This window comes from Acidimicrobiales bacterium, assembly GCA_025455885.1.
Taxonomy (GTDB): domain Bacteria; phylum Actinomycetota; class Acidimicrobiia; order Acidimicrobiales; family Acidimicrobilacustridaceae; genus Rhabdothermincola_A.
Genome location: JALOLR010000001.1, coordinates 240,127 through 327,726 on the forward strand (window position 1 = coordinate 240,127; position 87,600 = coordinate 327,726).

General features: G+C 72.5%; 78 protein-coding genes, 2 tRNA genes and 1 pseudogene (1 of these 81 only partly in view). 54 read left to right on the top strand and 27 right to left on the bottom strand.

Annotation, left to right across the window (positions count from 1 at the left end):
- The 6 genes from MUE36_01170 to MUE36_01195 all read right to left on the bottom strand — a co-directional run.
- Positions 1-782 carry the 5' portion of a TauD/TfdA family dioxygenase gene (locus MUE36_01170; GenBank protein MCU0309539.1) on the bottom strand. 184 nt of this gene lie to the left of the window's left edge, so 782 of the gene's 966 nt are visible here — the first part of the coding sequence; its start codon is at positions 780-782; the stop codon falls past the left edge of the window.
- Positions 783-865: 83 nt separating this feature from the next.
- A complete protein-coding gene (locus MUE36_01175) occupies positions 866-1,840 on the bottom strand; it encodes an LLM class flavin-dependent oxidoreductase (protein MCU0309540.1) in 975 nt (324 codons plus the stop codon).
- Positions 1,841-1,953: 113 nt separating this feature from the next.
- Positions 1,954-2,583, bottom strand: coding sequence for an SGNH/GDSL hydrolase family protein (locus MUE36_01180; protein ID MCU0309541.1), 630 nt, complete (start codon positions 2,581-2,583; stop codon positions 1,954-1,956).
- A gap of 186 nt (positions 2,584-2,769) precedes the next feature.
- Complete coding sequence (locus MUE36_01185) at positions 2,770-3,357, bottom strand: hypothetical protein (protein MCU0309542.1); 588 nt, start codon at positions 3,355-3,357, stop codon at positions 2,770-2,772.
- A gap of 122 nt (positions 3,358-3,479) precedes the next feature.
- Positions 3,480-3,554 (bottom strand) — tRNA-Gly (locus MUE36_01190).
- A gap of 44 nt (positions 3,555-3,598) precedes the next feature.
- Positions 3,599-4,717, bottom strand: coding sequence for a glycosyltransferase (locus tag MUE36_01195; protein ID MCU0309543.1), 1,119 nt, complete (start codon positions 4,715-4,717; stop codon positions 3,599-3,601).
- Positions 4,718-4,836: 119 nt separating this feature from the next.
- Between MUE36_01195 and MUE36_01200 the strand changes: the two genes are divergently transcribed.
- Positions 4,837-6,498 (top strand): HNH endonuclease, encoded by a 1,662-nt coding sequence (locus MUE36_01200; protein ID MCU0309544.1) that lies wholly within the window; start codon positions 4,837-4,839, stop codon positions 6,496-6,498.
- A gap of 86 nt (positions 6,499-6,584) precedes the next feature.
- Entirely contained in the window at positions 6,585-7,319 is a 735-nt protein-coding gene (locus tag MUE36_01205; protein ID MCU0309545.1) for a hypothetical protein, read from the top strand.
- Between the two features lie 113 nt (positions 7,320-7,432).
- Here MUE36_01205 and MUE36_01210 read toward each other — a convergent pair whose 3' ends face one another.
- From MUE36_01210 to MUE36_01225, 4 genes are all read right to left on the bottom strand, one after another.
- The gene (locus MUE36_01210) at positions 7,433-8,593 is read right to left on the bottom strand and encodes a nucleotidyltransferase family protein (GenBank protein MCU0309546.1); all 1,161 of its coding nucleotides are present in this window, start codon (positions 8,591-8,593) and stop codon (positions 7,433-7,435) included.
- A 4-nt stretch (positions 8,594-8,597) separates the two neighbouring features.
- Positions 8,598-10,442, bottom strand: coding sequence for a hypothetical protein (locus tag MUE36_01215; protein MCU0309547.1), 1,845 nt, complete (start codon positions 10,440-10,442; stop codon positions 8,598-8,600).
- Positions 10,439-11,815: an O-antigen ligase family protein gene (locus tag MUE36_01220; protein ID MCU0309548.1), complete on the bottom strand. Its 1,377-nt coding sequence runs from the start codon at positions 11,813-11,815 to the stop codon at positions 10,439-10,441. The genes MUE36_01215 and MUE36_01220 overlap by 4 nt, the downstream gene beginning before the upstream one ends.
- A 64-nt stretch (positions 11,816-11,879) precedes the next feature.
- On the bottom strand, positions 11,880-12,935 hold the full coding sequence (locus tag MUE36_01225; protein ID MCU0309549.1) for a glycosyltransferase: 1,056 nt from the start codon (positions 12,933-12,935) through the stop codon (positions 11,880-11,882).
- Positions 12,936-13,058: 123 nt separating this feature from the next.
- Between MUE36_01225 and MUE36_01230 the strand changes: the two genes are divergently transcribed.
- The 4 genes from MUE36_01230 to MUE36_01245 all read left to right on the top strand — a co-directional run bounded on the left by MUE36_01230 (position 13,059) and on the right by MUE36_01245 (position 19,252).
- Positions 13,059-14,150 carry a glycosyltransferase gene (locus MUE36_01230; GenBank protein MCU0309550.1) on the top strand — a complete coding sequence of 364 codons (1,092 nt, stop codon included), beginning with the start codon at positions 13,059-13,061 and terminating at the stop codon, positions 14,148-14,150.
- A complete protein-coding gene (locus tag MUE36_01235) occupies positions 14,147-17,305 on the top strand; it encodes a glycosyltransferase (GenBank protein ID MCU0309551.1) in 3,159 nt (1,052 codons plus the stop codon). The genes MUE36_01230 and MUE36_01235 overlap by 4 nt, the downstream gene beginning before the upstream one ends.
- Before the next feature lie 207 nt (positions 17,306-17,512).
- A complete protein-coding gene (locus tag MUE36_01240; GenBank protein ID MCU0309552.1) occupies positions 17,513-18,106 on the top strand; it encodes an FkbM family methyltransferase in 594 nt (197 codons plus the stop codon).
- Between the two features lie 165 nt (positions 18,107-18,271).
- Positions 18,272-19,252: a glycosyltransferase family 4 protein gene (locus tag MUE36_01245; protein ID MCU0309553.1), complete on the top strand. Its 981-nt coding sequence runs from the start codon at positions 18,272-18,274 to the stop codon at positions 19,250-19,252.
- Positions 19,253-19,269: 17 nt separating this feature from the next.
- Here the strand turns inward: MUE36_01245 and MUE36_01250 are convergent, their stop codons facing one another.
- Entirely contained in the window at positions 19,270-19,926 is a 657-nt protein-coding gene (locus MUE36_01250) for a methyltransferase domain-containing protein (protein ID MCU0309554.1), read from the bottom strand.
- Positions 19,927-20,055: 129 nt separating this feature from the next.
- Positions 20,056-21,066, bottom strand: coding sequence for a glycosyltransferase family 4 protein (locus tag MUE36_01255; protein MCU0309555.1), 1,011 nt, complete (start codon positions 21,064-21,066; stop codon positions 20,056-20,058).
- Between the two features lie 178 nt (positions 21,067-21,244).
- Between MUE36_01255 and MUE36_01260 the strand changes: the two genes are divergently transcribed.
- Positions 21,245-22,336 carry a glycosyltransferase family 4 protein gene (locus MUE36_01260; protein ID MCU0309556.1) on the top strand — a complete coding sequence of 364 codons (1,092 nt, stop codon included), beginning with the start codon at positions 21,245-21,247 and terminating at the stop codon, positions 22,334-22,336.
- 20 nt (positions 22,337-22,356) lie between these two features.
- On the opposite strand, the gene MUE36_01265 is transcribed toward MUE36_01260, so the two are convergent.
- The 10 genes from MUE36_01265 to MUE36_01310 all read right to left on the bottom strand — a co-directional run bounded on the left by MUE36_01265 (position 22,357) and on the right by MUE36_01310 (position 33,293).
- On the bottom strand, positions 22,357-22,887 hold the full coding sequence (locus MUE36_01265; protein MCU0309557.1) for a hypothetical protein: 531 nt from the start codon (positions 22,885-22,887) through the stop codon (positions 22,357-22,359).
- Between the two features lie 66 nt (positions 22,888-22,953).
- Entirely contained in the window at positions 22,954-24,000 is a 1,047-nt protein-coding gene (locus MUE36_01270) for a glycosyltransferase family 4 protein (GenBank protein MCU0309558.1), read from the bottom strand.
- Positions 24,001-24,109: 109 nt separating this feature from the next.
- The gene (locus MUE36_01275) at positions 24,110-24,994 is read right to left on the bottom strand and encodes a glycosyltransferase (protein MCU0309559.1); all 885 of its coding nucleotides are present in this window, start codon (positions 24,992-24,994) and stop codon (positions 24,110-24,112) included.
- Positions 24,995-25,047: 53 nt separating this feature from the next.
- Positions 25,048-25,782, bottom strand: coding sequence for a class I SAM-dependent methyltransferase (locus tag MUE36_01280; GenBank protein ID MCU0309560.1), 735 nt, complete (start codon positions 25,780-25,782; stop codon positions 25,048-25,050).
- Positions 25,779-26,828, bottom strand: coding sequence for a glycosyltransferase (locus tag MUE36_01285; protein MCU0309561.1), 1,050 nt, complete (start codon positions 26,826-26,828; stop codon positions 25,779-25,781). Before MUE36_01285 ends, MUE36_01280 begins: the two co-directional genes overlap by 4 nt.
- A 299-nt stretch (positions 26,829-27,127) precedes the next feature.
- Positions 27,128-29,005 (bottom strand): hypothetical protein, encoded by a 1,878-nt coding sequence (locus MUE36_01290; protein ID MCU0309562.1) that lies wholly within the window; start codon positions 29,003-29,005, stop codon positions 27,128-27,130.
- A complete protein-coding gene (locus MUE36_01295) occupies positions 29,002-30,249 on the bottom strand; it encodes a polysaccharide ABC transporter ATP-binding protein (GenBank protein MCU0309563.1) in 1,248 nt (415 codons plus the stop codon). Before MUE36_01295 ends, MUE36_01290 begins: the two co-directional genes overlap by 4 nt.
- Positions 30,239-31,099 carry an ABC transporter permease gene (locus MUE36_01300; protein MCU0309564.1) on the bottom strand — a complete coding sequence of 287 codons (861 nt, stop codon included), beginning with the start codon at positions 31,097-31,099 and terminating at the stop codon, positions 30,239-30,241. Before MUE36_01300 ends, MUE36_01295 begins: the two co-directional genes overlap by 11 nt.
- Before the next feature lie 43 nt (positions 31,100-31,142).
- Positions 31,143-31,838, bottom strand: coding sequence for a sugar transferase (locus MUE36_01305; GenBank protein MCU0309565.1), 696 nt, complete (start codon positions 31,836-31,838; stop codon positions 31,143-31,145).
- Between the two features lie 123 nt (positions 31,839-31,961).
- Positions 31,962-33,293 carry a PqqD family peptide modification chaperone gene (locus MUE36_01310; protein MCU0309566.1) on the bottom strand — a complete coding sequence of 444 codons (1,332 nt, stop codon included), beginning with the start codon at positions 33,291-33,293 and terminating at the stop codon, positions 31,962-31,964.
- A gap of 258 nt (positions 33,294-33,551) precedes the next feature.
- Between MUE36_01310 and MUE36_01315 the strand changes: the two genes are divergently transcribed.
- Complete coding sequence (locus MUE36_01315; GenBank protein MCU0309567.1) at positions 33,552-34,163, top strand: hypothetical protein; 612 nt, start codon at positions 33,552-33,554, stop codon at positions 34,161-34,163.
- Positions 34,164-34,171: 8 nt separating this feature from the next.
- Here MUE36_01315 and MUE36_01320 read toward each other — a convergent pair.
- Positions 34,172-34,249 (bottom strand) — tRNA-Pro (locus MUE36_01320).
- A 114-nt stretch (positions 34,250-34,363) separates the two neighbouring features.
- Between MUE36_01320 and MUE36_01325 the strand changes: the two genes are divergently transcribed.
- Positions 34,364-35,599 carry a hypothetical protein gene (locus tag MUE36_01325; protein MCU0309568.1) on the top strand — a complete coding sequence of 412 codons (1,236 nt, stop codon included), beginning with the start codon at positions 34,364-34,366 and terminating at the stop codon, positions 35,597-35,599.
- Between the two features lie 74 nt (positions 35,600-35,673).
- A complete protein-coding gene (locus MUE36_01330; GenBank protein MCU0309569.1) occupies positions 35,674-36,444 on the top strand; it encodes a twin-arginine translocation signal domain-containing protein in 771 nt (256 codons plus the stop codon).
- A gap of 18 nt (positions 36,445-36,462) precedes the next feature.
- On the opposite strand, the gene MUE36_01335 is transcribed toward MUE36_01330, so the two are convergent.
- Complete coding sequence (locus MUE36_01335) at positions 36,463-37,518, bottom strand: M15 family metallopeptidase (protein MCU0309570.1); 1,056 nt, start codon at positions 37,516-37,518, stop codon at positions 36,463-36,465.
- A gap of 151 nt (positions 37,519-37,669) precedes the next feature.
- Between MUE36_01335 and tig the strand changes: the two genes are divergently transcribed.
- The 42 genes and pseudogenes from tig to MUE36_01545 all read left to right on the top strand — a co-directional run bounded on the left by tig (position 37,670) and on the right by MUE36_01545 (position 81,766).
- Positions 37,670-39,145 carry a trigger factor gene (gene tig, locus MUE36_01340; GenBank protein ID MCU0309571.1) on the top strand — a complete coding sequence of 492 codons (1,476 nt, stop codon included), beginning with the start codon at positions 37,670-37,672 and terminating at the stop codon, positions 39,143-39,145.
- A gap of 47 nt (positions 39,146-39,192) precedes the next feature.
- Positions 39,193-39,813: an ATP-dependent Clp protease proteolytic subunit gene (locus tag MUE36_01345; GenBank protein MCU0309572.1), complete on the top strand. Its 621-nt coding sequence runs from the start codon at positions 39,193-39,195 to the stop codon at positions 39,811-39,813.
- Positions 39,814-39,853: 40 nt separating this feature from the next.
- Positions 39,854-41,125, top strand: a complete 1,272-nt coding sequence (clpX, locus tag MUE36_01350; GenBank protein MCU0309573.1) for an ATP-dependent Clp protease ATP-binding subunit ClpX — start codon at positions 39,854-39,856, stop codon at positions 41,123-41,125.
- Positions 41,126-41,140: 15 nt separating this feature from the next.
- Positions 41,141-42,442, top strand: coding sequence for a Mur ligase family protein (locus MUE36_01355; GenBank protein MCU0309574.1), 1,302 nt, complete (start codon positions 41,141-41,143; stop codon positions 42,440-42,442).
- Positions 42,443-42,612: 170 nt separating this feature from the next.
- Positions 42,613-44,394, top strand: a complete 1,782-nt coding sequence (locus MUE36_01360; GenBank protein ID MCU0309575.1) for an HNH endonuclease — start codon at positions 42,613-42,615, stop codon at positions 44,392-44,394.
- A 162-nt stretch (positions 44,395-44,556) separates the two neighbouring features.
- Entirely contained in the window at positions 44,557-44,964 is a 408-nt protein-coding gene (gene ndk / locus MUE36_01365) for a nucleoside-diphosphate kinase (protein ID MCU0309576.1), read from the top strand.
- A gap of 165 nt (positions 44,965-45,129) precedes the next feature.
- Positions 45,130-46,176, top strand: a complete 1,047-nt coding sequence (locus MUE36_01370; protein MCU0309577.1) for a rod shape-determining protein — start codon at positions 45,130-45,132, stop codon at positions 46,174-46,176.
- A 14-nt stretch (positions 46,177-46,190) separates the two neighbouring features.
- Positions 46,191-47,018 carry a rod shape-determining protein MreC gene (locus tag MUE36_01375; GenBank protein ID MCU0309578.1) on the top strand — a complete coding sequence of 276 codons (828 nt, stop codon included), beginning with the start codon at positions 46,191-46,193 and terminating at the stop codon, positions 47,016-47,018.
- Positions 47,015-47,521, top strand: coding sequence for a rod shape-determining protein MreD (mreD, locus tag MUE36_01380; protein MCU0309579.1), 507 nt, complete (start codon positions 47,015-47,017; stop codon positions 47,519-47,521). Before MUE36_01375 ends, mreD begins: the two co-directional genes overlap by 4 nt.
- Before the next feature lie 84 nt (positions 47,522-47,605).
- A complete protein-coding gene (mrdA, locus tag MUE36_01385; GenBank protein ID MCU0309580.1) occupies positions 47,606-49,606 on the top strand; it encodes a penicillin-binding protein 2 in 2,001 nt (666 codons plus the stop codon).
- Between the two features lie 6 nt (positions 49,607-49,612).
- Positions 49,613-50,758, top strand: a complete 1,146-nt coding sequence (gene rodA, locus MUE36_01390; GenBank protein ID MCU0309581.1) for a rod shape-determining protein RodA — start codon at positions 49,613-49,615, stop codon at positions 50,756-50,758.
- Positions 50,759-50,929: 171 nt separating this feature from the next.
- A complete protein-coding gene (locus tag MUE36_01395; GenBank protein MCU0309582.1) occupies positions 50,930-52,279 on the top strand; it encodes a replication-associated recombination protein A in 1,350 nt (449 codons plus the stop codon).
- Entirely contained in the window at positions 52,276-52,749 is a 474-nt protein-coding gene (locus tag MUE36_01400; GenBank protein MCU0309583.1) for a hypothetical protein, read from the top strand. The genes MUE36_01395 and MUE36_01400 overlap by 4 nt, the downstream gene beginning before the upstream one ends.
- A gap of 13 nt (positions 52,750-52,762) precedes the next feature.
- On the top strand, positions 52,763-53,047 hold the full coding sequence (locus MUE36_01405; protein ID MCU0309584.1) for a hypothetical protein: 285 nt from the start codon (positions 52,763-52,765) through the stop codon (positions 53,045-53,047).
- A 137-nt stretch (positions 53,048-53,184) separates the two neighbouring features.
- On the top strand, positions 53,185-55,752 hold the full coding sequence (gene alaS / locus MUE36_01410) for an alanine--tRNA ligase (protein ID MCU0309585.1): 2,568 nt from the start codon (positions 53,185-53,187) through the stop codon (positions 55,750-55,752).
- A gap of 2 nt (positions 55,753-55,754) precedes the next feature.
- A complete protein-coding gene (gene ruvX, locus MUE36_01415) occupies positions 55,755-56,195 on the top strand; it encodes a Holliday junction resolvase RuvX (GenBank protein MCU0309586.1) in 441 nt (146 codons plus the stop codon).
- Between the two features lie 21 nt (positions 56,196-56,216).
- Positions 56,217-57,656, top strand: coding sequence for an endolytic transglycosylase MltG (mltG, locus tag MUE36_01420; protein ID MCU0309587.1), 1,440 nt, complete (start codon positions 56,217-56,219; stop codon positions 57,654-57,656).
- On the top strand, positions 57,653-58,543 hold the full coding sequence (locus MUE36_01425) for a shikimate dehydrogenase (protein MCU0309588.1): 891 nt from the start codon (positions 57,653-57,655) through the stop codon (positions 58,541-58,543). The genes mltG and MUE36_01425 overlap by 4 nt, the downstream gene beginning before the upstream one ends.
- Positions 58,544-58,647: 104 nt before the next feature.
- Positions 58,648-59,610 (top strand): DUF4388 domain-containing protein, encoded by a 963-nt coding sequence (locus MUE36_01430; GenBank protein MCU0309589.1) that lies wholly within the window; start codon positions 58,648-58,650, stop codon positions 59,608-59,610.
- A gap of 82 nt (positions 59,611-59,692) precedes the next feature.
- Entirely contained in the window at positions 59,693-60,379 is a 687-nt protein-coding gene (locus MUE36_01435) for an A24 family peptidase (GenBank protein ID MCU0309590.1), read from the top strand.
- 63 nt (positions 60,380-60,442) lie between these two features.
- Positions 60,443-61,708: a chorismate synthase gene (gene aroC / locus MUE36_01440; GenBank protein MCU0309591.1), complete on the top strand. Its 1,266-nt coding sequence runs from the start codon at positions 60,443-60,445 to the stop codon at positions 61,706-61,708.
- Positions 61,705-62,241 (top strand): shikimate kinase, encoded by a 537-nt coding sequence (locus tag MUE36_01445; protein MCU0309592.1) that lies wholly within the window; start codon positions 61,705-61,707, stop codon positions 62,239-62,241. Before aroC ends, MUE36_01445 begins: the two co-directional genes overlap by 4 nt.
- Positions 62,238-63,269 carry a 3-dehydroquinate synthase gene (locus tag MUE36_01450; protein MCU0309593.1) on the top strand — a complete coding sequence of 344 codons (1,032 nt, stop codon included), beginning with the start codon at positions 62,238-62,240 and terminating at the stop codon, positions 63,267-63,269. Before MUE36_01445 ends, MUE36_01450 begins: the two co-directional genes overlap by 4 nt.
- Before the next feature lies 1 nt (position 63,270).
- Positions 63,271-63,723, top strand: a complete 453-nt coding sequence (locus tag MUE36_01455; GenBank protein MCU0309594.1) for a 3-dehydroquinate dehydratase — start codon at positions 63,271-63,273, stop codon at positions 63,721-63,723.
- The gene (locus tag MUE36_01460; protein MCU0309595.1) at positions 63,720-64,874 is read left to right on the top strand and encodes an aminopeptidase P family protein; all 1,155 of its coding nucleotides are present in this window, start codon (positions 63,720-63,722) and stop codon (positions 64,872-64,874) included. Before MUE36_01455 ends, MUE36_01460 begins: the two co-directional genes overlap by 4 nt.
- 47 nt (positions 64,875-64,921) lie before the next feature.
- Positions 64,922-65,485, top strand: coding sequence for an elongation factor P (efp, locus tag MUE36_01465; GenBank protein ID MCU0309596.1), 564 nt, complete (start codon positions 64,922-64,924; stop codon positions 65,483-65,485).
- A complete protein-coding gene (nusB, locus tag MUE36_01470; GenBank protein MCU0309597.1) occupies positions 65,482-65,943 on the top strand; it encodes a transcription antitermination factor NusB in 462 nt (153 codons plus the stop codon). Before efp ends, nusB begins: the two co-directional genes overlap by 4 nt.
- Before the next feature lie 216 nt (positions 65,944-66,159).
- Complete coding sequence (gene pyrR / locus MUE36_01475) at positions 66,160-66,660, top strand: bifunctional pyr operon transcriptional regulator/uracil phosphoribosyltransferase PyrR (GenBank protein MCU0309598.1); 501 nt, start codon at positions 66,160-66,162, stop codon at positions 66,658-66,660.
- Positions 66,657-67,703: an aspartate carbamoyltransferase catalytic subunit gene (locus MUE36_01480; GenBank protein ID MCU0309599.1), complete on the top strand. Its 1,047-nt coding sequence runs from the start codon at positions 66,657-66,659 to the stop codon at positions 67,701-67,703. The genes pyrR and MUE36_01480 overlap by 4 nt, the downstream gene beginning before the upstream one ends.
- Positions 67,704-67,772: 69 nt before the next feature.
- Positions 67,773-69,122 carry a dihydroorotase gene (locus MUE36_01485; protein ID MCU0309600.1) on the top strand — a complete coding sequence of 450 codons (1,350 nt, stop codon included), beginning with the start codon at positions 67,773-67,775 and terminating at the stop codon, positions 69,120-69,122.
- A complete protein-coding gene (gene carA / locus MUE36_01490) occupies positions 69,119-70,234 on the top strand; it encodes a glutamine-hydrolyzing carbamoyl-phosphate synthase small subunit (GenBank protein MCU0309601.1) in 1,116 nt (371 codons plus the stop codon). The genes MUE36_01485 and carA overlap by 4 nt, the downstream gene beginning before the upstream one ends.
- Positions 70,234-73,554, top strand: coding sequence for a carbamoyl-phosphate synthase large subunit (gene carB / locus MUE36_01495; GenBank protein ID MCU0309602.1), 3,321 nt, complete (start codon positions 70,234-70,236; stop codon positions 73,552-73,554). The genes carA and carB overlap by 1 nt, the downstream gene beginning before the upstream one ends.
- Positions 73,551-74,507, top strand: a complete 957-nt coding sequence (locus tag MUE36_01500; GenBank protein ID MCU0309603.1) for a dihydroorotate dehydrogenase — start codon at positions 73,551-73,553, stop codon at positions 74,505-74,507. Before carB ends, MUE36_01500 begins: the two co-directional genes overlap by 4 nt.
- Positions 74,497-75,240 carry an orotidine-5'-phosphate decarboxylase gene (gene pyrF, locus MUE36_01505; GenBank protein MCU0309604.1) on the top strand — a complete coding sequence of 248 codons (744 nt, stop codon included), beginning with the start codon at positions 74,497-74,499 and terminating at the stop codon, positions 75,238-75,240. Before MUE36_01500 ends, pyrF begins: the two co-directional genes overlap by 11 nt.
- A gap of 249 nt (positions 75,241-75,489) precedes the next feature.
- Positions 75,490-76,728 (top strand): LLM class flavin-dependent oxidoreductase, encoded by a 1,239-nt coding sequence (locus tag MUE36_01510; GenBank protein MCU0309605.1) that lies wholly within the window; start codon positions 75,490-75,492, stop codon positions 76,726-76,728.
- Between the two features lie 55 nt (positions 76,729-76,783).
- The gene (locus MUE36_01515; protein ID MCU0309606.1) at positions 76,784-77,488 is read left to right on the top strand and encodes a TetR/AcrR family transcriptional regulator; all 705 of its coding nucleotides are present in this window, start codon (positions 76,784-76,786) and stop codon (positions 77,486-77,488) included.
- Positions 77,489-77,499: 11 nt separating this feature from the next.
- Positions 77,500-77,817 (top strand): integration host factor, encoded by a 318-nt coding sequence (locus MUE36_01520; protein MCU0309607.1) that lies wholly within the window; start codon positions 77,500-77,502, stop codon positions 77,815-77,817.
- A 14-nt stretch (positions 77,818-77,831) separates the two neighbouring features.
- Positions 77,832-78,380 carry a guanylate kinase gene (locus MUE36_01525; GenBank protein MCU0309608.1) on the top strand — a complete coding sequence of 183 codons (549 nt, stop codon included), beginning with the start codon at positions 77,832-77,834 and terminating at the stop codon, positions 78,378-78,380.
- Between the two features lie 189 nt (positions 78,381-78,569).
- Entirely contained in the window at positions 78,570-78,878 is a 309-nt protein-coding gene (gene rpoZ / locus MUE36_01530) for a DNA-directed RNA polymerase subunit omega (protein ID MCU0309609.1), read from the top strand.
- A gap of 31 nt (positions 78,879-78,909) precedes the next feature.
- On the top strand, positions 78,910-80,175 hold the full coding sequence (gene coaBC, locus MUE36_01535) for a bifunctional phosphopantothenoylcysteine decarboxylase/phosphopantothenate--cysteine ligase CoaBC (protein MCU0309610.1): 1,266 nt from the start codon (positions 78,910-78,912) through the stop codon (positions 80,173-80,175).
- On the top strand, positions 80,172-81,365 hold the full coding sequence (metK, locus tag MUE36_01540) for a methionine adenosyltransferase (GenBank protein MCU0309611.1): 1,194 nt from the start codon (positions 80,172-80,174) through the stop codon (positions 81,363-81,365). Before coaBC ends, metK begins: the two co-directional genes overlap by 4 nt.
- 233 nt (positions 81,366-81,598) lie before the next feature.
- A pseudogene (locus tag MUE36_01545) lies at positions 81,599-81,766 on the top strand (hypothetical protein).
- A gap of 1,534 nt (positions 81,767-83,300) precedes the next feature.
- On the opposite strand, the gene MUE36_01550 reads toward MUE36_01545, so the two are convergent.
- From MUE36_01550 to MUE36_01560, 3 genes are read right to left on the bottom strand one after another with little or no spacing between them, the layout of a single operon-like run.
- Entirely contained in the window at positions 83,301-84,767 is a 1,467-nt protein-coding gene (locus MUE36_01550; GenBank protein ID MCU0309612.1) for a potassium/proton antiporter, read from the bottom strand.
- Positions 84,764-85,327 carry a hypothetical protein gene (locus MUE36_01555; protein ID MCU0309613.1) on the bottom strand — a complete coding sequence of 188 codons (564 nt, stop codon included), beginning with the start codon at positions 85,325-85,327 and terminating at the stop codon, positions 84,764-84,766. Before MUE36_01555 ends, MUE36_01550 begins: the two co-directional genes overlap by 4 nt.
- Positions 85,324-85,977: a class I SAM-dependent methyltransferase gene (locus MUE36_01560; protein ID MCU0309614.1), complete on the bottom strand. Its 654-nt coding sequence runs from the start codon at positions 85,975-85,977 to the stop codon at positions 85,324-85,326. Before MUE36_01560 ends, MUE36_01555 begins: the two co-directional genes overlap by 4 nt.
- A gap of 61 nt (positions 85,978-86,038) precedes the next feature.
- Between MUE36_01560 and def the strand changes: the two genes are divergently transcribed.
- Both def and fmt read left to right on the top strand, forming a co-directional pair.
- Positions 86,039-86,581: a peptide deformylase gene (gene def / locus MUE36_01565; protein MCU0309615.1), complete on the top strand. Its 543-nt coding sequence runs from the start codon at positions 86,039-86,041 to the stop codon at positions 86,579-86,581.
- Between the two features lie 4 nt (positions 86,582-86,585).
- A complete protein-coding gene (gene fmt / locus MUE36_01570) occupies positions 86,586-87,536 on the top strand; it encodes a methionyl-tRNA formyltransferase (protein ID MCU0309616.1) in 951 nt (316 codons plus the stop codon).
- Positions 87,537-87,600: the final 64 nt, after the last annotated feature.

Sequence of the window (87,600 nt, forward strand, 5' to 3'; positions counted from 1 at the left end):
GCGGCGCTCTCGTCGGGGTCCATGCCCACGATGCCGTCGGTGAACACGCGGTTGACGTAGAGGAGCTTTCGGCCGGTGCCCTCGTGGGTGATCGTGACGGGGTGCTCGACCACCGGGTAGGTGGCGCGCATCTCGGCCTTGCGGTCGTCGGGGACGTTGTGGCCGAACGCCTTCATGAAGTCGTGGCGGGCGTGGAGGGTGTCGACGAGGGCCCGGGTCTCGTCGTCGAGCGATTCGTAGGCGGCGTACATGTCGCTGAAGAGGGTGTCGCCCCCTGAGGGCGGCACCTCGACGGCGTGGAGGACGGCGCCCATCGACGGGCGTTCGCGCCACGTGACGTCGTGGTGCCAGCTGTTCTCGTAGCCGCCCACCTCGGCGGTCTTCTCGAAGCGGACCAGCTCGGGACGTCCCGGGTTGCCGGGGATGAAGGGGTGGATCTCGAGCTCGCCGAACCGGGCCGCGAAGGCGACGTGGCGTTCGGCGGTGAGGGGCTGGTCGCGGAAGAACAGGACCTTGTAGTCGTAGAGGGCCTGGCGGATCTCGGCGATGGCCTCGTCGCTCAGCTCGGTGGTGAGGTCGATGCCGTGGAGCTCGGCGCCGAGGGTGGCGCCGAGGGGGCGGGCCTCGAAGTGCTGCCAGGTGAGCCCGGCGAGGCGCTCGCGTTCGGCGGCGAGGTGGGTGGCGGGGCCCATGCGGATGCCGGGGACGACCTCGCGGCGGATGGCCCCGAGGCGTTCGCTGGGGTCCTTCTCGGCGACGACGTCGGTGTGGGTGGTGGTCATGGGTCCCCCTCCGGACGGACGCGATTGCGTCCCAGGACGCTAATTCTGCCACGGCGGGGGTCCGCTGTCGAGGGACCCCGTGGTCAGAGGCGGGGGAGCACCTCGTGCTCGAGCAGGTGCAGGCTCTCCCAGGCCGTCTCGGGCGGCAGCCCGCCGAGGAGGGGGTGCAGCACGAAGAAGCCCAGGTCGCCGGCCTCGGTCAGCTCGGCCACCAGCTCGTCGGGGGTGGCCACCCGGTAGCGGCCGTCGGCGCGCAGGGCGTCGGGGTCGTCGAAGGTCTCGTAGCCGGTGTCGAGGCCGGCCGCCTCGGCCCAGGCGCCGTAGGCGTTCACCTCGTGCATGGCGTAGGGGGCGAGGGTCGCCCAGCCCTCGTCGTGGTCGGCGGCCACGAACACCGTGGCGGTGCTGCCGCCCATGTGGGGTCCCGGGTCGGGGCGGCCGAGGGCGATCACCTCGTCGCGGTACGCCGGCCACGAGTCGGGGGTGGAGGGCTGGTAGCCGTCGGCGATGCGGGCGGCGCGCCGGGCCGCGGCGTCGGACGAACCGCCGAGGATGACCGCCGGGCCCCCGGGGTTGGTGGGCCTCGGGAGGACCTGCACCGTGCGCCCCCGGTGCTCGAAGGGCTCGCCGGTCCACGCCTGCTTGAGCACCTTCACCGTCTCGGTGGTGCGCGCCGCCCGCTCGGACATGGGCACGTCGAACATGTCGAACTCGCTGCGCACGTAGCCGTTGGCCACGATCACGCTCAGCCGGCCGCCGCTGAGCAGGTCGACGACGGCGATGTCCTCGGCGAGGCGGAGGGGGTCGTGGAGGGGGGCGATGATGGCCGCGACGCTGAGGGCGATGGTGCTGGTGCGCGCCGCCATCGCCGCCGCCACCGGCAGCGGGCTCGGCAGGTAGCCGTCGGCGGAGCCGTGGTGTTCGGACACGCCGACGAACAGCGCCCCGTTGCGCTCCGCCCACTCGGCCATGTCCACCGCGGCCCGGTAGCGCTCGGCCACGGTGCCGGGCGCGAAGTCCGGCACGCGCAGGTCGAATCGGAGCCCGAACATCGCCATGGTGTCCCCCTCGTCGGATCCGGTCGGATCGTCGCCGGGGATCGTAGGCACGCCCGCCGTGGCGGGTGGTCAGGACCCGGTGGCCGGCGTCGCCGCGCTCAGCGGACGGGGTCTCAGCCGACCGGGCACTGGTTGACCTGGGCCTCCACGATCTCGGCCATGACCACGGAGCCGAAGGCGTTGGGGTGCACCCCGTCGACGGTCATGGAGGTCCAGCCGCCGAAGTAGGCGATGGTGAGGTTCCAGTCGGCCAGGCGGTACCGGTCGGGCCAGTAGAGGGCGTGGGTCCGCCACCAGTCGTTGAGCGTCTTGTTGACCCCTGGGCGGATGCCGGGCATCTGCTCGTCGAGGGTGAGGAAGACCATGCAGGAGGCGTTCGAGAACGCGTCGCGGATCGGCGTGTAGCCGTTGTCGTAGGTGTTGGCGACGGTCTGGCCGGCGTTGGTGATCGCGCAGGCGTCGTTCGTGCCGAGGCTGATGACCGCGATGTCGACGGCGTTGTTCCAGTCGCGCGCCGCCTGCACCATCTCGTAGGACTTGGCCCCGCAGACGGCCAGCCGACTCGTCTGGTGGGTGTCGCCGAGGAAGAACTCGAGATGCGCACCGGTCGGGTCGTAGAGCAGCGAGTCACTGAGGATCGCCACCCTGGGCCCGGAGAGGTTGCCCTGGAACGGGCTCATGCACGCCGACGCCAGCAGGGTCAGCACGACCAGCACCACCGCTGCGGTGACCGGGCGCTTCATCGTGCCTCCGTCTCCGCGGCCGCTGTGCCGAGAGCGACCGCTCGTCGGCGAACCTTCCTTCTCGGTTCGAGCGTGGACGCACGGGGCGGCGGTGCCCAGAGGCCTTCGTCACGATGGCTGCCGACGCGACGGTGCCCGCCCCGGAGGGCGGGCACCGGTCGTCGAGCGGGTCGTGCGGGGAGTGCGTCAGCCGGTGAAGCGGGGGGTGCCGACGGCGGCGACCGCCGGGGAGGCGGTGGCGGCCGCCGCTTCGGGCTCGGGCTCGGGCTCCGGCGGCGTGACGGCGACGGTGACCTGGGCGGTGGCGGTGGCCGTGGCGGTGAGCACCTCGACGCAGGCGGGGCTCGCCTGCTGGGGTGCGGACGCGTCCTCGACCGGCACCTGCTGCTCCGGCGCGTTGCAGGCCGTCCAGGTGCCCACGTTGACGGTGTCCTCGGTGATGGTGGCCTCGACGGTGAGGCCGGCGGCGACGGTGCTCACCGAGGCGCCGGGCTGGAGGTCGTACTCGAGGTCCGAGAAGAGCGGGCCGAGCTGATCGTCGGTGAGGGAGTGGAAGCCGAAGGGCACGTTGCCGGTGTTGGTGACCGTGTAGCAGTAGTAGACGGTCGTGCCGGCCTCGACCTCGATCGAGCTCTCGGAGCCGCAGACACCGGCTTCGGTGGTGACGGTCTTGGTCAACGAGATCTGCGGGTTGGCCGGCGCCGCACCGGCGGGTGCGGCGCTCAGGCCGAGCAGGGCCGCGGCGGCGAGGGCGACTGCGAGCTTGCGGATCATGGTGCTCTCCTTCGATGGGGTCCTCGGCACCATACCCCCTGGGGCATATGCCGGTCGACATTCCGATGGTGGCGCGCCCGACGCTGACGGGCAGGTGGGACCGGACGGCTCGCGACCGTGGGTGGAGCGGGTGACGGGAATCGAACCCGCATAGCCTGCTTGGAAGGCAGGGGCTCTAGCCATTGAGCTACACCCGCGACGACCGGCGACGGTAGCAGCCCGGTCGTGGCGACCGGGCTGCTCAGGGGCGCGTGGCGGAGGCCAGCGCGTCGACGTGGCCGCGGATGCGTTCGGTGAAGACGGCCTCGGAGAACGGTTCGGCCGAGGCGGTGACGGTCGCCTCGTCGAGGGTGAGGGACCGCAGTCGGTCGACGGCGGTGACGAGCGCGTCCGGGGTGCGTCCGGTGAGGTGCACCCCGTTGACGGCGTCGGCGACGGTGTCGAGGTAGCCGCCGAAGGGCACGACGATCGAGGGCGTGCCGAACACCGCCGCCTCCACCGGGGTGAGGCCGAAGTCCTCGACGCCGAGGGCGACGAGCGCCTCGGCCTCGGCGTAGAGCCAGCGCAGCTCGGTGTCGCTCACCCGTCCGAGGAAGGTGACGTTGGGTCCGGCCATGGCTCGGAGGCGGGCGTCGTCGGGCCCTTCGCCGACGACCACCAGGCGCTCGGCGGGAAGGGCGGCGAACGCCGCCACCGCCACGTCGACGTGCTTGTAGGGCAACAGGCGTGACACGCACAGGAAGAAGCCCGGGTCGAGGCCGGGCACGGGGGTGCGTTCGCCGTCGACGTCGATGCTGTGGGGCGGGTGCACGATGTCGGCGTCGATGCCGTAGGCGTCGCGCACGAGCTGGCGGGCGCGTGAGGAGTTGGCCAGGTACAGGTCGGCGCTGCGAGCTGCCCGTTGGTCCCAGCGCCGCAGCGGTGGCCCGAGCACCGCCAGCATGGCCTTCGTGGCCGCCGACGACTCCGCCGTGTAGGCGTCGGTCTGGTACAGCCATCGGGCCGGGGCGTGGCACATCACCACCTTGGCGCCGGTGGTGCGCACCCCGTGGGCCCACCCGCTGGTGTTGCACACCACCACCTCGGCGTCGATCGTCGTGGTCGACCACGTGGGGGCCAGGACGGGCAGGGCGAGGCGGTGGTGCCGGCGCAGGAGGCCGATGCGGTCGATCGGCGCGGTGCGCACGGTCACGTCGGCCAGTTCGGGGAACGTGCCGGCGGGGTCGTGGAGGGCGGTGTGGACTTCGGCGTCGGGGAAGGCGCGGGTGAGCGAGAGCACCACCCGTTCGGCGCCCCCGCGCTGGGTGAGGTAGTCGTGGGCGATGGCGACGGCCGGGGTCGGTCGGTGGGCGGCGGTCACGGCATCAGTCTGGCGCCGCTCTCCGGCACGGCGGGGCGATGGCCAGACGCCGCCGGATTCCTCAATGAATTTCTGTGGTTCTCGTTGACGTGCGTACTGGTGTTCGATATACTTCAGCCATGGGAATCGAGGCCGATCGCAGCGGGTGCGACGAGTGGCACGAGTTGCACCACGCCATCGAGGCGGTCGAGCCCGACCCCACCGCGGTGGCGGTCGGCGAGCTGCTGGTGGCGCGTGAGCGGCTCGAGGCCCGGTTGTGCGCGGCGTTGTCGGGCTTCCTGAGCCGGGGCCTGCACCGGGTGGAGGGGTGGGGCTCGCCGGTCGGCTGGCTGAAGGCCCAGGGCGTGTCCGACGCCGACGCGAAGCGCCTGGCCGTCCGGGCCGCTCGCCTGGCGGCGTGGCCGGCGCTCGCCGCCTCGTGGTTCGACGGGGAGGTGTCCGCCGCCCAGGTCGAGGTCGTCGTCCGTCGGGTGCCCGCCCCGCTGGTCGACCTCTACGGCGCCCACGACGCCGAGGTCTCGCCGTACCTCGTGGCCCTGTCGGTGGCCGACACCGCCCGGGCCGTGCGCGACTGGGTGGTCCGGGCCGAGGCCGTCGTCGACGGCCACGGGGCCGGGGCCGCCCGCTCGGGCCTGTCGGTCTCGCGCACCCTCGACGGGCGGGCCGTGCTCGACGGCGAGCTCGACCCCGACACCGCGGCCCTCACCGAGACGGCGCTGCGGGTGGCCGAGCGCCCCGACGAGCCGGGCGAGATCCGCACCGCCCGCGAGCGCTGCGGTGAGGCGTTCACCACGGTGGTGCGCTTCTTCTGCGACCACTTCGCGGCGCCCGGTGCCCGCCCCGCCCGCCAGCACCCCCACGTGGCGGTCACGATCGATCCCGACGACCTGATCGCCGGGTCGCTGCGCGGCCTCGGCATCGCCACCGCCGACGACCTCGAGCGCTTCCTCGCCGCCCGGTCGGTCACGGTGGTCGAGGAGGGCCTCTTCCGCGACGCCCTGGCGCATGCCGCCGGCGTCCCGGTCGACCACGACGGTCATCCGCTGCGTGCCGCCAGCCTGGCCACCCTCTTCACCGAGGGCACGCTGGTGCACCGGTTGCTCGTCGCCGACGGGCAGGTGATCGACCGGGGTCGAGACGTCCGGCTCGCCTCACCGGACCTGCGCGACGCCATGGTGGCCCGCGACCGGGGCTGTCGGTTCCCGCGCTGCGACGCGCCCACCGCCTGGGTCCACGCCCACCACCTCCGCCACTGGGAGCACGGTGGGGCCACCGACCTCGCCAACCTCGCCGGGCTGTGTGCCGCCCACCACGGGGTGGTCCACCGCCAGGGGTGGGACCTCACCCTCGAGCCCGACGCCACGTTGGTGTTCCGACGACCCGACGGCACGACCCTCGCCAGCCCACCGCCGCGACGGCGTCGACCGTCGCCCCTGCCGCTGCACCACCCCCGTCGTCGCGGCCTGATCCCCGAGCTCCCCGTGTTCCCCGTGCTCCCCGAGACCGGGGTGTCCGGCCCGGCGGCGGTCGCGCCCGGCGTGGATGCGGCGACCCCTGTCCCCGGTGAGGGCGAGCGGGTCGTCGGGCCCGGTGAGCACGAGCACGAACACGAGGTCGAGGGCGAGCACGAGCACGATGCCGGGAGCGGGGAGCCGGAGCCCTCCGTCGACGAGCTCGATCGGATGGTGCGGGCCCGGGTGGTCGACCTGGTCGTCCGTCATCATCGCCGGCGCCCTCCACCGTCGGCGCCCGACCCGTGGGTCTGGCCCGAGGCCGGCTGATCGGCCCGCCGCATCACCACCCCTCCCGGCGAGTCCGCCCTGACGGTTCCTCGGGACCCACGTGGGACTGGCGGTACCGTGGTCCGGTGGACGCGAGCCCGATGGCCGACGGGGACCGGGGCCCGAGGCTGCTCGAGCCGGTCACGCTCGGATCACGCGTGGTGCCGTGCCCGGGCGTGCGCTACAGCGAGGTGGCCGGCATCCCGGTGCTGTGGGAGCCGGTCGGTCGGGTCCTCCACGAGCTGACTCCCGCCGGGGCGGCGCTGTGGGCGGCCCTCGACGGTCGCTCGGTCGGTGAGGTGGTGGTGGCCGCCGTGGGGCCCGCCGACCCGGCCCGGGGGGCGCTGGAGCGCGACACCGTCGACGTGGTGCGCCGCCTGCGGGCTCTTGGCCTGGCCGAGGATCGCGGCGACGCCGCCGCCCCGCCCGCGGACGCCGCCGCCGGGGTTCTGTTCGTGTCGGTCACGCTGGCCGGGCGGGTGGTGCGTGACGGCGCCGGGGCGGTGGTGGTGGTCGGCGGCGACCCGGGTGGCTGTTCGGCGGTCGAGCTCGACGTCGCCCATCGGCGTCTGGTGGCGGTGGCACCCCCGGGGGGCCGGCCGGTGGCGGCCGCCGTCGACCTCGTGGGCCTCGGCGTGCTCGACGACGATCCTGTGCTCGCCGACGGGGCCGCACCGGGCGCGGTCGGCCCGGTCGAGGCGCTGGCCGCGGTGATGGCCGCCACGCCCGTCGACCCCGATCCGCCGGCAGGCCTGCTCGACGCCATGGCCGCGTTGGTCGAGGCGGTGCCGGTCGAGGTCCGGGCCGCGGCGTCGGTCTGAAGCGGTCGACGGCTCCGGCCGCGGCCCGCGGTCGGGCCCGGGGTCGGCGGCGAGGGTGCGGGGGGTCGCCCGGGCGGCGGGTGACGGAGCAGCGCCGGGCGGACTGCGCCTCGTCAGACCGCGGCTCGCGTCCCGGGGCGGGGTAGGCGATCGAGGGTGCGCCGGGCCACGCGGGCGGCCCGGGCGGCGGGCGAGGGGTAGGTGCCGGGCGCGGGGGTGAGGGTGGCGCGGCGCAGGACGGCCCGTTCGGCGGGGGTGCGCAGCTCGAGGTAGGTGGCCACCGCCTCGAGGGCGCCGATCGGGTCGTCGGGTCGTTCGACGCGCAGCCACAGCCGGTCACGCCACCGGGGGACGAACCCGTGAGCCCAGCCGAGCACCGTGGCCGCGGCCCCGCCCGGGCCCACCGACGCCGGGTCGAGGCGCAGCTCCCGGGCCGCCATGAGCACCCCGACGGCGAGCAGCGCTTCGGAGCCCCACCGCCGGGACAGCACCACGAGGCGGTCGGGGTCGAGGTCGGGTGACACCAGCACCTGGGCGACGTCGCGCAGGGTGAGCGCTCGTCGCCAGCCGAGCACGAGGAGGTGGGCGCAGGCGTGCAGGAGGGTGGCCTCCGCCGACAGCGTGGTGTGGTCGGCCCGGCCGTAGGTGAAGGGACGGGGGCGCTCCCACAGCTCGTCGGGGGGCACCCGCACGCCGAGGGGGCCCCACACCAGGGTCCGGTGGACGTCGACCTCGAGGCCGCCGGGGAGGGCGACGGTGATCCCCCGCCCGACGGTGGCCGCGTAGCCGGGCGCCGGGTCGGGGTCGAGGCGCACGCCGCCCATCGCGGCGAGGAGCCGGTCGGTGGCGTCGATGTCGGCGCCGTGCACCAACAGGTCGAGGTCGCGGGTGGGGCGCATCTGGGGGTCGGGGTAGTCGAGGGCGCCGAGGGCCGGGCCCTTCAACAGGCGCACGGCCACCCCGCCGTGGGCGAGGTGGTCGACGATGTCGGCGCTGCGCTGCTCGTGCCACATGCGGTTGCGGGTCAGCTCCACCTCGAGCTCGGCGACCTCGGCGCGCTGCGCGGCGGTGGCGGGCAGGGCGTCGTCGGCGACCGCCGCCACCAGCAGTCCGTCGAGGCGGTGGTGGCCGACCTCGGCCCGCAGCGCCGTCCAGGCGCCGTCGGTGAGCGGCCGGGTGCTGAGCGGCCGGGCCGGGTCGTCGGTCAGGCCGTGGGCCAGGACCGCCCGGGTGGTGTCGGCGAGGTCGAACCCCCACGCCGGGGCCGTGGCCACGGGCTCAGCGGGCGGTGCTGGGGTCGACCGGCCGGTCCTCGGCCACGGCCGACGGGGCCGGCTCGGGGGCGGCGTCCTTCGCCGGAGTGGCCGGAGTGGCCGGTGCGACGGTGCCCTTGCCGTTCTTGGCGGCCCCCCGCCGGGACGACTCCTCGTTGTAGTAGTAGTCGTAGTAGGGGTCGGCGTCGTTGTTGTTGCTGGCGTTGAACACCACGCCGAGCACGTCGGCCCGGTAGCGCAGCAACACGTTGGCGGCCCGTTCGGCCAGCCCGGTGCGGGTCTGGCCGGAGCGCAGCACCAGCACCACGGTGTCGGCGGCGGCCAGCAGGTCGGTGGTGTCGTTGGTGGTGAGCATGGGGGGCGTGTCGAGCAGGACCATGTCGAACCTCGGTCGCCACGTCTCGATGGTGCGCCGGAGCTGCATCACCATGTCGGCCGGGGTGTTCTGGCCCCGCGGCGCGGGGATGAACCACACGCCGTCGAGGCGGGTGACGGCCGGCTGGTCGGGGTGGTCGAGGTCGGGCACGGGGGCCAGGTACTTGGCGATGGCGGGCTTGCGGTAGTCGCAGTCGATGACGAGGGTGCGCATGCCGCTCGAGCCGAACACGCCGGCCAGGTTGGCGACGGTGGTGGTCTTGCCCTCCCCGGGGTTGGGCGAAGTGATCATCACCACCGGGGCGTGGCTCGGTGCCTGGGTGAAGTCGCCCGAGGTGCCGACGATGCTCGGCAGGTGCTCGCGCAGCACGAACATGACCGCGGTGCGCACCTCCCGGTAGCGCTCGGCGACCCGGGAGCGGGGGGCGTCGACGGAGGCCACGTCGGTGGACTGGCGCTGGCTCTTGGCCAGCACGGGCACCTCGGCGATGACGGGGAACCCGGTGACGGCCTCCACCCGGTCGCGGCGGCGCAGGCGGTCGTCCCACGCCTCGACGATGAAGGCGGTGACGATGCCCATCACCAGCCCGGCGGCGGCGCCGATGCCCATCCGGGTGGTGCGTGACACCGGGGTGGCGGTGGCCAGGTTCGTCTCGGAGAGGTTGTCGGTCGGCGCGGCGACCACCCCGGGGTTGATGGACCCGCGGGCGTTGCGGTTGGCGTCGAGGCGGGTGTTGTAGGCCGTGGCGTTGATCTGCACCGGGGTGGCCGACTGGAGGGTGGACAGCCCGCCCGACGGCCCGCCCTGGGTGGCGAGCAGCGTGAGCTGTTCGTTGGTGAGGCGGTACTGGTTGATGATCGAGTCCTGCTCGGCGCGCAGGAGGTCGGCGTCGTCGGGGTTGTCGCGGATCTGCTGTTCGAGCTCTTCGCGCTGGGCCTTGAGGGCGTCGAGCTCGGCGAGCACCTCGTCGCGTTGGGCGGCGAACTGGCGTTGGGCGTCGTCGGCGACGAAGGCGTTGAGGTCGGCGGCGGTGGTGTCGGCCAGGGTGACGGCCTGGGCGGGGTCGGTGGAGATGGCGGTGACGTCGATGGCCAGCACGTCGCTGCGGGCGGTGGCGGTGACGAGGTCGTTGAAGGTGTCGGCGCTGATGCCGAGCTGGCCGGTGACCGACTCGACGACGTCGGCGGAGCGCACCAGGAAGGCGGTCTGTTGCAGGTTGGGGACGTTGAGGCTGCCGTCGCCGCCGTTGACGATGAGGGTGTTGGTGGCCCTGAAGTAGCTGGTGGGGTCGCGCACCTCCTTCACCAGCATGGCCGACACCAGCCCGCCGAGCAGGCCGACGACGAGGCCGAGCACCACCCACTTCCAGCGGCGTTGCAGCACGCCCACGTAGGAGCGCAGGAGGTTCTGGTCGTCGCCGTACGCGACCGGTCCGGGTCGGGGAGGGCCGGTGGGGGGATCGGTGAGCGTCAAGGGGGTGGTGGTCCTGGCCGGGCGACGGGGGAGAGGCCGATGCTACCGGTCGTGCCCGGGGCGATCAGCGCGCGCTCGTCGTCGTCGTCCTCGGTGCCGGGGTCGGCGGTGAGGCCCAGCCCGGTGAGGATGAGCGCCGCGGTGAGGGGGCCGGCCACCCAGAAGATGTCGGCGAAGCCCTGGGTGACGCGCAGCACGAAGGCCAGCATGGCCAGCTCGGCGAGCAGGGCGGGGGAGCGGCGCAGGGCGAGGGCGGTGGCGCCGAGTAGCACGAGGACGCCGGCGAGGCCGATGACGCCGGCCTCGCCGAGCTCGCCGATCACCCAGTTGTGAGGGGTGGGTCGGGGCTCGGCGGGGTCGGTCCAGAACCGCAGGCCGGCACCCACGAGGCGGTTCTCGACGATGACCTCGCTCCACGTGCTGCGCAGCACGTCGGTGCGGGTGTTGATGGCGTTGAACTTGAGCTCGTTGCTGGGGCGGGAGAGGTCGCGCTCGTTGATGGAGACGGCGGTGACGGTGATGAGCGCCGCGCAGGCCACCAGCAGGGCGATGGACACCTGGCGGCGACGGCCCCGGTTGCCCTGGAGCAGGGGGCGCACGGCGAGGGCGACGACCAGGCCGATGGCCGCGGCCCTCGACTGGGTGGCGGCGAGACCCACGATCATCACGACGCGCAGGCCGACGACCACCTCGCGGCGCCAGGCCAGGCTCGGGGCGGCCGCCCAGAGGACGAGGAAGGCGGCGGCCAGCACCAGCCCGGCGTGGTTCTTGTTGATGAAGGCGAGGTCGGCGGGGGCGAAGCCCTGGCGGAGAGTGCTGAGGGTGGCCAGCACGGCCACCACGCTGCACCCGAGGACGAACAGCCGCAGGGCGGGGCGCACCACGCCGCTGTGCACGATGGCCACGCCGATGAGGATCGAGCCGCCGAACAACAGGCCCCGGTGGCCCCACTCGAGCACGGAGCGCAGCTCGTTGTTCGGCACCAGGGTGACGGCCAGGAAGCCGAGGTAGGCGGCCAGCGCGCCGAGCACGAGGCGGAGGCGACGGTCGCGCCACGGCACGAAGCGCAGGGCGGCGACGACGCCGAGGACGGTGACGGCGTCGGAGACGCTGAGGTCGAACCGGGCGGGCCCCACCCGGATGGCGATCAGTGTGGCGGGTAGGGCGAGGACGAGGACGAGGCGGGGGAAGGCCACCGCGCAGGCCAGGAGGACGAGGGCCCCGACGACCTGGAGGGCGTTGCCGGGGTCGCGGGCGGCGACGAGGGCGACGGCGAACTGGGCGACGGCGACCCCGATCACCAGGAGGGCCAGACCGACCCGGTTGCCGCTCGAACCCGACGAGCGTGCCGGGGGGGCGATCACGCTGCTCACCCGGGGAGACGGTAGCAGCGGGGGTGCGACATCCCGGGGCGCTCGGGCAGGGCTGGGACAGGGCTCAGGCGCCGACCCGCCGGTACACGGCGGCCACCGCGGCGGCGTGACGGGCCGGCGTCAGGTGCTCGGCCCAGTGGGCGTGCAGGGCGGCGCCGTGGGCCGCCCGCGCCTCGGGGTCGTGGGCCAGGCGGCGCAGCTCGGCGCCGGCCGCGTCGGCGTCGCCGGGGGCGAAGAGGTGCCCGAGGCCCGCCGCGCCCGCCGTCTCGAGGTGCCCGCCTGCGGCGGTGGCCACCACGGGGGTGGCGGCGGCCATGGCCTCGATGACGGCCAGGCCGAGCGGTTCGGCGGTGGCGGTGGCCAGGAAGATGCCGGCGCGGGCCAGCCGGGCGGGGACGTCGTCGACGGCGCCGACGAACGTGACCGACCCGGTGGGGCCGAGGGCGGCGGCCTGGGCTTCGAGGTCGGTGCGCTGCGCGCCGTCGCCGGCCACCACCATCCGCCAGCCGTCGGCGGCCAGGCCGCTCGCCGCCCAGGCCCGCAGGGCGGTGGCGGTGTCCTTCTCGGCCTCCAGGCGCTGGGCGACGAGTACCACCTGTTCGCGGGGCGCGTCCGGCTCCGTCCACGGCACGCCGCTGATCAGCACCTCCGCCCCGGGCTGGCCGGCGTGTCCGGCCACGAACCGGCTGATGGCGATCTGGGCGTCGAGCCGTCGGGGCAGCGGGGCCCACAGCGTCCTGCGGAGGGCGTCGCGTCCCCGGGGTCGGGCGAAGTGGAGGGTGGCCACCACCGGCACCCGTCGGCGGGCGGTGGCGGCCACCGCCGCCACCTCGGCGTCGGTCATGTGGGCGTGGACCACGTCGGGGCGGGCGTCGAGGAGGGCCCGGACGTCGTGGGCGAACGACCCGGAGGGCTGGTGGGCCACGCCGGTGCCGGCCAGGGCGGCCCGCATGCGGGCCGGGTCGCCGCCGATCACGGTCACGTCGTGGCCGAGGCGCACCAGCTCGGGCGCCAGGTAGGTGACGTAGCGCTCCACGCCGGCGAAGGCGTCGGTGCGTACGAGGTGGACGACGTGGCGCGGCGTCCCGCCCGGTGTGGCCGGGGACGGGGGGGCGCTCACCGGGCCGGAACGTAGCAGTGGCACGACGGGCCGCCGGTAGTGTTCGCCGCTCGGGCCGTGCCGATCCGGTGGGTCCGTGGTGCTCCCCGCGGCCGCCGGTCGCGGCCCTCCCCGAGGCGGCCCGTGAAGGTTCTGCGCATCTACCACTCCGGGGTCGTGGCGGCGTGGCGGCGGCGCGACGCCGAGCTCGCCGCCCGGGGGATGGACGTGACGCTGGTGTCGGCGCGGCGCTGGGACGAGGGCGGGGAGGTCGTCGAGCTCGGCGACGCCGATGCGCACGTGGTGGGCGCCCGCACGTGGGGGACGCACCCGTTCACGTTCGTGTACGACCCCCGTCCGCTGTGGCGGGCGTTGCGCTCGTCGGGCGCCGAGGTGATCGACGTCCACGAGGAGCCGGCCAGCCTGGCGGTGGCCGAGGTGCTGGTGCTGGCCCGTCTGGCCGGCCACGGCCGCACGCCGGTGTGCCTGTACTGCGCGGAGAACACCGAGAAGCGCTACCCGTGGCCGTTCCGGTGGTTCGAGCGCCGGGCGTTGCGGCGGGCGGTGGCGGTGCACACGTGCAACGACGAGGCGGGCCGCATCCTGCGGCGCAAGGGGTTCAGCGGGGAGGTGGTGAACCTGGGCCTCGGCGTCGACGTCGAGCGGTTCGCGCCCACCGCCCCGCCTCGTGACGGCGCGCCGATGGTGGTCGGCTACGTGGGCCGGCTCACCGAGCGCAAGGGGGTGGGCGTCCTGGTCGACGCGGTGGCGGCCGTCGAGGGGGTGGAGCTGGTGGTGGTGGGCGACGGCCCCGATCGGGCGGCGGTCGAGGCCCGGGTGGCGCGGCTCGGCCTGGGCGACCGGGTGCGCGTCGTCGGCTACGCCGACCACGACGCCCTCCCCGGGGTGTACGGCGGGTTCGACGTGGTGGTGGTGCCGTCGCTGGCCACCCCGGGGTGGGTGGAGCAGTTCGGGCGGGTGGCGGTGGAGGCCATGGCCGCCGGGGTGGCGGTGGTGGCCTCCGACGTCGGGTCGCTGCCCGAGGTGCTGGGCGATGCCGGGGTGCTGGTGGCCCCGGGCGACGTGGAGGTGCTGGCCGGGGCCCTCGCCGAGCTGCGTGACGACCCGGGCCTGCGGGCGGCCCTCGCCGCGGCGGGCCGCGAGCGGGCCCGGCACTACTCGTGGGCGGCCGTCGCCGGGCGCCAGGCCGAGCTGTACGCGGGGATGGCGCGGTGAGCGTCGACGTGGTGGTCGTGACGTTCAACTCGGCGGAGCTGCTGCCGGCCGCGCTGGGGGGCCTGCCGTCCGATGCCCGGGTGGTGGTGGTCGACAACGCCTCGGACGACGACTCGGCGGCGGTGGCCCGCGGCTGTGGCGCCCACGTGGTGGCCGGGGCCGTGAACGCCGGCTTCGCGGCCGGCGCGAACCGGGGGGCGGCCCTCGGTGACGGTGAGGTGATCCTGTTCCTCAACCCCGACGCGGTGGTCGAGCCGGCGACGGTCGACGCGTTGGCCGCCCGGTTCGCGGCGGATCCGTCGTTGGGGGTCCTGTCGCCCCGGCTGGTGCGCCCCGACGGCTCCGAGCAGCGGGTGCGCTGGCCGTTCCCGTCGGCGGTGGGGGCGTGGGCCGAGGCGCTGGGCCTGCGCCGTCTGGGCGGCGCGGGTCGCCGTGAGGGGGCGGGCGGGTTCGTGATCGGCGCCTGTCTGATGGTGCGCCGTTCGGTGTTCGAGGCCGTGGGCGGTTTCGACACGCGGTTCTGGCTGTACAGCGAGGAGGCCGACCTGTGCCGGCGGGTGCTCGACGCCGGGTGGCGGGTGGAGGTGGCGGAGGAGATGTCGGCCCGCCACGTCGGGCGGGCCAGCGAGCGGGGGGTCGAGGCGCTGGTCTTCGAGCACTTCGAGCGGGGCGGCGAGCACTTCGTCGCCAAGCACGCCGGACGGCGTTCGTTGGTCGTCTACCGGTTGGGCAACCTGAAGGGCGCCGCCCTCCGGGCGGTGATGGCGCGCTCCGGGGTGCGGCGCGCCCTGCACCGGGCCCGGGTGGCCCGCCTGTTGGGGGTGTTGGGCCGCCATCCGGGCACCGTCGGGCTCGACAGCCCGGCGACCGCCGCGCCGGGGGTGGGGCTGGTGGTGTGCTCGTTGGAGCCGTGGGACGAGGTGTGGCGGCGCAACCAGTTCCTGGTGCGCGAGCTGCTGGCCCTCGACCCCGATCGCCGGGTGCTGTTCGTCGAGCCGCCGTTCGACCGGGTGCACGAGCTGCGCCGGGGGAGCGGCCGGCGCCATCACCGGGGGTTGCGCCCGGTGGACGGTGAGGGCCGGGTGGTGCGCGTCGAGCCCGTGAAGGTGTGGCCTCGGGCGGCGGGCCCGTTCGCCACCCGGTCGCTGCGCCGCCAGGTGCGCGCCGCGGCGCGGTCGCTCGGGTTCGTGGCCCCCACGCTGTGGGTGAACGACCCCGCGTACGCCGGTCTGGCCTCGGCGACGGGGTGGCCGGCGGTCTACGACGTGACCGACGACTGGACCGAGGCCGGTGACGGCGAGCGGGCCACGGCCCGGGTGCGGGCCGACGAGGCGGTGCTGGCCGGCGAGGTGGGGGCGGTGGTGGTGTGCTCGGAGGGGTTGGCGGCGTCGCACGCCGGGGCCCCGGGGTTGGAGCTGATCCCCAACGCCGTCGACGCCGAGCACCTCACCGCCCCGGTGCCGCGCCCTCGCGACCTGCCCGCCGGGCCGGTGGCGGTGTACGTGGGCACGCTGCACGAGGACCGCCTCGACGTCGACCTGGTGGTGTCGCTGGCCGGGGCGGTGCCCGGGCTGGCGGTGGCGCTGGTGGGCCCCGACGCCCTGGGCGAGGCCGCCCGGGCGCGTCTGGTGTCGGCCGGGGTGGCGCTGCTCGGGTCGCGTTCGTACGCCGACGTGCCCGGGTACCTCCAGCACGCCGACGTGGTGGTGGTGCCCCACGTGGTGTCGCCGTTCACCGAGAGCCTCGACCCGATCAAGGCCTACGAGTGCCTGGCCGTGGGGCGCCCGACGGTGGCCACCCCGGTGGCCGGCTTCCGGGGGCTCGGCGGGCCGGTGCGGGTCGCCGAGCGCGACGAGTTCGTCCTGGCCGTGTCGCGTGTGCTGGGCGAGGGCCGGGTGGACGCCGATCCGCGGCCGGTGCCCACCTGGGCCGAGCGGGGCGCGGCGTTCGACGCGGTGCTGCGCCGGGTGGCGGGGGGCGAGCGGCGCCTGCGGGTGGTGTACGTGGATCACTGCGCCCAGCTGTCCGGCGGTGAGCTGGCGCTGGCCCGGTTGCTGCCCGCCCTGGAGGGGGTGGACGCCCACGTGATCCTGGGCGAGCGCGGCCCCTTGGAGTCGCGCCTGCGCGATGTCGGGGCGACGGTGGAGGTGTTGGCTCTCGACGAGGGGGTGGCCACCACCCGGCGGGCGGAGGTGGGCGCGGCGCTGGGGGCCCGCCGGGCGCTCGCCGCGGCGCGTGACACGTGGGTGCTGGCGCGCCGCCTTCGGGAGCTGCGCCCGGACCTGGTGCACACCAACTCGTTGAAGGCCGCGCTGTACGGCGGGGTGGCCGCCCGGCTGGCCGGGGTGCCGGTGGTGTGGCACGTGCGTGACCGGATCGCCGCCGACTACCTGCCGGCCCCGGCGCGGGTGGTGGTGCAGTCCCTGGCGAGGGTGGTGCCGTCCGCGGTGATCGCCAACTCGGCGGCGACGCGGGAGACCCTCGCTCTCCATCGGGGGGTGGCGGTGGTGCCGAGCCCGGTGGTGTTCGACGCCGCGGAACCGGTGGGCGACGGCGGGCCGGGCGGGTCGGCGCCGGTCCGCCCGTTCACGGTGGCGATGGTCGGCCGGCTGGCGCCCTGGAAGGGCCAGGACGTGTTCGTGCGGGCGTTCGCACGGGCGTTCCCCGACGGCGACGAACGGGCGGTGTTGGCCGGGTCGGCGATGTTCGGCGAGGACGCCTTCGCCGCTGAGCTGGGGGGGCTGGTCGAGGAGCTCGGCCTGGGGGAGCGGGTGACGTTCCTGGGCTTCGTCGACGACGTGGGCGCGGTGCTGCGCGGGGTGGACTGCCTGGTGCACGCGTCGGTGATCCCCGAGCCGTTCGGGCAGGTGGTGGTGGAGGGGATGGCGGCCGGTTTGGCGGTCGTGGCCGCGGACGCCGGCGGGCCGGCCGAGGTGGTGACCCACGGGGTGGACGGGCTGTTGTGCCCGCCGGGCGACGTTGGGGCGCTGGCGGCGGTGCTGCGCCGGTTGGCCGACGACCCCGGGTTGCGGGTGCGCCTGGGAGCCGCCGGCCTGGTGCGGGCGGCCGACTTCTCTCCGGATGCCGTCGCGGACCAGGTCCGTGCCGTCTATGGCGGGGTGCTCAGCAATGAATCGCAGCAACCTGGCATCTAGAGCAGCTCATTCGCTGGACGGATCGGGGTTACGGTCTTGTCGCTAGAGCCATGCCGGCCGAGTGACTCGGGGCGCAGAGTGGGACAGCGGGTGAAACAGGTGGTTCGGCCGACCATCGAGCGCGTCGCCCGCCTGGCTCGAGTGCGGGTCGAGCCTGCGTATCACGGTCTCGATCAGCATCGTCTGAGGGTTCTTCGAGCGAAGGGCGTGGAGCTCGTGCTCGACGTCGGCGCCAACGTCGGCCAGTACGCCCAATCGCTTCGTCGAGATGGCTACTCGGGTCGGATCGTCTCGTTCGAGCCCCAACCCGAGGCGGCGGGGGTCCTCGAGTCCAGGTCGCTGGATGACCCCCTCTGGTCGGTCGAGCCATACGCGCTTGGAGCCGAGGCATCGGAACTCCCGATCTATAGAACGTCTGATTCCGTGAGCTCGTCGCTTCTCGCACCGAGGAACGATGCGCTCGGGCATGGCTTCCTGGCCGGAGAATGGCGGGGTGCAACGGAAGTCCGTCGCCTGGACGACGTCATCCTTCCCGTGGAGGCCGACTCCACGGTGTATCTGAAGCTCGACGTGCAGGGCTATGAGCTGAACGTTCTCGCCGGGGCTACCGCAACGCTTGCTGGCGTCGCCGCAGTGGAGTGCGAGCTGACGGTTCAGCCCCTTTACGAGGGACAGGTGCTGATCGAGGAGATCGTCGGCCATCTGCGCGCCCTCGGTTTCACGCCGACCTGCCTGACGCGTGGCTACACCGACCCGGTGTCGCACGAGGTGGTCCAGATGGATGGGATCTTTGTCCGCTAGCGGGGTTCAGTGGGGCGATCTGCAGCAGTTCTGCACGACGGCATCGGCTTTGCTATGAGCAGTCGACTCTGCGTCGTTCACAACAACGTCGACGGGGAGTCGAGTATCGGGAAGATCGCCCGATGGGCCGTACGCACCGCACTGGCGGACGGCTGGGAGGTGACGGTGGTCGCGCGTGACCTCGACCCCGAGCTGCGCGACCGCGTGGACTGGCGGCGGCTCTACGTCCCACCGCGCATCCATCTCGTGCAGTGGGCAGCGGCTCGGGCGACCGTGAAACGGGCCATGGCCGGTCGTTCTCATGATGTCGTGCACGTCTTCCAGGCGCAGGTCGCCGCGCTGGCGGACGTGTACCACGTCCAGTACCTCTCGAAGCCTGCGCAGGATGCGGGCAGCTTCCCGTTGGGTCCGGGACTGCGGTCCGCAGCTGCGGGCGCTCAGCTGCGTGCGGTCGCTGCTCTGGAAGGCGGGTACCTGCGCCACCTTGGCGAGCGCCCCGGCCTCCTCTTCTGCAGCGAGTTGCTGCGCGGAGAGTTCCGGTCGCGGTACCCCGAGCCCCGAGAGACGTGGGTGCTCCCCAACCCGAATCCCGAGCCGATCGAACTGTCCCACGAAGAGAGGGACGCAGCCCGGGCAGGTTTCGTGAAGGATTCGACGGCTCCGGTCTGGGGCTACCTCGGTGGGTGGGACGAGCGGAAAGGCTTTCGTGAGCTGTTCGATGCGCTGCGACTCGAGCCGACAGCGCACCTGCTCTTTGCTGGCCCGGGTGGGCCCGGCGATGTCCCGGTTGACCTGCTTGGTCGGGTCACCGTGCTTGGTCGGCTCCAGGACCTGCGGGCGTTCTTCGCTGCCATCGACGTGTTGGCGGTGCCGAGCCGTTTCGAGCCCTACGGCCTGGTCGTCGGCGAGGCGGCTGCGTTCGGGGTTCCCGTCGTCACAAGCCCGGCGGTCGGGGCAGCCCCGCTCGTCGAGCGCCACCACGCCGGTGAGGTCGCGAGCGGATCGGCCGCCTTGGCCGCGGCGTTGTCACGATGGTCGGCGGGTTCCCGCTCCTCGCGAGCCGCCTGCGATCGGTTGGCGGCCGCCACCAGTGAATCGGCGCTGGGTCCCGAGCTCCTCGAGGTCTACGGACGTGCCGCTCGCTGATGACTCGATTGGCCCGATCAGCTCGGCGAGGCGGCGGGCATCCACAACCACTGGTTCGCATCCGGACGGCTCTCGGAGAGTGCTCGGACCTGGTCGGCCGGGCTCAGGGTCGACAGCTCCGGGAAGTCGGAGGGAACCCGGGGCTGCTGCGGGATGATGTCGATCGAGCGATCCGAGAATCGATCCACCAGCAGCTCGGTGACTCCTGGGCGGGCGAAGTCGTGCGTCTCCACCAGGAGGTCGGCGAGCCCGAGCGCGGGCACGGCGACGGGGTCGAGGAGGTCGGCTTCTGCCCCTTCGATGTCGACGATGAGGAGCGTGTCGGCCACGATCCGCTCCTGAAGGCCCGCCGGCGTGATCTCTCCACCGATCTCCGCGTTGACACCGTTGCGCCGGGTGTTCTCCCGTGAGGCATCCTGCGCCGCCAGGGAGATGTCGAAACCCAGGACCTCCGCTTCGGGGAGGAGACGGGCGACGCCGACGATGTACCAGCCCTCCCCGCAGCCGACATCGATGACCCTCCGATAACCAGTCCAGCTCTGGATCACCTGGTGCAACTCGAGCTCGTACGAGCCGAGCCGCTTGGGGAAGTCGCAGCCCGTGGTGACCCGGTCGAAGTGCGCGCCGGCGAAAGGGCCGCTCCTGACCGAGCCGCCTGGGATGGTTTGCTCCAATCGCCGCCATCGTGCGGCGTTCCGACGGCGCCGTGGGACAGTGGCATCGGCGATCTTCCGAGCGACTCGCCGGCGATCTGAGGTCGACATCACGAGAGCTTGGCAGGTGTCTGTTCGCTTGGTCCGATCTCAGCGCAGCTCGATTCCGAGCTCCTCGATGTGCGAGAGCAGGGTGGTGGCGAACCGGTCGGCGGTGAACGACTCCCGGCAGCTGCGACGGGCTTCTCGTTCGAGCCCTTCTCGGAGTGCTCGGTCACCGAGCACTTTCGTGAGGGCCCGTGCCAGCGCCGCAGGGTCCTGCGGCTCTACCAACATGCCGTTGACGCCATCGGTGACGTAGTCGATGACGCCTGATGTCCTGGTGGCGACGACGGCCTTGCCGAGGGCGAGCGCATCGAGGAGCACCAGGGGGCCGTGAGGGAGGACGGTGGGTTCGTTGACGATCGCCACGACCCGTGCCCGGCGAACGAACTCGCGGGCATCGTCGGGGGAGAGGGCCCCGAGGAGGGTGATCCGGTCCGCCATCGCCGGGGGAACCGAGACCGCGGCCGCACTGCTCAGGTGGACGGGCCCCGACGGGGTGGGCAGTAGTTCGATCGCCGAGATGAATGTCGGCCAGTCCCGGTGGGCGAAGCCGCCGGAGTAGATGGAGCCATCGTCCTCGGTCGGAACGGACAGCAGGCGCGGGTCGGCGGGGAAGGGGATGAACGCCAGACGATCCAGGGGGACCGCGCACACTCGATGGAGCGTGTCCATGTCCGCGGAGCGGATGCAGAGGACTCGGTCGAACCTCGAGAGGAGCCGGAGAAGGGCCCGGTTGCCCCGCCTGGGGGCTGGTGTGAGGAAGTCGACGGCGACGAGCTTGAGCCGGGGTGCGATGAGCCATCGCAGTCCGGCGATGACGAGCATGTCGATCGCCGCATTGCAGACCACCAGCACCTGTGCATGGCGGGCGTTGCGGAGGACCCGGATGGCGGAGGTGACGTGGTGGAGCCGCTTGCGCCAGCCGTGCAGGCCCCAGTCGCTGTCACGGGGACGGATGGCGATGGCCGGGTCGGAGGTGAGCCGATCGCTCAATTGCAGGATGGGGCTCCAGCTGACCGAGATCACCAGGACTGGGGTCGGTGCCTGGGCCGCCATCGTTGCGACCCTAGTGTTGGCGCCTGCGGCCCCGGTGAGAGGTGGAAGCGGTCCCCACGTGAGCAGTGCACAGGACGGACCCGTCAGCGTCGTCATCGCCCCGAGTTCATTCGCGCCTCACAAGGGGGGAGTCGAGGAGCTCACGAGGCAGTTGGCGGGGCAACAACTCGCCCGTGGCATGAGGCCCACGGTCGTGACGATGCGCTGGCCGAAATCGCTGGCCGAGTCGGAGGTGATCGAGGGCGTGCCCGTGCGTCGCGTCCTCTTCCGGACCCCGGAGGGACGGGCCCGCCATCGTGCGCTCGCCCGGGCGTCGCGCCGTGGTGCTGTTGCCCAGGTCGTCGCTCACCTGCGGTCCGTCGACGCGCAGCTGGTGCATATCCAGTGCGTGAGCCCGGCGGCCTGGTTCGTGGCAGAGGCGGCGCGCCGGCTCGACGTCCCGCTCGTGGTGACCCTCCAAGGGGAGCTCACCATGGACGCCACCAACGTGTACGGGCGCTCCGCATTCCTCCGCTCGACGTTGCTCGACCTCATGGGTTCGGCCGATGCGGTGACGGCGTGCTCCCAGCACACCCTCGACGAGGCGGTGGCCTGGTCGGGCATCGACCTCGGTGATCGCGGAAGCGTCCTCTACAACGGGGTCGAGGTCGCCGAGTTCGACGGGCCGCCGGTGGACGAGCCGGCACGTCCGTACGTCCTGGCCGTGGGGCGCCACGTCCATCAGAAGGGCTTCGACGTGCTGATCGATGCCTTTGCTCAGCTCGTGCGCGAGCAGGACTTCTCCTGGGACCTGATCATCGTCGGCGATGGGCCTGAGCACCGCTCGTTGGTCGATCGAGCGAAAGGTCTCGGGCTGGGCGCCCGGGTCTCGTTCACTGGTGCCCTCGGCCGGTCAGAGACCGTTGCGTGCTTCCGGGCCAGCTCGTTGTTCGTGCTGCCGTCGCGCCACGAGCCCTTCGGGATCGTGAGCCTCGAGGCGATGGCGGCAGGGAAGCCGGTGGTCGCGACCGCGGTCGGGGGCGTCCCCGAGTTCGTTGCGGATGGTGAGACCGGCCGTCTGGTTCCCCCGGACGATCCCGAGGCGCTGGTCACAGCCGTTCGCTGGATGCACGACCACCCTGTGCAGGCCGCGGACTTCGGCGAGGTCGGTCGACAGCGGGCAGCGTCGTTCGACTGGTCCGTCATCGCCGACGAGTACCAGGCCGTGTACTCCGACGCCCTTCGTCGTCATGGTGAGAGGCGGCTGGGTCACTCCGGTGCTGGCCACTGACGAGCGGGTGCTCGGCTGAGTTAGGTCGTAGAGCGACGGGGTGTGGCGACGGTGGGCATGCTGCGAACGATGTGATTCGCTGGAACGTCGTCGAGGACGACGACGTTGGCGCCGATGACGGCGTCGTCGCCGATGTCGATGCCGCCGACGACGACTGCGTGGGAGAGCACGGTGACGCGATCACCGATGCGGGGCTGGTTGCTTCCCCACTCCGGTCTGAGCTTGGCGCTCCCACCGAGCACCACACCCGGGAACAGGGTCAGATCCGAGCCGGCGACGACGGCGTCACCGATCACGATCCCCGAGGTGTGGGCGATGCGGAGGCGTGATCCGATGGTGGCATCGGGCCAGATGTCGGCTCCCCAGATGAGCAGTCCGAGGGCTCGGAGGATCCCCGGGAGCACACGGACCCGGCGCTGCCGCAGACCATGGGCGACCCGGTGAAGGACGATCAGCCAGAACGGGGCGAGCGTGACGAGGCTGAGCATTGTGCGCAGGGGGCTGGTGATTCCGTTGGCGAGCGCGTCGGATCGGATCAGATCCCGTGTCACGTCGCCTCGTCGCATCTCTGGGGGCCCCATGCTCTCGTTCTCTCCTCAGCGACCCGTCGCCATAGGTCAGGGGGCCGCACACCGGCGTGGGGGGTGGGTGAGCAGCTCGGCATAGACACTCTCGTATCGGTCGAGGACATGCTCCCAGGAGTAGTTCTTCGCGTGCGTGCGCCCCAGTTCGCTCATGGTGTCGCGTCGGGACCCATCCGCGAGCAGCTCGAGGAGGGCGGTTCCCAGGTTGTGAGGTTCGGTGAGCAGCCCGTATCGGCCTTCGCCGAGTACCTCCCGTGCTCCTGGATTCGGTGTGGCCATGACGGGACAGCCCGCGGCCATCGCCTCGATGTAGGGAACGCCGAAGCCCTCGTAGCTGCTCGGTAGACAGAACACCCACGCGCTCTGGTAAAGATCGGCGAGTTCGGCGTCGCTCACGCGACCGAGCACCTCGACCCCCGGCTGCTCGGGGGCATCGGAGCAGACCATCAGCAGGCGCGCATCGGGAAGCTTGGGCCTGACGACCGAAGCGAACTGTTCGGTCAGCAGCTTTCCGCGTTTGCGGTTCAGGTAGGTACCGACGAACAGGATGGTTGGCACGGCGGTAGGCGCACGGCCGGGCGGTGGGTCCGGGACTTCGACGCCGTTCGGTATGACCCCGTCGATCCAGGGATAGACGCGCTTCGTGGCCTCGGAGACCCCATAGGAACGATCGGCGATGAGAGTGGATGCAACCTCGCCGAGGCCGAGCAGTCCCATCCGGGTCTTCGCTTTCGCCCCGGGAATCCGGCGGGCTTCGGCGAAGCACGAACCGTGGATGCTTCTGACGTGGGCCGGGCGTGGTCGGCCTGCAAGAAACGTGTCGTCGCCGTGGGCGTGCAGGATGTCGAATCCCGAGAAGTCGACGTGCCGTAGTCGCCAGGCGAACCGAAAGGTCCGCAACGACGTCCCGGGGTCGACGTGGGCGTACGTGTAGCGAGCCTCCTCGCCAGGGAGGTCGGGGCTGAAGACGGTGACCTCGTGGCCCCGCTTGACCAAGTGATTCGCGAAGTGGTGCACCTGGAAGCCGGTACCGATCTTGCTCGAGCCGGGTAGGTACAGGCTGGTGATCGCGATCTTCACCGGCAGGGTCTTCCGCTTGCCACAGGCCAAGGCATGGGGGAACGCAAGCCGTAGATCTCAGCACGGCCAGTTAGCGCTGGTGGGGTCAACCGCATGTCGGTTACGGGTCCTACTGGTGTCTACTTCGCCGACTCTTGCGGTAGGCGAGCCCCTTCGCGGTGCCGATACCTATGCTGACGGGGACTGCAAGAAGCCGACTCGCCGCGCCGACAAGTGCCCTTGAGCGGCCAACCACGAGCGTCCTGCAGAAGCGCCACGGGACCGGCGAGCGCGGGCCGAAGTGGGCGACGAGGACGAACATGTGATTTCGATTCCCGTTGAAGTCGTATCTCAGATCGAACCGGCGCCCCTTTGCTTGCGGTGCGCCGATGTGGCGCACTCCGGCACGTGGGTTGAACACCAAGCGCCAGCCGGCGTCGCGAACGCGTAGCGAGACGTAGAGGTCTTCGCGTAGAGCCGATACCCCGGCAGGCCAGGCTGGGATCCCGCCGGAGTCCTCCAGCGCGGCGCGGCGAAACGACATGTTGCACCCGATGAGGTGGTCGACCTCGATCTCCTCGCCAGGATCCGCTGCGAAGAACCCCGTGAGAGATCCGTCGGTGAAGAACCGACCGATCTGGTCAGAGCCTTCGACCTCCTCGCCGGGTTGGCCATTTCGTGCCTGCCCGCCCACGCCACCGATTCCGGCCCCGTAGCTTCCCGCGAGTTCGGCCAGCCAGTTCGGGTCGGCAAAGGCGTCGTCGTCGAGGAACGCGACGACGTCCCCGTCCGTTTCGGCGACACCGATCTGCCGCGATCGCGGCAGGGTGCCCATTCCTTCGTCGTTCCTTGTGTATCTGGCACTGGAGAACGTGGCGACGACGGAGCGGCTCTCATCGTCGGGTGAGGCGTCCACGACCAAGATCTCCCGCGGGGTCGCCGTCTGGAGCTCGAGATGTTCGAGGCACGAACGCAACACTTCAGGCCGTTTGTAGGTCGCGATCACGACTGACACGGATCTGGGCTCGACGCGCCCACCCCCGCGGGTCGGCACCGTTGATGCCACGCTCATCGTCGAAGCCTCGAACGAGCTCGGGCCAGGTGGAACGTGAGTGAACGGCCCATCGCAGCCGGGAGTTCGCTGAGCAATTCACGCATGCCCGGCGACTCCGTGGCCAGCAACTGGGGGTGTACGGCGTCCGCGATGATGGGCCACAAGTTCGGGCGGTGACCGTGGATGCTCGGGTCGACGAAGAGGAAGAGGTTCTGTCGGCACCAGAATGCCACGTCTCGATCGTGCCAGAGTGCGGGTCGGACGACATCCCAGGCTTCGAATCCGTTGCTGGCAAAGGCGTCGATCCAGTAGCTCTGCCAACGTTCGTTGATGTGCTCGACGCCACCCTGTTGAGGGATTGCGGCCGAGAAGAGGACCGCTGGGGCGAGGGCAGTCAACTCGCGGACGAACCCCTGCGCTCTCGCGGGTGGAAGGTGCTCGGCTACCTCGATGCTCATCGCAAGATCGAAGCGCTCATCCACGGTGAGTGGTCGGGTGAGGTCTGTAGGCCTGAAGCAGGAACGGGGTATGGCCAGGAGCTCAGCCGGTACATACGGGCCGTCGAGGCCGATGACGTCGCAGGCTGTGAGCCCGGCAAGGGCGCTGAGCCAGTCCCCAGTGCCACACCCCACATCGATCGCTCGGGCAGGGGAGACGAACTCGAGAACGATCGGGAGCACCTTCGAAGCCGAGGCGCGAGCGCTCCCTGCGAGGCCTGCGTAGAAGTCATCGTCGTAGCTTCCATTCACTTGGGCTGGTCCTCGGCAGATCGGGTTCGAGCGGGTGACCGGCTACCAGGCGAGGATGACCGATGGCCCTCCTCGGCCCAGACGGGGAAAGCCGACGCTTCCTTGGCGAATCGGCCACTCGAGGTCGAGGCTCGAGTGTTGGATGGTGCGGTCTCCCGCTCCAGCATCAGCCTGTGGAGTTCGTCTGCCCGGTGCTCCCAAGTGTTGGCGCGGGCAAAGCGTATGGATGGAGTCGAACGTGTGCCCTCCGTCAGCGCCTCTTGGATGGCTGCGGAGAAGGAGTCGGCGGTCTTTGCGACGCGGACGGGCGGGGAAAGGGCGCGACATGCCGCAGAGTCGAAGGCGACCACGGGCAGCCCGTAGGCGCTGTACTCATAGACCTTCGTCGGGTTCACGCCGTCGCTGATCGGCCCGGCGACGAACGGGACCAACCCGACGTGGGCGGAGCTGAGGAGAGCGATCTTCTCCGCTTCGGTCACCGTGCCCTTCACCTCGACATTGGGCAACAGTCGTAGCGCGGCAACGGTTGCCTCGGAGTTCACTCGCCCGGCGATGACGAACCGACAATGAGCAAGGCGCTCAGCAACTCCGGCCAAGAGGGAGGCGTCGAAGCGCCAGTCGACGGTGCCCACGTAGACGGCGAGAGGGGGCCCAGCAGGGGCAGGCCGGTTCTTGACGATCAGGGCGTCCGACACGGCGTTTGGGAGCAGCCCGGCAGCAAGCCCGCGTCGCTGAAGCTCCTCGACGAGGCTCGGCGCTGTAGCCAGAAGGAGATCTGCCATGCGGGCCACCCGGGCTGTCGTCTTCCATACCGCGTTGGCGTCACCTTCGAAGATGGGGTCGATCACCTCGATGCCTCTGAGCACCCCGCGCCTGGCCTTAGCCCAATCCGAGAAAGCTCCCATCGTGTAGGTCCAGTACGACGTGACACCGATCGTGTGAAGCAGCCGATCCAGACTCCGGTCGTTCAACAGGGCAGCGACCCCGGGTCGCCTCCTGCGGAGCGCCTCGTACCCGCGACTCAATGACTGCGGGACGACTTCCACTCCACCGACCTGCCCGACGAGCCGTAGTCGGGGCCTCAGTCGGTGGAGGCGAGGGTCGGCGGGAGCGTCGTCAGCGCACACGTAGATGACGCGGCGATGCCTGGCCAAATGCTGGCTGAGTTGGTATTGGCGAGATTCCCCGGCCCAGTACGGCCCTGGAAAGTGCATGACCACCGGAAGGCTGTGGCTCTTGGCCCCGACCGTCTTCTCGAAAGGTGCTTCGCTGTGGGGCGCTGAGATGGCGATGCCTACGGATGGCTCCCGCCCGATCGCAGACTGCGCAACCGCTTCTTGACCATTCACGTGACGACCACGCCCGAGCCGGCGCTCAGTCGCATAGGTGGGGGTCCGAATCTCCGAAGCGCGTAGCTCGCCATGCCGCGCAGGCATGCTCTCTTCTCGCTCGCCGGCTCCGGTCCCACCACGACCCGATGTAACTGCCGGAGCGCGAGATCGAGTGCTGACTTTTGGCCCCCATACTTCCGGTATGTCTCCAACATGTTCCGAGTCGACAGGTACGCGGTTACTCGGCGACGTTCGGGATCCTGTCCACCAGCCCGTTGGCTGGCTCTGTGGTCACCCGAGACAGCGACACGCCAGCCGCTGCTCCTGAGTCGGAGGCCGAGGTCAACATCCTCTCCATAAAGAAAAAAGCGATCATCGAACCCGCCGATCTCGATCAGCGCGCCCGTCCTCCCGACGAGCACGGCACCATCGAGCCAATCGACGTCGTGAAGACCGAAGTCGTAGGTTCCAAAGTGGAACGCCCCGCCTCGGTGAAATCCGCCGCCGCCGCTGAAGAAATCGCCCTCTGGACTGAAGAGCACCGGGCCGATCAGCGCCAGGCCGGGCTCCTGAATGATCGCGGCGCTGAGTTCGAGAAGTGCAGTGCGTGAGATGCAGGCGTCGTGGGTGAGGAGTACGGTGACTTGCCAGTTGTGCGCTTCAGCATATTCCAGTCCGCGATTCATCCCAGCGGAGTAGCCGAGGTTGACGTCGGACGACCAGATTTGGTAGTCCGTCCGCGGGGGTGAGGGGCAGGAAGCGGCACTGATGATGATGGCGATCTGGGATGCCGAGAACCCCTCATTGACCAGCAAGTCAGCTTGCTGGGTCGCTAGCCGACTATCCCGATAGGCCAGAATAATCACCCCGACCTTGTCGGCCAGGGATTCCGGGACGATCTCTCGGTCGCCTGCAAGGTGCGCCGCCTTGCCGGCCTGCATGAAATCGACTTCCGGTGAGCGCGGACGGCCGGGGCTCGACCTCGTCGGCTTTCCAAGAGGCACGTGTTCAATGACGCGCTTTAGGGCCCTATCTCCTCCGTCAACCCACTGTTTCGGAAGCCAGTCTGAGGTCCGGGCTCTGCGCCAAAATCTGCCCAGCTGTTGCCTAGCACCCTCCGGTGAGTCGAAGTCGAAGTACCGAGGCGCTGTCGCCAGGAGTGCCCGCTGCGTTGGATTGAGGCTTTCTGGCGAGCGGACAATCACGCTCTCGCCAGTATGAGGTACGATACCGAGCGATCTCATGTTGAAGATATGAGTCTCGGAACGGTGTCTGGGGCGGTCGAGTTCCGCATGAGAGAAGGATGCGTACTTCTGGCCGACTGATAGCGCCTCTTCCAGATAGGTGAAGTGGGAGCCCGCGTCAGCCAGATGCAAGGCGGGGATGGTTGCCCGCAGTTCACTTGGAGTGCCGAGCGCTCCGACTCGACAGGCTCGGGCTGCGGTCCAGGGATCGAAGAGCTCCCAATTGGCACGCCAGAAGCATGACCGTTGCGATAGAGCCGCGGTATCGAAAGGACGGAGCCGAAGATGCTCGAGCATGTTCGGATCGGGAATCTCGTCAGCATCGGCGATAATCGCGATGTCCTCTGGGTCTGCGTCACCCAAGCCTCTGAGGATCGCGTCGCGCTGAAACCTCTCAGCTGCCCAGCGATCAGGGATCGGAGGTGGGAGATCCTCTACCACAACATGGTTGATTCGGTTGACGTGACGGGAGAAGCGATTGCGGTTCTCTTCGAAGTGGAGTGGTTTCGCTAGGCCGCTAAAGGTTCGGGTGGCTTCCACGAGCACGAACCGGTGAACGACAGAGGAAAGATGGTCGAGCCGGAACTCCAAGAGGTCGAGCTCGGTCGAGAATGTGAAACAGTCGAAGATCCGGGAAACGCGAGTCAACTGCCCGACCTTGCTGACGTTGGCCGGGGGAGGGGGTCTATGGTCTGAGACACATACGAAAAGTCCGGGAGCACTGTGGACGAAGCGAGCGCCTCTTGAATGTTGTCGCCCGGGAACGGAATTGAGGGTCCAACACGGAAATGAGCGGCACCCTCGACAGCGTCAACGATTCCAGGGCTACATGCAAAGAGGTCGACTCGATATTCGCCGGGTAGTAGCCAGGGTTGGACCATTCGGAGGGTGACAACATGGGTCTCCGAGGGTTCGAGCCAGAGGCCGATGAGGCGGGAGTCGCACTGGGCGATCACGGTGCCCTTGCTGTCGACGATATGGGCGGAGACGAAGTAGGGAGCGGTCGCCTCCGTGGTAGGGGTGACGGTGAACCGCACCCCCTTGGGCGAGGTGGCCTTGTCGGGATCCCCGACCACGACAACATCATCGATGTGAAGCACTGCCTCAGGGCTGCGGCGTCGTTGTTGCGGACGGTCGGTCCTTATCGATCCGATGTAGGCGTCCGCTGCTTCGATCACTGCACCGTCGAACGCAAGCGCACCGTCCATGAGGAGGATGGCCCGATCGCAGAGCTGGGTGATGGAGGCGAGCTGGTGGCTGACGAACAGCACCGTGCGCCCGTCGACGGCGACGTCGTGCATCTTGCCGAGGCACTTCTTCTGGAACTCCTGGTCGCCGACCGCCAGAACCTCGTCGACGAGAAGGATCTCGGTCTCGAGGTGCGCGGCGACGGCAAACGCCAGGCGCACGTACATGCCGCTGGAGTAGCGCTTCACCGGGGTGTCGAGGAACTTCTCGACGCCGGCGAAGTCGACGATGGCGTCGAACTGGCGGTCAATCTCCTTGCGGCTCATGCCCAGGATCGACCCGTTCAGGTACACGTTCTCCCGCCCCGTGAGTTCGGGATGGAAGCCCGTCCCGACCTCGAGTAGCGACCCGACCCGCCCCCACAGGTCGATGCGGCCGGCGGTGGGGCCGGTGATGCGGGTGAGCAGCTTCAGCAGCGTGCTCTTGCCGGCGCCGTTGCGGCCGATCACGCCGAGCACCTCGCCCTGCTTCACCTCGAAGCTCACGTCGCGTAGCGCCCAGAAGTCCTCGCGCTCGTTGCGTCGGAACGGGTGCTTCGCTCGCTCCAACGCCACCTGGGCCAGGGTGACGTGGTCGTTGGTCTGGTGGCGGATCGTGTAGGCCTTGCCCAGGCCCTCGACGCGGATGGCGACGTCAGATGACATCGGCGAACTGCCTCTCCATGCGACTGAAGATCACCGTGCCGACGGCCAGCACCAGGAGCGACACGCCGATGGCGTAGGCCGCCAGTGCCGCCGACGGCCGGGGGGTGCCGATGAGCGACCAGCGCATCCCCTCCAGCAGGCCCGTCAGCGGGTTCAGCTCGATCAGCCACTGGGCGTCGGCGGGCACGTCGGCCAGCGTGTAGGCCACCGGGCTGGCGAACAGCAGGAACTGCACGGCGACCGGCAAAATGTAGGAGATGTCGCGGTAGCGCACCATCAGCGCCCCGGCGGCGAGGCCGATCCCGAGGCCCAGAGCGACGACCATCAGGAACCACAGGGGAAAGGTGATGAACCCCAGACCGGGGCGCACCCCGGTGACCCCCAGGAGCACGAGCAACAGGGCCAACGACACGACCGCATCGACCATGGTCGAGAGCACGGTGGAGATCGGCAGCAACAGCCTGGGGAAGTACACCTTGCCGACCAGCTGGGCGTTGCCGACCAGCGAGCCGCTGGCCCGGTTGGTCACCTGACTGAACGCCGTCCACGCCACCATGCCGGCCAGGGTGAACACGTAGTACGGGACGTCGGGCGACGGGCTGGGGAGGTCGGCCACCCCGCCGAACACGAAGGTCAGGATCCCTGCCGCCAGCAGCGGTACCAGGATCACCCAGATCACCCCGAGGGCGGTCTGGCGGTAGCGCAGCGTGATGTCGCGCGCTGCGAAGCGCACCGTGAGCTCGCGGAACGACCACAGCTCCTTCGGCGACGCGGGCAGCCACGAGCGTCGCGGCTTGATGGTGATGAGGGGCGGGGGGGCCACCGAGGCGGTCACGGAATCGCTGGACACGAGGCCTGGAGTCTACGACCGGGAGGGCGCGGGGTCGACGACCTCACCGGGGGCCGAAGCAGCGCCGCCACAGCACCGCCGGGGTGCGCACGAAGATGTCGAGGTCCATGCGCAGCGTCCACTCGTCGACGTAGCGCAGGTCCAGCTCGGTGTACTTGCCGAAGTCCGGGTCGGTGTGCCCGTCGAGCTGCCACAGCCCGGTGATCCCCTGGGGCATCAGCTCCCGGCGGCGCAGCTCGTCGGGGAACTGGGCGGCCTCGGCGGGCAACGCCGGACGGGGCCCGATGATGCTCATCGTCCCTTCGAGGACGTTCACGAACTGGGGGAGCTCGTCGAGGCTCGTGCGGCGCAACCAGCGGCCCGACCGGGTCACCCGGGGGTCGTCGGCCACCTTGAACAGCGGGCCCCGACGCTCGTTGACGTGGGCCAGGTCGGCCTTGCGCCGCTCGGCGTCGCGCACCATCGTCCGGAACTTGTAGATGGTGAACAGCCGCCCGTCGCGCCCCAGGCGGGTCTGGCGGAAGATCACCGGTCCGCCGTCGTCGAGCCAGATCATCACCGCGATGGCGGCGAAGAGCGGCGAGAGCACCACCAGCACCACCGCCGCCACCACCACGTCGAACAGCCGCTTCACCCACAGCCGCACCGTGCGCTTCGGGGGCCGGCGCAGCACCGGGCGCACCGACGGGACGACCGACGGTGCCGAGCTCTCCACCGCCGTTCTCTCGACTGCGCTCACCGTGTCTCCTGGTTCCCGGGCGGGGGTCCTGGGCTCCCGTCGCCGACAGTAGCCGTGCCCCTGGCATCGGCACGCCACTCCCGGGTCCTGTAACGGAGAGTTCTCGCGACGTCCTCCCGGACGTCACCCCGCCGGCGCCCCCGCCCCCGGCGTCGCCGCCTCGAACGCGGTGCGCACCGCCGCCACCGCGTCGTCCACCGGCATCCGAGGCAGCGCGATGGCGGGCACCGTCTCGCAGAGCGCGGCGAGCACGTCGAGGGCGCCGGTCACCGCGAACGTCTCCGCGAACGTCGAGCGCAACAGCTCCACCAGGGCGTCCACCGGGGCGAGGGGCGTGGCCACCGGCGTGTCCTCCGGGTCGGCACCGTCGGGCCGACCCAACAGCACCAGCAGCGTCGGGGTGCCACCCGACGACACCGTCCCCAGCCGCGTCGGCACCACCCGCTCCTTGGCCACCCGCTCGTCGCCGGCCGGCTCGAGCCCCAGCAACCGCTGGGAGTCCACCGACAGATCCAGCGCTTTCGGATACGGCGCCACCCGGCCGGTGCCGGGGTCGAGCAGCACCAGCTCGTCGGTCACGTAGGCGAACCCGGCCTGCACCAGCGCGGCGGTGAGCGTGCTCTTGCCGCGCCCGCTCTCCCCGGCGACCACCACCACCCGGCCGTCGCGCTCCACCGCCCCGGCATGCCACAGCACCCGACCGGTCGACCCGGCGATGGCCACCAGGTTCAGCTGAGTCATCAACGTCTCCAGCGCCTCGGCCCCGTCGGCCGCCGCCGACACCACCTGGCCGTCGAGCACCACCCGCCACCGCCCCCCGGACGAGGGCGGCACCAGCCATGCGGTGTGCTCGGCGTCGTCGGGATCGGCCTCGTCGTCGTCGCCGGGCGCCTGCCCGTCGCCCGGGGGCGTGCGGGGGAGCGGGGCCAACAGGTCCTCGGTGGCGGCGGCCACGGCCTCGTCGCTCGTGCGCACGACGAGGGTCGTGCCCGCCAGCCCCACCGGGCCCACCGTGTGGACCCCGTCGGTGCGGGCCAGGAGGCGCTCCACCGTCGGGGCCCACCGCTGCCGGCGAGCGGCGCGGGGGTCGCCCGGGTCGGGCTGACCGGGCGAGCGCGTCGGGGGAGGCTCGGGGGGCGCGTGGCTGCCCGCCGGGTGCACCAGGCCCTCGGCCCGGAACGACGTCAACGCGTCGGTCACGTCGGCGCGCAGACGGTCGGCGTCCACCCCGGTCTCGTCGTGGAGCAGCGCCACGAGGTCGTCGACGCTGCGCCGCCCGTCCACCGCGTCGAGGATCAGCCCGGCGCTCGGGTTCAGCACGTGGCACACCGAGGTCGCCCGGTCGAACACCACCAGGCGATCGCCGACCACGGCCCGCAACGGGTGCGGGTTGGGCACCAGCACGTCCGTCGGCCCCGGGGGCCGGAGCGGCTCGTTCAGCGAGAAGGCACGCACCCCGGTCCCGTCGCCGCAGCCGACGCACGGCGGGTCCCGGCGTGCGCCGTCAGGGGCGGCGGCGGAGGTCGGGCCACCACGCAGACGATCCCGGAGCCGGTCCCACACGCCGGCGAGTCTGACGGGCGCGGCCGCAGCCGGTCCACCCGCCGGGAGGCGACCCACGAATCCTTACTCAGGAAAGAGTCGAACCGGCTCGGCAGTCCGTCTAGCATCCCTGCTGCAGGGCCTCGTCCGATCCCCCGTAGGAGCCCCCTGATGTCCGAGACCACGCCCGAGGCGCCCCCGCACCCGGGTCCGTCCCGCCGCACCGTCCTCAAGGGCGCCGCCGTCGGCGCCGGCGCGCTCTGGGTCACGCCCACCGTGCTGTCCCTCGGCGCCACCCCCGCCGCCGCCAGCCCCGCCGGCTGCAACATCTGCCTCCCGCCAGCCAACCAGCTGATCCCCCTTGCGGTGGGGAACGGGACTTCTCTGGTCGGCTGGACGAACCAGGCGAACATCGAGGCAGTGGGCGGGGTGTTCCGGACGTCCAACTTCTTCACGCAGGGCTCGGCCCGATTCGTCCCCCCGGATTTCACCACGGAGTGCATTGCTCGCTTCGCCAGCCAGACCCCCGTCGACCTGACCCTCGCGGCGAATCTCACTGCGCCCGGCAGCCCCTCGTCGGTGACCGTCACCTTCTACAGCACCCCAGGTGGCGTCGGAACGCCCGTCGGTTCCCCGATCACCATCGCGAGCAACACAGTTCAATCGGCCAGTGGCCCCATACCCCCGGGGGCGGTCAGCCTCCGCGTCACGATGACCACAGGCTTCTGGTTGTTCGCCAGGGGTACCGTCGACAACATCACGCTGACCGTCGGTACCTGCTGACGAAGCGATGGTCGGGGAGGGGAGATTCGAACTCCCGGCCTCCTGCTCCCAAAGCAGGCGCGCTAACCAAGCTGCGCCACTCCCCGGACCGCCCGAGCGTACCGGCCCGCCGAAGCACCCCTTGATCCGTCGCCGGACGCGGATCCAACTCGCCCACGGGCGGGATGGGCGGCGCCGCAGCGGCGTCTAGCGTCGCCACGATGTCGGACGGTGATCCGCTGGTCCAGCCCCCTGAGCACCTGCAGTCGGCGATCGCCGGCGACTCGCTCCTCCTGCTCGACTCCATGGCCGGATCCACGTTCACCTTCTCCGGTGGTGCGGCGTTCGTGTGGACGTCGACCGTCGGCCCCCCGCTCCGGCCCTCCGACATCGCGCGTGAGATGGCCGAAGACATCGGGGGATCTGCCGACGATCACCTCCCCTACGTGCAGCGAACCGTTCGGCAGCTCCTCGACCAGGGCCTCCTCGTCCACGCCCGAAGTACGACAGCGAACCCCCGACCCGCACCGCCGCCCATCGCTCCGTCACGCTCCCGCCGGCTCGCACAGATCCGGGGTGCCCTGGCCGGCCGGAGCGGGCCGGCCTGCACCGTGGCGACCGGGGCCACGACGACCGAGCTCGTGAGCGACGACCCGGGGGACGGCCGGTTCCTCGCCGCAGCCCTCGCGTCGATGAAGGCCGAGACCAGCCAGCCGCCCGAGCACCAGATCGCCACCGTCCGCTCACGTCGCGCCGAGTTGCCGTTCCGCCTCTTCGTCGACGGCCGCCGACGACACCGCGCCGCCAATCGGGACGAGCTGCTCCGCCAGGTGGTGTTCGAGCTCAACGCGCTCGCCCGAGCCGTGAGCGGAGCCGCCGTCGCGCTCCATGCAGGGGCCGTCGAGCTCGACGGCAGGGTGCTGCTCGTCGCCGGGGAGAGCGGCGCAGGCAAGAGCACGCTGACCGCCGCCCTCGTCCAGCGCGGGGCGAGCTACCTGACCGACGAGGTGGCCGTCGTCCGCCTCCCCTCCGGTGGGGTCGCACCCTTCCCGAAGCCGATCGACCTCTCGTCGACGAGCCGGCGGCTGCTGGGGATCGCACCACCCCCCGAGGTCGGCGGCGAGGACCCGGTCGAGAAGCTTCCGCTCCCCGCGCCCTCCCTCGGCCCGACGTCGACCGGTGGCACCGCAGCCGCCGTCCTGGTGCTCGATCCGGAACCCTCCGGCCCGCATCCGATCGACGGCCCCGAGGCACGAGCGACCACCGTCCTCCGTCACGCGTTCCGCGAGCCGTTCGATCAGCCGTCGGGCGGCGAGCTGCTCCAGGCGCTGGTCGAGTGGTCGTCGAGGACCACGATGGTCCGCCTGGGCCGTGTGCCGCTCCCTGCCGCGTGCGACGTGGGGCTGGGCCTGCTCGCCTCGAGCCGTGCCGAAGCACGGACGCCACCGGGAGCGTGAGTCGTCCGGCCCCTTTTCCGGCGCGAGACCCTGGGGTGCAGGGGGAGCCGGGATAGGCGTTGTAGGGTTCCCCGATGTCCGAGATCGAAGGTGTGGCCAATCACATGGACGCCGTGGACCGACGGCGGTTCCTCGTGAAGGCGGGAGCCACCGCCGCCGTCGCCGGTGGTCTCTGGGCCGCTCCGGAGATCCTGACGCCCAGCCGGGCCTTCGCCGGCACCAGCTGCGTGCTCAGAGCATCGACCTTGAACAACGCCTTGACGCCACCACAGTGGCGGACCCTGTCATGGCCGGCGTCCGGCTCCTATCCCGCTGTCGCACTGACCGTTCCCCCCGCGTCGAACATTGCGATCGGCAGTCCGAGCCCGAACACCGGCAACGCCTCCATCAGAGTCCCCGTCCTCACGGGGGTCGGCGTCCCGAGCGTCCCGGTGTTCTACTTCGATCTCAACGACGCCGACGGCACTGCCGGTGGCGGCGAGGGTTGGACCACCACCTTCGTGTTCTCGGTACCCGTCTTCAACGTCGAGTTTCGCGTCTGGGACATCGATCGCAACACGACGAGCGATGGGAACGGTCAGAACTACCGAGACTCGGTCAGCGTGACGGCCACGGGAGGGGCCACGGTGTCCGGGACGGCTCCGGGAGGCGGCGTGTCCGGGACCCCAGCGGGGCCGTTCCTCGGCGACATCGTGGGCAACGAGTTGGAGACCCGATCATACGTCGACTTCTTCCTCAGTGGCGCCGTCACGAGCTTCACCCTCGTCTACAGGAACGCCATCCCAGCCGGTCAGGACGGAACCCGGATGATCATCGGGATCGGCGACATCGGCTTCTGCCGATAGGCCTTCGAGCCGGCTCGGTCAGGCGGGCGCCGCGACCGCGGACGTCGTGGGAGAGGTCGTGGGCGTTGTCGTGGGATCCGGGACCGAGATCGCAGCGGTCCCCGCAGGCGGGGGCACGGTCACCGTGCGACAGCCCAACAGCACGTTGGTGCCCGGCGCCACCTTGTCGATCGGGTAGACGCACACCTCCCACACGCCCGGATCGGCCGGCACGGTGACGTCGATCCCGTGGGGCTGCGACGAGTACGACGGGTACGCCGCCCCCACGTCCGGCCGGGGCGTGTTCGCCACGTGGCTGCCGCCCCACCACGGGCCGATGTACACGTGCACGTCGATGGGTGACACCTGGTCGGGGTCGAGCGCCCAGCCGAGCACCCGGAACCCGCCCGCCACCGGCCACACCGCCTCCAGGTTCCCGATCGGGCTCCCGCTCATCGGCAGGGTGTTGTACAGCCCGAAGTACTGGCCGGGGAACAGCTTGCCGCCGTCACCGATCCACTCCCAGTGCCACGGCTCGGGCACCGGGCCGCCCTGCTTCATGCCCTTCGGGTGGATCCAGCCGAAGATGCCGGCGTTGGCCACCAGCCACGCGTAGCCCGGGCTGTCGAAGGTCATCGGCGCCGAGCCCTCGCGCCAGTCGACCGCCTTACCCCACCCGTGGTTCGACGTGCCCGGCACCGCCGCCATGTGGCACGCCCCCCGGGCGCACCACGACTCGCGCGCCGCCACCTGGCCGGCGTAGTCGCGGTAGCAGCTCGACGGCGTGATCGTCACGCCGCCCGCCTTGGCCGCCGAGATCATCTCCCGCATCGACTGCGCCATCTCCCAGTACACCTTGCAGCCCGGCACGACCTCCACCAGGCGCTCCGCCCCCAGCTGGCCGTTCGACGCCCCGAACACCGGGTTGGCCCGGTTGTTCTCGTCGAGCTGGTAGCAGGCCGCGCCGACCAGCGTCAGCACCACCACCATCGCCGCCATCACCACCGCCGGACGACGGCGACGCCCGCGACCGACCGCAGCGGGCGGCGGGCCGGCGGGGGAGAGGAAGGACGCGGGGACGGACGGCACGGTCATCGACAGCTCCGGGAGAAGAGGCGGCTCCAGGGGTGATCGGCACGCACGACGCAGCACTTCAGCCCCGATCTCGGCACGGCGGCGCCGAGCCCGGGCCACGCCCTCCCCGCCGGTTCGGGCCGTCGCCGCCCCCCGGTACACTCGCCGGACTGTGAATGCCACCGTCGAGCCCCTCGAGGGCAACAAGGTCAAGCTCTCGATCGAGGTCGACGAGGACGAGTTCGAGACGGCGGTCGACGCCGCCTTCCGCAAGATCGCCAAGGAGGTGCGCATCCCCGGGTTCCGCCCCGGCAAGGCCCCCCGCCGGCTCCTCGAAGCCCGCCTCGGCGTCACCGCCGGCCGGGTCCAGGCCCTCAACGACGCCCTCCCCGACTACTACCTCGCCGCGGTGCGCACCCACGAGGTCGACGTCATCGCCGCCCCCGAGTTCGACGTCACCTCCGGCGAGGAGTCCGGCCCGGTGGTGTTCGACGCCGTCGTCGAGGTCCGCCCCACCGTCGAGGTGCCCGGCTACCGGGGCCTCGTCGTCACCATCCCCTCCCCGGTGGCGAAGGACGACGAGATCGACGCCCAGATCGAACGCATCCGCGGCCAGTACGCCGAGCTCGAGGTCGTCGAGCGGGCCGCCACCTCCGGCGACTTCGTCACCATCGACATCGAGGGCAGCCAGGACGGCGAGGTGCTCGAAGGGCTCGTCGCCACCGCGTACCTCTACGAGGTCGGTTCCGGCGGCGTCGTCCCCGAGCTCGACGACGCCCTCGAGGGCGCCGAGGCCGGTGCCGAGCTCGGCTTCGACGCCGACCACCCCAACAACTCCGACGACACCCCCGAGGAGCCGCTGCACTTCTCGGTCACCGTCGCCGAGGTCAAGGCCAAGGTCCTGCCCGACCTCGACGACGCCTTCGCCTCCGAGGCCTCCGACTTCGAGACCCTCGTCGAGTGGCGCGACGACCTCGTCAACCGCATGAACGACGTCAAGCGGGCCCAGTCCGCCATGGCGCTGCGCGAAGGCATCGGCCAGGCCCTCGCCGAGCTCGTCACCGACGAGCTGCCCGACCCGCTCGTCGGCGCCGAGATGCAGGAACGCCTCCAGGACATGGCCCTGCGCCTCGAAGCCCAGGGCATGACCCTCGACCAGTGGATCCAGATGTCGGGCACCGACCAGGAGCAGTTCGTCGCCGACCTCCGCGAGACCGCCACCACCGCCGCCAAGGTCGACCTCGCCCTGCGCGCCGTCGCCGCCGCCGAGGGCCTCGAGGCCGACGACGACGACCTCGCCACCGAGTTCGCCGCCGTCGCCGAGCGCGTCGGCACCGACCCCGACGAGGTGCGGGCCCGCATCGACGAGAACGGCCAGGGCCCCGCGGTGCGCGCCGACATCGCCAAGCGCAAGGCCCTCGACTGGCTCGTCGAGACCGTCACCATCGTCAGCGACGACGGCGACCCCATCGACCGCGCCCAGCTCGAGATCGTCGAGCGCCCCGAACCCGACACCGAACCCGACGCCGGGCCCGAGGGTGCCGAGGCCTCCGCCGATAGCGTCGGCGACGACACGACGACCGGCGACGACCCGGCCGACGACACCGACACCCCCGAGGCGTCGACCAAGGAAGGGACCAGCGAGTGACCATCTCCAACGGTGCAGGCGCCAACGACCACCGGGCCTCCAACTACATCCCCAACCCGGCGGTCCTCTACGAGACCAGCCGCGGCCAGACCATTCAGGCCGACCTCTACTCGCGGCTGCTCAAGGAGAACATCATCTTCCTGGGCACCCCCATCGACGACACCGTCGCCAACCTCATCTGCGCCCAGCTGCTCCACCTCGAGTCCGAGAACCCCGACCGCGACATCAGCATCTACATCAACAGCCCCGGCGGCGACATCACCGCGCTGTTCGCCATCTACGACACGATGACGTTCGTCAAGCCCGACATCGCCACCATCTGCTTCGGCCAGGCCGCATCGGCCGCCGCCGTCCTCCTCGCGGCCGGCACCAAGGGCAAGCGACTCGCCCTCCCGCACGCCCGCGTCCTCATCCACCAGCCCTACGCCGGCGCCCAGGGCCAGGCCACCGACATCGAGCTGGCCGCCAAGGAGATCCTGCGCATGCGCAGCCTCCTCGAGGAGATCCTCGCCGCCCACACCGGCCAGACCGAGGAGAAGGTCCACCGCGACACCGACCGCGACTTTGTAATGTCGGCGGAGGAAGCCAAGGAGTACGGCATCATCGACGAGGTCATCTCGGCCCGCCAGCTCGCCGACATCTCCGGTCCGATCACCGCAGTCCAGTAGCACCCGACCACACGCACACGTCGCAGACCGGGGGAACCAGGTGGCCAAGTTCGGAGACGGGGGCGAGCTGCTCAAGTGCTCGTTCTGCGGCAAGTCCCAGAAACAGGTCAAGAAGCTCATCGCCGGCCCCGGCGTCTACATCTGCGACGAGTGCATCGACCTGTGCAACGAGATCATCGAGGAGGAGCTCGCCGAGACCGGCGACCTGCGCTTCGACGAGCTGCCCAAGCCCCGTGAGATCTTCGAGTTCCTGAACGACTACATCGTCGGCCAGGAGCCGGCCAAGAAGATCCTCTCCGTCGCCGTCTACAACCACTACAAGCGGGTGCAGTTCGACGCCGCCCACCACGACGAGGTGGAGCTGGCCAAGTCGAACATCATGCTGCTCGGCCCCACCGGGTGCGGGAAGACCCTCCTCGCCCAGACGCTGGCCCGCATGCTCAACGTGCCCTTCGCCATCGCCGACGCCACCGCCCTCACCGAGGCCGGCTACGTCGGCGAGGACGTCGAGAACATCCTCCTCAAGCTCATCCAGGCCGCCGACTACGACGTCAAGAAGGCCGAGACGGGCATCATCTACATCGACGAGATCGACAAGATCGCCCGCAAGAGCGAGAACCCGTCGATCACCCGTGATGTGTCCGGCGAGGGCGTGCAGCAGGCCCTGCTCAAGATCCTGGAGGGCACCACCGCCTCGGTGCCGCCCCAGGGGGGTCGCAAGCACCCCCACCAGGAGTTCATCCAGATCGACACCACCAACATCTTGTTCATCTGCGGCGGCGCCTTCGCCGGCATCGACAAGATCATCGAGAGCCGCATCGGCAAGAAGGGCGTCGGGTTCTCCGCCGAGCTGCGCAGCGACGACAGCGACCTCGGTGCCCTCTACGCCGACGTCCTCCCCGAGGACCTGTTGAAGTTCGGCCTCATCCCCGAGTTCATCGGCCGCCTGCCCGTCATCGGCGCCGTGTCCAACCTCGACCGCGAGGCCCTCGTCGAGATCCTCGTCGAGCCCCGCAACGCCCTCATCAAGCAGTACCGCAAGTTCTTCGAGTTCGAAGACGTCGAGCTCGAGTTCACCGACGACGCCCTCGCCGCCGTCGCCGACCAGGCCCTGCTACGCGGCACCGGCGCCCGCGGCCTGCGGGCCATCCTCGAAGAGGTGCTGCTCGGCGTCATGTACGAGCTGCCCAGCCGCGACGACGTCGAGAAGGTCGTCGTCGACGGCGACGTCGTGCGCGACAAGGTGAACCCCACCCTCGTCCCGCGCACCGCCACCCCCCGCGCCACCCGGCCCCGACGCGCCGCCAGCTGAGCCGGCGCCGCCCTCGTGGACTACCCCGAGGCGCTGCGCTTCCTCGACACCCACATCAACCACGAGGCCACCGCCGGGTTGATCCACGGGCTGTCGCTCGACGCCATGCGCAGCCTCGTCGGCGTCCTCGGCGACCCCCACACCGCCTACCCGACGATCCACCTCACCGGCACCAACGGCAAGGGCTCCACCGCCCGCATGATCAGCGCGCTGCTCGTCGAGCACAACCTCTCCGTCGGCAGCTACACCAGCCCCCACCTCCAGAAGGTCAACGAACGCCTGGCCTGGAACGGTGAGCCCATCGGCGACGACGCCTTCGCGGCCCTCGTCACCGAGATGGCCCGCCTCGGACCCCTCTCCGGCATCGAGCCCTCCTACTTCGAGCTGCTCACCGCCGCGGCGTTCACCTGGTTCGCGGAGATCGCCGTCGACGTCGCCGTCGTCGAGGTCGGCCTCCTCGGGCGCTACGACGCCACCAACGTCGTCGACGCCGACGTCGCCGTCGTCACCAACGTCGGCCGGGACCACACCGACGGGCTGGGCGACTGGCGCCGCCGCATCGCCGACGAGAAGGCCGGCATCGTCAAGCCCGACTCGCTGCTCGTGCTCGGTGAGACGGCCCCCGACCTTGTGCCCACCTTCCTCGCCGAAGGGCCCCGCGAGGCGTGGCGGCGCGGCGAGGAGTTCGACGTCGTCGACGACCTGCCCGCCGTGGGCGGACGACTCGTCACCGTGCGCACCCCGCACGGCGAGCTGTCCGAGCTGTTCCTCCCCCTCCACGGTCGCCACCAGGCCGACAACCTGGCCGCCGCCGTCGCCGCCGTCGAGGGGTTCTTCGGACGGGCCCTCGACGCCGACGTCGCCCGCCAGGCCCTCGCCGGCCTCACCATGCCGGGGCGCTTCGAGGTGGCCCGCCGCTCGCCCCTCGTGCTGCTCGACGGCGCCCACAACCCCCAGGGCGCCCTCGCCGCCGCCGACACCCTGGCCACCGAGTTCGACGTCCCCGGGCGGCGCGTCCTCGTGGTGGGGCTGTTGCAGGGGCGCGACCCGTTGGAGATGCTCGAGTCCTTCGACGCCCGCCGCGCCGACCTGCTGATCGCCTGCACGCCGGATTCGCCCCGGGCGCTGCCGGCCGAGGAGCTGGCCGCGGTGGCTCGGCGCCTGCCGGTGCTCACCGAGGTGGTGGCCGACCCCGCCGCCGCCGTCGCCCGGGCCCTGGCCGTCTCCACCGACGACGACGTGGTGCTGGTGGCCGGGTCGCTCTACCTGGTCGGCGCCGCCCGCACCGCCCTCGCCGAGCTGGATCAGGACGATTGACCCGCGCGCGGCCGCCGCCGGGCCGCGCGCTCCGGTCGCTCGGCTGCTCGCGAATCTTCCTCGAAAGGGGTTGCGTACACGCGTTCGATGTGGCAGGATGAGGTCCTTCCCCATCGACGCCTCGCCGGTTCCGGCGGGCGCCCCGGTCCGGTGCCGACACGAGGTCCGACATGGCGATGGTGGATGTGAGTTCCGCAGCGGCACCGACCGTCGCGTCGGGTCCGCCCGGCCCTCCGGCCGGAGTGGTCGAAGCCAGGGCGGCGCAGGCCGTCGTCGAGCGCCTGCTCGCCTCGTTCGACCCCGCGCTGGTCACCGTCGGGGCCGCGGCCGAGCTCGTCGAGGTGTTCGCCTCCATCGAGAACCTCGGCGCCGCCGGCAAGGCGCTGGCCGCCAAGCGGGTCGCCGATGGCGGCACCTGGCGCCGCCAGGGCTACAAGAACCCCGCCGAGTGGTTGGCCCGGCGCTCGGGGGCCAAGGTCGGCGACGCCGTGGGCGTGCTCCGCACGGCCGACGCCCTGCACGGCCTCGAGGCCACCACCCAGCGGTTCAAGGCCGGGCTGCTGTCGCCCCGCCAGGCCCGGGCGGTGGCCGGCGCCGCCTCGGCCGACCCTTCCGCCGAGGGCGCCCTCCTCGACGCCGCATCGCGCGGGACGCTCGACGACCTCGAGCGCACCGCCCGCCTGGTCCGCCAGGCCGCCTCCACCGAGACCGACGCCGCCCGGCGCCGGCGGTTGCACCGCGACCGTTCGGTGCGCACCTGGATCGACGACGAGACCGGCGCCGGGTGCGGCCAGTGGCGCCTCCCACCCGACGCCCACGCCCGCCTGGTGGCCTCCCTGGCCGGCGGCGCCGACCGTGCCTTCCGCCAGGCCCGGCGCGAGGGCCGGGTCGAGCCCGCCGCGGCCTACACCGCCGACGGGCTCATGGCCCTGGTCGACCACGACCGCGGCCTCGGCTCTGCCCCGGGTGGCCCGGGCGGAGCGCCCACCGGTCCCGCACCGACGCCTCGTGCTCCCGCTCCCGTAGGCGCCGCTCCTGTAGGAGCCGAACCCGTGGGCGTTGCCGACCGTGCGGGTACCGCTGCTGCGGCCACCGCCGACCCTTCGGGCACCGCCAACCCCGCGGGCGCTGCCGACCGTGCGGGTACCGCTGCTGCGGCCACCGCCAACCCCGCGGGCTTCGCTCCCAGGGGCCTCGCCGCTCCCGCGGGCACCGCTCCGGCCGTGCCGTCCCACCCGCCGGCGTCGCCAGCAACGTCCGAGGCGCACGCGTCGCCTGCGGGCCCGCTCGGGCCGGGCGCCCCGCCCGACGACGGGCCCGACCCGCCGCCCGGGCGCAGGCCGACCACCCGGTCGGGTTCGTGGCGAGACACCAAGATCCTCGTTCGGGTCGACGAGTCGGCCCTGCGCAGGGGCGAGGTCGCCCCGGGGGAGCGTTGCGAGGTCGCGGGGGTGGGCCCCGTGCCCGTGGCCGCCGTGCGGGCGTGGATCGCCGAGGGAGCCTTCACCGCGGCGATCGTCGCCGACGGCGTCGACATCCGCGCCGTCGCCCACCTCGGTCGACGGCCCCTGGCCCAGCAGATCACCGCTCTCCAGTGGATCCACGGCGACCGTTGCGCCGTGCAGGGCTGTGCCCGCACCACCAATCTCGAGATCGACCACGTCGAGCCGTGGGCCCGCACCCGGCGCACCACCCTCGACGAGCTCGCGCCGCTCTGCCCGCACCACCACGATCTCAAGACCTTCCAGGGCTTCACCCTCGGACCGCTCGACGCCGACGGCCGTCGAGCCCTCTCACCCCCGCTCGTGCCCCCGGCACCCAACCCCGAGGCCGGCGCCGCCCTCGACCACCCCGACGAGTGCGGCCCCGGCTGTGAGACCGATTGCGACGTCGAGGGCACCGACCCTGGCCTCCTGCGTGCCGCCCCGTCGTTGTTCGACGACTCGAGCTGACTCTGCACCGGGCCGGTGGCGGGCAGCCGGCCTTGCCGGATCGCGGCTTCGACCTTCACCTCGACCCGGACCACGGAGTCGAGGGCGGGCCGCGGCGGCGTCACTCGGGCCCAGGCCGTGACTTCGACGCCGCGCGGCGCGGCGTCTAGGTTGAGCGGCCCTATGGATCGCACCCTCGTCATCTGCAAGCCCGACGCCGTCGAACGCGGCCTCGTCGGCGAGATCATCTCCCGGCTCGAGCGGCGCACCCTCACCATCGTCGCCGCCGAGCTGCGCACCATCGACGTCGAGACCGCCGGCCGGCACTACGCCGAGCACGACGGCAAGCCGTTCTACGCCGACCTCGTGGCCTTCATCACCCGGGGCCCCGCCATGGTCCTCGTGGTGGAGGGCCCGGAGGACACCTGGAAGGTCGTGCGCACGATGATGGGCGCCACCAACCCCCGTGACGCCGCCCCCGGCACCATCCGCGGCGACCTCGGCATCCTCTTCACCGAGAACCTCATCCACGGCTCCGACGGCCCCGAGTCCGCCGCCCGCGAGATCGAGCTGTTCTTCCCCGGACTCTGATCAGGGCGCTGATCCGGATCTCGGCCGAGGCGGGAATTTGTTGCAGTTCGATTACGAAGCGGTACCCTGCGCCCGCGGGCGGAACGCATGCCACGGCTGACGCCGGGCGGCGCCGTCGCCTACCCTGAACTGACTTCTCGCCGCGGCGCCACCGGAAGGTCCCACATGGCCGGACAACTTCGCTCCTCGCTGTCCAACGTGGTCGGGCGCGACATGGCCGTCGATCTCGGCACGGCCAACACCTTGATCTACGTCCGCGGCGAGGGCATCGTCCTCAACGAGCCCTCGGTCGTCGCCGTCAACGCCAAGGACGGCCGGCCCGTCGCCGTGGGCACCGAGGCCAAGCGCATGATCGGCCGGACCCCGGCCCACATCCAGGCCATCCGACCGCTGAAGGACGGCGTCATCGCCGACTTCGACATCTGCGAGAAGATGCTGCGCTACTTCATCCAGAAGGTCCATCAGCGCAAGTGGTCCAAGCCCCGCATGGTCATCTGCGTGCCGTCGGGCATCACCCCGGTCGAGCAGCGCGCCGTGCAGGAGGCCGCCGAGTTCGCCGGCGCCCGCAAGCCCGCCTACATCATCGAAGAGCCCATGGCCGCCGCCATCGGCGCCGGGCTCCCCGTCCAGGAGCCCACCGGCAACATGATCGTCGACATCGGCGGCGGCACCACCGAGGTGGCGGTCATCTCCCTCGGCGGCGTGGTCACCTCCCAGTCGGTGCGCACCGGCGGCGACGAACTCGACGACGCGATCATCAACTACATCAAGAAGGAGTACAGCCTCGCCCTCGGCGAGCGCACCGCCGAGGAGGTGAAGATCGCCCTCGGGTCGGCCTGGCCCCTCGAGACCGAGCTGCACGCCGAGATCCGTGGCCGCGACCTCGTCACCGGCCTGCCCAAGACGATCGTCACCACCACCGAGGAGATCCGCGAAGCCCTCGAGGAGCCGGTCAGCTCGATCGTCGACGCCGTGAAGGTCACCCTCGACAAGACCCCCCCCGAACTCGCCGCCGACATCATGGAGCAGGGCATCGTCCTCGCCGGCGGCGGCGCGCTGCTCAACGGCATCTCCGCCCGCCTCGAGCACGAGACCGGCATGCCGATCGTGATCGCCCCGAACCCCCTGTACTCGGTGGCCATCGGGTCGGGCCAGTCCCTCGAGGAGTTCGACGCCCTCAAGGGCGTGCTGTTCTCGACCACCATCAACTGACAGCAGGGCGCACCGTGGCCCTACCCCGCCGCAGCGGTCGCCGCCGCTTCACGCTGGCCCTGCTGGTGCTCACCTCCGTCACCCTCCTCACCCTCGACTTCCGCGGGTTCGAGCCCATCGACCGGGCCCGCTCGGCGATGCTCTCCGTGCTCGCCCCCGTCGGCGACGTCGCCTCCAGCGTGTTCCGCCCCGTCACCGACCGGTGGGACGCAGCGTTCAACAGCGACGCGATCCTCGCCGAGAACGAACAGCTCCGCGCTCGCGTCGACGAGCTCGAGGGCCGGCTCACCAGCGGCTCGGTCGCCGAGGAGTCCCTCCAACAGCTCCTCGAACAGGTCGGGATCCCCTTCGTCGGCGACATCCCCACCGTCCAGGCCAAGGTCGTCTCGGGCGCGGTGTCCAACTTCGACACCACGCTCGAGCTCGACAAGGGCAGCTCCGTCGGCATCGCCCGGGCCATGCCCGTCGTCACCGGGCGGGGCCTCATCGGCCGGGTCGTCCAGGTCAGCGACAGCCGCTCCCGCGTCCAGCTGCTCACCGACGGCGACATGCAGGTCGGGTTCAACGTGGTGGGCACGCCCATCATCGGCACCGCCCGCGGCACCGGCCGCGCCGGCCAGCTCACCGGCACCGTCGACCTGGCCCGCGACGTCGCCCCCGGCCAGCTCCTCGTCACGAGCGGCCTGGCCGGGAGCCCCTACCCGGCCGGCATCCCCATCGGCACCATCACCGAGGTGCGCACCGACGAGGGCGCGCAGGAGAAGACGCTCGACATCACGATGCTCGCCGACGTGTTCGACCTCACCTTCGCCAGCGTCGTCCTCTACACGCCACCCTCATGACCTCCACGTGGCGCTACGCCGTCCTCCTCGGTTCCGCCGTCGTCCTCCAGCGGGCCGTGTTCTCCAACCTGCGCATCGCCGACGCCGTCGTCGACCTGCTGCTCGTCCTCGCCGTGGCCGCGGGCATCGCCGGGGGTGCCGAACGCGGCGCGGTGGTCGGCTTCTTCGCAGGGCTCCTCCTCGACCTCATGCTGCCCACCCCCATGGGCCTCGGCGCCCTCTCCTACCTGCTCACCGCCGCCGCCGTCGGCCGCCTCCGCGCCGCCGACCCCCGCGCCGCCCGCTGGCGCGTCGTCGCCCTCAGCGCCGGCGGCTGCGCCTTCGGGGTGGTCCTCTTCGCCCTCGTCGGCACACTGTTGGGCCAGGAGGGGTTCCTCACCTGGCACCTCCTCACCGTCGTCCTGGTGGTCGCCGTCTCCGGCGCCGTCCTCGGCCCGGCTGCCGTGCGGCTGTGCCGGTGGGCCAACGCCGACACCGACACCTTCCGTCCCGCGCTCCGCTGACGGCCGTCGTCTGCGAACCTTGAACTCACCCGTGCCCTCCCTCGCCCCCCGCCCCGCCCCCGCCCCCGAGCGGCCCCAGCCCTGATGGAGACCACCACCTCGCCCCGACTGCGGATGAGCGTGCTCGGCTTCGTCGTCATCGGCTGCTTCGTCGCGCTCTTCGCCCGCCTCTGGTACCTGCAGGTCATGGCCTCGGACACCCTCACCGTCGAGGCCGCCGCCAACCGCTACCGCGAGGTCGCCGTCGAGGCCCCCCGGGGCCGCATCTTCGACGTGGAGGGGCGCCTCGTCGTGGACAACCGCACCTCGCTCGTCGTCACCGTGAACCGCCGCGACCTCGCCGAGCTCACCGACGAAGGAGGACGCGAGGCCTTCGTGGCCCGCCTCGCCGAGACCCTCACCCGCTTCGGGGTGCCCACCAAGATCGAGGCCATCGAGCGGCGCCTCCAGGATCAGCAGTACGACCAGATCCAGCCGGTCCCGGTGGCCATCGACATCCCCGAGGAGCTGCTCGTCTACCTCTCCGAACGGGCCGACGACTACCCCGCGGTCGCCGTTGAGCGCGAGTCGGTGCGCACGTATCCGTACGGGGCGTCGGCGGCCAACATCGTCGGCTACGTGGGACGCATCAGCGCCGAGGACCTCGAGACCGCCACGCCCGGGGTCGATCCCGAGACCGGCGTCGAGAAGACCTACCAGCCCAACTCCAACATCGGTCTCGCCGGCGTCGAGGCCGTCTACGAGGACGACCTGCGCGGCACCCCCGGTCTCGAGGTCATCGAGGTCGACGCCAACAACCGGCCCATCCGCACCGTCAGCTACCAACCGCCCCGGCCGGGCAGCGACATCCAGCTCAACGTCGACATGGACGTCCAACAGCGCGCCGAGCAGGCCCTCGCCGACCGCCTGGCCTTCTTCCGCGGCAAGACCCAGCGCGGCGCCGACCTGCCCCGCAACGCCCCGGCCGGGTCGGCCGCCGTGGTCGACCCCCGCAGCGGCTCGGTGCGGGCCCTCGCCACCTACCCGACCTACGACCCCTCGGAGTTCGTGAACGGCATCAGCCAGCAGCGTTACTCCCAGCTCACCGACGTCGGCGGCGTCAGCGCCCTCGTCGACCGGTCGATCTCCGGGCAGTACTCACCCGGCTCCACCTTCAAGCTCGTCACCGCCGACGCCGCCCTCACCAACGGCGTCCTGCGCCCCGGCGACTACTACAACGACACCGGCGTGTTCGAGGTCGGCGGCCAGCAGTTCACCAACGCCGGCGGCAGCCGCTACGGCAGCGTCAACGTCACCCGGGCCCTGACCGTGTCCGTCGACACCTTCTTCTACAGCCTCGGCGCCCGGATGGACGGGACCACCGCCATCCAGGACACCGCCGCGCGCTGGGGCTTCGGCTCGCCCACCGGCATCGACCTCCCCGGCGAGTCCAGCGGCTACGTCCTCACCCCGGAGGACAAGAAGGCCCTCAACGAGCGGTACCCCGACGCCTACCCCTACGGCGAGTGGTTCACCGGCGACAACGTCCAGCTCGCCATCGGCCAGAACGTCGTCGTCGTCACCCCGCTCCAGCTCGCCAACGCCTACGCCGCCCTCGGCAACGGCGGCACGCTCTACCAACCCCACGTCGTCTGGCGGGTGCTGCAGGCCGGCTGGGACCCCGCCACCACCCCCGAGCCCACCGTCGTGCGGGCCATCGAACCGGTCGTGCTGCGCACCGTCGACACCTCGCCCGAGGTCGTCCAGATCCTCTTCGACGGCCTCGCCGGCGTCACCACCGCCTCGGGCGGCACCGCCGTCGGCACGTTCGCCGGCTTCGACCAGCGGGCCTTCCCGGTCGTCGGCAAGACCGGCACCGCCCAGGTCGAGTTCTACGAGAACGGCCAGCAGAAGTTCAAGGCCGACACCTCGCTGTTCGCCGCCTTCGGACCGGCCTTCGACCCCCAGTGGGCCATCGGCGCGGTGATGGAGGAGACCGGCTTCGGCGGCGAGGGCAGCGGCGTCGTCACCCGCCAGATCTTCGAGCTCGTCGCCGGCCAGGACCTCACCGGCGGCGACCTCAGCACCCGGTTCGGCGGGGACTGAGCCACCGTGCTGCCCTCCTCGGTCTCCCGTCGGGCCTCCGACCGCAGCCGCCGCGACCCCACCGCGCCGTTCAAGCACCTCGACCCCGTGATCGTCGTCTGCGCGGTGGTCCTCGGCCTCATCGGCGTCGTCGCCGTCTGGAGCGCCACCCGTGGGCCCGGACCCGACTACGTCAACACGTTCCTGCTCCGTCAGGGCGCCTTCGTGGCCGCCGGGCTGGTGGCCATGGGCGTCTTCGCCATCGTCGACTACCGCAAGCTCCACGACTGGGCGTGGGTCTTCTACGGGCTCACCACGCTGATGCTCGTCGCCGTCGTCTCGCCGCTCGGCACCCGGTCCAAGGGCGCCCAGGCGTGGTTCAGCCTCGGCCCGTTCCAGCTCCAACCCGCCGAGTTCGCCAAGCTCTCCCTCATCGGGGCGCTGGCCTTCCTGCTCTCGGAGTTCCGCGGGGAGATCGGCTTGCGCCGCCTGCTCGCCCTGCTCGGCGTGGCCGCCCTGCCGATGGCGCTGATCATGCTCCAGCCCGACCTCGGCCAGGTGCTCACCCTCACCGCCATCACCCTCGCCGTCCTCCTGGTCGGCGGGCTCCCCGGTCGTTACATCGTCGTGCTCACCGTCGTCGGGGTCATCGGCGTCATCGGGGCGCTCAACTCGCCGGTCCTGAAGGAGTACCAGCGCGACCGGCTCACCGCGTTCGTGAACCCCGAGGACCGCTCCAACGACGCCCGCTACAACATCGACCAGAGCCAACAGGCCATCGCCAGCGGCGAGGTCACCGGCCACGGCCTGTTCGAGGGGCCCCAGACCCGCCTCGGCTTCGTGCCCGAGCAGCAGACCGACTTCATCTTCACCGCCGTCGCCGAGCAGTTCGGGTTCGTGGGCGCGGCCTCGGTGCTCGTCCTCTACGGCGTGCTCTGCTACCGGATCTGGCGCACCGCCCAGATCGCCCGCGACACCTTCGGCACCCTGGTCTGCATCGGGGTGCTGGCGATGTTCGTGTTCTCGGTGTTCCAGAACGTCGGGATGGCGATGGGCATCATGCCGGTGACCGGCATCCCGCTGCTGTTGCTCTCCTCGGGCGGCTCGAGCACCGTCGTGGCCTTCGCCGGCCTCGGCCTGGTCCTCAACGTCCACATGCGCCGCTTCCGCTGACCCCCTTCACCTCGGAACTGTTGCGTCCCGGGATCGTCCTGGCGAGCTGAGGACTCGACAGTTCGGGTGTGGGGGAGGGGGGAGGGCGGGGTCGGGGCGGGGGTAGGGCGGGGTCGGGGCGGCGCCGGGACGGGGCGGCGTCGGGGCCGGGGTCGTGCAAGGCTCGGCGTCGTGCCCGAGGACCTGTTCGCCGCCGCCGCCGAGGACCGCCTCACACGCCAGGCGCCGCTGGCCGCCCGGCTCCGACCGACCACGCTCGACGAGGTCGTCGGCCAGGAGCACCTCCTCGGTCCCGGCAAGCCGCTCCGGGCGCTCATCGAGGCCGACCGTCTCTCGTCGGTCATCCTGTGGGGCCCACCGGGCACCGGCAAGACCACCATCGCCCAGCTCATCGCCCGCACCACCGCCAAGGCCTTCGAGCAGCTCTCCGCCGTCACCGCGTCGGTGAAGGACGTGCGCGAGGTCGCCGCGGGCGCCCGGGAGCGGCTCGGCCAACGCGGCCAGGGCACGATCCTGTTCCTCGACGAGGTCCACCGCTTCAACAAGGCCCAACAGGACGCCCTGCTGCCCTCCGTCGAATCCGGGCTCCTGGTCCTCATCGGCGCCACCACCGAGAACCCGTTCTTCGAGGTCAACCCACCGCTGCTCAGCCGCTCGACCCTGTTCCACCTCGAGCCGCTCTCCACCGACGCCGTCGAGGCGCTCGTCGGGCGGGGCCTCGCCGAGGAGGGTGCCGCCATCGACGACGACGCCCTGGCCCTGCTCGTCGACCGCGCTGGCGGCGACGGCCGCCACGCCCTCACCAGCCTCGAGGTCGCCGTCGCCCTCGCCCACGAGCACCCCGACGCGGCCCGCGACGCCGGCGGTCGCATCGTCGACGAGACCGTGCGGGTGTCGGTCCGAGACGTCGAGGCCGCCCTCGGCACCAAGGCCCTGCGCTACGGGCGCGACGACCACTACGACGTCGTCTCGGCGTTCATCAAGAGCATCCGCGGCTCGGACCCCGACGCCGCCCTCTACTGGCTGGCCCGGATGCTCGAGGCCGGCGAGGACGCCCGCTTCATCGCCCGTCGCCTGGTCATCCTGGCCAGCGAGGACATCGGCCTGGCCGACTCGCTCAGCCTCGTCGTGGCCGACGCCGCCGCCCGGGCCGTCGAGTTCGTCGGCCTGCCCGAGGCGCAGCTCAACCTGGCCCACGCCACCGTCCACCTCGCCGTCGCCCCCAAGTCCAACCGGGTCACCGTCGCCCTCGGCCGGGCCCGCGAGGACGTGCGCGAGCGGGCCGGCGGCGAGGTGCCGACGCACCTGCGCGACGGCCACTACAAGGGTGCGAAGAGCCTCGGCCACGGCGAGGGCTACGAGTACCCTCATGACGCGCCCGAGGGATGGGTCGACCAGCAGTACCGCCCCGCCGAGCTGGCCGGGCGGGTCTACTACGAGCCGTCGCCGCACGGCGGCGAGGAACGGGTCCGCCAACGCATGGAGCAGCACCGAGCCGCCGAGGGGGGAGAGGGGACGTGACCACCGTGTCGGTCGTGGTGATCGTCGTCGCCATCGTCGGGCTCGTGGTGGTCGCCATGGCCGTCCAGGCCCTCATCGCCACGCTGCGCTCGCTGCGCGAGACCGTCGAGGACCTGCGCCGGGAGACGCTCCCCGCCATCGCCGAGCTGCGCGCCACCGTCGACACCGCCAACGTCGAGCTGGCCCGGGTCGACGCCCTGCTCGACACCGCCGAGGAGGTCTCGGCCCGCGTCGACGCCACCTCGAAGCTCTCGTGGATGGTGCTGCGCAACCCGCTCGTGAAGCTGGCCTCGGTGTCGGTGGCCACCGACCGGATGGCCCGACGCCTCCAGCGCGCCCCCGGCGACGCCACCCCCGCCGGGCCCGGCGGATCCGACGCCCTGTCCGCCCCGGTGGCCGAGCTCCCGCCGGCCCCGGGCCGCCGCAACCCTCGTCCCACCGGCGGGCGCCGCCGGCGACGAGCGGGCTGACCGGGGCGCGGCGATGTTCAAGCGGGTCACCTGGTTCACCATCGGCGCGGCCGTCGGGGCCGGTGGCACCGTCGTCGGCTACCTCCGCGCCCGCGAGCTGGCCCGACGCCACGTCCCCGTCTCGGTCCACGACGCCGCCAGCCGCGCCGCCGAAGCCGCGGCGACCGAGGCCGGGGCCCTCGCCGGTCGGGCCGCCGAGACCGTCGACGAGTGGCGGGCCCGGGCCGCCACCGCCGGCGACGACCGTCGCCGCGCCGAACGCATCCTGCGCGCCGAGCTCGACCGCGCCGGCCTCTGACCCCGCGCCGGGCTCCCGGCCGGGCCCGGGACCCCGTCACCCCTGCCGCTGACCCCGGCTCGCTCGCCCCCTGCCCCTCCGTGCGAACAGTCGGGGGACGGGAGGGCACTCGTTAGGCTGCCCGCACCATGAACCCCATGACCGCCAACGAGCTGCGCCGGGCCTTCCAGGGCTTCTTCGCCGAGCGCGGTCACACCGTGGTGCCGTCGGCGAGCCTCATCCCCCACGACCCCGACCTCATGTTCACCGTGGCCGGCATGGTCCCGTTCAAGCCGTACTTCCTCGGCGAGGAGGTCGCCCCCTACCCCCGCGCCACCACCGTCCAGAAGTGCGTCCGGGCCGGCGGGAAGGACTCCGACCTCGAGGAGGTGGGCCGCGACGCCCGTCACCTCAGCTTCTTCGAGATGCTCGGCAACTTCAGCTTCGGCGACTACTTCAAGGCCGAGGCCATCCCCATGGCCTGGGAGATGGTCACCGAGCTGTTCGGCCTCGACCCCGACCGCCTCTGGGTCACCGTCCACCTCACCGACGACGAGGCCCACGAGATCTGGCGCGATGCGGTCGGGGTGGCCCCCGACCGCATCCAGCGCCTCGACGCCGACAACTGGTGGGGCCCCCCGGGCGGGCCCCCCGGTCCGTGCGGGCCGTGCTCGGAGATCTTCGTCGACAAAGGCGCCGCCTACGGCGCCGACGGCGGCCCCGCCCACGGCGGCGACGAGCGCTTCCTCGAGATCTGGAACCTCGTGTTCATGCAGTACAGCCGCAACGTCGACGGGGTCGACACCGAGCTGCCCCGCAAGAACATCGACACCGGCGCCGGGCTCGAGCGCATCCTCGGGGTCCTCCAGGGCGTCGACTCGGTCTTCGAGACCGACGTGCTCGCCCCGCTCGTCGACACCGCCCAGCGCGTCACCGGGCGGCGCCTCGGCGTCTCGGACCGCTCCGACGTCTCGCTGCGGATCCTCGCCGAGCACGCCCGCACCATGTCGTTCCTCGTCAGCGACGGCGTGTTCCCGTCCAACGAGGGCCGCGGCTACGTGCTGCGCCGCATCATCCGCCGCGCCGTCCGCGAGGCCTACCTCCTCGACGTCGCCGACCTCGTGACCCCCGACCTCGTCGACACCACCGTGGCGGTCATGGGGGAGGCCTACCCCGACCTCGTCACCCACCACGACTTCGTCCGCAACGTCGTCACCCGGGAGGAGGAGCGCTTCCGGTCCACGCTGCGCTCGGGCACCGCCCTGCTCGACGCCGAGCTCGACAAGCTCGGCCCCGGAGCCCAGATCGGCGGCTCGGTCGCCTTCCTCCTCCACGACACCCACGGCTTCCCCCTCGAGCTCACCCGGGAGATCGCCCTCGAGCGGGGCCACGACGTCGACCAGCCCGGGTTCGACGCGGCGATGGCCGAGCAGCGCCGCATGGCCAAGGAGGCCCGACGCGACGGCGCCGGCGCCGGCGGCGCCGAGTGGGCCGAGTTGGCCGACACGCTGGGCGCCACCGAGTTCGTCGGCCGCGACCACGACCGCATCGAGGCCACCGTCCTGGCCGTCGCCGACGACTCGATCGTGCTCGACCGCACCCCCTTCTACGCCGAGTCCGGCGGCCAGGTCGGCGACACCGGCTGGATCACCTCGCCCACCGGGCGCGCCGAGGTGCTCGACACCGTGTACGGCGCGCCGGGCCTCGTCCGCCACCGCATCGGGCCGATCGAGGGCGACGTCGAGGCCGGCCAGAAGGTCGACGCCGCCATCGACGTCGACCGCCGCAACGCCATCCGCCGCAACCACACCGCCACCCACCTCCTGCACTGGGCGCTGCGCCAGGTGCTGGGCGAGCACGTGAAGCAGCAGGGCTCCCAGGTGGGGCCCGACCGGCTCCGGTTCGACTTCAGCCACTACGAGCCGCTGAGCGACGACGAGATCGCCGCCATCGAGGACCTCGTCGCCGCCGAGGTGCTGGCCAACCCGCCGGCCCGTCACTACGAGACCACCAAGGAGTACGCCGAGCAGATCGGCGCGGTGGCCTTCTTCGGCGACAAGTACGGCGACATCGTGCGGGTCCTCGAGGCCGGACCGCACTCCGTGGAGCTGTGCGGCGGCACGCACGTGAAGGCCCTCGGCGACATCGGCCCGGTGAAGATCGTGAGCGAGGCGTCGATCGGGTCGAACCTGCGTCGCATCGAGGCGGTGTCGGGCACCGGCCCCCTGCACCGCCTGCGTGCCGACGAGGCCCGCATCGCCGCGGCCGCGTCGGCGCTCGGCGTCGCCACCGACGAGCTCGTCGACGCCGTCGAGCGTCGCGTCGCCGAGATCAAGGACCTGCGGACCCGGGTCCGCGACCTCGAGCGCCAGGCCGCCTCCGGCCAGGCCGGCGACCTCGCCGCCGCCGCCGTCGACGGCATCGTGGTGGCCCGCGTCGACGGGCTCGATCGCGACGCCCTGCGTGACCTCGCAGTCGCGGTGCGTGACGTCCCCGCCGTCCGGGGGGTCGTCCTCGGGAGCGCCCCCGACGGAGGCGGGGTGGCCATCGTCGCCGCCGTGCGGGCCGACTCGGGGCTGCACGCCTCGGAACTGATCACCGAGGCCGCCCGGGCGGTGAAGGGCGGCACCGGCAAGAACGCCGAGCTGGCCATGGCCGGCGGCAAGGACCCCTCCGCCCTCGACGACGCCCTCCAGATGGTCCGCAGCGCCGTCGGGCTCGCCTGAGGGTGCGGGCCCTCGGCCTCGATCTGGGCAGCCGTCGCATCGGCGTGGCCCTCAGCGACTCCGCGGGCACGCTGGCCACGCCCTACGAGACCGTCGAACGCTGCGGCGACATCGCCCTTGACCACCGCCGCATCCTCGCCCTCGCCGCCGAGGCCGAGGTCGAGGCCCTCGTCGTCGGCCTGCCCCTCGCCCTCGACGGCACCGTCGGACCGGCGGCGGCGGCCGTGCTCGCCGAGGTCGACGAGCTGCGCGACGCGACCCCCCTCCCCGTGGAAACCTACGATGAGCGCCTGACCACCGTCACCGCGACGCGGCTCCTCCGTGAGGGCGGGGTCACGGGCAAGGCCCGTCGCCACCTCGTCGACAAGGTCGCCGCCGCCGTCATCCTCCAGTCGTGGCTCGACGGTCGGGCTGCGGCCCCCCGCCCGCCCGACGCCCACTGACCGCCACCGAGAGACCGCCCCGTGCCCGACCAACGCCCACCCGACGAGAGCGCCGGCCCCGCCGGCCCGTCGGATCCCGGTGTCCCCGACGACGACCCGCGGACAGGGCTGGTGGATGCCCCCGCCGAGGCCAGCACGGCCCAGACGTGGGACCCCGTGCGGCGCGAGTGGGTCGATCCCGTCACCCCGGCGCGGGTGGAGCCCGACCCGGGCGCGGCCCCCGGCGACACCCCGACACCGGTCTGGGACGCCGAGCGAGGCTGCTGGGTCGACGGCTACGGGCTGGTCTTCGACGAGTCCACGGGCGAATGGGTCGAGGACCCGGCCTGGACCGTCGACACCGGCGCCGACCCCGAGGCCTTCCACGACGAGGCGGCCGACGACGACTACGTGGCGGTGAGGGCCACGGGCACCGGGCCGAGCCGTTGGCTCGTGGCCGGCCTCTCCCTCGTCGCCGTGGTGGCCATCGGGCTGCTCGCCGTCGGTCTCTGGGTGCGGGGCCAGATCGACCCCGGCAACCCCGGTGACCCCGTCGAGCTGACCGTCCCGTCCGGCGCCACCACCGCCGACATCGCCCGGCTCCTCGAGACCAAGGGGGTCATCTCCAACCCCACCGTGTTCGAGTGGTACCTGCGCTTCAACGGAGGCGGGCCGTTCAAGGCCGGTGACTACGAGGGCCTCCGCCAGAACCAGGCGATGGGCGAGGTCATCGACATCCTCGACGCCGGACCGCTGCCGCCCCGCACCGTCAACATCACGTTTCCCGAGGGGCTCTGGCTCGTCGAGACCCGCCAGCGCATCCTCGACACGTTCCCCGAGATGGACCCCGGGGCGCTCGACGCCGCCATCGCCGCCACCCGCGCCCCGATCATGCCCGCCGACGTGGACTTCCCCGACGGCGTGCTGTTCCCGGCGACCTACGAGGTCGCCGCGGCCGACGTCAACGACCCCCGCATGCTCCTCGACCAGATGGTGGCAGCCTTCGAACGGGTGTCGGTGACCACCGGGCTCCCCGACGCCACCGCCCGGCTCGACGGCGTGGCCGGGGGCAGGGAGATCACGCCCTACGAGGCGCTCATCGTCGCCTCCATGGTCGAGGCCGAGGCCCGGGTCCCCGAGGACCGCCCCAAGATCGCCAGGGTCATCTACAACCGGATCGCCGAGGGGATGCGCCTCGACATCGACGCCACCGTGCTGTTCGCCATCGGCGACCGCCTCGCTCCGCTCACCGAGTCGGCGCTGCGCACCGACTCGCCGTACAACACACGGCTGAAGAGCGGGCTGCCGCCCACCCCCATCAACTCGCCGGGGCAGGCGTCCATCGAGGCCGCGCTCGACCCCGCCGAGGGCGACTGGCTCTACTACGTCCTCGCCGACGAGAACGGTGCGCACTTCTTCACCGAGGACTTCGACGAGTTCAACCGGGCCGTCGCCGACGCCAGGGAGAAGGGCCTGCTGTGACCCACCGTGGCTCACCCGGGGGCGCCACCCGGGTCGCCGCCGTGATCGGCCACCCCGTCGCCCACTCGCTGTCGCCGGCGCTGCACAACGCCGCCTTCGCGGCGGCCGGCCTCGACTGGGTCTACGTCGCCCTCGACGTCGAGCCCGGCGCGGTGGCCGACGCCTTCGCCGGGGTCCGGGCCCTCGGCATCGCGGGGCTCTCCGTCACCATGCCCCACAAGGAGGCCGCCGCGGCAGCGGCCGACGAGCTCACCGACGACGCCCGCCGCCTCGGCGCCGTCAACTGCGTCGTCAACCGGCGGGGCGCACTCGTCGGGCACAACACCGACGGTCCCGGGCTCCTCGCCGCCCTCGACGCCGAGGTGGGCTACGCACCCCACGGCGCACGGTGCGTGGTGCTCGGCGCCGGCGGCGCCGCCCGAGCGGTCGTGCTCGCCCTCGCCCGTGCCGACGCCGCCGAGGTGGCGGTCGTCAACCGCACCCCCGACCGGGCCGCCGCCGCGGCGGCGCTGGCCGGCGACCGCGGTGTCGTGGTCGCCCCCGCCGCCGCCGGGGCCCGCCTCGCCGCCGCCGACCTCGTGGTCAACGCCACCCCCGTCGGGATGGGGGAGCCCGCCGCCGCCGACGTGCCGTTCGACCTCGACCACCTCCGTCCGGGCCAGGTCGTCGCCGACCTGGTCTACCGACCCCTCGTCACGCCCCTCGTCGCGGGCGCCCGCGACCGGGGGGTCACGGCGGTCAACGGGCTCGGCATGCTCGTCCACCAGGCGGCGCTCGCCTTCGAGCTCTGGACCGGCGTCGACGCCCCGCTCGACGTGATGACCGGTGTCGTGGAGGCCGCCGTCGGTGCCGCCGACGACCCACCCGACGGCCCCGCTCCCACATAGGTCGTTCGGGCCACTCGCCGAAAAAGACTCGACTTCCGTCGGCTGCGTGCCGATGCTCTCATCCGAGGTGGTTCGGGCGGCCCGGACCACGCGTAGGAGGAACAGTGGCACTTCAGGGCACGATCGACACGTTCGCACTCCCCGACGTCCTGCGGCTCTTGGGTTCGACCAACAAGACCGGTCGCCTGACCCTCGACGGCGACCGCGGCCGGGGCGAGGTGCTCGTCGTCGACGGGCAGGTCAACGGCCTGGCCCTCGGTGACGACGGCGCCTTCGACGAGCATCCCGCCGACGAGGCCATGTTCGAGCTCCTGCGCTTCGCAGAAGGCGACTTCGTGTTCGCCACCGACGAGAGCGCCCGCGACCACTCCGGCACCCCGTGGGAGGTGGAGCCGCTGCTCGGCAGCGCCGAGAACATCGCCGCCGAGTGGACCGAGATCTGCCGCGTCGTCCCCTCCGAGGACGCCTGGGTCTCCCTCGCCGCCCAGATCCCCGGCCCCGAGGTCGTGATCGACGCCGACCGCTGGCAGCTCCTCGCCCTGGTCGGCTCCGGTGTGCCCGTGGCGGCGCTGCGCACCGCGCTGGCCGCCTCCGAGCTCCAGGCCGGCCGCGTCGTCCGCGACCTCCACGACCTCGGCGTGGTGGAGATCACCGCGGACGCCCCCCTCGGAGCCCGTGACGTGACGCTCTCCGTGAGCGCCCCCGTGGCCGAGCCGGCCGAGCCCGACGCCGGCACCCCCCCGTCGAGCTGGTTCGACGAGACCGAGTCGTTCGTCGAGTCGGCGCCGTCGGACAACGGCGACGTGGCCCACGACACCGAGGCCGTCGAGAGCGCCGTCCTCCTGGACCTCGCCCCCGACAGCGAGCTCTTCGACGACGACACCAGCGCCGCCGAGTTCGCCCGTCACCTCGCCAGCCTCAGCCCCAAGGCCGCCCAGGCCGTGGCCGCCGCCGCCCGCGCCGAGACGGTGGAGGAGCGCGAAGCGGCCCTCGCCGAGGTCGCCTCCAGCGACGACAGCATCGACCACGACCTGCTCCTGCGCTTCCTCGGGGAGACCGAGGCCTGATCAGCGCCTCCCTCCCGCCGGCCGGCCCCGCCCACGGGGCCATTCCCGGCGGGGGAGCGGACGACCGCTACGGTCGCCCCCTGTGAACGTCGCCCGGGTCGTCGTCTGTGCCGTGCTGGCGCTCCCGGCGGGCTGGTTCGCGGCGGTGCTGGTCGAGCGGGTGCCCGACCGGCTCGCCCTCTTCGACCCGGTCAAGCCCGTCCGCCCGTCACGACGCGACCTCGCCGTCCACGTCCTCGTGGCGGTGCTCTTCGTCCTGGCCGCGCTGCGTTTCGACGACGCCCCGGTCGGTGAGCTGGCGGCCTTCCTCCTCCTGTTCGGCGCCCTCACCGCCCTCACCGTCATCGACATCGAGACCTACCGGCTCCCCGACCGGATCGTGCTGCCCACCCTGGCGGTGTCGATCCCCCTCGTGGCCGTCGTGTCGATCGTCGCCGACGAGCCCGAGCGCATCCGCTTCGCCCTGGCCGGCGGGGCGCTCTACTTCGGCTTCCTGTTCGTGGCCCACCTCATCTCGCCACGGGGGATGGGCTTCGGGGACGTCAAGCTCGCCGCACTCATGGGTCTCTACGTCGGCTGGCTCGGCGGCGACTACGTCGAGGCGATGGCCCTGGTGCTCTGGGCGATGCTCATCGGCTTCCTCACCGGCACCGTCCTCGGCGTCGCCCTCCTCGTCACCCGCCGGCGCAGCCGGCCCTTCCCGTTCGGGCCGTTCCTCGCCCTCGGGACCGTCGCCGCGGTGATGCTCAGCACCCGGCTCGTCGGGTGAGCGGCCCCGACGGGCCGGAACCCTCACCGTGGCCGACGGGCCCCGCCCGGTAGATTCACTGCAATGCTGCGCTTCCTGACCGCCGGAGAGTCCCACGGACGGGCCCTCGTCGTCATCGTCGAGGGACTCCCGTCCGGGCTGGCGATCACGGTCGAGGACATCGGCGCCGAGCTCGCCCGCCGTCGCCTCGGCTACGGCCGTGGGCCGCGCATGCGCTTCGAGGCCGACGAGGTCGTCATCCTCGCCGGGGTGCGCCACGGGCTCACCCTCGGCTCCCCGGTCGCCATCGAGATCGCCAACAGCGAGTGGGAGCGCAAGTGGACCGAGGAGATGTCCCCGGCCCCGGGTCGCACCACCCGCCGGCTCACCACCCCCCGCCCCGGCCACGCCGACCTCACCGGCATGCAGAAGTACGACTTCGACGACGCCCGCAACGTGCTCGAGCGGGCCTCGGCCCGTGAGACCGCGGCGCGGGTCGCCGCCGGGGCCCTCGCCAAGGCGCTGCTCGCCCATCTCGGGGTCGAGATCGGCTCCCACGTCGTGCAGATGGGCGCCGTGCGGGCCGATCCCGCCCACCGGCCCGCGCCCGGCGCCCTCCAGGCCGTCGACGCCAGCGAGGTGCGCTGCGCCGACCCCGACGCCGAGGCGGCGATCATCGCCGAGATCAAGGCGGCCGCCAAGGAGGGCGACTCCCTCGGCGGGGTGGTCGAGGTCGTCGCCCACGGGGTGCCGGTCGGACTGGGCAGCCACGTCCACTGGGACCGCAAGCTCGACGGCCTGCTGGCCCAGGCGCTGATGAGCATCCAGGCCGTCAAGGGCGTGGAGGTCGGCGACGGCTTCGACGTGGCCGGCCGCCGGGGCAGCGCCGCCCACGACGCCATCGCCTGGGACGCCGACACGGCGACCTACCGACGGGCCTCGGCGCGCGCCGGTGGCATCGAAGGGGGCATGTCGACCGGTGAGGTCCTCGTGGCCCACGTCGCCATGAAGCCCCTCGCCACGCTCAACCGCCCGGTGCTCGCCACGGTCGACACCGCCACCAAGGAGTCGACCGTCTCGTTCAAGGAGCGCACCGACGTGACCGCCGTGCCCGCCATGGGCGTGGTCGCCGAGGCGATGACCGCCCTGGTGCTCGCCGGCGAGGCGCTGCGCAAGTTCGGGGGCGACTCCCTCGGCGAGATGGTCCGCAACCACCGGGGCTACGTCGCCCAGCTCCGCGACCAGGCCCTGTCGGCCGTCGCGCCCGACGATGGCGACGACGCCCCGCCGCTCAACTGGGACGCCGAGCAGGCCTTCGCCGAACCGGATCCGACCGGCAGCCGATCGTGAGCGCCGCCCACCACGTCGTCCTCGTCGGGATGATGGGCGTCGGCAAGACCACCGTGGGTCGGCGCCTCGCGGAGGTGCTCGACCGGCCGCTGCTCGACTCCGACGAGCTCGTCGAGGCCCGCACCGGCCGGACCGTCGCCCAGATCTTCGCCGCCGACGGCGAGGCGGCGTTCCGCTCCCTCGAGACCGAGGTGCTCGTCGAGTGCGTCGCCGCCGAGACCCCGGCGGTCATCGCCGCCGCGGGCGGGACTGTTCTCGCGCCCGCCAACCGCGACCTGCTGCGGCGGGCCGGCACCGTCGTGTGGCTGCGAGCCCCCGTCGACGTGCTCGTCGGCCGGGTCGCCGGCTCGACCCACCGCCCGGCCGTCGCCGAGGACCCCGCCGCCACGCTCACCCGCCTCGCCGAGGGGCGCGACGACCTCTACGCCGAGGTCGCCGACCTCACCGTCGACGCCACCCGACCGGTTGACTCCGTCGTCGACGAGATCGTCGTGCTCGTCGGGCGCCGGGCCGCCGAAGGGGCCCGGTCGTGATCGTCGTCCCCGTCGAGCTGCGCGACCGGTCCTACGACGTCGTCGTCGGCCCCGGCGCCCGCCACGAGCTCGCCGGCCGCCTCCCCGACGGCGTCGGGCGGGTGGCGGTCGTCACCCAGCCGGGGATCGGCGTCGACGTCGACCCCGGCGTCGAGCACCGCCGCTTCGAGATCCCCGACGGCGAAGGGGCCAAGACGATGGCCACCGTCGAGGACCTGTGCCGGCAGTGGGCCCGCTGGGGGCTCACCCGGGCCGACGCCGTCGTGGCCGTCGGCGGCGGGCTGGTCACCGACACCGCCGGCTTCGCGGCCGCCAGCTACCACCGGGGGGTGCCCGTGATCCACGTCGCCACCACCCTCCTCGGTCAGATCGACGCCGCCATCGGCGGCAAGACCGGCGTCAACCTGCCCGAGGGCAAGAACCTCGTCGGTGCCTACTGGCAGCCCGCCGCCGTCCTGTGCGACACCGAGACCCTCGCCACGCTGCCCGAGCGCGAATACCGCAGCGGCCTCGGCGAGCTGGCCAAGTACCACTTCCTCGGCGGCGGCCACCTCGACGCCCTGCCCCTCGACGAGCGCGTGGCGGCGTGCGTGGCCATCAAGGCGGCGGTGGTCGCCGACGACGAGCGCGAGGGGGGCCGCCGGGCCACGCTCAACTACGGCCACACCCTCGGCCACGCCATCGAGATCGCCGGACGCCACGACCTGCGCCACGGCGAGGCGGTGGCGGTGGGCCTGGTGTTCGCCGCCGAGCTCGCCCACCGTCTCGGGCGCATCGACGCCACCCGCGTCGCCGAGCACCGTCGGGTCGTCGCCGCCTACGAGCTGCCGTCCACCCTGCCGCCCGGCCTACTCACGCCCGAGCTCGTCGAGCTCATGGGCCGCGACAAGAAGGCCCTCACCGGGCTCACTTTCGTCCTCGACGGCCCCGACGGGGTCGAGCCGGTCACCGGCGTCGACGCCCACGCCATCGCCGCGTCCATCGACGCCGTGCGCCGGCCCGACGACCCCGAGATCGGGAGCTGGTGACATGAGCGAGACCCCCGTCGTGCTGTTGCTCTCCGGGCCCAACCTGAACCTCCTCGGCGAGCGTGAGCCCGAGATCTACGGCACCGCCACCCTCGACGACCACGTCGCCCTCGCCACCGCCACCGCCCGCGAGCACGGCCTGGCCCTCGAGCACCTGCAGAGCAACCACGAGGGCGACCTCGTCGACGCCGTGCACGCCGCCCGCGGCCGGTGCGCGGCCCTCATCGTCAACGCCGCGGCGTTCACCCACTACGCGTGGGCGCTGGCCGACGCCCTCGCCTCGTTCGACGGCCCGGTCGTCGAGCTGCACCTCTCCAACCCCCTCGGCCGCGAAGCCTGGCGCCACACCTCCGTGGTCGGCACCGTGGCCACCGGCAGCATCGCCGGGTTCGGCGGCGACGGTTACCGGCTGGCCGTCGACGCCGTCGCCACCCTGCTCGAGGGCCGGCCGTGACCCTCGCCGACGTCGGGGCGCCCGACCGTTCCCTGCGCGACCGCCTGGCCGCCCTGTCGGCGCCCGACCACCCGGCTCGCCTCACCCGGCTCCGCGACCGCGCCGCCGACCTCGGCTGCGACGCCGTGCTGTTGACCCACCTCACGAACATCCGGTGGCTCACCGGCTTCACCGGGTCGGCCGCCCTCGTGGCCCTCACCGCCGACGACCTCGTGTTCGTCACCGACGGCCGCTACACCGACCAGGCCGCCGCGCAGCTCGACGCTTCCGGGCTGGGCGCAGGCGCGGCCACCCTCGAGATCACCGGCACCGGCCAGCGCGAGGTCGTGCAGGCGGCATTCACAGGACGGGCCCGGGTCGGCCTCGAGGCCGACCACGTCAGCTGGGCCGCCCAGCAGCGCTACGCCGACGACTGGCTGCCCGACCACGAGCTGGTGCCCACCACCGAGCTCGTCGAGGCGCTGCGCCTCGTCAAGGACGACGCCGAGCTCGAGCGCATGGCGGCCGCCGCCGCCGTGGCCGACGCCGCCCTGGCGTCGGTCCGCCACCGCCTCCTCGAGGGCCCCACCGAGATCGAGTTCGGCCTCGAGCTCGACACCGCCATGCGCCGTCTCGGCGCCACCCGTCCGAGCTTCGAGACCATCGTGGCCTCCGGTCCGAACGGGGCCCGCCCCCACGCCCGCCCCTCCGACCGGCGCATCACCACCGGTGACCTCGTCGTCGTCGACTTCGGCGCAGTGGTCGACGGGTACTGCTCGGACATGACCCGCACGTTCGTCGTCGGCGACCCCGACCCCGTCCAGGCCCGGATGCTCGAGGTGGTCGGCGAGGCGCAGGCCGCCGGCGTGGCCGCCGTCGGACCGGGCGTCGCCGCCGCCGACGTCGACACCGCCTGCCGCGCGGTCGTCGAGGCGGCCGGATGGGGCGACGCGTTCACCCACGGCACCGGCCACGGCGTCGGCCTCGACATCCACGAGGCCCCCCGCGTCGGCGCCACCAGCACCGCCGTGCTGGGGATCGGACAGGTGGTCACCGTCGAGCCGGGCGTGTACCTGCCCGACCACGGCGGCGTGCGCATCGAGGACTCGGTGGTCGTGACCGCCGACGGGTGCCGCCCCCTCACCTTGACCTCGAAGCAGACCGCCCCCTAGACCGAAGCACGCCGCGGCGCCACCACGTCTCTCCGCAAGGACCCCCGATGCCCACGATCACCACCAACGACCTCAAGAACGGCATGGCCCTCGACCTCGACGACGGCCTCTTCGAGGTCGTCGAGTTCCAGCACGTCAAGCCCGGCAAGGGCGGGGCGTTCGTGCGGACCTCGTTGCGCAACGTGCGCTCCGGGGCCACCGCCGACCGCACGTTCCGGGCCGGCGAGAAGGTCGAGCGGGCCATGATCGACAAGCGCGACATGCAGTTCCTCTACCGGGCCGGCGACGACTACGTGTTCATGGACTCGACCACCTACGACCAGCTCACCGTCGAGCAGCGCTCCCTCGGCGAGGCCGCCCTCTACCTCGTGGAGAACGCCGAGGCGGTCCTCAAGATGTTCGGCGACGAGATCGTCGGGGTCGACCTCCCGGCGGCCGTCGAGCTCGCCATCGCCGAGACCGAGCCGGGCGTGCAGGGCGACCGGGTGTCCGGCGCCCGCAAGCCGGCGACGCTCGAGACGGGCCTCGTCGTCCAGGTGCCGCTGTTCGTCGGACCGGGGGAGCGCGTCAAGGTCGACACCCGCACCGGCGAGTACCTCACCAGGGCGTGAGCCCCACCGAGCCCGACGAGCCCATCGAGCCCATCGGCCCGGGCGCCCCCGAGCCGCTCACCGTGTCGGGCACCCGACGGGAGGCCCGGGAGCGGGCCTTCCACCTGCTCTACGAGTGCGAGGTGAAGGGCGTCGGACCGGACGTGGTGCTCGCCGAGCTCCCGCTGCGCCCCGATGCCTTCGCCGTCGAGCTGGTCGAGGGCGTCGAGGGCCATGCCGCCGAGATCGACGCCCTGGTGGCCGCCCACGCCCGCAACTGGGAGCTCGGCCGCATGCCCGCGCTCGACCGTGCGCTGCTGCGCCTCGCCACCTACGAGCTCGCCCACCGCCCCGACGTGCCCACCGCCGCGGTGATCAACGAGGCCGTCGAGCTCGCGAAGCAGTACTCGACCGACGACAGCGGCCGCTTCGTCAACGGCGTCCTGAGCGCCGTGGCCGCCGAGGTCCGCCCCGCCTGACCGGATCGACGCCCGCCGGCGCCCCATCGCCACGACCGCCGGCCGACCGCCATCCGGTGGGGCGCCCGAACGGGCCCGCCGTGGGGTAGTGTCCCGATCTGACCGTGAAGCGGGTCCTGTGAGGCCCGCACGGACAGGAAGGACCACGCTGTGGCCGAACGCGAACGACGCCTCACGCCCCCGTACGGGGGCGTTTTCGTTGCCCGCACCCAGGTGATGAGCGCCGACGACATCGCCCGGGCCACCCGGCGCATGGCCCACGAGATCATCGAGCGCAACCAGGGCCTCGACGACGTGGTGCTCATCGGGCTGCAGACCGGCGGCGTGCCCATCGCCGCCCGGCTCGCCGAGGCCCTCCTCGCCATCGAGGGCAGCCAGGTCCCGGTGGGGATGCTCGACGTCGCCTTCTACCGCGACGACATCGGCCTGCGGCCCGTCCTGCCCGAGGCCGTCACCCGCATCCCCGGCGACCTCGACGGCCGCATCGTCGTGCTCGTCGACGACGTCCTGTTCACCGGGCGCACCATCCGGGCCGCCCTCGACGCCCTCGCCGACCACGGCCGGGCCCGGGCGGTGCAGCTCGCCGTCATGGTCGACCGCGGCCACCGCGAGCTGCCCATCCGCCCCGACTACGTGGGCAAGAACCTCCCGACCCGCCGCGACGAGGTGGTCGACGTCAACGCCGACGGCGTCGACCTCGGGGAGATGCGCAAGTGAGCGCCCCGACCGCCACGCCGCGGCCGGCCGCCGGCACCGGCCCGCAGCCGGGAGCCGGCACCACCGCGCCCCGTCAGGGCCCCGGGGGGAGATCCGGCGCCGGGCGCCACCTCCTCGGCATCGACGACCTCGGCCCCGACGTCGCCGCCGGCATCGAGGAGGTGATGACGCTCACCGACTCCTTCGTCGAGGTCAGCGAGCGGACCATCCCGAAGGTCCCGGCGCTGCGGGGCCGTACCGTCGTGTCGCTGTTCTTCGAGGACTCCACCCGCACCCGCCTCAGCTTCGAGACCGCCGCCAAGCGGCTCTCCGCCGACACCATGAGCTTCTCGGTGTCCACCTCGTCGCTCAAGAAGGGCGAGTCGCTGCGCGACACCGTCGAGACCATCGAGGCCATGGGCGTCGACGCCGTGGTCGTGCGCCACGCCTCCTCCGGCGTGCCCCGCCAGGTGGCCCGCTGGACCGACGTCGCCGTCGTCAACGCCGGCGACGGCTGGCACGAGCACCCCACCCAGGCCCTCCTCGACTGCTACACCATCCGCCAGCACGCCGGCTCGCTCGCCGGCCGGCGGGTGGCCATCGTCGGCGACGTCAAGCACTCGAGGGTGGCCCGCAGCAACGTGGCGGCGTTCACCGCCCTCGGCGCCGAGGTCACCCTCGTGGCGCCACCCACCCTGCTCCCGCCGAGCCTCGCCGGCTGGCCCGTCGACGTGAGCCACGACCTCGACGACGTCCTCGGCCGCACCGACGTCTGCTACCTGCTCCGCATGCAGCGCGAGCGCATGACCGAGGCGCTGGTGCCGTCGCTGCGCGAGTACACGGCCCGCTTCGGCCTCACCTCCGCCCGGGCCGATCGCCTGGGCGACGACGCGCTGGTGATGCACCCCGGGCCGATGAACCGGGGGGTGGAGATCGCCGCCGAGGTCGCCGACCGCCCCAACGCCGTCATCGTCGACCAGGTCCGCAACGGCGTCGCCGTGCGCATGGCCGTGCTGTTCCTCCTCATCGGGAGCGGCACCGCCTGGGGCGGCGACGATGCCTAGGCCCCGCCCGTCCGCCTCACCCCCGCCTCGCCCCCGCTCGACCGCTCCGAACCCGAAGGCCCCCCAGCGATGAACCCAGCGCCCGCCCCACCTCACCCGCCGCGCACCACCGGCGTCGTCCTGCGCGGCGGCACCGTCCTCGACCGCCGGGGGGAGCGCCGCGCCGACGTGGCCGTCGCCGCCGACGGCACCGTCGCCGCGGTGGGCGCCGACCTCGACCTCGCATCCCTCGGCCTCGACGACGCCGACGAGCTCGACTGCACCGGCTGCATCGTCGCCCCCGGGCTCGTCGACATCCACACCCACCTGCGCGAACCGGGCGGCGAGGACGCCGAGACGATCGAGACCGGCAGCCGGGCCGCGGCCCTCGGTGGCTACACCGCCGTCGTGGCCATGCCCAACACCCGTCCCGCCATCGACACCGCCGCGGTGGTCGGCCAGGTGCTCGAGGCCGGCCGGCACGCCGGGCTGTGCGACGTGCGCGCCGCCGGGGCCATCACCGTCGGCCGCGACGGCGAGGCGCTCGCCCCCATGGGGGAGATGGCCGACCTGGGCGTCACCCTTTTCACCGACGACGGCTGCGGGGTGCAGGACGACCGCCTCATGCGCCGCGCCCTCGAGTACGCCTCGGGCCTCGATGTCACGCTCGCCCAGCACTGCGAGGTGGAGGCGCTGAGCGAGGGCGGCCACATGCACGAGGGGGAGTGGTCCAGCCGGCTGGGCATCCCGGGCATCCCCGCCGAGGCCGAGGAGCTCATGGTCTTCCGGGACATCGCCCTGTCCCGACTCACCGGCGCCACCGTCCACTTCCAGCACCTGTCGACGGCCGGCTCGGTCGAGCTGGTGCGCCAGGCCAAGGCCCGGGGCCTCGCCGTCACCGCCGAGGCGACCCCCCACCACTTCACCCTCACCCATGCCGAGGTGGCCGCCTACGATCCCACCTTCAAGGTCAACCCGCCGCTGCGCACCGCCGAGGACGTCGCCGCGGTCAAGGCCGGACTGGCCGACGGGACCATCGACGCCATCGCCACCGACCACGCCCCCCACCCCCAGGAGGCCAAGGAGGCGCCCTTCGACGAGGCCCCGTGCGGGATGCTCGGCCTCGAGACGGCCCTCGCGCTGGCGATCACCGAGCTCGTCGAGCCCGGTGTGCTCACCCTCGCCGAGGTCCTCGCCCTCATGTCCTGGAACCCGGCGGCCATCGCCCGGATCGACGACAGCCACGGGCGCGACGTCGAGCCCGGTGCCCCCGCCCACCTCGTCGCCTTCGACCCCGCCCACGAGTGGGTGGTCGACCCGAGCGAGTTGGCCAGCCTCAGCCACAACACCCCCTACGCGGGGCGCACCCTCCGCGGCAAGGTGCGCCACACCCTGCTCTGTGGTGAACCGACGGTCCGCGACGGAGAGGCGACCCGATGAGCGAGATCCGAGAGGCACAGCTCGTGCTGGCCGACGGCACCGTGTTCGAGGGGGAGGCCCTCGGCGCCGACCCTCCGGGCGGGGTGGCCACGGGTGAGGTGGTGTTCAACACCTCGCTCACCGGCTACCAGGAGATCATCACCGACCCGTCCTACGCCGGGCAGATCATCACCTTCACCTATCCCCACATCGGCAACTACGGGGTCACCGCCGCCGACGACGAGTCACGGCGGCCGTTCTGCCGGGGCGTCGTGGTGCGCGAGATGGCCCGCCGGCACAGCAGCTGGCGCGCCGAGGGCGGCCTCGCCGCCTTCCTCACGGCCAGCGGCGTGCCGGCCATCGGCGGCATCGACACCCGCCGGCTCACCCGCCACATCCGCGACGCCGGGTCCATGCCCGGCGCCTTCGGCACCGCCGACGAGGCCACTCTGCGGGCCGCGGCCGCCGCCGAGCCGGGCACCGACGGCGTCGACCTCGTCGCCGCGGTCACCACCGACGCCCCCTACACCGTCGAGTACACCGGCCCGGCGGGGCGCCCGCCCCGCCACGTCGTGGCCTACGACCTCGGCATCAAGACCACGATCGTGCGCCACCTCTCCGACATCGCCACCGTCGAGATCGTCCCCGCCACCACGCCCGCCGCCGAGGTGCTCGCCCGGCGCCCCGACGGGGTCTTCCTCTCGAACGGGCCCGGCGACCCCGCCGCCGTCACCGCCCTCCCCGGCATCGTCGACGGCCTGCTCGGCGAGGTGCCGGTGTTCGGCATCTGCCTCGGCCACCAGCTCCTCTCCACCGCCGTCGGCGGCCGCACCTACAAGCTCCCCTTCGGCCACCACGGCGGCAACCACCCGGTGAGCCGCCTGGCCACCGGCACCGTGGAGATCACCTCGCAGAACCACAACTACGCCGTCGACGACGCCTCGCTGCCGGCGAACGTCGAGGTCACCCACCGCAACCTCAACGACGGGGTCGTCGAGGGCGTGCGCTGCCTCGACGTCCCCGCCTTCGGCGCCCAGTACCACCCCGAGGCGGGCCCCGGCCCCCACGACGCCGCCTACCTCTTCGAGCTGTTCGACGACCTGATGGCCGACTTCGGGAAGGCGGCGCGCTGATGCCCCGACGTGACGACCTCCACTCGATCCTGCTCATCGGCTCCGGCCCGATCGTCATCGGCCAGGCCTGCGAGTTCGACTACTCCGGAACGCAGGCCTGCCGGATCCTGCGCGAGGAGGGCTACCGGGTGATCCTGGCCAACTCCAACCCGGCCACGATCATGACCGACCCCGACTTCGCCGACGCCACCTACGTCGAGCCCCTCGACGTCGAGGTCCTCGAACGGATCATCGAGCGCGAGGCCCCCGACGCGCTCCTCCCCACCCTCGGCGGCCAGACCGCCCTCAACCTGGCCATGGAGCTCGCCGGGTCCGGCGTCCTCGAACGCCACGGCGTCGAGCTCATCGGCGCCGACGCCACCGCCATCGCCACCGCCGAGGACCGCGAGCTGTTCAAGCAGGCCATGGCCGAGATCGGCCTCGACGCCCCACCGTCGGCCACCGCCCACACCCTCGACGAGGCCGTCGCCGTGGCCGAGCGCATCGGGCTGCCCGTCGTCATCCGCCCCGCCTACATCCTCGGCGGGAAGGGCACCGGCATCGCCTCCGAGCCCGAGGAGTTCCGGCGCAAGGCGGCGCTGGGGCTCGAGGCCAGCCCGATCAACGAGATCCTCGTCGAGAAGTCGATCGCCGGGTGGAAGGAGTTCGAGCTCGAGGTCATGCGTGACCGGGCCGACAACTGCGTGATCGTCTGCTCGATCGAGAACCTCGATCCGATGGGCGTGCACACCGGCGACTCGATCACCGTCGCCCCCGCCCAGACGCTCTCCGACGTCGAGTACCAGCGCATGCGCGACGCCGCCTTCGCCTGCATCCGCCGTGTCGGCGTGGAGACCGGCGGGTCCAACGTGCAGTTCGCGGTGAACCCCGAGGACGGCCACATGGTCGTCATCGAGATGAACCCGCGGGTGAGCCGCTCCTCGGCGCTGGCGTCGAAGGCCACCGGGTTCCCGATCGCCAAGATCGCCGCCCGCCTCGCCGTCGGCTACACCCTCGACGAGATCGACAACGACATCACGAAGAAGACCCCCGCCAGCTTCGAGCCGACCATCGACTACGTCGTCACCAAGATCCCGCGGTGGGCCTTCGAGAAGTTCCCGGGCACCTCCGACGTGCTCGGCACCCAGATGCAGTCCGTCGGCGAGGTCATGGCCATCGGCCGCACCTTCCCGGAGTCGCTCCAGAAGGGCCTGCGCTCCCTCGAGCAGGGGCGCCTGGGCCTCAACGCCGACCCCGCCGAGGCCCAGTACGACGAGGTGCCCCTCGACGAGCTGCTCGCCCGGGCGGCCGTCGGCACCCCCGAGCGGATCTTCCAGCTCGAGGCGTGCCTGCGCCGCGGTCTCGGGGTCGACGAGGTGTACGCGGCCACCCGGGTCGACCCGTGGTTCCTCGACCAGATGCTGGCCGTCACCGAGGAGCGGGCCCACCTCGAGTCGATCGGGCCCGACGCCATGACCCGGGCCCTGTGGCGGCGGGCCAAGCGGCTCGGGTTCTCCGACGCCCAGCTCGCCCACCTGTGGGGCCGCAGCGAGCGCGAGGTGCGCGCCGCTCGTGTCGCCGCCGGGGTGGTCCCGACCTACAAGACCGTCGACACCTGCGCCGCCGAGTTCGAGGCCTCCACGCCGTACCACTACTCGACCTACGAGGACACCGACGAGGTGGCGCCCAGCGACCGGGAGAAGGTGGTGATCCTCGGATCGGGGCCCAACCGCATCGGCCAGGGCATCGAGTTCGACTACTGCTGCGTGCACGCCAGCTTCGCCCTGCGCAACGCCGGCTACGAGACGATCATGGTGAACTGCAACCCCGAGACGGTCTCGACCGACTACGACACCTCCGACCGTCTCTACTTCGAGCCGCTCACGTACGAGGACGTCATGAACGTCATCGAGGCGGAGCGCCCCGTCGGCGTCGTGGTGTCGCTCGGGGGGCAGACCCCGCTGAAGCTGGCCAACGACCTCCCCCCGGAGCTGGTGGTGGGCACCGCGCCCGCCTCCATCGACGCCGCCGAGGACCGCGAGCGCTGGAGCGCCCTGTGCGCCCGTCTCGAGATCCCCCAGCCCGCCGGTGGGACGGCGGCCGATCTCGCCGCCGCGCTGGCCATCACCGAGCGCATCGGCTACCCCGCACTCGTGCGGCCGAGCTACGTGCTCGGCGGGCGGGCCATGGTCATCGTCTACGACGACGACGGACTGGGCGACGCCATGGCCGAGCTGGCCGGGTTCGGCAGCCTCGGCAAGGAGGGCGGGCTCTCCGCCGAGCGGCCCGTCCTCGTCGACCGCTTCCTCGAGGACGCCACCGAGGTCGACGTCGACGCGCTCCGCGACCGCGACGGCAACGTGCTCATCGGCGGGATCATGGAGCACGTCGAGGAGGCCGGCGTGCACTCCGGCGACTCGGCGTGCGTGCTCCCGCCCCACACCCTCTCGGCCGAGACGATCGAGGTGCTCACCGACTACACGGGGCGCATCGCCGCCGCCCTGGACGTCGTCGGGCTCATCAACGTGCAGTACGCCGTGAAGCACGGGCAGGTCTTCGTCATCGAGGCCAACCCCCGGGCCAGCCGCACGGTGCCCTTCGTGGCCAAGGCCACCGGGGTGCCGTTGGCCAAGATCGCCAGCCGCCTCATGCTCGGGGCCACCCTCGACGGGCTGCGGGCCGAGGGTCTCGTGCGCGACCCGGTCCGCGGCGACCACCACTCGGTGAAGGAGGCCGTCCTGCCCTTCAACCGGTTCCCCGACGCCGACGCCGTGCTCGGTCCGGAGATGCGCTCGACCGGCGAGGTGATGGGGATCGACCTCACCGTCGGGCTGGCCTTCGCCAAGGCCCAGCTCGCCGCCGGCAACCGCCTGCCCGACGCCGGGACGGTGTTCCTGTCCCTCGCCGACCGCGACAAGGCCGTCGGGGTGCAGGCCGCCCATCTCTTCCGCTCGATGGGCTTCGCCCTCGCCGCCACCAGCGGCACCGCCGCCCACCTGCGCGACCACGGCGTCGAGGTGGCCGTCGACGTCGCCAAGCTGGGGGAGCCCGACGGGCGCGACGCCGTGGAGCTCATCGAGAGCGGCCAGGTCGACCTGGTGATCAACAGCCCGCGGGGCCGGGGCCCTCGCAGCGACGGTGCCCACATCCGCGCCGCCGCCGGCGCCCAGAAGGTGCCGCTGCTCACCACCGCGGCGGCGGGGGCGGCTGCCGCCGCGGGGATGGCGGACCGGGCCCGCCACGCCCTGCAGGTCCGGCCGCTCCAGGAGTACCTGCGCGGCGTGGGGGCTCACGAGCTCGAGCCCCGCGCCGACCAGCCGACCCTGCCCGACCTGCGGTGAGCCCGCTGCGTCGGCGGCCCTCGCCGCCCCCCGGTCCGCCCGTCGACCTCACCACCACCATCGGGTCGGTCACCCTCCCCAACCCCGTGCTCACCGCCTCGGGCACCGCCGGGCACGGCGACGAGCTGGCCGCCTACGTCGACCTCGCGTCCATCGGGGCGGTGGTCGTCAAGTCGCTCTCGCCCGAGCCGTGGGCCGGGAACCCCGCCCCCCGGGTCCACGAGACCCCGGCGGGGATGCTCAACAGCGTCGGGCTCCAGGGCCCCGGGGTGTCGAGGTGGCTCGAGGACGAGCTGCCCGCGGTGCTCGCCACCGGTGCGCGGGTGGTGGCCAGCATCTGGGGTCGGTCGGTCGACGACTACCGCCGCGCCGGCGAGCTCCTCGCCGACGCCGAAGGGGTGGTGGCCGTCGAGGTCAACGTCTCGTGCCCCAACCTCGAGGACCGCAACCGCATGTTCGCCCACGCCGCCGGGTCCACCGCCGAGGCGGTCGCCGCCGCCGCGGCGTGCGGGCGGCCGATGTGGGCCAAGTTGAGCCCCAATGTCAGCGATCTGGTCCCCATCGCCGTCGCCGCCCACGACGCCGGGGCCGAGGCCGTCGTGCTGGTGAACACCGTGCTGGGGATGGCCATCGACCCCGAGACCCGCCGGCCCCGCCTGGGCGGGGGAGGGGGCGGCCTCTCCGGTCCCGCCATCCACCCCGTGGCGGTCCGCGCCGTCCACGACGTCCACGCCGCCCGACCCGAGCTCCCCATCGTCGGGGTGGGGGGCGTGGCCCGGGGGGTCGACGCCGTCGAACTGATGCTGGCCGGGGCCAGCGCCGTCGAGGTCGGCACGGCCACCTTCGCCGACCCGCGCAGCGTGACCCGGGTGCGCGACGAGCTCGAGGAGTGGTGCCGGTCCCACGGGGTCCGCGCCGTCCGCGACCTGATCGGGGACGCCCATGGCCGCTGAGGACGCCCTCGACCTCTCCGCCGGCGCGCCGCCCGAGGTGCGGGCCGGCCTGGCCCTCGCCCTCGACGTCGATGACCTGGTCGAGGCCATCCGGCTCGCCCGCCTGCTGTCCCCGTGGTTCGGTGTGGCCAAGGTCGGCCTCGAGCTCTACAGCGCCGCCGGGCCCGACTCGATCGCCGCGCTCGTCGACCAGGGCATGGTCGTGTTCGCCGACCTGAAGCTGCTCGACATCCCGACGACCGTGGCGAAGGCCGCCCGTGTCATGGGCTCGCTGGGGGCCGGCTACCTGACGCTGCACACCCGGGCCGGGGTCGACCACCTCCGGGCCGGCGTGGAGGGCCTGGCGGAGGGGGCGGCGGCGGTCGGCCTGCCCGCGCCGACCGCCCTCGGCGTGACGGTGCTCACCAGCGAGGCGGCCGACCCCGGAGCGCTCGTCGAGCGCCTGGGGGTGGCCGTGGAGGCCGGGGCGGGCGGTCTGGTGTGCGCGGCGTCCGACCTCGGCGAGGCGGCGCGGCTCGCTCCCGGGCTCGTCCGGGTCGTCCCGGGGATCCGACCGGCAGGGGTGGGCGCGGACGACCAGGCCCGTCCCGCCACCCCGGCGGCGGCCATCGCCGGCGGGGCCGACCTGTTGGTGGTGGGCCGGGCCGTCACCCGCGACGCCGATCCCCGCGCCGCCGCCGCAGCGCTCGCCGCCGAGGTGCTCGCCGCCCGGCGGCCGGCCCCCCGCCGTTGACGCCCCTGCCGCTGGCGCCCCCTGCCGCTGACGCCCCCCGAGGCGAACTGTTGCGTCCCCAGCTCGCCGAGGCGAGCGGAGCACTCAACAGTTCGGGGTGAGTGGGCGTGGGGGCGGCGTGGGGCTGGACCCGGGGGCGGCGTGGGGCTGGGGCCGGGGCGCCGAGGCGACGTGCGGCGGGGTGCGACATGTGGCACACTCCGGGCTTCTAAGTGTCCGCATTAGAACATCCGTGACCGGAGGGGTCCCATGGAATTCGCAGTGTTCCTGAACGGCTACACCCCGGGCCCCGCGGCCCACGACACCGACCTCGAGCACCTCGAGCTCATGCGGGAGATGGAGTACGCCATCACCGCCGACAAGCACAACTGGAAGTACGTCTGGCTGGGCGAGCACCACGCCCTCACCGAGTACTCCCACCTGTCGGCGCCCGAGGTGATGATGGGCTACATCGCCGCCAACACCGACTACATCCACATCGGCACGGCGATCAACAGCCTCTCCCCGCGCAAGGAGCACCCGGTCCGCTTCGCCGAGCGCGCCGCCATGCTCGACCACGTCACCGACCGCCGGTTCGAGTGGGGCACCGGACGCGGCGCCGGCTCCCACGAGATGGCCACCTTCAACATCCTCGACAAGGACTCCACCAAGCCGGAGTGGAACGAGGTCGTCCGCGAGGTCCCGCGCATGTGGGAGCAGACCGACTACGAGCACCACGGCGAGTCGTTCACCGTGCCCTACCCCCACAACGTGCTGCCCAAGCCCTACGGCCAGGGCCACCCGCCCATCTGGGTGGCGTGCGGCAACCCCGGCACCTTCACCACCGCCGGCGAGATGGGCATCGGCGCCATCGCCTTCAACTTCGAGCCGATCTTCGCCCTCCGGGGCCGCATCGACGCCTACAAGGAAGGCGTCGCCAACTGCACGGACCCGATCGGGCAGTTCAAGAACGACAACGTGATGATCACCAACTCCGTGATCGTCGCCGACACCCGTGAGGAGGCCCGGCAGATCGCGCTGCGCAAGGGCCGGGGGTACCTCGTCAGCATGGTGAACCTGTACCACGACACCATGCCGAAGTCCCCCGACGCCATCACCTGGCCGAGCCCGCCGATGTCGCTGCACGACATCGTCCAGGACCCCAACATCGACGCCGACGAACTGCTCGACGGCATCATCACCGCCGGCCACATGCTGTGCGGCACCGTCGACGAGGTCAGCGAGCAGATCGCGGCCTGGGGCGACGTCGGCATGGACCAGCTCGCCTTCGGCCTGCCCATCGAGGGCATGTACCACGAGGAGATCCTGGCCACCCTGGAGCTCTTCGGCGACAAGGTCATCCCCGAGTTCGACAAGGACCGGACCCACTCGACCGACCGGTACCGGGCCACCGCCCAGCCGAAGTGGGGCCGCTTCACCCAGCCCCTCCCCGACATCGAGTGGCCGACCGTGCTGCCCGAGTCGGCGCTGGCCCCGCTGCCCAACTGACGTCGGCCGGAGCCGGAGGGGGCCCACGGGCCCCCACCGGCCCGCGCCCCGTACCGTGCCCCGCGACAGCACCGCCACCAAGGAGCGCCTCCGGCGCGAGGCCGAGCGCCTCTTCGCGCGGCGGGGGCTGTACCGCGTCACCCTGCGGGAGATCACCGACGCCGCCGAGCAGCGCAACGTGTCGGCGGTGAGCTACCACTTCGGTTCCCGAGAGGGGCTCCTGGCGGCCATCCTCGCCCGCCACGGTGACCCCACCGACGCGGCGAGGGGCGAGCTGCGGGCCCGCCTCGCCGACCCGGCTCCCACCCGCGACCTCGTCGCCTCGCTGGTCGTCCCGTACACCGCCAACCTGGCCACCCCCGACGGACGGGACTACGTGCGCATCGTCGCCCAGCTCGCCGAGGGCTTCCTCGACTGGCGGCGGCCCGCCGCCGGCACTGGGCCCCACCTGCGGGCGATCCTCGGCGAGCTCGAGGAGCGGGGCCCGGCGCTCCCCGCCGAGGTACGTCGTGAGCGCGTCATCGAGTTGATCATGTTGATGACCTCGGCCACCGCCCAGCGGGCCCGTCTCGTCGAGTCGCGTCGGCCCGTCGAGCTCGCCGACGACGGGTTCGTCACCAACCTCGCCGACGTGCTCGTCGGCGTGCTCGAGGCCCCCGCCCTCGGTCCCCTGACGTCGGTGTTCGGTCTCGGGCCGAACCCGGTCGCGGCCGGCGGGGCCCCCATGGTCCAGGCCGGGGGCCATCGGCCAGGGCGCTAGTGTCTGCGCTCATGCCGCTGCCTCCCACCCTCACCGACGAGCAACGCAAGGCCGCGCTGGCGAAGGCCGGCGAGGCCCGCAGGGCGCGGGCCGAGCTCAAGGAGCGCCTGAAGATGGGTTCGCTCGACCTCGGCGAGCTGCTCGCCATGGCCGACACCGACGACATGGTCGCCGGCATCAAGGTGCTCGCCGTCCTCGAGTCCCTGCCGGGCGTCGGCAAGGTCACCGCCCGGCGCACCATGGAGGAGATCGGCATCGCCGAGTCCCGACGCCTCCGCGGGCTCGGCGCACAGCAGCGCAAGGCGCTGCTGGCCGCGTTCCCGTCCTGAGGCGCACCGCCGCGTTGATCGTCGTCGTCTGCGGGCCGGGGGGCGTCGGCAAGGGCACCGTGGTGTCGCGCCTCGTCGCCGAGGACCCCTCACTGTGGGTCTCACGCTCCTGGACCACCCGTCCACCGCGGCCCGGTGAGGACCCCGAGGCCTACCGCTTCGTCGACCGCGCCACCTTCCTCGCCCACGTCGACGCAGGCGGGTTCCTCGAGCACGCCGAGTTCCTCGGCCACCTCTACGGCACCCCGTGGCCCGACGCCGACCGGGAGGGCGACGTCATCCTCGAGATCGAGGTCCAGGGCGCCGCCCAGGTGCTCGAGCGCGACCCCACGGCCCTCGTCGTCCTGCTCGAACCGCCCTCCGCGGAGGAGCAGGCCGCCCGCCTGCGGGGTCGTGGGGACACCGAGGAGGCCATCGCCGAGCGGGTGGCCGTCGGCGCCGGCGAGATGGAGGAGGGCCGGCGGCTCGGGGGCGTGCGGATCGTCAACGACGACCTCGCCGCCACCGTCGAGGCCGTCCGCGGCGTCATCGTCGACGCCCGGGCGCGGCGCGCCCGCTCCTGAGCCCGCTCCGGGCAGGTGGCCTGAGCCCGCTCCGGGCAGGTGGCCTGAGCCCGCGCCGGGCAGGTGGCCTGAGCCCGCTCCGGGCAGGTGGCCTGCGCCCGCTCCGGGGAGGTGGGGAGCGGGGCTGGTAGGCTCCCTCGGCTCGTCGCGCGACCCAGCGCGCCCGGAACCCCCGAGAGTGTGAACCCCGTGGCCCAGATCCATGACTCGATGATCGAACCCCGCATCGAGGAGCTCCTGTCCAAGGTCGACTCCAAGTTCACCCTCGTCACGCTGGGCGCCACCCGGGCCCGCCAGATCAACGCCTACTTCGGCCAGCTCCAGGACGGCGCCACCAACAACGTGCCGCCCCAGGTCACCTCGGTGGCCCGCAAGCCGCTCTCCATCGCCTTCGAGGAGATCGCCGCCGACAAGATCGTCCCGGAGCGCATCGTCGAAGAGGAGCTGGGCGAGGTCGAGCTCGACCTCGTCGAGGTCGACGGCGACCCGGCCGAGTGAACCTCGGTCCACCCCGACCGCACCTCATGCCGTGAACCTGGCCGGACGCCGCATCGTCCTCGGCGTCACCGGGGGGATCGCCGCCTACAAGGCCGTCGAGATCTGCCGTCGCCTCGTCGACGCCGGCGCCCACGTGGCGCCCGTGCTCACCGAGGGGGCCACCCGCTTCGTGGGCGAGGTCACCTTCTCCGCGCTGGCGTCGGAGCCCGTGCAGACCTCGCTGTGGGACGAGGACAGCCCGATCCCGCACACCCGTCTCGGCCAGGGCGCCGACCTGGTCCTCGTCGCCCCGGCCACGGCCCGCCTCCTCGCCGCCTACGCCCACGGGCTGTCCGACGACCTGTTGACCGCCACCCTGCTCGCCACCCGGGCCCCGGTGGTGGTGTGCCCGGCCATGCACACCGAGATGTGGGAGCACCCGGCGGTGCAGGACAACCTCGAGGTGCTCCGGGCCCGCGGCGTGCACGTCGTCCCTCCCGGAGAGGGACGCCTCGCCGGCGGTGACGTCGGGGCCGGTCGCCTCGCCGAGCCCGACGACGTCCTCGCCGCAGTCCACGCCGCCCTGTCCACCCGCCCCGCCGATCTGGCCGGCACCCACGTGCTCGTCACCGCCGGGGGCACCCGAGAGGCCATCGACCCGGTGCGGGTCATCTCCAACCGGTCCTCCGGCAAGCAGGGCTACGCGCTGGCCGCCGAGGCCGCCGAGCGCGGGGCCCGGGTCACCCTCGTCACCACCGTCGACCGCCCGGTGCCCCCCGGGGTCGAGGTCGTCGACGTGGTCAGCGCCGCCGACATGCAGGCCGTCGTCGTGCCCGCGGCCGCCGACGCCGACGTGGTGGTGATGGCCGCCGCGGTCGCCGACTTCCGTCCCGCCCGTCGGGCCCCCCAGAAGCTGAAGAAGGACGAGTTCGGCGCCGACGGACCCCCGGCGATCGTCCTCGAGGCGACCCACGACTTCCTGGTCGACCTCGGGGCGTCCAAGCCCGCCGGCCAGGTCCTCGTCGGGTTCGCCGCGGAGACCGCCGACGTCGAGGCCAACGCCCGGGCCAAGCTCGAGCGCAAGCGCCTCGACCTGATCGTGGCCAACGACGTCGCCGCCCCGGGAGCCGGGTTCGAGCACGACACCAACGCCGTCGTGCTGCTCGGCGCCGACGGCATGCGCCAAGATGTCCCCTTGACCGACAAGCGGTCCGTGGCCCGGGCCGTGCTCGACGCCGTCGTCGCCCTCCGGGGAGCGACACCGCACGAGTCCACCGACGAGAGCCGGGCCGACGCCCGTAGCGAGGAGCAGCAGTGACGAGTTGGACCTTCACCTCGGAGTCCGTGACCGAGGGCCACCCCGACAAGATCGCCGACCAGATCTCCGACGCCATCCTCGACGCCATGCTGGCCCAGGATCCGGCCAGCCGGGTGGCGTGCGAGACCCTCGTCACGACCGGGCTGGCCGTCGTGGCCGGTGAGATCACCACCTCCGGCTACGTCGACATCCCCAAGATCGTCCGGGCCACCATCAACGAGATCGGCTACGACCGCGAGAGCTACGGCTACGACGGCAACACCGTCGGCGTGATGGTCAGCCTCGACGAGCAGTCCGTCGACATCGCCCAGGGCGTCGACGACAGCGAGGAGGTGCGCTCCGGGGTGTCCGGCGAGGACCTGCTCAACCAGCAGGGGGCCGGCGACCAGGGGATGATGTTCGGCTACGCCTGCCGTGAGACCGACGTGTTGATGCCGCTTCCCATCCACACCGCCCACCGCATGGCCGAGCGCCTCGCCGAGGTCCGCAAGTCCGGTGCGGTGCCGTACCTGCGCCCCGACGGCAAGACCCAGGTCACCTTCGACTACGAGGACAACACCCCCGTGCGGTTGCGCACGGTGCTGATCAGCACCCAGCACAACGACGGCATCGACCGCGAGGACGCCATCCGCCCGGACCTCATCGACCAGGTCATCCGCCCGGTGGTGCCCGAGCAGTTCGCCGACGACGACTACGAGGTCTTCGTGAACCCGACCGGTCGCTTCGTCATCGGTGGGCCCGTCGGCGACGCCGGGCTGACCGGCCGCAAGATCATCGTCGACACCTACGGCGGCATGGCCCGCCACGGCGGCGGCGCCTTCTCGGGCAAGGACCCCTCCAAGGTCGACCGCTCGGCCGCCTACGCCGCGCGGTGGGTGGCCAAGAACGTGGTGGCCAGCGGCGCGGCCGACCGCTGCGAGGTCCAGGTCGCCTACGCCATCGGGGTGGCCCACCCCGTCTCGCTGATGGTCGAGACGTTCGGGACCTCGACGGTCGACCCCGAGGCCATCGCCTCCGCCGTCCGGGAGGTCTTCGACCTCCGCCCGGCCGCCATCAGCCGCGACCTCGACCTGCGCCGGCCGATCTACCGCCCGACAGCCGCCTACGGGCACTTCGGGCGCACCGGCGACGGCTTCACGTGGGAGCGCACCGACCGGGTCGACCAGCTCCGCTCCGCGCTGGGCCTGTAGCGGGCCGACCGGCGGTGCCGGGCGACCAACGCAGCTTCGACTTCGGGCCCGAGCGGCCCACGTCGCCTCGACGCCCGCGTCCCCAGGCGGGTCGGCGGGCCTCCGGGACCGTGCGCACGCCCGCCGGCGGCTCCGCACCGGCGGCCACCACCTTCGCCGAGTCCCGGGTGGTCCGGGTGCGCCCCGACGTGGCCGGTCTCGACAAGTGCTTCGACTACCTCGTGCCCGGGGCCATGGCCGACGAGGTGCGGGTCGGCGCGATGGTGCGCATCTCCCTGCACGGTCGCCGTGTCGGGGGGTGGGTGGTGGCCGATCCCGTCGAACCGCCCGACGGGGTCGTCCTGCGGCCGCTGTCCAAGGTGAGCGGGTGGGGTCCGCCCCCGGAGGTGCTCGACCTCGCCGACTGGGCGGCGTGGCGCTGGGCGGGGCGGGCGTCGAGCCTGCTGCGCACCGCCTCCCCGGACGGCGTGGTGAAGGGTCTGCCCCGCGCGCCCGCCCGGGCCGCCGCCCCCACCACCACGGTCGCCACCGGCGACCTCGGCGAGCTCGCCGCCGAGGCGCTGCGCCGGCCCGTCGCCGTCGTGCGCCTGCCCCCCGCCGCCGACCCGTACGCCCTGCTGGTCGCCGCCGCCGCCCTCGGGCCGTCGCTCGTGATCGGCCCGTCGGCCCGCACGATGCGGCACCTGGGCCTGCGCCTGCGGCGCGCCGGTGTCCCGGTCGCCCTCCTGCCCAACGAGTGGGCGGTCGCCCGGGCCGGCGGGGCCACCGTCGTCGGCACCCGTGCCGCGGCCTGGGCGCCCCTGGCCGCGCCGGCCGCGGTGATCGTCCTCGACGAGCACGACGAGGGCCTCCGCCAGGAGCAGGCCCCGACCTGGCACGGGCGCGACGTCGCCCTGGAACGGGCCCGCCGCGCCGGTGTGCCGTGCGTGCTCGTCTCACCGGTCCCGTCGCTCGAGGCATTGGCCGCCGGCGAGCTGCTCACGCCGTCACGACAGTCGGAGCGCGTCGGCTGGCCGCGGGTCGACGTGGTCGACACCCGGGAGCTCTCGCCGAACGAGGCCCGCTACAGCCCGAGGCTCGTCGACGTGCTCCGCAGCGACGCCAATGTGCTGTGCGTGCTCAACCGCAAGGGACGCTCGCGGCTGCTCAGCTGCGCGGCGTGCGGGGAGCTGGCGACCTGCGAACGTTGCCAGTCGTCGGTCGTGCAGCGCGACGATGGCGCCCTGCAGTGTGCGCGGTGCGAGGAGGTCCGGCCGCAGGTGTGCATCCGCTGCGGCGGTACCCGCATGAAGAACCTCCGAGCGGGGGTGAGCCGGGCCCGCGAGGAGCTCGAGGCGTTGGCCCGCCGTCCCGTGGTCGAGCTCACGGCGGACGCCACGCTCGGTGCAGGCGGCCCCGGCGCCGGCGTGGTGGTCGGGACGGAGGCGGCGCTGCACCAGCTCGAGTCCGTGGACGTCGTGGCCTTCCTGGACCTCGATCAGGAGCTGCTGGCACCCCGCTACCGGGCCGCAGAGGAGGCGCTGGCGCTGGTTGCCCGCGCCGCCCGCCTGGTCGGTGGCCGCGACGGGACAGGGCGGCTCCTGCTGCAGACCCGGCTGCCCGATCACGAGGTCGTACGCGCCGCCCTGCTGGCCGACCCGGCCCGGGTGGCATCGGCGGAGCGGGCCCGGCGTCGGGTGCTGGGCTACCCGCCGGTCACGGCCCTGGCGGTGGTCTCGGGCCCTGCGGCGCCGGCCTTCATCGAGGGCCTCGGCACCCCCGAGGGCCTCGAGGTCATGGGTCCCGACGACGGGCGTTGGCTGGTCCGTGCTCCCGACCACGGGGTGCTGGCGGCGTCGCTCGCCGCGGTTCCCCGCCCACCCGGACGGCTCCGGATCGAGGTCGACCCCCTCCGTCTCTGAAGGTCGGACCGGGCCGGGCCGGTCCCGGTCCGGTTCAGGATTGCTCGGCCGGGCGGAGGCGCTGCTGGAGCGCGTCGAGCGCGACCTCGTCGGCGAGCACGAGGAGGCGGTCGCTCCCCTCCAGGCGGGTCGACCCGGTGGGGACCAGCTGGTCGGCTCCTCGCTGGACGAGCACGACCAGTGCGTCTCGTGGGAGCTGGGCGTCGACGAGTGCCCGACCGGCGACGGGCGAGGTGGCCGGGATGGACACCTCGCGCAGGGAGGTCCCGTCGGGGAGGGGTCGGCCCGGCTCGAGCAGCGACTCCGGCTCGGGGGGCGCGGGGCGGAGGGCCCGGAAGAGGCGGGCCACCGGGGTGATCGTCGTGCCCTGGACGAGCACCGACACCAGGACGACGAAGAAGACCACGTCGAAGATGAGGTCGGCGTCCGGCACCCCCTCGAGCAACGGGAACGTGGCGAGCACGATGGGCGTCGCCCCTCGCAACCCGACCCACGCCACCACCCCCTGGTGCCGCAGCGGCACGCGGAACGGCAGCAGGCACACGAGTGTGGCGAGCGGGCGGGCCAGGAACACGAGTGCGGCGGCCACCCCCAGCGCGGGCAGGGCCACGTCGAGGAGCTCCGACGGGAAGACCAGCAGGCCGAGCAGGAGGAACATGCCGATCTGGCACAGCCAGGCGATGGCATCGTGGAACCGACGGATGGTCGCCTTGTGGATGACCTCGTGGTTGCCGATCCACAGGCCGGCGAGGTAGACGGCGATGAAGCCGCTCCCACCCATGACGACGGCGCCGGCGTAGGTGATCACGGCGATGGAGAGCGTGAGCACCGGGTAGAGGCCGTCGGCGCCCGGGCGCAGCCGGTTCAACAGCCATCGGGTGGACCAGCCGGCGGCCAGTCCCACGGCCCCGCCGAGGACGAGCTGCTGCACGAGCCCGAGGGCGATGCCCGCCGGTCCGGAGGCGTCGCCGATCACGACTTCCACGAGGGTGATGGTGAGCAGCACCGCCATCGGGTCGTTCGATCCCGACTCCAGCTCGAGGGTGGGCTGGATGCTCCCGGCCAGCCCGGTGCGCCGAGCCCGGAGCACGGCGAAGACGGCGGCGGCATCGGTGGACGACACGATGGCCCCGAGCAGCAGCGCCACCTCGAGGTCGAGGTCGAGGACCACGGAGGCGGCCAGGCCGGTGACGAGCGCCGAGACGATCACGCCGACGCTGGCGAGGGTGATGCCGGGGCCGAGGACCGTCCGCACAGTCGACCAACGGGTCGACAGCCCGCCGTCGAAGAGGATGAGGGCCAGCGCGGCCACCCCGACGCCCTGGGCCAGCTCGGCGTTGTCGAAGTCGATTCCCCCTGGCCCGTCGGACCCTGCCAGCATTCCCAGGCCGAGGAACAGCAGCAACGCGGGAAATCCCACACGGGCGGCGAGCTTGGACCCGAGGGCGGCGACGAGCACCAGGCCGGCCGCGACCAGGAGCGTCGGTTCGATGGAGATCACGGTCTCGGGGCGGGGTCGCGGGCTCCTGTCCCGTCCTCGGTCCAGGCGCGGCGACGGGCCTCGTAGAGGGCGATGGCCGTGGCGGTGGCGACGTTCAGCGAGCCGATCCGACCGAGCTGGGGGATGAACGCCAGCTCGTCGCACCCGGTCAGCGCCTCCTTCGACAGGCCGCGGTCCTCATGGCCGACGACGAGGCACACGTCCCCGGCGAGGTCGGCGTCGTGGAGGGGGAGCGACCCCTCGGCCAGCTCGATGCCCACCAGTCGGTAGCCGTCGGCGCGGGCCTCGTCGAGCGCTCGTGCGGCCGTGGAGGTGGCGGTCCACGGCACGAATCGCTGCGATCCCAGGGCGGTCTTGGCGACCTTGGCGTCGTCCGGAGGTGGGACGTGGCCGGCCAGCCAGAGGTGGTCGACCGACAGGGCTGCGGCGGTGCGCAGGATCGCGCCCACGTTGTAGGGCTTCTGGATCCCGTCGAGGAGGAGGCCGACCCGGCCCTCGGTCCGGCGACGCCAGTCCCGATGGAGCCGTTTCAGCTCGGTGCTGGTGTAGGCGCGGCTCACGGGTCCGTCCCGGGACTCGGCGGGCGGGCCGACACGTCGAGGAGGCGGTAGCCGGCGCGCGACGTGCGGCGGGTGGTGGTCCACCCCTGCTCGTCCATCCAGCGGGCGAGGGAGTCGGCTCCCAGGTGCTTCTGCACGACGAGGACCGCCCGTCCGTCGTCGCTGAGGCGGTCGAGCCACGTCGTGAGCAACCGGTGCAGCGCCGGCTTGCCGATGCGGATCGGCGGGTTCGACCAGATCACGTCGAACCCCCGAAGCGTCACGGCCGGGTCGACGGGGTCGCCCTCGGCGTCGACGAGCACGGCTCGCACGCCGGCCGCGTCGTTGGCGGCGGCGTTCTCGGCGCAGAGGGCGACGGCCCGTTCGTTGACGTCGACCGCCCAGACCTCGGCGTCGGGGGCACGGCGGGCCATGGCGACGGCGAGGGGCCCGTAGCCGCACCCGAGGTCGAGCAGGCGAGCCGCGCCCGGGGGCAGGGCGGGTGCCTCCTGGAGGAGCAGCCGGGTCCCGGGGTCGACCCGATCCCCCGAGAACACCCCGGTGTCGGTGGCGAGTTGCAGCGAGAGGTCCTCGAGCTCGAGGGTGACGGTGCGCCGACGCGAGGCGACCTGCGGCTTCGGTTCGAAGTACTGCGGGTGCGACTCGACCATCCGGCGACCGTACCGGACCGGTGGTCGCGTCCCCCTGCAGTGACGCCGGTAGCCTGAGGGCGTGACGACGCACGACATCCGGATCATCGGCGACCCGGTGCTCAAGCAGCGCGCCTCCGAGGTCACGAAGGTCGACGGGCGGTTCGTCAAGCTCGTGGACGACATGTTCGACACGATGTACGACGCCAGCGGCGCCGGTCTGGCCGCGACCCAGATCGGCGTCCAGCAGCGGTTCTTCGTCTACGACTGGGAGGACAATCCCGGCGTCATCGTCAACCCCGTCATCGTCGAATCGCGGGGCGAGGCCGAGATCACCGAAGGGTGCCTGTCGGTGCCGGGCCTGCGCTGGGAGATCGTCCGCCCGGCCGAGATCCTGGTGACCGGCTACGACCTCGACGGTCGTGAGCTCCAACTCGAGCTCGACGACTACGGCGCCCGGGTGTTCCAGCACGAGCTCGACCACCTCGACGGGGTCCTGCTGGTCGAGCACCTCACCCTCGAGCAGCGGGCCGAGGCCAAGAAGGCGCTCCGCGACCTGCGCCAGCGGGGCGTCACCTCGCTTCCCGAGCCCGACATCGCGGCCGGCTCGTTGCGTCTTCGCTGACGGCGTGGCCGAACCGTCCGAGCGGCCACTGGCCGTCGCCCCCGATCGGCCCCGTCGACTCGTGTACCTGGGCACCCCTGACGTCGCGGTGCCGCCCCTCGGCGCCCTGCACGCCGCCGGCTTCGAGGTCCCCCTGGTGGTCACCCGTCCGGACACCCGGCGGGGGAGAGGCTCGGCGTCGGCGCCGAGCCCGGTCAAGGAGGCGGCCCGGGAACTGGGCATCGAGGTCGACCACGATCTGGCCCGGGTGGCCGACGTCGGGGCCGATCTCGCGGTCGTCGTCGCCTACGGGCGCATCATCCCCCGAGCGGTGCTCGAGCAGTTGCCGATGGTGAACCTCCACTTCTCGTTGCTGCCCCGCTGGCGAGGGGCGGCGCCGGTCGAACGGGCGCTGTTGGCGGGCGACGCCCGAACCGGCGTGTGCCTCATGGAGGTGGCCGAGGGCCTCGACACCGGTGGGGTGTACGCCATGGCCGAGACGCCGATCTCCGCCGACGACACCCTCGCCACGCTCAGGAGCCGACTGGTCGTGATGGGCACCGAGCTGCTCATCAGCCGGCTCACGACGTCACTCGGCAGGCCGGTACCCCAGGAGGGTGAGGTCACCCATGCCGCCAAGATCGACCCGGCGGAGTACCGGATCGACTGGTCGCGGCCCGCCGTCGAGCTGGACCGCCTCGTCCGGCTCGGGGGCGCGCACACCTCGTGGCGGGGCAAGCGGCTCAAGGTCTGGTCGGCGCGTCCGGTCGGCCCGGCGGTGCCTGACGCGCTCGACGGGTTCGTACCCGGCGCCGTAGTGGGGGGCACCGGGGCCGGTGACGCCGGGCTCCTGGTGGCCGCCGGGGACGGGGGGCTCGAGATCCTCGAGGTCCAGCCCGAGGGCAAGGCCCGTCAGCCCGTCGCCGACTGGCGCAACGGGGCCCGTCCCGCCGTCGGCGACCGGTTCGGCGCGTGACCGGGACCGGAGGAGGACGACGTCCGCCCCGCCGCAGCGGCCCGCAGGGTGGTGGCGGTCGCAA

What these genes read in the sequence shown, in the direction of transcription:
- MUE36_01175 (MCU0309540.1), bottom strand. Translation starts at nt 1,840, where the DNA reads ATGGCGATGTTCGGGCTCCGATTCGACCTGCGCGTGCCGGACTTCGCG.
- MUE36_01180 (MCU0309541.1), bottom strand. Translation starts at nt 2,583, where the DNA reads ATGAAGCGCCCGGTCACCGCAGCGGTGGTGCTGGTCGTGCTGACCCTG.
- MUE36_01185 (MCU0309542.1), bottom strand. Translation starts at nt 3,357, where the DNA reads ATGATCCGCAAGCTCGCAGTCGCCCTCGCCGCCGCGGCCCTGCTCGGC.
- MUE36_01200 (MCU0309544.1), top strand. Translation starts at nt 4,837, where the DNA reads ATGGGAATCGAGGCCGATCGCAGCGGGTGCGACGAGTGGCACGAGTTG.
- MUE36_01255 (MCU0309555.1), bottom strand. Translation starts at nt 21,066, where the DNA reads ATGGCGGCCCAGGCACCGACCCCAGTCCTGGTGATCTCGGTCAGCTGG.
- MUE36_01260 (MCU0309556.1), top strand. Translation starts at nt 21,245, where the DNA reads ATGAGGCCCACGGTCGTGACGATGCGCTGGCCGAAATCGCTGGCCGAG.
- MUE36_01295 (MCU0309563.1), bottom strand. Translation starts at nt 30,249, where the DNA reads ATGTCATCTGACGTCGCCATCCGCGTCGAGGGCCTGGGCAAGGCCTAC.
- MUE36_01315 (MCU0309567.1), top strand. Translation starts at nt 33,552, where the DNA reads ATGTCCGAGACCACGCCCGAGGCGCCCCCGCACCCGGGTCCGTCCCGC.
- MUE36_01325 (MCU0309568.1), top strand. Translation starts at nt 34,364, where the DNA reads ATGTCGGACGGTGATCCGCTGGTCCAGCCCCCTGAGCACCTGCAGTCG.
- MUE36_01330 (MCU0309569.1), top strand. Translation starts at nt 35,674, where the DNA reads ATGTCCGAGATCGAAGGTGTGGCCAATCACATGGACGCCGTGGACCGA.
- MUE36_01335 (MCU0309570.1), bottom strand. Translation starts at nt 37,518, where the DNA reads ATGACCGTGCCGTCCGTCCCCGCGTCCTTCCTCTCCCCCGCCGGCCCG.
- MUE36_01360 (MCU0309575.1), top strand. Translation starts at nt 42,613, where the DNA reads ATGGCGATGGTGGATGTGAGTTCCGCAGCGGCACCGACCGTCGCGTCG.
- ndk (MCU0309576.1), top strand. Translation starts at nt 44,557, where the DNA reads ATGGATCGCACCCTCGTCATCTGCAAGCCCGACGCCGTCGAACGCGGC.
- MUE36_01370 (MCU0309577.1), top strand. Translation starts at nt 45,130, where the DNA reads ATGGCCGGACAACTTCGCTCCTCGCTGTCCAACGTGGTCGGGCGCGAC.
- mreD (MCU0309579.1), top strand. Translation starts at nt 47,015, where the DNA reads ATGACCTCCACGTGGCGCTACGCCGTCCTCCTCGGTTCCGCCGTCGTC.
- mrdA (MCU0309580.1), top strand. Translation starts at nt 47,606, where the DNA reads ATGGAGACCACCACCTCGCCCCGACTGCGGATGAGCGTGCTCGGCTTC.
- MUE36_01405 (MCU0309584.1), top strand. Translation starts at nt 52,763, where the DNA reads ATGTTCAAGCGGGTCACCTGGTTCACCATCGGCGCGGCCGTCGGGGCC.
- alaS (MCU0309585.1), top strand. Translation starts at nt 53,185, where the DNA reads ATGACCGCCAACGAGCTGCGCCGGGCCTTCCAGGGCTTCTTCGCCGAG.
- aroC (MCU0309591.1), top strand. Translation starts at nt 60,443, where the DNA reads ATGCTGCGCTTCCTGACCGCCGGAGAGTCCCACGGACGGGCCCTCGTC.
- MUE36_01455 (MCU0309594.1), top strand. Translation starts at nt 63,271, where the DNA reads ATGAGCGAGACCCCCGTCGTGCTGTTGCTCTCCGGGCCCAACCTGAAC.
- efp (MCU0309596.1), top strand. Translation starts at nt 64,922, where the DNA reads ATGCCCACGATCACCACCAACGACCTCAAGAACGGCATGGCCCTCGAC.
- pyrR (MCU0309598.1), top strand. Translation starts at nt 66,160, where the DNA reads ATGAGCGCCGACGACATCGCCCGGGCCACCCGGCGCATGGCCCACGAG.
- MUE36_01485 (MCU0309600.1), top strand. Translation starts at nt 67,773, where the DNA reads ATGAACCCAGCGCCCGCCCCACCTCACCCGCCGCGCACCACCGGCGTC.
- carA (MCU0309601.1), top strand. Translation starts at nt 69,119, where the DNA reads ATGAGCGAGATCCGAGAGGCACAGCTCGTGCTGGCCGACGGCACCGTG.
- carB (MCU0309602.1), top strand. Translation starts at nt 70,234, where the DNA reads ATGCCCCGACGTGACGACCTCCACTCGATCCTGCTCATCGGCTCCGGC.
- pyrF (MCU0309604.1), top strand. Translation starts at nt 74,497, where the DNA reads ATGGCCGCTGAGGACGCCCTCGACCTCTCCGCCGGCGCGCCGCCCGAG.
- MUE36_01510 (MCU0309605.1), top strand. Translation starts at nt 75,490, where the DNA reads ATGGAATTCGCAGTGTTCCTGAACGGCTACACCCCGGGCCCCGCGGCC.
- MUE36_01520 (MCU0309607.1), top strand. Translation starts at nt 77,500, where the DNA reads ATGCCGCTGCCTCCCACCCTCACCGACGAGCAACGCAAGGCCGCGCTG.
- MUE36_01560 (MCU0309614.1), bottom strand. Translation starts at nt 85,977, where the DNA reads ATGGTCGAGTCGCACCCGCAGTACTTCGAACCGAAGCCGCAGGTCGCC.